The sequence below is a fragment of the Streptomyces sp. NPDC026515 genome (assembly GCF_055567595.1).
The window spans coordinates 1-112,003 of sequence record NZ_JBVHQD010000003.1; the positions used below are offsets into that span (position 1 = coordinate 1).

The following is a 112,003-nucleotide window of genomic DNA, read 5'->3' on the forward strand; positions in this document are numbered from 1 at the left end:
AGGTCCGGGTGGACGGCGTCGTGTCCGCCCTCGGGGGAGCCGATCGCCCAGGGCACGCCGACGTCGTCGGGGGTGGGGGCGAGGGTGTTGTTGCGGCCCTTGCGGAAGGTGGTCCCGATGGGGTGGATCGGGGGGAGGTAGACGACGTCGAAGCCCATCTCCGCGATCGCCGGCAGGCGCCTGGCCGCGGTGCGGAACGTGCCGTGCGGCCGCTCGGGCGTGCCCTCCGAACGCGGGAAGAACTCGTACCAGGACCCGTACAGGGCCCGCTCCCGCTCCACCAGCAGCGGCAACGGCTCCGAACAGGTCACCAGCTCCCGCAGCGGATACCGGGCCAGGATCTCGTCCACGTCCGGGGCCAGCGCGCTCGCCAGCCGGGTGTGCAGGGGGAGGCTGTCGTCGCCCAGGGCCCGGGCCGCCGCCGCGACCCGCTCGCGCTCGGGTCCCGCGGGCATCCGGCCGGCCGCGCGCGCGTAGAGCTCGGTGCCCTCCTCCAGGACCAGACCGGTGTCGATGCCCGCCGGGATCTTGACCCGTGCGTGCCGTCGCCAGGTGGTCAGCGGTGCGCTCCAGGCCTCCACGTGATACGTCCAGCGGCCCGTCGCGTCCGGGGTGACCTCGGCGCCCCAGCGGTCGGTACCGGGGACCAGCTCCCGCATCGGGGCCCAGGGGCCGGCCCGGCCCGCGGGATCGCACAGCACCACATTGGCTCCGACGGCGTCCTGACCCTCGCGGAAGACGGTGGCGGTGACCTGGAAGGTCTCGCCGGGGACCGCCTTCGCCGGACGCCCGCCGCCGTCCACGGCCGGCCGTACGTCACGCACCGGGACACGGCCGATTGCCTCTGTCGCCTTCATGGGTCTCACCTCCGCCGTGTGCGGAGCCGGGCCCGGGGCCCGGCTCCGCGGTCCGTGGTGCACGGGAGGACGAGGTGTCCTCCCGCGGGGTCCGCCCGCGGATCACTGCCGCGCGGAACTCCGGTCCGAGGGCGGGCTCCGCCGGACCTTTCCGCTCAGCTGGGCCCGCCCGCCCTGGTCCCGGAGATAGGTGACGAGGCTGGTGCGCAGATAGCGCTCGGCCGCGTCCACCGCCTCCCGGGCGCATCGCTTGCCCATCAGCACACACAGCGTGTAGCCCGAGTCCTCGAAGGTGGACCGCACCTCGCGGTCCTGCGGCGAGGCGAGCATCACGCGCTCCCACGCCCGGTAGCGCCGCAGCTGCCGGGCCACCTCGGCCTTCGCGGGTAGCAGCATGGCCGTGTCGTTCCTTCCGACGCTCTCGAGTGGGCACGTGTCCCCGGGCGGGGAGCGTCCGGGCACGGAAGGGCACGGAGCCGTTACGGCGAATCGAGGCTTTCACTCATGGTGCACGGTTGACCTCGGAGCGTCTTGTTGGAGCTTCAACAACCTCATGCGTCTCTCAGGTTGCACGAATGGCGTAGCGACCGCACTGTGGGAAGTGACTCAGAAGCGATGAGTGCTCACGCTACGCGTCCGGAACGGATTTCCGGACGGGTGAGGGGAGCGGGAGCCGCGCCGGGTGAGGAGCAAGCGACAATGAAGACCGCAGTGCCCTGCTACTACCACCTCGACGTGGAGGTCAGCCCGGAACGGGTGGGACAGGTCAGCCGCATCCTGGCCGCCCATCTGCGCTACTGGGACCTCGACAACCTCGTGGACCGCGTCTGCCGCGGTGCCGAACTGCTGCTGACCGCCATCGACCATCATGCGACGGACAAGCACACGTCCATCGAGATGTGGTGGAACGGGCAGCACCTCATCACCGCCATCGGCGACGACGACCGTGACCTGCGCCCGGACCAGGACCTGCGGTCCTGCCTGGCGCACCTCGCCGCCACCAGCGACGGCTGGGGGTGCTGTGCCCCGGAGACCGGCAGCAAGATCATCTGGTTTTCGCAGCGAGCCCGGTCCGGTGAGCGCGTCCCGCTGGTCAAGACCGCGCCGTCGCCCAGCCTGCGCCGGACGCTGCGGGTGCCCCGCGCCTTCCCCGTCGCCCAGTTGGCCGCTTCCGCCGAGGGCGTTCTGGAGGGCGCCCGGTGACGGCTCGGAAGTCCCGGAAAGGGGTGTCCGTGTGGAGCGGGCACCCCTACCCGTTGGGTGCCTCCTTCGACGGGCAGGGCACCAACTTCGCCCTGTTCAGCGAGGTCGCCGAGCGGGTGGAGCTGGTCCTGGTGAACGATGACGGCACCCGGCGGGCGGTGCCGATCACCGAGGTCGACGGCTTCGTCTGGCACGCCTACCTGCCAGGCGTCGGGCCGGGACAGCGCTACGGATACCGGGTGACCGGCCCCTGGGACCCGGAGGTCGGGCACCGGTGCAATCCGGCGAAGCTGCTCCTGGATCCGTACGCGCGGGCGGTCGACGGTCAGATCGACAACCACGCCTCGCTGTACGAACGCACCCCGGGTGGACCGTCACCGGCCGACAGCGCCGGGCACTCCATGCTGGGTGTGGTCACCGACCCCTACTTCGACTGGGGTGACGACCGCCCGCCCCGGCGGTCCTACTCCGACTCGGTGATCTACGAGGCCCATGTCCGCGGCCTCACCCGCACCCATCCGGAGGTACCCGAGCGGCTCCGGGGCACTTACGCCGGTCTCGCGCATCCCGCGGTCATCGAGCACCTCACCTCGCTCGGCGTCACGGCCGTCGAGCTGATGCCGGTCCACCAGTTCGTGCAGGACGGGGTGTTGCAGGACCGGGGCCTGTCCAACTACTGGGGCTACAACACCATCGGCTACTTCGCCCCGCACAACGCCTACGGCGCCTTCGGCAGCCGGGGCCAGCAGGTCAACGAGTTCAAGGAGATGGTCAAGGCGCTGCACGCGGCCGGTCTCGAAGTGATCCTCGACGTGGTCTACAACCACACCGCCGAGGGCAACGAGATGGGCCCCACGCTGTCCTTCCGGGGCATCGACAACGCCTCCTACTACCGGCTGGTCGACGGCGACTGGGCGCACTACTACGACACCACCGGTACCGGCAACAGCCTGCTGATGCGGCATCCCTACGTCCTCCAGCTCATCATGGACTCGCTGCGGTACTGGGTGACCGAGATGCACGTCGACGGCTTCCGCTTCGACCTCGCGGCCACCCTGGCGAGGCAGTTCCACGAGGTGGACCGCCTCTCGGCGTTCTTCGACCTGATCCAGCAGGACCCGGTGATCAGCCGGGTCAAGCTCATCGCCGAGCCCTGGGACGTGGGGGAGGGCGGGTACCAGGTCGGCAACTTCCCGCCGCTGTGGTCGGAGTGGAACGGCAAGTACCGGGACGCCGTACGGGACTTCTGGCGGGCCGAGCCCGGCTCGCTCGGCGAGTTCGCCTCCCGGCTCACCGGCTCCTCCGACCTTTACCAGCACCGGGGGCGCAGGCCGCGCGCCAGCGTCAACTTCGTCACCGCGCACGACGGTTTCACCCTGCGCGACCTGGTGTCGTACAACGACAAGCACAACCAGGACAACGGCGAGAACAACCGGGACGGCGAGAGCCACAACCGGTCCTGGAACTGCGGCGCCGAGGGCAGCACCAAGGACCCGGCCGTGCTCGAACTCCGAGCCCGCCAGCAGCGCAACTTCCTGGCCACCCTGCTGCTCTCCCAGGGCATCCCGATGCTCAGCCACGGCGACGAACTCGGCCGCACCCAGCGCGGCAACAACAACGCCTACTGCCAGGACAACGAGGTCTCCTGGACCGACTGGGACCTCACCGAGGAGCAGCGGACGCTCAGCGACTTCACCCGGTACGTCATCGGGCTGCGCGCCGCCCACCCGGTGCTGCGCCGGCGCGGCTTCTTCCGCGGCGAGACCGCCGTGCACCGCGGACAGCCGCTGCCCGACCTGGTCTGGCTGCTGCCGGACGCCCGCGAGATGACCGACCGGGACTGGCAGCGCGCCGACGCGCACTCCGTGGGTGTCTTCCTGAACGGCGACGCCATCGCCGAACGCGACCCCTACGGGCGGCGCCTGGTCGACGACTCGTTCCTGCTGCTCCTCAACAGCTTCTGGGAACCGGTCGACTTCCGGCTGCCCGACGACTCCTACGGCGAGCGCTGGACGGCCCTCATCGACACCGCCGAGCCCGACGGCATCCCCGACGAACGCGAGCGGAAGGCGGGGACCAGGCTGCGCGCCGAGGCCCGCAGCCTGGTCCTGCTGTCCCGGCCCTCCCGCGGCAAGGCCTGAGGGGCCGGCGGCTCGGGAAGGTCAGGGGAGCTGCGGGCGGGCGGTCAAGGTGAACTGCGCCCCGTCCGGGTCGCGCAGGATGACCTCGGTGTCCTTCTCCTGGAGGACGCTGCCGCCGTGCTTCTCCGCCGCCCGGGCGCACTCGCCGACGTCGTTGACCGCGAAGTGGATCTGCCAGTGCGGCCGCACCGTGGGATCGGGGGCCGCCTCCACCGCCCCGGAGTCGATCCGGGCCACGGCATCGCCCCGGCTTCGCAGGACGACCTCGCCCCCCTCGTACTCCACCTCGCAGCAGCTGTGGTCCGAGGCCCAGCCCAGCACCTCGCCGTAGAAGATCGCCGAGTCGAAGGCGTTGCGGGTGTGCAGGCGGATGAAGGTCGGCGCGGCCTGCCGCCAGATCTCCCAGTTGGAGACCAGCTGGCCCTCCCAGATACCGAAGATCGCCCCGTCCCGGTCCGCGAGCAGCGCCGCACGGCCGGGCGGGAAGGACAGCGGCCCGACCGCCGGCGTGCCGCCGCGCTCGCGGGCCCTGGCGACCGCCTCGTCCGCGTTCTGGACGGCGAAGTACGGCGTCCAGGCCACCGCCATCTGCCACATGGCGGCGACCGCGGCGATGCCCGCGACCGGCACCCCGCCCGCCAGCGCGATCCGGAAGTGGTCGCCGAGCCGGACGCTGCGCCATCGCCAGCCCAGCACGGCGCTGTAGAAGTCCTCGGTGGTCCGCAGGTCACGGCTGGTCAGGCTCACCCAGCACGGGGAGCCGAAGACCGAGTCCGTGGAGATGACCTGCCGCTGCTTCTTCGCGGGGCCGGGGGCAGGCGTGTCGTTGTTCATGGCACTCGCGTCCTGGGGTCGGGGCCGGCCGGGGGAACCGGTCTGAGACAAGTGTCCAACCGGAAGCGGCAGGGGTGCCTGCCGAGTACCCCGGTGGCACTCGGCCAGACGAGTGGTGACGATGAGGGAGTGAGCGAGAACGAGGCGGACTCGGTCCTCCATCTCCAGGAGGAGATCGATCAGCTCAAGGAGGCCGTCGCCTCCCATGCCGTGGTGGACCAGGCGATCGGGATGGTGGTCGCGCTCGGCCGGGTCACCCCCGACGAGGGCTGGGAAGTGCTCAAGGAGGTCTCCCAGCACACCAACATCAAGCTTCGCAACGTCGCGGAGCTGATTCTCGTCTGGGGGCGCACCGGGGACATGCCCGCCGGGATCCGTGCCGAACTGGAGGACGCCCTCGACCGGTACGGGCCGACGCAGATCCCCGGCGCACCGCTCGGGTGAGGCTCAGCCCGTCTCGGCAAGCAGCTCTTCGCGCAGCCGCTCGACGCAGGCGGCGAGCAGGCGGGACACGTGCATCTGCGAGACGCCCAGCTGTTCGGCTATCCGGCTCTGCGTCATACCGCGGAAGAACCGCAGGTAGAGGATGAGCCGGTCGCGCTCGGGCAGTCCCTGGAGGCAGGGGCCGGCCGAGGTGCGGTCGACGACCAGGTCGTAGCCGGGGTCGGGGGCGCCCAGGGTGTCGCCCAGCGCGTAGCCGTCGGCGCCGGACACCTCGGCGTCCAGCGACAGGGCCGAGAAGCAGTCCAGGGCCTCCATCCCGGCGCGCACCTCGCTCTCGGTGAGCTGCGCCCGCTCGGCGATGTCCGCGACGGTGGGCGCCTCGCCCGGGGAGGTCTGGTCCAGCTCCTTGAGGGCACCCCGGACCCGGTTGCGCAGCTCCTGGACCCGGCGCGGTACATGCAGGGTCCACATGTGGTCGCGGAAGTGGCGCTTGATCTCGCCGGTGATCGTCGGCACCGCGTACGCCTCGAAGGCCCGCCCGCGCGCCGGGTCGTAGTGGTCGACCGCCTTGACCAGCCCCAGCGCGGCGACCTGGCAGAGGTCCTCGACGGCCTCCCCGCGGCCCCGGAACCGTACGGCGATCCGCTGGGCCATGGGCAGCCACAGCTCGACCAGCTCGTCCCGCAGGGCCCTGCGCTCGGGGCCTTCGGGCAGCCCGGCGAGCCGGACGAAGTCCGCTGCCGTGTCGGGGGCGTCGTCGTGCGGATGGGGCTTGGGGGTGGCAGCGGTGGTGATGGCGGTGGTGACACGCATGGCGTGCACCTCCTCAAGCGGGTGCTGTGTGGACGGACACCTGGGAGACACGCCACCCGGACCCCGGGAGAGCACGGGGGCACCGGCGGAAAGCGGCTCCCACACACGTGCCTCCGGTCCGAAGCACTCTTCACCAAATGCCCTGAAAGGGGTAAAGGAAAACATTCACCAAAAAAGGTGAGATTGCTCTCACTTCTTGACGTCCGACCGCTTGACCGTTCCTTGGTGGGGATTACCTCTGTAGCAGAGGTAATCTTCCAGGTGTGACATCGCAGACCACGGAGACCTTCCCGGAAGAGCTGGCCGGCGCGCTCGTCGGGATCCAGAGGCTGATCCGCCGCCGACTACGCCGCGGGCTCGCGCTGCCCCGGCTGCGCGGTGCCGAGGTGGAGCTGCTGCGTCTGGTCGAGTCGCGGCCCGGGATCGGTATCTCGGACGCGGCCAGGGAGCTGTTTCTGGCGGGCAACTCGGTGTCGACCCTGGTCAACCAGCTGGTCAAGGACGGCTTCCTGCTCCGGGAGACCGACCCCGCCGACCGGCGGGCCGCCCGGCTGCTGCTGACCGGGGCCGCCGAGAAGCGGCTCGCCGACTGGCAGCGGCGCCGCGCGGACCTCGTCGTCAGCAGTGTCTCCCGGCTCGACGAGGCAGACCGGGCGGCGCTCGAAGCCGCGCTCCCGGCGCTGCGCAGGCTGGCCGTCACCCTGCACGAGGAGGCCGAGGAATCATGACGCCGGACACCACCGCGGTCGCCTGCACGGGGCTCACCTACACCTTCGGCGAGACCAAGGCCGTGGACGGGCTGGACCTGACCGTCGGCCAGGGCGAGGTCTTCGGGCTGCTCGGCCCCAACGGCGCCGGAAAGACCACCGCCATCCGCTGCATCACCACCCTGCTTCCCGTTCCCGCCGGGATGGTCCGCGTCTTCGGCCACGACACCGGGCGGGAACGGATGGCCGTGCGCAGACTGCTCGGCTACGTCCCGCAGCAGCTGTCCGCCGACAGCGGGCTCACCGGGCGCGAGAACGTCGCCCTGTTCGCGCGGGTCTTCGACGTCTCCCGGCGCGAGCGCGGCGAACGGGTCGCACAGGCCCTGGAGGCCGTCGACCTCACCGACGCCGCCGACCGGCTGGCCGGCACCTACTCGGGCGGCATGGTCCGCCGGCTCGAACTGGCACAGGCCCTGGTCAGCGCGCCCCGGCTGCTGATCCTCGACGAGCCGACCATCGGCCTCGACCCGATCGCCCGCACCAGCGTGTGGGACCAGATCAACGCCGTACGCGAAGCCACCGGCATGACCGTCCTGGTCACCACCCACTACATGGACGAGGCCGACCAGCACTGCGGCCGGGTCGGCCTGATGCACCGGGGCCGCATCCGCGCCCTCGGCACCCCCGACGAACTCAGGCGCGGCCTCGCCGAACGGCAGGGCACCGACACCCTGCCCACCCTCGAAGACGTCTTCCGCGACGTGGCCGGAAGCGGTCTCGACGACCAGTCAGGAGGTTTCCGCGATGTCCGAAGCACCCGCCGCACCGCGAAGCGCGTCGGCTGAGGGCCCGGCGGCCTCCCTGCTGCTGACGCCGCCCGAGCCGCGCTCCGGGTGGCGGCTGCTGCCGGCCCGGGTCGTCGCCATGTGCGCCGTCGAGCTGCAAAAGCTCCGCCACGACCGCACCGAGCTCTACACCCGGGCGATACAGCCCGCCCTGTGGCTGCTGATCTTCGGGCAGACCTTCACCCGGATCAAGGCGATACCCACCGGCGGCATCCCCTACATCGACTACCTCGCGCCCGGCATCATCGCGCAGTCCGCGATGTTCATCGCGATCTTCTACGGCATCCAGATCATCTGGGAACGCGACGCCGGCATCCTCAACAAGCTCCTCGTCACCCCCACCCCGCGCTCGGCCCTCATCACCGGCAAGGCCTTCGCGGCCGGGGTGAAGTCCCTGATCCAGGCCGTCGTGGTGATCGTCATCGCCGCGATCCTCGGGGTCTCGCTCACCTGGAACCCGCTGAAGCTGCTCGGGGTCGGGCTGGCCGTCGTCCTCGCCTCCGCGTTCTTCTCCTGCCTCTCGATGAGCATCGCGGGCATCGTCCTCAGCCGTGACCGGCTGATGGGCATCGGACAGGCGATCACCATGCCGCTGTTCTTCGGCTCCAACGCCCTCTATCCGGTGGCGATCATGCCGGGCTGGCTCCAGGTGGTCAGCAAGATCAACCCGCTGAGCTACCAGGTCGACGCCCTGCGCGGGCTGCTGCTCGGTACGCCCTCGCACCTCGGCCTCGACTTCGCCGTACTGGCGGTGGCCGCGGCGCTCGGCATCACCGCCGCCTCCTCGCTGCTGGGCCGCCTGGCCCGCTGATCTTGCGGTGGGCGGGATGCCGACGTGATGTGCGGCACGCGCCTGCGTCCCGCCCCGGAGTCCCGGGGCGGGATAACCGCTGCGCAACGCTTTGATCAGCGATCAAAGCGGGCGAACCCCCTGGCCACAGCGCATTCCACGCATTTGACAGTGTGCTGAGCACACAGATAAACAGCGTGGGTCGAGAGGGGCACTGTGTACGAGCCGAACGTGGTCGGGGACTGGCACGAGTACGACGAGCATGCCGGTCTGCGGGTCCGCGTCCACCGCCTGGAGGCAGCCGAACCGCCGCGTGGCCGGGACGACGCCGCCGCCGGGCTGACGTACTTCAGTGTCCGGGTGACCGTGGAGAACCGCGGGCCCCGTCACTTCAGCGTCCAGCTGGAAGACGGCCAGATCGACGTGCGGGTGGGCCCCGACGGGGAGGGTGCGGTCATCGACTGGCGCAGTTCCCAGTTCATCGAGGGCTTCGACGTCTACCCGCTGCGCCGCGCGACCGCCGTGCTCTACGCCGCCGGACCCGAGGCCGCCCTCACCCAGGTCGACATCCAGATCCAGCTGCGGGTCGACGAGGACTGGACCGACCGGCGGCTGTGGGCGGGCGGCATCGGCGTACTGGAGTCGACCGCCCCCACCGCCTGCCAGAGCGCCGCACCGGGCAGCCTGGCCCACCAGGTGAGCGCCTTCCTCAAGGACCAGACGGAGCCCGGCCCGACCACTGCCTGAGTGCCGACGCGCTCCGGAAGGGCCGACGGTACGCCCTCACACCGCCGACCGGGTTCTAGTGCGGAATGCCGTCGATGATCTCGCGGGCGCCCTGACGCAGCAGGGCCACGGCGACCGAGGTGCCGAGCGTGGCCGGGTCGAGACGGCCGGCCCACTCGTGCGCGTTCAGCCGGGTCTTGCCGTCCGGGGTGAACACGCAGGCGCGCAGCGACAGTTCACCGCCGCCGTCCACCCGGGCGTACCCGGCGATCGGGCTGTTGCAGTGCCCCTGGAGGACGTGCAGGAACATCCGCTCCGCGGAGGCCTCCCGGTAGGTGTCCGGGTCACCGAGCCCGCTCACCACGTCGATCAGGTCGGCGTCCCCCTCCCGGCACTGCAGCGCGAGGATGCCCGCACCGATGGGCGGCATCATCGTCTCCGGGTCGAGGACCTCGGTGATCACGTCCGTACGGTCGATCCGCTCCAGGCCCGACACGGCGAGCAGCAGGGCGTCGGCCTCCCCGGCGGCGAGCTTCTCCAGGCGCCGGTTGGCGTTGCCGCGGAACGGCACGCACTCCAGATGCGGATGGGTGGCCGCCAGCTGGGCGATCCGGCGGACCGCGGAGGTGCCGATCCGGGTGCCCGGCGGCAGCTGGTCCAGGGTCAGCCCGCCCGGGTGGACGAGGGCGTCACGGATGTCGTCGCGCTTGAGGAACGCCGCGAACACCGTCCCGGCGGGCAACGGCCGGTCCGCCGGCACGTCCTTCACACAGTGCACGGCGAGATCCGCCGCACCGGCGAGCAGCGCGGCGTCCACCTCCTTGGTGAAGGCCCCCTTGCCCTCCACCAGCGACAGGTCGCCCAGCCACTTGTCGCCGGTCGTCTTCACCGGCACGACCTCGGTGCGCACCTGTGGATGGAGGGTGGCCAACTCGGCCCGGACCCGGGCCACCTGAGCGAGCGCCATCGGAGAATCGCGGGAGACGATACGGATCAACTCTGGCACGGACATGGGGACACGATAGACCTCGGTGGCCGCGGCGGATTCCGACATCCTGTCGGCGGCCCCCGGCGCGGCGGGCCGCCGCCACACGGCCGGGGCGGGTGCCGGGGTCGACGACCTGCCTGTCCTGTCCGTCCGGCTCGCCGCGGCGGGGCCGTCGGCGGCGGGTGAAGGCGACGTCGCGGCGTTCGACGGAGGACTCCACGCCGTCGGCGGCGCCGGCGGAGTTCATCAGCCGGGCGGGGTCGGGCTGGAACCGGGCCGCTGGCGTGGCGTCTGCCTGCCCGCGGGCCCGGACCCGGCCCGCTCGACGGCCGTGGGTGGGCCCGTCGGGAAGGACCTCCTGGACCAGACCGATGCGGTACGCCTCGGCGGTACCGAAGCCCTCGCCGGTCAGGATGCAGCGCATGGCGATGGCCCAGCCCGTCGCACGCGGGAAGCGGAACGTGGCCCCGCCGAAGGGATGGCTGCCGCGGCGGACCGCCGGTCCGGCCGACGGCGCGGTCCGCCGCCACGCGGATGCAGGCCTCCAGCAGCACTTCGATGCCCGCCGTGCGCGCCCGGCCCGGGGGTCCGTCGCGCCGCCAGGGGGCACGGCCGCCGTCCCGCTCGACGGTGACCGTGACGGCCTGTTCCGATGCGGGGCTCGAGCGTGCGCACGCCGTGCCGGCGCCGCCGCGTCAGGTCCCGCGGACGGACCGGGCCGGGGCGGGATCGGCCGGCACCCGGGGAAGGAAATCGCGCCGGACCAGACCGAGGACGGTACGGGCCGCGAGCGCGGCGAGCGCCGACGTGGCGATCGCCAGCACCAGACAGGTCAGGACCTTCTGCCCGTGGACGTGTTCCACGGCCAGCCAGTGGATGCCGTCGGTGAAGGCGGCCGCGTAGGAGAAGGCGAACGCCCAGTGGCCGGGCCCGAAAGGCACCCGCCGGTAGGTGCTCGCCAGGCCGATCTGCACCAGGATCATCAGGACCGCGTATCCGGCGAGAAGCTCGGCGACGAGATCGAGCCGGCCGCCGTTGACGGCGAACCACGCGTTGCCCGCGACCACCGGCGGGGCGACTTCGATGGCCATGGTCGGCAGCAGCGGAGGAGGCAGCGCCGGCTGGGTGAAGAGCCGCAGCAGGAGGATCGACCCCAGGACGAACCAGCAGATCAGCCCGTAACCCAGCATCAGGTGCGACAACGTGGTCCACCCGAGGACGGCACTGCAGGCGGCCGCGATCAGGCCGCCCGCGACCGTGGGCAGGAAGTAGCCCGGATGCCACTGCGCGAGCTGGGTGTCGGAGCGGATCCACAGACTCGTCAGCCATGCGCCGAGGAGGACGGTGAGCACCAGGCCGACCGCGTAGACGATCTCGCCGGCGGTACGCGCGTGCGGGGCGAGACCGATTCCCAGCAGCATCGGCACGATCACGGCGAGAGCCGTGAACGGGCCGGTGGTCGGGTCCGGGACCTCCGAACGCAGCCGTCCCTGGGCGACCACGTTGCGCAGATAGGTCACCACGGTCACCAGCCAGACCACCGCCGCGAGGATCCACAGCACGTACGACGGCCAGGCCGGTGCGTCGATGGCGTCCGCGGCGGCGCTCCAGGCCTGGGCCAGGCCGGCGATCCCGAAGCCGATACCGAAGAGGTTGGGCGCCAGCCGATACGGGGAAGGCCTCGTCCTCGTCATGTCGCCCCACTTCCTCCGGTGGGCTTCCCGGCGCCGGGCTCCCCTTCGCCGGGCCCGGACCGAAAGGGTGTCGTTCCCATCTGACTACCGGCAACTCGAGCGTGCAAGCGGGTGAAGGGCGCCAGGGACGCGCCGGGTGCGGGGTGCGGGGTGCGGGGTGCGGGGTGCGGGGTGCGGGGTGCGGGGCCCGGTCCGGCCAGGGCCCGGCCACGGCGCTGTGCACGCACCGCCGTCGTGCGCGCACAGCGCCTCGGACCTGCCTCGGACTACCGGCGGGGTCAGGCGTTGGGGTCGAAGGTGATTCCGGACGGCTTCGCCGAACTGAGATGGGAGGCGAAACTCGCGTCCTTCAGGCCGAAGTTGGCGCTGCCGAAGTCGTGGGTGCTCAACTTGTCGCGAAGGCCCGCCGGATAGCCGTTCCAGCCGACCAGCGGCGGGTACTGCCAGGTGCCCTTGTGGTTCTCCGGCGGCTCGTCGTTGGGGTTGGCCAGCCGGAAGCAGTGCGTGCTGACGCCGTCCTTGTGGTAGACGATCTTCGCGTGGGTGCCGTCGAAGCGGACCTCGGACGCCGCGTGCACGGTGAACGAGCCGTGGTTGGAGGTCGACACGTACATGATCTGGCCGCTCTGCACCCACACCACGACGTGCTCCCAGTCGTGCCGGTGCCCGCCGATGCTGCTGCCCGCGATCGCCTGGTCCTTCTCGAAGTACAGGCCGTACATGTAGGCGCACCAGCCGTTGTTGCACTTGTAGCGCGAGTAGCTGTTGGTGTTGTCGAGGTCGGAGGCGTCCCGGCACGAGCCGTTGAGCGCGCCGGTCGGGTTGAGGCCGCCGTTGACCGTGCCGTCGGGGCCGATCGCGGGCGTCGAATAGCAGCCGTCGGTGTCGTAGTCGAAGGCCGGCTGGTAGGTCTTCTCGACCGTCTCGGCGTTGGCGGGCAGCGCCTGCGGCGGGGCGGCGAAGGCGGCGGCGGGGAAGGCGACGACCAGGGCGGCGGCACCGGCGAGACCGGTCAGCCATCTGCGGCGACCGATGCGGAACGTCCGTGACGACACGGAGGCCTCCAACTGCTGTGGGGAAAGGGACGTTCAGCTTCCCCTTCGGTCAAGGGCTTGCCAAGACGGTCCGGGCGTCCCGTTGGTGAAGCCCCGCCCAACAGTCGGTCGCCGGCGGCCGGTTCGGTGTCGGCGCCGGTCAGTCGAAGCCCGCCGGCAGGTCCGCCGCCGACTCCGCGGGCGCGAGGTCCGGGCGCAGCCGCAGCCAGGACGGCTGGCGCAGCAGTCCGGCGCGGGTGCGGGTGCTGTAGTTGACCTCGCCGACCAGCCGGGGCAGCACCCAGTGGGCGCCCGGGACCGACGGAGCCGGGTCGAAGGGACAGACGTCGGTGGCGGCGGCTCGCAACAGCGCGGCCAGTTCGGTCCGTTCGGCCTCGCTCCAGCCGGTGCCCACCCCGCCGACGTACCGCAACCGCCCGTCGGCGGCCCGCTGCCCGGCCAGCACCGCGCCCGGCAGTCCGGCCAGCCGGCCCTTGCCCGGCAGCCAGCCGCCGACGATCACGTCCTCGGCACGCATGTTCCGGATCTTGACCCAGGCACGGGAGCGCACCCCCGGCTCGTACACCGAGTCCAGCCGCTTGCAGACCAGGCCCTCGAGGCCGTGCTCCCGGGTGGCCCGCAGCGCTTCGGCGCCGTGTCCGACGAGGGCTCCGGGCGTCGACCAGCAGGGCCCGTCGAGCCCGAGCGACTCAAGCCGGGTCCGCCGCTGAGCGTAGGGCACCCTCAGCAGGGGGCTGCCCTCCAGATGCAGCACGTCGAACAGCACCAGGTGGACCGGGACCCGGGCCGCCATCCGGGCCGCCCGGGCCGGGGCGTGGGCCAGGCCCATCCGGCTCTGCAGCAGCTGGAAGTCGGCGCGTCCGCTGTCGTCGAGCGCCAGCACCTCGCCGTCCAGGACCGCCGGGACGCGGCCCAGCATCCCGCCCAGCGGGCTCAGTTCGGGATAGGCGGCGGTGATGTCCTCGCCGGACCGGGCGCGCAGCAGCAGGCCGCCGTCGCCGGGCAGGTAGACGACCGCGCGCTGGCCGTCCTGCTTGGTCTCGTACGCCCATCTGGCGTCCTGCGCGGCGGGCGGCAGCCTGCCGGGCGTGGCGAGCATGGGCGGGATCAGCGGCAGGGTGGTGGTCACGGCAGAAGATGTGAACCGGCCGCGGCCGTGGCACGCGTCCCGGGGCGCCGGTTCCCCCGAACAGCCTTCAGGAGGGCTCACCGGGGACGGCACCCGCGGCGGCCCCGGTGAACCCCCGACATGGGTCGGGTCAGCTCGTGGGCGTGCCGGCCCGCCACCAGACGCTGGACGCGGGTACGCCGGAGCGTGCCCGGGGAGCGGGCCGTCCGCCGACGGCACGGCCCGCTCCCTCACGACCCGCTCAGTGCACGGACTCGGCCGCCGGTTCGGCGGGTACCGGAGCGGGCTGCGCGTCCGCGGGCCGGCGGCCGGGCAGGAAGGAGGCGAGGACGAGGGCGAGCAGGGCCGCCCCCGCACCGACCGCCATGACCGTCTTGAACGCGTTCTCGGACGGCAGGGAGGTGTCGCCGAGGCTGATGGTCAGGTGTGCCAGGATCACGCCGGCGACGGCGCTGGCCACCGACGTGCCGATGGACCGCATCAGGGTGTTGAGGCTGTTGGCGGCGGCCGTCCCCGACGACGCCGGGACGGCACCCATGATCAGCGCGGGCATCGCGCCGTAGGCGAAGCCGATGCCGGCCCCGATGACGCAGGAGACCAGGACCAGGTGCCAGACCTCGGACATCAGGAGGATGTTCAGGCCGTGGCCCGCGGCGACGGTCACCGCACCGGTCATCAGCGTGATCTTCGGGCCCCGCGCCTCGGTGATGGCGGCCGGGACGGGGGCGAAGGCCGTCATGACCAGTCCCTGCGGGGCCATCACCAGACCGACGGTCATCATCGACCTGCCGAGGCCGTAGCCGGTCTGGGCCGGCAGCTGGAGCAGCCGCGGCAGCACCAGGGACATCGCGAACACCGAGAGGCCGAACGCGATCGGGGCGAGGTTGGTGAACAGCACCTGACGCCGGACCGTGGTGCGCAGGTCGGCCAGCGGCTGGGCGGTGCGCAGTTCGAAGAAGCCCCAGGCGGCCAGGACCACGACCGCGAGTGCGAACAGGCCGAGCGTGGTGCCGCTCGCCCAGCCCCGGTCGGCGCCCTTGGACACGGCGAGCAGCAGCGAGGCGAGGCCGGCCGCGAGACCCACGGCACCGACGGCGTCGAAACGGCCGCCCGAGCGCACCGCGGACTCCGGTACGAGCAGCAGGACCAGCGCGAAGGCGACGACACCGAGGGTGGCGGAGGTCCGGAAGAGCACGTGCCGGTCGAAGTGGCCCGCGATGGCCGCGGCCGGCAGGCCCAGCGCGCCACCGACGCCCAGTGAGGCGCTCATCAGCGCGGTGGAGCCCGCCAGGCGCTCCGGCGGGAGTTCGTCGCACATGATGCTGATGCCCAGCGGCACCACGGATGCGGCGAGACCCTGCAGAGCACGGCCGACGATCATCGGGACCAGCGAGTCGCTCAGCGCGGCCACCACCGAACCGGAGACCGGCAGCACCAGGCTGACCAGCAGCATCAACCGCTTGCCGGACATGTCACCGAGACGGCCGGCCACCGCGGCGGCCAGCAGGGTCGCCGTCACCGCCCAGGCCGCGTCGGACGCCGCGAGGCGTTCAGGTACTTCGGCAGCTCCGGGACGATCGGGATCACCAGGGTCTGCATCAGCGAGACGGTGATGCCGGCCAGGGCCGGCACCGCCACCACCGCGTTCGGACCGGAGCGTGCCGGTCTCACTCCTCCAGGTCGCCGGGCCCGGCCTCCAGTCCGGTGCACGCCAGCCTCCCCTCGACGTCCGCACACGCCTCCACCCCCCGGGGTGTCGGCACCGCGAGCATCGGGCTGGTGTAGCCGACGGAGTCGTCGGCGGGATAACTCGCGGAGAGCACGTCCTGCCCGGTCCGGACCGAGACCTCCCGGGCGTGCGGGGTGTGCATCCGCACCTCCGACCAGGCCGTGCCGCAGGCGGCGGAGTAGCGAAGCCGGACGTCGTACGCGGTGCCGGTGACCCTGCTCTTGGTCTGCGCGTCCCGGGCGCACGCCGAGGTGTCCGGCAACTCGCCCTGGCAGGACCGCCCGTGGCAGCGCGGCGCGCCCGACACCGGCTGCGCGCCCTGGGTGGCACGCCGGTCCGACACGCTCACGGCGGCCGCCGTCACCCCGGCCAGTGCGAGCAGTGCCAGCGCGGTCAGCGGCAGCCGCCACCACCGCCTCGTCCGGGGCGCCTGCGGTGCGGGGACCGCGGCCGGCTGCTCCTCGGCGGCCTCGCACAGCGCCAGTACGGCCGCCGGATCGACGCCCGCCAGCCGGGCCAGGGCCTCAACGGCCGGGCGCGGTGGCCGTTTCGCGCCGCTCAGATAGCGGTGCCAGGCGGACTTGCTGTACGGGGTGCGCGCGGCCAGTGCCGCCAGGCTCAGTCCCGTACGCTCCTTCAGCTCACGCAGGTTTGCCGCCGGTGACTCGTCGGGTGGGGTGGTGGTCGCGCCTTCGGAGTGCCGCATGTGGCGTGCCTCGACTTCATTACGCTATGGGCGTTTCGCCCCTGTTGTCGGAATGGCTTCCCCTCGGTGCCGGGGCCGCAACCCGCGAACAGGTGTGAAGACGGTGAATCAGGGGGTGCATGCCGAAGGCCTGTTCGGAAACGGCGTTCCCGAACAGGCCTCGGCGGTCAGGCGGTACGGCGGGACGGACCCGTCAGCACCACGGAACGGCGTGGCCGATCCGGACGTAGTGGCCGGAGACGTACCCCTTGCGGTGCGGGAGCCGGTACCAGGTGTGGTTGCCGCGCACCGAACCGCCGTACGTCTTGCAGGCCACCGGGACCAGCCGGTTGCTGTGACGGTGACCGACCACGTGGTAGCGGGTGCTCGGGCCGGACCGGACGTTGAGCCGGACGTGGCGGGTGGTCACCCGGCCCACGGTGCGGTAGTTGTGGTGGCGCTGTGCCGCCGGGGCGGGCAGGGTGGTGTAGTTGTAGTACTGGATGATTCCGTGCGGGGCCGGAATCGGCGCGGCGGCGCTGGCGGGGGCCGCCCCCAGCGAGGGCAGGAACGCGAACACCGCGATGGTGGCCAGCAGGCCGCTCTTCAGGATCCGACGGGACATGGAAACCTCCGTGCTGTCGTCCTCGTGACCACGAACGGTGATCACGATTCGGAGGATTGCCATGGCCGACGGCGGTCATGTCGTCCCTGCGTTCCCCGGGACGCCTGGGACGTTCCCGGGGACGGGGCTCAGCCCGTCCGGTCGTGGGCGGAGAGGCGCTCGACCGTCTTTCCCGTCCGAGTGAAGGTCCGGGTGACGTATCCCGACGAGTACACCCACAGGATCCGCAGCGGGGTGTCCCCGACGTTGCGGAACAGGTGGGAAACGGGAGACGGGACGCAGGTGGTGTCGAACCGCTCCAGCCGGGTCACCTCGCCGTCCACCCACACCTCCGCCTCACCCTCCAGGACGGTCACGCGCTCGTCGCAGTTGTGCGAGTGCAAGGGCGCTCCGGAGCCCACCGGACAGACACCGCGCCCCGCACGGGCACGAGGACGCGCGAGCAACCACGCTCCACCCGCTCCCATCCCGCAACACCAGCCCGGCAGAGGCTAAAGCACCTCCGCAGAAGTCACCGTGCGCTCCGTCAGCAGCGGCAGCACCACACCTGTGATCACCTCGGCGAAGTGGGCCGAGGCCCGGTGCGCCTCGAACCCCTCCCGGTCCGCGTACCGCTCGTACAGCAGGAACCCGCCCGGCTCGCCCTCCACGGCGTGCACCTCGTACATCAGGTTCGCCGGCTCGGTGCGCGTGGCCTGGCGCGCCTCGAGAAGCGCGGCGCGCACCGTCGCCGCGTCGGCGGCGGAGCAGCGGTAGTGGGCGACAACGGCGTATGTCATGGGTTTCCTCCAGGAGACGTGTCCGGCCCGCCGATTCCAGCATGGATCATGAGCCCGACGGCCCGCGCACGGCGCAACCAATACCTGCCCCAACGGGGCTGGTGGACCCGCTCCCACATGGTGTCTCGCCGCATCCGGCCCGCACGGGCGGCGCCGCGGACGACGAAGGAAGTGATCTCCATGCGCACGCTGGAATCCCTCTTGGGCGGGGAGTGGACGAGGACCGGCGAATGGATCGACGTCCGCGATCCCGCCGGCGTCCGCACCCCGCTCGATCGGGTTCCGGTCCTGTCCGTGAAGGACGTCATCCGCGCCTGCGACCACGCCGAGCGCGGCTTCGCGGCCCGGAGGCGCACCAGCCCCTTCGAACGGGTCCGGATCCTGACCGAGGCGACCGGCGAGACCCTCAAGGCCGTCGAGTCCCTGGAGCACTACGCCGGTGTGGCCCGGCAGGGCTACGGCATCCTCCTGCACGACGTACGCCCGAACCACCGTACGCACACCCAGCGCAAGCCGATCGGCGTGATCCTGGTGATCAGCCCCTGGAACGACCCGCTGATCACCCCGGCCCGCAAGCTCGCCCCGCTGCTCGCCTGCACTTCGCCCGCGCCCTGCACGACGCGGCCTGCCCGCCGGGTGCTCAACGTGGTCACGGGCCGGACCGCCGAGATCGAGGAGGCGCTCCCGGACGACCCGAGGATCGCCGGCGTCACCTTCACCGGGTCCAACGGCGTCGGCAACCGGATACGGCGCCGGCTCGCCGACCGCTCCGTCCGCTTCCAGGGCGGACTCGGCGGCGAGAACGCCTCGGTGGTCCTGCGTGACCCCGCCCGGCCGCCGCCAAGGCGGTCGGCGCCGCTTCCTTCGGCCAGGCCGGCCAGCGCTGCACCGCCATCAGCCGGGTGATCGTCGCGCTGCCGGTGTACGACGAGTTCCTCGCGCTGCCGCTCGCGGAGGTGGCGGCGCTGACGGTCGGTCCGGGCACCGACCCGGCGGCCTCGGTGCCCGCTGGCCGGTCCGAAGCAGCGCGACGGTGTCCTCGCGGACCTGGGCAGGGCGGTGGCGGAGGGCGCGAGCGTGCTCACCGGAGGGCGGGTGGCCGCCGAGCGGCCCCACGGCTGTTACGTGGAGCCCACCGTCCTCGCGGACATCACCCCGACGACGGCCCTCTGGCGCGTCTTCGCACCGGTCCTCGCCGTGCGCGCGGTCGACGACTTCGAGGCGGCGGTCGCGGCGGTCGACGACTCCGTCTTCGGCCTCGCCGCCGCGGTGTTCACCCGCGGCCTGGCCTCGGCGTACCGCTTCGCCGAGGATGCCGAGTGCGGGCAGGTCGCCGTCGACACGACGACCACCGGCTGGGACGTGCACCTGCCGTTCGGGGGGTTCCACGATTCCGGCACGGGCTACAGGGAGCAGGGCGAGGAAGTCCTGAGGTTCTCCACCCGCGTCAAGACGGTGGCCGTGCACTTCGGCGCCTGAGCAGGACAAGAGAGAGGAGAGCCCCTGTGGCTGACGAGACGGTCGGTGTGGTCGGTGCCGGAATCGTAGGCCTCGCCACGGCCCGCGAGATCGCCCTGAGCCGCCCGGGCACCCGGGTCGTGGTGTTCGAGAAGGAGCCGGAGGTCTCCCGGCACCAGACCGGCCACAACTCCGGTGTGGTGCACGCGGGCATCTACTACACCCCGGGCAGCCTCAAGGCCGACCTGTGCGTGCGGGGCGTGGCGCTGCTGCGCGAGTACTGCCAGGACCGGCGACTGCCGTACCAGGAGATCGGCAAACTGGTGGTGGCCGTCCGCGAGGACGAACTGGGCCGCATGGAGAACCTCTACCAGCGGGCCAGGAACAACCACGTGCCGGAGTTGCGGAGGATCTCCCGCGAGGAGATCAGGGAACTGGAGCCGCACGCCGGCGGTATCGCGGCCCTGCACTCACCGCGCACCGCGATCACCGACTACCCGGCGGTCGCCAGGGCCTTCGCGCGGGACGTCGTCGCCTCCGGCGGTGAGGTGCGGCTGGGCTTCCCGGTCACCTCGATCGCCACGGTGGCCGGGGGCATCGAGGTCGGGTCCGGCCAGGACCGCGTGCGCGTGGACCGGCTGATCCTCTGCGCCGGCCTGCAGTCCGACTCGGTCGCCAGGCTCGCGCAGGACCGTCCAGAGCCCCGGATCATCCCGTTCCGCGGTGAGTACATGCTGCTGAGGCCGGACCGGACGGATCTGGTGCGCGGCCTCATCTACCCGGTGCCGGACCCCCGTTACCCCTTCCTCGGCGTGCACTTCACCCCGCGCGTCGACGGCTCCGTGGAGGTCGGCCCCAACGCCGTCCTCGCCCTTGCCAGGGAGGGCTACCGGCGCAGCCGGATCTCGCCCCGGGACCTGCTCGGCCTCGCCGCCTACCCGGGGGCCTGGAAGATGGCCGCCCAGCACTGGCGCACCGGCGTCAAGGAGTACCGCGGGTCCTTCTTCGCCTCCGCCTTCATGAAGGACGCCGGGCAGTACGTCCCGGAGGTGGGCGTACGCGACGTGGTGCGCGGCGGAGCGGGCGTACGCGCCCAGGCCCTGGACCGCGACGGCACGCTCGTCGACGACTTCCGCATCCACCGGGCCGGCCGGATCACGGCCGTGCGCAACGCCCCCTCGCCGGCCGCGACGGCCTCCATGGCGATCGCCGAACACATCACCGCGGTCGTCTTCGAAGACGCCTGAACCGGTGGCCGTTTGCCCCGCGAACGAATGGATCCTGGGCCGAGGTATCTCCGAGGTCCTGAACAGGCCGGTCGAGGGCTGAGCGCCGAGCACGCCCGTACCACCGCCGACGGGTTCGTCTGGGCCGCGCAGCGCGGTGTCGACTCGCACGGCACCGCGCGCGTCCCCGCCTACCGGACCTGCTCGCCAGGGGCGTCGCCAACGCCGAGCCGCGGCTCACCGTCGAGTCCACGGCCCCGGCCGCCGCCGTCCTCGACGCCGACCGCGCGCCCGGCCCGGTGGCCCTGACGGCCGCCGCGGAAAAGGCGGTACGGCGGCCCCGTGAGACCGGCATCGCCTCGGTGGGCGTGCGCCGCACGGTCCGCACCGGCGCCATCGGCTACTACGTGTCCCGGATCGCCGGCCAGGGCCCGGTCGGGCTCGGGTTCGTGGCCGGCATGCCCACCATGGGGTGCGCCGGTGTCCAGGGCGCGGCCGTCGCCACCAGCCCCCTCGCCATCGCCGTACCGGCCCGCGAGCATGCCCCGCTGCTGCTGGACATGGCCACCGTCACCATCGCCCTCGGCGGGATCCGCCAGGCGCGGGCGAGCGGCCCGCCGCTGCCCGAGGGCGCGGCCGCGACGGGGGACGGCGCCGCGACGGCCGACCCGGAACAGGCGGTCATGCCGCTGCCTTTGGGCGGCGCGAAGGGTTCCGGGATGTCCTGGCCTTCGTGGCGGCGGTCGACGACACCCTGGGCATGCTGAAGAGCGTGCCGGTCGCGGCGGGTGCGGACGGCGTGTCCTATCCGGGGAGCGCAGCGCGGCGGTGGCCGGGGAGCGGGCGGGGAAGGGGGTGCCGGTGGCGCCGAAGGTGTGGCTGGAGATGAGGGAACAGGCGGAGCGACTGGGCGGGCCGGTGCCGGTGCCGGTGCGGCAATTTACTTGAGTTACGCAACGATGTGGTAAACTGGCCGGTATGTCCACAGAACCCCTGCCGGTCGTCCCCGCCGCCAGCCCGGAGGTCATGGAGATCGAGCGTGCGCTGACTCGCATCACCTATCTGAGCACCCGGGCCCGGCAGCACGAGCGGCTGATGGCGCTCGCCGGCGTCCCGCTGGACCGCGCCGCGGTGGCTCTGCTGCGCCAGATCGCCGACTCCGAGCCGCTGCGCCCGGGAGAGCTCGCCCAGCGGCTCGGCGTCGAGGCGTCCCATGTGACGCGCACGGTCCAGCAGCTCCAGCGGACCGGCCACGTCACCCGGGCCCCCGATCCCGACGACCGCCGCGCCCAGCGGATCGAGCTCACCGACGCCGGACGGGAGGCCGTCGACCGGGTCCGGGACGCCGGGGCGCGTGGGATGCAGCTGGCCCTGGCCACCTGGAAGCCGGAGGAACTGCGCGAGCTGGCCACGCTGTTCCACCGCATGGTCGACGACTTCCTGGCCTACGCGGTCGAGGACGAGCCCGGCCAGGAGCCCGGCGGGACGGTGCCTTCCGGCCGCAGCGTGTGACGGGGCGCCGCGCTCGCGCGACCCGGCGGCGAACGGGCCGGAACCGCCCGGTAATATGCGGCGCCAGGTCTTCCGAGGAGGCGTCGTGGCCCGATCCGAACGCTCACCGCTGCTGCTGGCGGGACTGCTGGCCGGCGCCGCAGTGGCCCATTTCGCGGCCCCGAAGTCCTTCGACGCCACGATCCCGAAGCCGCTGCCCGGCCCGCCCCGGGCCTGGACCTACGGCAGCGGAGCGGTGGAACTGGCACTGGCGGCCGGCATCGCCCTGCCGCGCACCCGCAGGACGGCGGCCCGGGCGGCCGCCGCCTTCTTCGTCGGCGTGTTCCCTGCCAACGTGCAGATGGCCGTCGACTGGCAACGGCGGCCGCAGCCGCTCAGGACCGCGGCCCTCGTCCGCCTGCCGCTCCAGATCCCCCTGGTGCTGTGGGCCCGCGGTGTCGCGCACCACGTCGCGCACCACGAGGAGGGCCGATAGATGGCGGGAACCGTCGAGGCAGGAAGCAGGATCGAGGACTTCGCGCTGCCGGACGAGACCGGTACCACGCGCACGCTCACGGAACTCCTCGCCGACGGGCCGGTGGTCCTCTTCTTCTATCCGGCCGCCCTGTCGCCCGGCTGCACCACCGAAGCCTGCCACTTCCGGGACCTCGCGGCCGAGTTCGCCGCCGCCGGCGCCCGTCCCGTCGGGATCAGCGGGGACAGCGTCGAGCGCCAGCAGGAGTTCGCCGGGAAGCACACGCTCGGCATGCCGCTGCTCTCGGACGCCGACGGCACGGTCCGTGAGCGGTTCGGCGTCAAACGCGGCATCGCCCTGGCCCCCACCAAGCGGGCCACCTTCGTCATCGCCCGGGACCGCACCGTCCTGGAGGTGGTCCGCAGCGAGCTGCGCATGAACACGCACGCCGACCGGGCGCTCGCCGCGCTCCGCGCCCAGCGGGGCTGACCGCCTCTCCCCGCGCTTGATGCGGTGGGACACAGGTCCCATCCTGGGGCGTATGGAGCGTGTCGCGGCCGCGGCGGTGATCGATGCCCTGGGCAGGGTGACGGGGTGGAGCGAAGGCGCGCGCGCACTGACCGGACACCCGGCGGAGCAGGTCGTGGGGCTGCCCGCCGCCGACCTGCTCGCCGAGGCGGTCCCCGCGGCGGTGCTCGCCGCCCGCGCCGGGACCGTCGCCCTGCGCCACGCCGACGGAGGCCGCACGGAGATCGCCCTGACCGCCTGCCCGGTCCTCGGCCCCGACGGCGGGACCACCGGATACGTCCTGACCGCGGACCCGCCCCCGGGGCCCGGGCCGACCCTTGCCGAACAGGCCTTCCAGCAGGCCTCCATGTCCATGTCGGTCTTCGACGTCCACCAGCGCTGCCTCCGCGTCAACGACGCGGTCTGCCAGGCCATGGGCGTCCCCGAGGAGGCCCTGCGCGGGCGTTTCTTCCTGGACGCGGTCGAGGACGTCCCGCACGGCCAGGGCTTCCTGAGCCATCTGCGACAGGTCGTCGAGACCGGCCGGCCCACCCGCTACGAGAGCTTCACCGGCGCCCCGGCCCTGAGCCGGGAGCACGCCTGGAGCATCGAGATGTGGCCCCTGCGCGACGACGGCGGCGAGCTGACCGCCGTCGCCCTCGCCGCCTTCGACAGCACCGAGCAGTACCTGGCCCGGCTGCGGCTCGCCCTGCTCAACGAGGCGTCCAACGCCATCGGCACCACCCTGGACGTGGTGCGCACCGCCGAGGAGGTCGTCGAACTCATCGTCCCGCGCTACGCCGACTTCGCCAGCGTCGACCTGCTCGACTGGGTGCTCTCCGCCGAGGAACCGCCCGGCATCCCGCAGGGGGACATCGTGCTGCGGCGCGTCGCCCACGGCTCGGCGAACGAGGGCACCCCCGAGGCGGCCGTGCGACTGGGGGAGATGGAGGTGCACTTGGAGTGGTCACCGCCGGCCCGCGCGCTGCGGGAGGGGCGCGCGGTGGTCAGCCAGGCCGGCGAGCCGGAGTTCCGCCGCTGGGTACAGGAGCGCAACGCCCGTTCGCCCGAGGGCCGTGCGTACCGGCAGGGCGTCCACTCCATGATCGCCGTACCGCTGCGGGCCCGCGGCGTGCTGCTCGGCGTCGCCGTGGGAGTGCGCATGCGCCACCCCGACGACTACGCCATGGACGACACGGTGTTCGCCGAGGAACTCGGCAGCCGCGCCGCCGTCTGCATCGACAACGCCCGCCGCTTCGCCCGCGAGCGTTCCACCGCCCTCGCCCTCCAGCACAGCCTGCTGCCCAGCGGCCTGCCCGGGCAGGCCGCCGTCGAGGTGGCGCATCGCTATCTGCCCTGCGGATCGGTGGCCGGCATCGGCGGCGACTGGTTCGACGTGATCCCGCTCTCCGGCAGCCGGGTCGGCCTGGTCGTCGGCGACGTCGTCGGCCACGGCATCCGCTCCTCCGCCACCATGGGCCGGCTGCGTACGGCCGTACGCACCCTCGCGGACGTCGACCTGCCACCCGACGAACTCCTCACCCACCTCGACGACCTGGTCACCCACCTCACGGCCGGCGGCAGCGGCGAAGAGGTCGCCGAACTGGGCGCCACCTGCCTGTACGCCGTCTACGACCCCGTCTCGCGCCGTCTCTCCCTCGCCGCGGCGGGCCATCCGGCGCCCGCCGTCCTGCTGCCCGGCGGCGAGGCCGCGCTGGTCGCGATGACAGCGGGACCACCGCTCGGCGTCGGCGGTCTGCCCTTCGAGGCGGCCGAACTCGACCTGCCCGAGGGCGCCGTCCTCGCCCTCTACACGGACGGCCTGGTCGAGGACCGGGACCGGGACGTGGATTGGGTCACCGAGGAGATGTGCCGGGCGCTGAGCGCGCCTGCCGACTCGCTGGACGCCCTCAGCGACAACGTGCTCAAGGCCGTCCTGCCGGAACAGCCCTCCGACGACGTCGCCCTGCTGCTGGTCCGCACCCGCGCCCTGGGCGCCGACCGGGTCGCCACCTGGGACGTCCCGCCCGACCCCGCCGAGGTCGCGCACTTCCGGCAGGAGGCCACCGAACGCCTCACCGCCTGGGGCCTGGACGAGGCCGCCTTCGTCACCGAACTCGTCGTCAGCGAACTCGTCACCAACGCTATCCGCTACGGCGAACCGCCCATCCAGCTGCGCCTGATCCGCGACCGCGCGCTCATCTGCGAGGTGTCCGACGGCAGTTCGACCTCCCCGCATCTGCGGCGCGCGCACGCGTACGACGAGGGCGGCCGCGGCCTGCTCCTGGTGGCCCAGCTCACCGAGCGCTGGGGCAGCCGTCAGACCGGCAGCGGCAAGACCATCTGGGCCGAACAGCCGCTGCCCGAAGGGCCGTTGCCGGCCGTCGAGGACTGACCGCGCGGGCCGGAACCGGCACCGGTCCGGGTGGCCGAGCCGTGCGCGCCGAGCTTCGGTCAGCCCCTGCCGGCGTCCGCCGCGACCTGGGCGAGGGTACGGCCCGAGGCCACCGAGCGGGCCCGCCGGGGATCGGGCGTGCCGTGGCCGCCCGAGCGTGCGGCTCCCTTCTTCACCAGCAGCCAGGCGTCCTCCCCGTCGCGGCCCCGGAACCGGGTCAGCGCGTACTCGCCGTGCAGCTTCGCCCCGTGCAGCCGGAACGTGGCGTGCCCGCGCTCCAGCGACCGGGCGAAGCCGACCGGCCGGCCCCCGCGGTCGTGGCTGAGCGGCTCGTACCAGCCGTGGTCCCAGACGATCACGGTGCCGCCCCCGTACTGGCCCTTCGGGATCACGCCCTCGAAGTCCTCGTACTCCAGCGGATGGTCCTCGGTCGGCACGGCCAGCCGCTTGTCCCCGGGATCGGCCGACGGGCCCTTCGGTACCGACCAGGACTTCAGGACCCCGTCGGCCTCCAACCGGAAGTCGAAGTGCATCCGGCGCGCGTCATGGATCTGCACCACGAACCGGGGCCGCCCGCCGTCCGGCCCGGCCCGCCCGGACGGCTCCCGGGTCCGCCCGAAGTCACGCCTGTCACGATAGGTACGCAGCCGCTCTTCGCCACCCATCGAGGCTCCCTTCTCCGGAGACACGCCCCGAGTACCCGGACCCGTCTCTCCGATCAGCCTGCGGCGTGCTGCCCGATCCCGTCCAGTTCGGTGATCGCGTCCTCGGGGAGCACCAGGGCGGCGGCCGCGATGTTCTCCCGCAGGTGCTCCGGCGAGGAGGTGCCCGGGATCAGCGCGATGTTCGGGGACCGCTGGAGCAGCCAGGCCAGCGCGATCTGCTGTGCCGAGGCGCCGAGCCGCTCCGCGACCTTGGCCAGCGTGTCCGACTGGAAGGGGCTGAAGCCGCCCAGCGGGAAGTACGGCACGAAGGCGATGTTCTGGGCCGCGGTCCGTTCGACCAGGGCGTCGTCCTGCCGGTTGGCCAGGTTGTACAGGTTCTGCACGGTGACCACGGGCGCGATCGACTGGGCCTCGGCCAGCTGCCGCGGGGTGACCGAGCTGACCCCCAGATGCCGGATCAGGCCCCCCTCACGCAGCTCGGCCAGCGCGCCGAACTGGTCGGCGACCGGGTCCTCGTTCGGACGCTCGGCGGTGCCCAGCCGCAGATTGACCACGTCCAGCGTGTCCACCCCGAGGTTCCGCAGGTTGTCGTACACCTGCGCCTTCAGGTCCTCGGGGTGCCGCATCATGACCCAGTTGCCCTCGGCGTCACGCCGGGCGCCCACCTTGGTGACGATGTGCAGGTCCTGCGGGTAGGGGTGCAGGGCCTCCCTGATGAGTTCGTTGACGACCACCGGACCGTAGAAGTCGGCGGTGTCGATGTGCGTGACGCCCGCCTCGACCGCGGCCCGCAGCACGGCGACGGCCCGGGCACGGTCCCTCGGCGGGCCGAAGACGTGCGGGCCGGCCAGCTGCATGGCGCCGTAGCCGACGCGGCTCAGGGTCAGGCCGTCCGCCGGGGTCAGGGTCCCGGCGAGCTGTGCGGTCATGTGTCGTGCCTCTCCGAAAGTGCCGGGGGAGACCGGTCGGGTCCGGTGTCCCTCCTCGGTGTCCACCCTGCGGCGGACGCCAGGGACGTGGCTAAGCCCTGGCGTTCCTGGGAGTGGCAGGACCAGGAACGCCGGGCGGCCGGACCGTAGGGTGGGGGCGTGGACGGTTCGAACGCGCTCGGTGAGTTCCTGCGTGCCCGCCGGGCGCTGGTGCGGCCCGAGGACGTGGGGCTGCCCGGTGGCGGCCTGCGCCGGGTGCCGGGGCTGCGCCGCGAGGAGGTCGCGCTGCTCGCCGGCATCAGCTCCGACTACTACCTGCGGCTGGAGCAGGGCCGCGACCGCAACCCCTCCGCCCAGGTGCTGGAGGCCCTGGCCCGGGTGCTGGGCCTGGACCCGGACGCCACCACCTACCTCGTCGCCCTGACCCAGGACCGCCCCGCCGACGTACGGCACGCCCGGCGCACCCGGGACCCGCACCAGCCCGAGCAGGTGCCCGGGACCATCCTCCAGCTGATCAACGGCTGGACCCGCAACCCCGCCTACGTCCAGAACCGCTACACGGACATCCTGGCGGTGAACGAGCTGTGCACAGCCCTGTCGCCGAACTACACGCCCGGGGTCAACCTGATGCGGGCCGTCTTCCTCGACCCGGCCGAGCGGGAGCTGCGCCGTGACTGGGAGGACCTCACCGAGGAGGGCGTGGCCGCGCTGCGTGCCTACGCGGGCCCGGACAGCGACGACCCGAGGCTGCGGGACCTGGTCGGCGACCTCTCGCTGCGCAGCGAGCGCTTCCGCACCCTGTGGGCCCGGCACGAGGTACGGCCCCGGCGCGGCCGGATGAACCACCTGACCCATCCGCTGGTCGGCGACCTCGACCTGCAGTCCAGCAAACTGTCGATGGACGGCACCGACGGACTCACCCTGGTCGTCTGTCACGCCGAGCCCGGCAGCCGCAGTGCCGAACTGCTGGACATCCTCGGGAGCCTGACCGCCGGCGGCGCGGAGCGGGCGGCTCCCCAGGAGCAGGCGGGGGAGCACGTGGAGGAGCACGCGGAGGAGCAGGGGGAGTAGCCGGCCGCCCGGGCTAGAACTCCTCGTGGCTGTCCGGGTCGCCGCCGAGCCGCCGGTGGGAGCGCTCGGAGACGGCCGCCATCTGGGCGGCGTCCAGTTCGAAACCGAACAGGTCCAGGTTGGCGCGCTGCCGCCCGGCGTCCGCCGACTTCGGAATGGGCAGGGCCCCGAGCTGGACGTGCCAGCGCAGCACCGCCTGGGCGGGCGTCACCCCGAGCGCCCCGGCGACGGCGACGACCGCCGGGTCGTCGAGGAGCCGCACGTCCCGGCCCAGCGGGCTCCAGCTCTCGGTGACGATGCCCTTCTCCGCGTGGAAGGCCCGCAGCTGGTCCTGCGGGAACAGCGGATGCAGTTCCACCTGGTTCACCGAGGGCAGCACCCCGGTCTCCTTCTCCAGCCGGGTGAGGTGCTCCTGGGTGAAGTTGGAGACGCCGATCGAGCGGACGAGCCCCTCCTCGCGCAGCTTGATCATCGCCTTCCAGGAGTCGACGTACTTGCCGACCCGGGGGTTGGGCCAGTGGATCAGATACAGGTCCACGTACTCCAGGCCCAGCCGCTGCCGGGACTCCTCGAAGGAGGCGAGGGTCTCCTCGTAGCCGTGGTGGCGGCCCGGCAGTTTCGTCGTCACCAGCACCTCCTCACGGGGCACCCCGCTGCTCGCGACACCCCGGCCGACCCCGGACTCGTTGCGGTAGTTCACCGCCGTGTCCACGAGCCGGTAGCCCAGCTCCAGCCCGTCGCGGACCGCCTGCTCGGCCTGCGCGTCGTCCATCGGCCAGGTGCCCAGGCCGGTGGCGGGGATCGTCGTACCGTCGTTGAGCTCGTACGCCGGAATGCTGATCACGATGTGGCCTTCCCTCGACTGTGTCGTCCCCCAGCCTCGCGGACCGGGCGGACGATGATCAACCCGGGCCGGGTGCTCCCTTCCGCGGTGCGCGCCGGGCTGTCACGATCTTCACTGGACGGGTACCGACGACCACTCGGAGTACGCATGACGACGGAACGGGGCACGGCACGACGGGCACAGGGGGTCGCCGGAGCCGAGGTGAGACCCGTCGCCGGGCACATCGGAGCCGAGATCACCGGCGTCGACCTGGGTGCGGAGCTCGACGACGCCGTGGTCACGCTGATCCGGGAGGCGGTGCTGCGCTGGAAGGTCGTCTTCTTCCGCGAGCAGCGGCTGGACCACGCCGGCCATGTCGCCTTCGCCCGGCGGTTCGGCGAGCCGGTCGTGCCGGGGCGGCGGGGCAGCGCCTCACCGGCCGGCTTCCCCGAGGTGGAGACCACCGCCGACCGGCTGGAACTGGGCGGCCGGTTCGGCATGGCGCACGAGGAGTGGCTCCAGCGCCGCCGGCACACCCTGCTGCGCGGCTGGCACTGCGACCACGGCGCCCGCATCGACCCGCCCGCCGCGACCATCCTGCGCGCCGAGACCGTCCCGCCGTACGGCGGCGACACCACCTGGGCCAACCTGGCCGCCGCCTACGCCGGGCTCTCCGCGCCCGTGCGTGCCTTCGTCGACGGCCTGCGCGCCGAGCACCGCCTCGGCGTCGGCTACCAGCCCCGCCCCGGTGACGACGCGTATCTGCGCCACCTCCTCGACCACCAGGTGGCCTCGGTGCATCCGCTGGTGCGGGTCCATCCGGAGAGCGGCGAGCGGGTGCTGTACGTCAACGGCTACTACGTCGAGCAGATCACCGACGTCTCCCGCCCGGAGAGCGCCGCACTCCTGGAGATGCTGCTCGAACAGGCGGTACGGCCCGAATACACGGTGCGCTTCCGCTGGGAGCCCGGCAGCGTCGCCTTCTGGGACAACCGGGCCACCATCCATCTCGCGCCGAGTGACAACGCCCACCTCGGCCTCCCCAGGGTCATGCACCGGGTGATGCTGCACGGCGAGGTGCCGGTCGGGGTGGACGGCAAGCCGTCGGAGCCGGTGACCGGCACGGAGCCGGGCCGCTGGTGACTCAGAGGACGGTTCCCGGTCGCCAGCCGAGTGCCGGACCCAGGTGGGCCGCCATGTCCGTGAGGATCTGGACGTAGTCCTCGTGCTCGAACGTGAACGGCAGCGCGAAGGCCACCTCGTCGACCTCGCGGAACCCGGCGTGCGCGTGCAGCCGTTCGACGAGCTCCGCCGAGGTGCCCACCAGGTCCGGCGCGAACAGCAGCCGCGCCGGGCCCTGTGGGCTTCTGGTACGGGGGAGGCGCTTGGCAGCGTACGCCTCGTACTTGGCGCGCTGCGCGGGCGTGGCGGAGTCGGTCGGGATGACGACCAGGCCCTGCGAGACCCGGGCCGCCTCGCCGTCCGGGTGATGGGCGCGGAACTCGCGGATGTGCGACAGCTGGATCTCCGCGAAGTCGTTCGCGTCCTCGGGGTCCGCGGCCCGTACGACACTGCTGGTCAGGAAGTTCATGCCGTGCTCGCCCGCCCAGCGCGCCGAGCTCAGGCTGCCGCCGCCGTACCAGAGCCGCCGTCCGAGCCCGGCGGAGTGCGGCTGGACCACGTCGGAGAACACCTCGAAGCCCTCGACCCCGCTGAAGTCGGTGGCCGGCTTGCCCCGCACCAGGTCCAGCAGCCGCCGCACCCGTTCGTAGCCGAAGTCCTCGGCGTCCGCCGTGTCCGGGTAGAGGGCTTCCCTGACCCGCTCGTAGTGCATGGGCGGGCCCACGCTCACCCCGGGGTTGAGGCGCCCTCCGGACAGGATGTCGACGGTCGCCAGGTCCTCGGCGAGCCGCAGCGGGTTCTCCCAGCCCAGCGGGATCACCGCGGTGCCCAGTTCGATACGGCTGGTGCGCTGCGTGGCCGCCGCCAGAACGGCCACCGGGGACGAGATGCCGTACTGGAGGTGCCGGTGGCGCACCCACGCGCTGTCGAAGCCGAGCCGTTCGCCCAGCTCGATGATCTCCAGCGTGGACTCGTGCCCCCTGCCCGGATCCGCCCCGTCGAACAGGCCGATGGTCAAGAAGCCCAGTCTGCGCAGCGGGCGGGGGGTGGACGGCACGGGTCCTCCAGCGGTCGTACGTCAGTTCTGCCCCGATTGTGGCACCCGAACGTTGCGGGAGTGTGATCGGCTTCGGATCAGGTCAGGGGGATGACGATCTCGTCCTCGACCGGCGGTTCCAGCTCCTGCGCGCGGTTCCCGGTCGCGGCGAAGCAGCGCAGCCGTACCGTCTCCGGGCTCACGTCGAGGCGCAGGAAGCACTTGAAGAAGGGCGGGGTGTAGGTGGCCGAGCCCGGGGAGAACAGCTGCGTGTAGATCTTCTTCACCGGCAGCCGGAACCGGGAGGTGCGGTCCGGGTTGCCGCCGGCCCCCAGCAGGCTCGCCACCAGCCGGGTGCGGCGGGTGACCTGGGTGTCCGGGCCGGGCGTGCGGCCGGGCTTGATGCCGAGGCGTTCGGCGATCACGGCCGTCGCTTCCTCGGCGGTGAGCGTGAAGAACCGGGGCATGCGCAGCCGGCGGCCGTACAGCCGGCTGTAGAAGGCCAGGGAGTCACCGCGCAGCGGGTAGCAGCGGAAGTCGTCCTCGCTGACGCCCGCCACGGAGACCCGTGGGATGGTGTGGGTGGCGTGCATGAAGGCACCGCCGCCGCCCGCGACCACGTACTGGACGGTGCGGCCGGCCACGTCGACCGGGTAGCGCTGGTAGTTGTGGATGTCGCCGCCGATCGCCGCCACGTAGTGGTGGGCCGGGTCGCGGACGATGTCGTCGACCGTGCCGCCGCCGTCGATCGGGCACGGATGGTGCTCGCCGTCCACGTACAGCGGGGAGCCGGTGACCAGGATCTTCGGGCGCGGCCCCCGGGACACCTCGCGCAGCCAGGCGCCCTGTTCGGCGTCGACCGTGCCGAGCAGACCGGTGTCGATGCCGACGATCCGCACCGGGCCGGCGTCGATGGCCCAGTACGGGCCGGGCTGTACGGCCGCCTGGCCCGGCGCCGACCGCAACGTCCTCGCCTGTGCGAGGAGTTGCTCGTCCGCCGGGCTCGGCCGGTGCCACAGCAGGGTGCGCCACCAGGCGCGGGAGAGCGGACGGGGCTTGGGCTCGGGCGGCAGGGCGGGGGCGTCGTCGCAGAAGACCCGCATGAACGCGCCGAGGCCCTCGTACCAGTCGTGGTTGCCGGGTATCGCGTAAATCGGCGCGGGATAGTCCTGGTACGGGCGGAAGAACTTGGTGCCGTAGTCGTCGGTGGCGCCGACCGGATAGATCACGTCGCTCGCGATCACCGCGAAGTCGGTGTCCTGACTCGCCTTCAGGAAGCCGGGCACGACGGCGTACTGGGAGTCGTCGCCCTCACCGGTGTCACCGATCACCATGAACGAGAACCGGTCGGCCTCGGTACGCCGGACCACCTTGTCGTCCGCTGCCCCGCCGGCCGTCCGCTGCGCCACCCAGCGGCCGCGGGTGGTGCCGGTGGGGTCGCCGAACCAGGACGCCAGCACGCCGTTGCGGGCGGCCCACATGGTTCTGGGGTTGAACCAGAACAGCTTCTCGACATGGCTCGGCATCAGCCGGCGGTAGGCGCCGCGTTCGGCCTCGCCCCAGCCGGCGCCTTCTGCGGTATCGCGTGAGGAGTCAGACACGCGGGCACCGTAGCAACGATCAACGAGCGGGCACGGTGGAGGGGTTGGTGTCCGGCGGCGCGGTCACCGGTCGGAGGGGTTCGGGGGGCGCCGTACGGGCCCTCGGGACGGGTGGGGGCGCCGTACCGGCCGGGGCCGCCGGGTGCCGGGCGGCCCGGAGCCGGCGGTGCGGCGTGCGCCGCGGTGCCGAACCGGCCCGTGGCACCGCCCGCCGCCGGGCGCGCGGGACGGCCGTGCCGGCTCCCCCGGGTGCGCCCGCGGCGCGGCGCCGGCGGCGGTGAACGGGCCTCCCGCGACGGCCTCGGCGACCCCGCCGTGCCTGCCGCCTGCCGGTTCCCCTCGCCCTCGCCCGGCACCAGCGGCGGATCGGACATCACCACCACCCCGGCCAGCGGCAGGAAGACGGCCGGGCCCAGCAGCACGGGGAGCAGCAGCGAGGTGGGGGACGCGTCCGACCACGAGGTGGCGGACGCCGGATGCACGTCGACACTCACCGCCGCCATGGCGGTGAAGAGCACGCCGGACACCGCCAGGCTGGCGCCGAGGCTGGCCGGGAAGCCCCGGACCGACTCGGCGGCCCACAGGGCGGCCGGCCGCCGCGATCGCGATCAGCACCGAGAGGGCGACCGTGAACCGGTCGTAGTGAATCGTTCCGTCAAGGCGGAGCGCCGCCATGCCCAGGTAGTGCATGGCGGCCACGCCGAGACCGGTGATGACACCCGCGGTCGAGAGCGTGGCGGCCGTCGCGCCCAGGTAGCCGACCGCGAAGACGCCGGTGCCGACCACCAGGATCGCCACCGCCAGACTGAGCAGGGTCAGGGCCGCGTCGTAGTGGATCGTGGTCTTCTGGACGTGGAAGCCGATCATGGCGATGAAGTGCATCGTCCAGATGCCGCGGCCGATCGAGGCCGCCCCGGCGCGAGCCGGCCAGGCTTCCACGGCTGCCCGCCGTCGTGGAGCGAGCGGACGGTGCAGCGCAGCCCCAGCGCTCCGCCCAGACAGGCCGTCAGACAGGCCGCCACCGGAGTGACCGCGCCGTGGTGGAACCCGCTCGTCGTGCCGTGCATAGAGGCAACTCCCCCCAGAGTCGCTTCTGTTGTGGGGGAAGGTACTACGCTGCGGCGGTGCGCGCCCCGGCATTCACCAGGACGTCGGGCCCCCTCGTGCACCACGGGGCGGGGCCCGGGGTTCAGGGGGCGACGATCTTGATCGCGCTCATCCAGCCGTGCCCCTCGGGGCGGTTCTGCAGGGCCATGTGCAGCAACTGGATGCCCTCCAGTTCGCGGGCGTGCCGGAGCCCGCCGACGACCACCGGGTTGAGCCCGCCGGAGGAGACCAGGTCGGCGACCTGGTCGCGGGCCGCCGCGTCGTCGCCCGCGATGAACACGTCCAGCGGCAGCCCGCCGACCTCGCCCGCGACCAGTGCGCCCGCGAACGTGGTGTTGAAGGCCTTCACCACCCGGGTGCCCGGCGCGGCCGCGGCCGCGATCTGCTGGGCGCCGGAGCTGTCCGGGGGCACGGTGAGCGAGTCGAAGGTGGCGAAGTCCACCGGGTTGGAGATGTCGACGACCGTCTTCCCGGCGAGGTGGTCCCCGTACTCGACCACCACCTGCTTGGCTACGTCGAACGGCACGGCCAGCACCACCATGTCCGCCGAACCGACCGCGTCCGGCACGGCGGGTGCCACGTCGGCGTCCGCCATGCGCGCGCCCAGGGCGTCGGCGAGGGTGGCGGCCTTCGCCGGATCGGTGCCGATCAGCCGGACCGTGTGCCCGCCCGTCAGCGCGCGGGTGGCGATACCGCCCGCCATGTTGCCTGTGCCGACGATGAAGACCCGCATGGATGCGCCCTTTCCGCGAGGGTGGGAGCTGCCGGCGCCCGGATCGGGCCGCAGTTCGGAGTAAACAGGATAAATCGCCCGATCGGTGACGGCTCGGGCTGACCGCCGGACCTGCCGCCGTCACCTGGTGCGACACATCGTGCGCGAAGGGTGCCGGCCCGCGTCCGAGGGGCCCCGGCGGGCGAGCGGCCGGCCTCGTCCGTCGTGGGGGCCGGGAGTTGCGGCCGGCGGCGCGCCTCCGTCGACCCGTCCGGCATAGGGAAAACCCTCGAATACCTCCACTTGAATGACATGCGCGGGTCAAGGCTGGAATCCTCGCTGCGCACGCCATCTCCACAGCGTGTCCACGGATCACGGACCCGTATCCCGGTCCGCCCGATCCCGGTCCCCGCACAGCTCAGCTCGTCCCGGACAGCACATCCCCGTCTGCCCGGTCTGTCACCGGCCGCGTCCCGGCGGCCGCAGCAGGAGGAGTACGAGTGAGACGTCTTCCCCACAGACGCGCCACGGTCGGAGCCGCACTGGTCTCCACCGTGGCGTTGTTCGCCGTCGGCATCCAGTCGGTCCCGGCGAACGCCAAGCCCGCCGCCCCCCACCTCAGCCCCGTGCGCACCGGCGGCCTGGAGGCCGAACTCAGCCCCGCCCAGCACACCGCGCTGGTCAAGAGCGCCCAGCAGCAGACCGCCGCGACCGCCCGGCAGATTGGCCTCGGCGCCCAGGAGAAGCTGGTCGTCAAGGACGTCGTCAAGGACAACGACGGCACCCTGCACACGCGCTACGAGCGCACCTACGCGGGACTCCCGGTCCTCGGCGGCGACCTGATCGTGCACACCCCGCCGGCCTCCCTGGCGGCGGGCACGGTCAGCACCACCTTCAACAACAAGCGGACCATCGAGGTCGCCTCCACCACCGCGGCCGTCGCCAAGTCCGCCGCCCAGGCCTCGGCGCTCAAGACCGCCAAGTCCCTGGCCGCTGAGAAGCCCGCCGCCGACAGCGCCCGCAAGGTGATCTGGGCCGGCAACGGCACGCCGAAGCTGGCCTGGGAGACCGTGGTCGGCGGCTTCCAGGACGACGGCACCCCGAGCCAGCTGCACGTCATCACGGACGCCACCACCGGAAAGGAGCTGTACCGCTACCAGGCGGTCAAGTCCGGTACCGGCAACACCCAGTACAGCGGCACGGTGACGCTGAACACGACCCTGTCGGGCTCGACGTACCAGCTGTACGACACCACGCGCGGCGGCCACAAGACGTACAGCCTCAACAACGGCACGTCGGGCACCGGCACCCTGATGACCGACGCCGACGACGTCTGGGGCACCGGAGCCGGCTCCAACACCCAGACCGCCGGCGCCGACGCGGCCTACGGCGCCCAGGAGACCTGGGACTTCTACAAGAACACCTTCGGCCGCAGCGGCATCAAGAACGACGGTGTCGCGGCCTACTCCCGGGTCCACTACAGCAGCGGCTACGTCAACGCGTTCTGGGACGACTCCTGCTTCTGCATGACCTACGGAGACGGCTCGGGCAACACCCACGCCCTCACCTCGCTGGACGTGGCCGGGCACGAGATGAGCCACGGCGTCACCTCCAACACCGCGGGCCTCAACTACACCGGTGAGTCCGGTGGGTTGAACGAGGCGACCTCCGACATCTTCGGCACCGGGGTGGAGTTCTACGCCAACAACTCCTCCGACGTCGGCGACTACCTCATCGGCGAGAAGATCAACATCAACGGCGACGGCACGCCGCTGCGCTACATGGACAAGCCGAGCAAGGACGGCGGCTCCGCGGACAGCTGGTACTCCGGCGTCGGCAACCTCGACGTGCACTACTCCTCCGGCCCCGCGAACCACATGTTCTACCTGCTCTCCGAGGGCAGCGGTACGAAGACCATCAACGGCGTCACCTACACCAGCACGACCTCCGACGGCGTCGCCGTCGCCGGTATCGGCCGGGCCGCGGCCCTGCAGATCTGGTACAAGGCGCTGACGACGTACATGACGTCCAGCACGAACTACGCGGCCGCCCGGACCGCCGCGCTCAACGCCGCGACGGCCCTGTACGGCGCGAGCTCCGCCCAGTACGCGGGCGTGGCCAACGCCTTCGCGGGCATCAACGTCGGCAGCCACGTCACTCCGCCGACCTCGGGGGTGACGGTCACCAACCCGGGCAGCCAGTCCTCGACCGTGGGCACCGCGGTCAGCCTCCAGGTCTCGGCGAGCAGCACCAACAGCGGCTCGCTGACCTACGCGGCGAGCGGACTGCCCACCGGCCTGTCCATCAACAGCTCCACCGGCGCCATCACCGGCACCCCGACGACTGCGGGCACCTACAGCACGACCGTCACGGTGACCGACTCCACCGGCGCCACCGGCACCGCCTCCTTCGCCTGGACCGTCAGTTCCGGCGGCGGCACCTGCACCGCCACGCAGCTCCTCGGCAACGCGGGCTTCGAGTCCGGCAACACCACCTGGACCGCCACCAGCGGGGTCATCACCAACGACACCGGCCAGGCGGCGCACGCGGGCTCGTACAAGGCGTGGCTGGACGGCTACGGATCCACCCACACCGACACGCTGTCCCAGTCGGTGACGATCCCGAGCGGCTGCACCAACACCACGTTCACCTTCTACCTGCACATCGACACCGCCGAGACCACCAGCAGCACCGCCTACGACAAGCTGACGGTCACCGCCGGTTCGACCACCCTGGCCACCTACTCCAACCTCAACAAGGCCACCGGGTACGTGCAGAAGTCCTTCAGCCTCGGGTCCTACGCGGGCAGCACCGTGACGCTGAAGTTCAGCGGTGTCGAGGACTCCTCGCTGCAGACCAGCTTCGTCGTCGACGACACCGCCGTCACGACCGGCTGAGACACCACCGGCCGAGACAGCACCGGTTGAGCGGCCCGTACCCGGCATCCGGGTACGGGCCGCTCGCGCGTGTCAGCTCAGCGGGTCCATCGTGAGGTACGCCTGCTGCGGACTGCCGTCGTTGACCAGTGACTCCTGGTTGCCGACGTCGTCGAAGGCGAAGGCGTACGCCTTGCCGTCGGCCATCTGGGCGTGGACGGCGCGCGCGTACTGGTTGGTCACCGCGTCCTTGTAGAAGTCCGCCGGGTTGGTGTCCGGCTGGTTCGCGCTGGTGAGCAGCGTGGACCGGTTGAAGCCCGCGCACAGGGTGCGTGAGATCGGGCCGCGCACCTGGTCGTTGGGCGCGTCGAGCAGGTTGTGGCAGCCGAAGACGCTTCCCGCGTCGGGCTTCTGGAAGCTGGTCACCACCGCCCCGGCGGAGTTGGTGAAGTTCATGACGTTGCCCGAGACCCGGCCGAAGTACCTGGTGTTCGGCTGGTCGGTGAACGGGGTGACGGTCAGTGCCGTCGTCGCGTACTTCGTCCAGACCCGGTTGACGTAGTCGTTCAGGACGCTCGCCGGCAGCGCCCCGGTCTCCACGCCGTACAGGGGCGAGAGCGCGCGGAGCACGGTGCCGTCGGACCGGGTCTGCACCAGGTTCGCCCAGCCGCCCGACTGTCCGCGCAGCGCGTTGAAGAAGCCGTTGTAGCCGCCCGGCCTGAGGTGCCCCGTGGTGCTCACGGTGCCGTCGGAGCGCTGCACCCCGACCGCGTACGGCGCCGAGAACATGTCCACCTGGGTGCTGTTGATCCACAGCCCCGCGTCGTTGAGCGTGTACTCGGACCAGTTGAAGAGGATGTTGCGGTTGGGGTCGCTCGGATTCTGCACGGCGGGCTGGACCAGGCCACCGGTGGTCAGCCTGAAGTCGAGCTTCTGGCCGTAGGAGAAGTAGATCCGGCCGGAGAACTTCGGGATCCGGATGGTCTTCGACTGTCCGGCCGCCGGCCCCGTGATCGAGGCGTCCGGCGCGGGAGTCGGCGGGTTTCCGCCGGCCGGCCAGGCGTGGAAGGTGCCGTTCGCGTCGGCCCAGCCCTGCCGGCCGGTGGAGAGCTGGGTGCCGAGGTCGTAGACGTACACCTGGTCGCCGCGGCCGGAGTTGTTGGTGATCTTCAGGGGGATGGTGTCCGGCACCGCCGCGCCGGCCGATTGCGGGGTGCCCACGGTGAGCGCCCCGCCGATCAGCGCCGCGGCGGCCGCCAGGGGCAGCGTCCGGCGTGCGAGTCCTGTGCGCACTCTCCACCTCCGTGTGGGGTCGGGGTCGTACGGGCATTGGTCCGTACCAGTCTGAGAGCGCTCTCAGCGTGCCGGTGGGGCGGGTGCATGTCAATGAGTGGGGACGGAATCCGGGGCCCGCCGGATGACGGGCCCCCGGATTCCGGGACGCGCTCGGATCAGAAGGTGCGCTTCAGCAGACCGAGCAGCGCGTCCCAGTGCCGCTCGGCGGCCTCGGCGGAGTACGCGGGGGTGTCGGCCTGGGTGTAACCGTGCTCGGCGCCCGGGTAGACCTCGCAGGTGTTGCGCACCCCGGCGGCCGTGAGCGCCGCCTCGAAGGTGCGGATCTGCTCCGCGGTCATCGACTGGTCCTGGTCCGCGAAGCCGAAGTACAGCTCCGCCGTGATCCGGTTCGCCAGCAGGTGGGGGCTGTCCGCGTCCTCGGTGACCAGCCGGCCGCCGTGGAAGCCGCCCGCGGCCGCCACCCGGTCCGGGAACGCGGCGGCGGTCCGCACGGCCAGCCGGGCACCCATGCAGTAGCCGGTGATCGCCACCGGACCGTCGGCCACCAGCGGGCTCTCGGCCATCCAGTCCAGGTAGGCGGCCGAGTCACGGTCGCTGAGCTCGGACGTCAGCGACGACATGACCGGCATGATCCGCTGCCAGATCGTCGGGTCCTGCGCGGGGTCGATGAACTCGGGGAGGTCGACGACCGGGGTGCGGCCACTGCGGTAGAAGACGTTCGGCAGCAGCACCGTGTAGCCCGCGCCGGCGAGCCGGTCCGCCATCGACTTCAGGTGCGGGCGGATGCCGTAGGCGTCCTGGTAGAAGAGCACGCCCGGGTGGGGCAGGCCGTCGGCGGGGTGGGCCAGGTAGGCGTCGGCGACGCCGTCCTCGGTGGTGATGTCCACGTCGGTTCCCTGTACGGCGGTCATGGCGCAGTGCCTCTCTGTGGAGTCGGCGTCGGGTCGGGGGAGGCCCGGCGCGGCATGTCACGATCATCGTGGCACGCGAAGGGGAGAGGACCGCGGCCCGGGGACCCCGTCGTCACTCGAAGCGCGAGATGTCTCCCGCGCCCCGGCGGACGATCACCGCCTCGCCGTCGGAGAAGTCGATGACCGTGGTCGGCTCGGTGCCGCAATCCCCGGAGTCGACCACCGCGTCCACCTGGTGGTCCAGGCGGTCCTTGATCTCCCAGCCCTGGGTCAGCGGCTCCTTCTCGTCCGGCAGCAGCAGGGTGCTGGACAGCAGTGGCTCGCCCACCTCCGCGAGCAGCGCCTGGGTGACCACGTGGTCGGGGATGCGCACCCCGACCGTCTTCTTCTTCGGGTGCAGCAGTTTGCGCGGCACCTCACGGGTCGCCGGGAGGATGAAGGTGTAGCTGCCGGGGGTCGACGCCTTCACGGCCCGGAACACGTCGTTGTCGACCCGCACGAACTGGCCGAGCTGGGCGAAGTCCCGGCACATCAGGGTGAAGTGGTGCCGGTCGTCCAGGTGCCGGATGGAGCGGATCCGGTCGATGCCGTCCCGGCTGCCGAGCTGGCAGCCCAGGGCGTAGCAGGAGTCGGTCGGGTAGGCGATGAGCGACCCCGAACGCACCGCGTCGGCGATCTGGGAGATGCTGCGCGGCTGCGGGTTGTCGGGGTGCACGTCGAAGTACTTGGCCATCCGCCGAGCTTATGCCGTCCGGGCCCGGACGGCTCCGCGGGCTCGACGGAGGGTCCGGGCTCCGGCGTGTCGCCGGCTGTCGTCTCCCGGTGCGCTGGTGCGGCGAACCGGTGCCGCGAGGGGGATATGCGCAGCCCGAGCGGGTGACGCGCGGCCCCGGAACCGGCCGCGACCCCGAAGACCCCCCGCTTCCCGGCGGCGGAACAGCCGCCGGGCACCGATACCGGCGTCGGCCACGCCGCGTGGGGGTGACCGGGCTTTCCCTCATGCCGTGGGCGGTTCGGGAGAGTTCCGCCGGGCACTGTGCGGCGGACTCGGTCAGGCCTGCCTCCGGTCGTGTCCGGGCGTACGGCGGGGTCTGGGAAGGAGCCGGGGCGAGGCCGCGGAAAACTCGTGTGCATGCCTGCCGGAATCCGGGGAACCAGCGTACTCAGCCGCCCGAGAGCCATCCCCCCGGCTCCGGGTGAGGCGTTCTTCGCCGGCGGCCCTTCCCCCGAGGGCCGCCGGCGAAGGTGTACCGGGCGGTCGGGACCTGCCCAGGTTCATCGGGTAGCGTCCGTAGACCGAGGTCGACGCTACGGACGAGGAGCAGGGCGAGATGGCTGGCCGGGCAGACGAAGGCCCGTACCCCCCGACATCCCCGACCGACGTCTGGGCCGCACAGCTCCTCGACCACCTGCGCCCCGGTGCCCGCGACCCGCGCCGGGTGGTCACCTGGCTGGCCCGTGCGGTGCGGGCCACGGTCTGTCTCCAGGACGCCGACGGCACCGTGCTCGCCGGGGAGCAACTGCCCCTCGACGACGGCCTGGTCGCCGAGGTGGTCGCCGGCCGGATCTCCGCCGCCGCCGTCGAGGACGGCGACCGGCACCTGCGCCTGGTCTCCGTGCACGCCCCCGACCCGCGTCCGGGGGCCACCTCGCTGCTCGCCGTGGCCCGTGCCACCCCCTTCGACCGGCGGGCCGCCGAGATCGTCACCCGCACCGCCGGCGTCCTCGAACTCCTGCTGCGCGAGCGCGAGTCGACGGCCGCCGGGCGGCGGCTCCGGCAGGCCACCGCCGACCTGCGCCTGGCCATCCTGCAACTGCTGATGGTCGAGGACACCGTCTCCGCCCGCCGGGTCGCCGCCGGACTGTGGCCCGGCCTCCTCGACACCGACAGCGCCTGCGTGTACGTCGTCGAGGGCCACCCGGCCGAACGCGACGGGCTCGCCGAGGACTGCCTGGACATCACCCGCGGCCAGGCCCTGGTCGTGCGCTGTCCCGCGGTCGACGGCCATGTCATCGTCGTCAGCCCCGCTCCCAGGGCCGGGCAGTGGCTGCGCTCGCTGGTGGACGGCCGCCCCGGCACGTTCCTCGGCGGCAGTGTCCGGCAGAGCCTGGCCCGCACGGCCACCGCCTACGGCCAGGCCGTCAGCGCCCTCGCCGTCGCCCACTTCCGCTCCGACCAGGCCGCCGTCTACGCCGAACGCACCCACCCGGAACGGCTGATGGACCCGGCCGCTCTGCACGCCTGGTCCGCCGCCGTGCTCCGGCCGCTGGACACCCTGCCCCACCACACCCGCGCGGAGCTCCTCGCCACCACCCGCCTGGGACTGGAGTTCACCGCCGTCAGCGCGGCCAAGGTCCTCGGCGTCAGCCGCAACACCGTCCGCGCCCGCATGGACCGCGTCGAGGCACTGCTGGACGCCGACTTCTCCGACCTGGCCGTGCGCGCCACCGCCCATCTGGCCCTGAACACGCAGGCGGCCTGGACGGAGGACCTCCGCGCCACGGCACCCGAGGCGCCCGGCGCACGGCTCGGGGATCTGCTGGCCGGTCCCGGGCTGCGCGCGTGGGCGCACGATCTGCTGGACCGGCTGACCCGGGACGGCCGTGATCTGCGCGGTACCCTGCGGGCCTGGATCGCCGCCGGCGGCAACGCCGAACGCGCGGCCCAGGACCTGGGGGTGCACGCCCAGACCGTCCGTGAACACGTACGCGGCGCCGAACCCGTTCTGGAACGCCAGCTGCTGGCCGCCGGCACCGACCTGTACGAGGTCGTCCTGGCCCACCTCGCCCTCGGAGACCTCACCGCCCCCACCCTGCCCCGGGCGAATCCGGGCCAACCGGGCTCACCTGTGCACGGGTGAGCCCTCCGGTCGCCCGAGCGGGCATCGACGCGATACCCAACGGCCTGATCCGCACGTAAGTTCACCTCCCGCGGGGGCACGACCGGAACGGGGGACCGGTCGCAGCCCCCGCGACCCCGGACGGGCTCCGGACTCAACGTCCCAGTCGCACCGGGATCTTTTGCCAGCCGAAGGCGATGAACGACGGGACCTGCCGCAGCTCCTGTGCGCCGACGGCAAGCCGCAGTCCAGGGAAGCGGTCGAACAGGGCGGGCAGCGCGGCGAGCGCCTCCGCCCGGGCCAGCGGCGCGCCGATGCAGCGGTGCACCCCGAGTCCGAACGAGAGATGGTCGTCGGCCCCGCGGGCCGCGTCGAACACGTCCGCGTCCGCCCCGTAGTGCTCCGGATCCAGGCCCGCCGCCGCGTACGTCGTGATGATCGCGTCCCCGGCCGGAACGGTGACGTCGGCCACCTTCAGGTCGGTCACCGCGAACCTCAGCGGCAGCGCGGCGATCGACGGATGCACCCGCAGCGTCTCGTCGATCACCGCGTCCCAGCCGACCGTCCCGGCGCGTACCGCCGCCAGCTGTACCGGACTGGTCAGCAGCGCCACCACCGCGTTGCCGATCAGGTTGACGGTGGTCTCGAAACCGGCGCCGATCACCAGCAGCAGGGTGTACAGCAGTTCCTCGTCGCCGAGCCGGTCGCCGTCCTCGTCGCGGACCCGGATCAGCTCCGTGGTCATGTCGTCGCCGGGACGGGTGGCCTTGTACGCGATCAGCCCGCCGAGGACCGTGCCGATCCGCTCCTGCACGAACGCCGCGTGCTCCGGGGTCGGATCGGAGGTGTCCATGATGGCCGCGATCAGCTCACCGGTGCCGTCCCGCAACTCGTCGGGCACACCGAAGAGTTCGCAGATCATGCGCATCGGCAGCGGATGCGCCAGCTCGGCCCGCAGATCCACCGCCGAGCCGTCGGCCCCGGCCGCCGCCACCGCGTCGAGCAGCTCTCCGGCGATGGCCGTGACGCGCGGCAGCATCGCCTCGGTGCGCCGGTGCGTGAAGCTCGGCGCCACCAGCTTGCGCAGCCGGGTGTGGTCGGGACCATAGGCGGAGAGCATGTTGACCACGCCGATCCAGCCGAGCACCCAGCCCCAGGACGGGTGTTCGCCGATCTGCGGCCACAACCGCCAGTGCCTGCGAGGATCCTTGCTGACCCGGGGGTCGAGGATCAGTTCCCTGAGGACGTCGTAGCCGGTGGGGGCCCAGGCCGGTATGCCGCCGGGCAGTTCGACAGGTACGAGGGGACCGAGGGCGCGCAACCGCGCGCTCTCCGCCGGGATGTCGGAACCGAACGGGTCGAGAGCGATGCGGTCGGTGACGGTCACGACGACTCTCCAGGCTGGTCGTGGGCGCGGGGGCTGAACCGGACGGGCAGGGACGTCAGCGAGCGGTGGAACGGGCCGGGCCGCCAGCTGAGCCTCTCGCGGGGCAGGACCGGGTCGAGGTCGGGCAGCCACAGGGTGAGCCGCTCGATCGCCTCGGTCGCGATGAGCAGCGCGTGGTGGCGCACCGGGCAGGCGTGCGGGCCCGCACCCCACGACAGGTGTGAGGCGTCCCCGGCCCGCCGCCCGTCGGTGACCTCCCGCTCGGCGAACAACCCCACGGCACCGAAGGAGACGACCACCGGGACCGCCGGCCTGACCCACGCCCCGTGGAAGGCGACGGGCCGGCGGGCGTAGTAGATGCCGTAGTTGGCCAGCGGGGTCTCGTGGTGCAGTACTTCGATCACCGCGTCCATGACCGGACGGGCACCGCTGGTCAGCGTCGAGTAGTAGAGGGAGTTGCCGAGGATCCGGGACAGCGCGTTGGACACCAGGTTCGTGGTCGGCTCGTACCCCGCGCCGAGGGTGAGGAAGACCTGCCAGGTGACCTCCTCCGGGGACAGCCCGGCCGGATGGTCCAGGAGCATGCTCGGCAGGTCCTCGCCGCGCTCGGCGACCTTGGCGGCGACCAGCCGCAGCACGTAGTCGGCGAACTCGGCCTCGCCCTCGGCGGCCTGCGCGCCGCCCTCCATCATCTTCAGCAGGCCCTCGCTGAGCCGGTCGCCCTGGCTGTCCGGCAGCCCGAACAGGTTGTTGAACACCAGCGCCATCAGCGGACGGGTGAAGTCGGCGACCAGATCCGCCTCGCCGCGCGGCCCGAAACGGTCCACCAGCAGCCGTACCGCCCGGTGCACCAGCGCGCGCAGATCGTGCGGCTCGATCAGGTCGAACACGTCGATGAGACTGGCGCGGTAGCGGATGTGGGCGTCGGCGTCCGAGAACAGCGCGTTGGGCCGCCAGCGCATCATGCCGAGCAGCGGGGAGTCCTCGGGGACGGTGGCCTCCCAGTCCCGCGGGTCGTGCGAGAAGGCCTCCACGTCCCGCAGCACGTCGAGGGCGGCGCGCCGTTCGGTGATCACGTACGCGGGTGTGCCCGGGGCGAGTTCCGCCCAGCCGACCGGGCCCTGGGCGCGCAGCGCCGCGTAGTAGCCGTGCGGGTTCCGGGCGAAGCCGTCCTCCCACAGGCGCACCGGTCCAGAGACGGTGAAGGAGTGCTGCACGGTCATCGGGCCTCCGCCGGCCGGTCGTCGATCAGATGCTGTACGAGGGCGAGCAGCGCGTCGACCGAGGAGTGCGGGTCCCGCGCGTCGCACCGCACCATCGGGGTGCCCGGCTCCAGGTCCAGGGCGGCGCGCAATTGTTCGCCCGTGTAGTGGCTCGGCGCGTCGGGGAACGCGTTGAGGGCGACCGCGTACGGCAGGCCCGTCTCCTCCACCAGACCCAGCACGTCGAAGGAGGCGTCGATCCGCCTGCTGTCGACCAGCACCAGGGCGCCCAGCGCGCCGTAGGAGACGTCGTCCCACAGCGTCCGGAACCGCTGCTGTCCCGGTGTCCCGAACAGATAGAGCACGATGCCTCCGGCCAGGCTGATCCGCCCGAAGTCGATCGCGACGGTCGTCGTCTCCTTCTCCCGCACCCCGTCGAGCTCGTCGACATGGACGGAGGCCTCGGTGAGGCGCTCCTCGGTGTGCAGCGGGCGGATTTCCGACACCGAGTCGATCAGGGTCGTCTTGCCCACCCCGAACGGGCCGGTGACCAGGATCTTCACCAGGTCGCGGGCGGTGTCGGGGAGATGAGGGCCGCCCGTGCGGGGCAGTTCACCGGTGCTTGAGGGCGCGGAGGCCATCGGCCACTCTCTTCAGCAGGTCGGGATCGAACCGTTCGGCGGCCGGGATCGGCGCGCGGGCCTGGACCAGGTCCCGGTCGACCAGGTCGGCGGCCAGCACCCGGACGGCGGACACCGGCAGCCGCAGCAGCGCCGCAGACTCCACCAGCGTCAGCGCGCCACCGGACAGCAGCTCCAGCAGGGCCTGTTCGGCCGTGGGCAGACCGGCGGGCGGGGGTGCCCCGTCGCGGGTGAGCACCGTCAGCCGTTCCAGATGCGGACGGCTGGGCCGGGCCACCCCGCCGGTCGACAGATACGCGGGGACCAGGGGACGGCCGCCACGGCGGCCGGTCATGCCGGCGCGCCGCCGTCGGAGCCTCTGGGCGCCGCCGCCATCGCCTTCTCGCCCAGCCGTGCCACCTGCGAGTGCACCCGGTGCGCCAGCAGGTCCAGCCGTACCTCCGGGTCGCCGTAGGCCGCCACACAGGTGCCGTGGTCGGTCGGCACGATCAGCACGTACCCGTGGTCCGACTCGATGACCACCTGCCGGACCTCCGCCCGGTCCCGGTCGGCGAACTCGGCGGCCGCGGCCCGGCAGGCGCCCTGCACGGTACTGGTGATCGCGGCCACCCGCTCGGCGGTCGCCTGGGACAGGGCGTCGGTGTACCCCGTCGCGAGGCCGTCCCGGGTGAGCAGGACGGCGGCCAGGACATGCGGTATCTGCAGGACCGGATCCAGCACCCATGCCGTCTCGCCCGCATCGCGGCTGCTCATCTGGCCGCTCCTCCTTCGTCGTAGGTCCGTTGGGGATCGGGCGGGTCGGCCCGCTTGGGGGTCCGCGCCGCCGCGGTGCCGTACTGCAGTGCGGCGAGCGCGGCGGCCGCCTCCTCGGGCCGCCGCGCGGCCGGCTGCTGCCGGGGTGTGCCGGGGGTGTCGGAGTCCTCGGGGCGGGTACGCCGCCGCCGCTGCGGGAGGCCGCCCGGGTCACCCGGTTCCTGGTGGCCGGGGGCGCGCTCGTGCTCGGTGCCGGTGCCGGCCGTGGCGGGCACCGGAGCGGCGGGGGCGGGAACCGCCGGGGCAGGCACCGCGGGGGCCTGGGGCTCGGCCGCCGGCGTCTCGTGTCCGGCCGGTTCGTGCGCCGGCTCGCGGCCCGGCTCCGGGCGTAGCGCCGCGCGCTCGCGCGTCGAGCGGGGCGCACTGGCGGACGGCGGCCGCAGATCCGGGTCGATCCGGCCGAGCAGGTGGGTGTCGATGCGCAGCACCGCGCGCACCCCGCCGTACGGCGAGGGGGAGGAGACGTCGACGCCCAGGTCGAACTGGCGGGTGAGCCGGCCGACCGCGGCCAGACCCATGCGCGGCGGATCGCCGAGGTCGGTCAGCAGGATCGGGTCGCTGCCCGCCACCAGCCGCTGGGCCTTGGCCCGTTCGTCCTGCGTCATGCCGAGGCCCGCGTCGTCGACGGTCACGCACACCCCGTGGTGGACGTGCTCCAGATTGACCACGACGTCGGTGTCCGGCGCCGAGTGACGCAACGCGTTGTCGAGGAGTTCGGCGACGATGACGGCGACCGGCTCGACCGCGTGGGACACCAGGGCGGTGCCCGGCTCCAGATGGTTGTGGACCGTGACCCGGTGGTAGCCGGCGAGCCGGGCCTGGCCGCCGGTCACGGCGTCCACCACGTGGGACTCCTCGCGGGCCAGCCCCACCCAGGCCCCGCAGACCACCGCGGCCACCTGCGCCCGCCGCAGGGACTGCTCGTTCTCGTGATCCAGGGCGAACAGCGTCTGCGCCAACTCCGGTTCGTCGTAGCGCTGCTGGAGTCCGCGCAGGGCGTCCTGCAGGCGGTACAGGGCGGCCTGGATCTCCCGGGTGGCGCCGCGCAGACCGGCCTGCGCGGCCGCGTCGATCCGGGTGCGCTGTGCGGTCAACTCCTCGCGCAGCGCGGTGAGTACGTACTCCAGCGCGATTCCCGTCGGGGTCCCGGGCGTCTGCTGCCCCGTGGGACCGGGCACCTTGAGGTGCGGATGCGTGAGCTGCGCGGCCGCCGCGGGCATCCGGCGGGTGGCCAGGTGCTCGACCTCGGAGACGAACGTGCCCTCGGCGCCCCGCAGCCGGGTGCGCAACTCCGTCACCTCGGCCCGCAGTGCCGCCCTCTGGCGCCTGGCCCGCAGCAGGCCGCCGCCGAGGGCGAGCGCGGAGAGCGTTCCGGCGGCGAGACCACCGGCCACCAGTTCCGGCAATTCGATCATGGAATCGGTTTCCAGGGGGGTAGGGCAGCAGTGGGCACGGGGAGCCCAGGGCCCTCCCGTGTGGCGCTCGCAGCACAGTACACACCGTCATCGACTGGCCCCGCACGGTGAATCGCCACATCGCTTCGAATCTGCTCGACGAGTCTTCGCTTCTGTGTCAACTGTCGGAAATGCCGTGCACAGGAGGCGAGTTGGGGATCCGTCCGGTCTGTGCCGTCAGCGGGTGGCGGCGGCCGCGCCGGCAGGTCGAAGGCGTGGCCGGGCGAGATGATCCGGGTGATCGCCCGGCCGGACAGGGTGCTGGGCTCGACGGCCCCGGTAGCTGATGGCGGTGTTCAGCAGTACCACCGCGGTCGTGCGCGCCGACGGCAGACGGGCGGTCAGGCTCTCGTGGCCGGGCAGCGAGCCGTTGTGCCCGATCAAGCCCCGGACGTCGAAGATGCCGAGCCCGTACCCGGCGCCCGCGATCCCCGACGGCCGGGTCGTCAGCCGCTGCTTCTGGACCGCCGGGCCGGCCATGTCCGTGCCGTCGGGGAAGGTCCCGGTGGCCACCGCGGGCCCAGGTGCCGAGGTCGTCCAGGGCGGAGGTCATCACGCCGGCCGCCCGGGCCCGCCGGAGCGAGGACGTGCTTCCGGAGCAGGAGAACTTCTCCCCGGGCTGGAACATCAGCGGGTGCCTGAAGGAGTGGGCGAGCAACTGCCCTGGGGTGCGGCCGGCGCGGTGTCCAGACGCCGACGGTCACGCCGGGTACGTCCGCCTCGCGCACGACCTTCCCCGCGGCCGCGTCGAGTGGGGCGGCGACGGCCGGGGTCAGGTCGCGGACGTCCGGATGGCCGGACGGTGACGGAGTGGGCGAGAGGGTGGCGGGTGCGGCCGGTGCGGACGCGGCCGCCTTCTGGACGGACGGCACCCGACAGCGTCGCCGGCGCGACGGCGGTCACGGCCGCGCCGCGCAGCGTGGCGGACTTGTGCGACATGGGCTGACTCCCGGCACGTGAGAAGGAACGCGCGGTGGGGGCGGACGTCGCAACGCTGCCTCCGAAGGATTCGAGCGCGCACCGGACGGCGCCTGTCGGCCGGGCCCGCCGCAACGCCCGCCGGAATGCTTGTAGGACCGGCGGGCGGGTCCGATCGGGCGGGTGTGCTCACCCGACCCGGTGAGCGCGTCGGACGGCGCGTACCACCGGCGCGTTCCGGGCGTTGCGCCGGTATGGACGGATCCTCACCCACGCCCGGGCGTCCGGCCCGGAAGCCGCGCGCCCCTCGCTCCCGTGAGCCGATCTACACCCAGCTCCTGCGGGAGTGGCGGGACCAGGGCCGTACCGTTCCGGCCGGGCCCGAGGGCCTGAGGGGCGCCGTGTTCGTACCGTCGCCCCGTCGCTGACCTCGGCTACTCGCCGTACATCGGGGACAGCACCGCCAGCGTGCCGTTGGCCTCGCGCAGCGCCAGTTCCAGTGTGCCGGGCGCATGCAGCGAGCCGCTGCCGTCCGGCGGCACCAGCCATTCCAGATACCGGGCGGCCCGGTACGGCGGCGGTGCGGCGACCCATGCGCCCTTGGTCGCATAGCGCAGACCCGAGCCGATCCAGCCGCCGGACGGATCGGGCGGCACCAGGAAGCCGATCCGGCCCGCCGCGCTGTCCGCCAGGGTGGGCCCGGGCACCGGCAGCGACGGCCGCCACAGCAGGTCGAGCGTGAGCAGGCCGAGGCGGTCCGGGACGCTCAGCACATCCCAGAACCGGCCCGCTTCCAGCAGGGCGACGCCCTCCCCGTGGTCCCAGTCCCACTTGCACGCCCGGGGGTCCGCCGCGGCCGCCGCGAGCCATTCCACACCTTGCATCCACATCACGTTCGTCACGCACCGCTCCGGGGGATCACCGCACACCTGTTTCGGGGGCAGGGAATGACCGGCACCGGGCACCCGGTGCGGTCCGCCCACCAACCCGGCATATGCATGCTGGTAGATGTTTCTATGTGGCGGAAGGGGTGGCGAACCCTGGCGTTTTGGGGCGAATGTTCGAACATGGAGCGCCCGTGCGTTTATCGGTCGGCGCGCGGAACATTTCCTTGATCGTCTGGCGCTCGAATCCGTCGTCATGACGATCGATTCGATTGTCAGATCTTGATGATGTACGGGTTTCGGTCGTAGGCTCCCGCCGTTCCGTCGTCGCCGAGTCCGAGCTGGGGTATTCCATGGATCGCACCCGACTGCATGCTCTGCTGGCCCGGGAGAGCGCCGAGGCCGAGCGGCGAAACCCCCGCTCCCGCGCGGCATATGTCGACGCCGGCCATCTCTTCGGCCGGGTCCCGATGACCTGGATGAACAAGACCGCCGGCGCCTTCCCGCGCTACCTGGCGACCGCCCGGGGCGCCCGGGTCACCGACCTCGACGGGCACGCGTACATCGACTTCTGCCTCGGCGACACCGGTGCGATGGCCGGCCACTCGCCGGCCGTCGTGACGGAGGCGGTGCACCGCAGGTTCGCCGAGCTGGGCGGGGCCACCGCGATGCTGCCGACGGAGGACGCGGAGTGGGTGGGCGCGGAGCTGACCCGCCGCTTCGGGCTCGCCCGCTGGAGCTTCTCGCTCACCGCGACCGACGCCAACCGATGGGCGATCCGGCTCGCGCGGGCCGTCACCGGCCGCCCGAAGATCCTGGTGAACAGCTACAGCTACCACGGCAGCGTCGACGAGTCCCTCATCGTCGTGGGCCCCGACGGCGCGGGCGTGCCCCGCCCCGGCAACGTCGGCGCGCCCTGTGACGTCACCCTGACCAGCCGGGTCGCCGAGTTCAACGACCTGGCGCAGCTGGAGCGCGAACTCGCCCACGGCGACGTGGCCGCCGTCCTCATGGAGCCCGCGCTCACCAACATCGGCATCGTGCTGCCCGAACCCGGCTACCTTTCCGGCGTGCGCGCCCTGACCAGGCAGTACGGCACGCTGCTCATCAACGACGAGACGCACACCTTCTCCGCTGGACCCGGTGGCTGCACGGCCGCCTGGGACCTGGAGCCGGACCTGCTGACCATCGGCAAGGCCATCGGCGGCGGCATCCCGGCCGGCGCCTACGGCCTCTCCGCCGACCTCGCCGAGCGCCTGCTGGCCCGCGCCGACCTGGACCTGGTGGACATGGGCGGGGTCGGTGGCACCCTCGCCGGGAACGCGCTCTCGGTCGCCGCGACCCGGGCCACCCTGGAGCACGTCCTCACCGACGAGGCGTTCGACCGCATGGGACGGCTCTCCGCACGCTTCGAGACCGGCGTCCGGCAGGCCGTCGAGGCGCACGGCCTGCCCTGGTCGGTCAGCCGGCTCGGGGCCCGCACCGAGTACCGCTTCGCCGCCCCGGCCCCGCGCACCGGGACCGAGTCCGCGGCCGCCGCAGACCCCGAGCTGGAGGACTTCCTGCACCTCTACCTGGCGAACCGGGGCATCCTCCTCACCCCGTTCCACAACATGGCCCTGATGTGCCCCGACACGACCGAGCAGGACGTCGACACCCACACCGCGGTGTTCGGCGCCGCCCTGCTCGAACTCGTCGGCTGAGGAGAGGAGCCCAGGTGCACATGGACGACATCGACCGGGCCATCCTGCGCGAGCTGCAGGCGGACGGCCGGATCGCCTACGCCGACCTCGGACCCAGGGTCGGGCTCTCCCCCTCCGCGGCCCGGCAGCGTTTGCAGCGCCTGCTGGACGCCCGGGCCGTCCAGGTCGTCGGCGTCACCGACCCGATGGCCATGGGCGGCCAGGCGATGGCGCTGCTCGGCATCGGCGTGGACGGCGACCCCCGAGCCGTCGCCGACGCCCTCGCCGCACACCCGGAAGTGGTGTACTCGGTGTTCACCTCGGGCGGCTTCGATCTGTTCGCCGAGGTGGTCACCCCTGGCCCGAAGGACCTGCTCGACTTCGTCAACGACGTGGTCAGGCCCGTCGAGGGGGTGCGCGAGGTCCGCTCGTTCCCGTACTTCGGCATCCACACCCACCGCTTCCTGTGGGACGTGGGGTGAGCCGGGCCCCGGGCCAGTCCCTCAGGCGATGTCGGGCGCGAGGACGAGCATGGTCGCGTCGTCCCGCACCTCGTACCGCCGGGCCAGGTCGGCCCAGACCTGCTCGGTGAGCTCGGCCGGCTCCGCGCCGGCGAACCCGGCCAGCCGCTCCGGCAGCGGGTAGAAGCGTCCGGCGCGGTCGCGCGCCTCCCAGACCCCGTCCGAGGCGATGAACAGCCGGTCGCCGGGGCCCAGCTCGACCGTGATCTCCTTCGGCGGCTTCACCCCCGCAAGGGCGAGCCCCACCGGCGCGCCGGGCGCGACGGCCAGCTCGTGGGCCAGGCCGTCGCGCAGCAGTACCGGCGCGGGATGGCCGCAGGCCACCACCCGTACCGACCGCAGATCTGCGGAGAACTCCAGCAGCAGGGCCGTCGCGAACAGCTCCGCGTTCGGTACGTCGGCCGAGTCCACCGTCAGCCGGCGGTCCATCCGCGCCGCGACCGACTCCAGGTCCGGCTGGTCGAGGACCGCCTCCCGGAACGCGCCGAGCAGCGACACCACCGTGGAGACGGCGGCCAGCCCGTGCCCGCGTACGTCCCCCATCACCGCCCGTACCCCGAAGGGCCCGTCCCGCACGTCGAAGAAGTCTCCGCCGACCAGTGTGCCGTGCTGTGCGGCCCGGTACAGTCCGGCGCATCCCACCGCGCCGACCCGTTCCGGCAGCGGGGGCAGCACGGCCCGCTGCACCGCCTCGCCCACCGCCCGCTCGGTGACCAGCTGGGCGTCCCGGTGACTGCGGACGTAGGACACGAACACGCTCAGTAGCGCGACGAAGGTGACCGTGAGCAGGTCGGTGTCGCCGGGATGGTTCAGATGGGTGGCGGGCACGTTCAGCAGGAGTACGACCAGGCAGCTGAGCACGGCGGTCGCCAGCGGGCCGTAGGACAGCACGGCCAGCGGCGGGATGGCGCCGAGCAGGAAGCCGAAGTCGTGTCCGTCCGGGCTGGCCAGCGTCGCCGCGGTCACGACCGCGAGCAGGAGAACGGGCAGCACCCGCACCCAGCGCGGCGGAGGTGCACCCTGCAACCAGCCACGCCCGTCGCTGTAGTCGCGCGACCACCAGCCGCGCACCGAAGTCACATCCCCAAGTTACGCCCGTGCCCGGGCACCGGGCACGCGCATGGATCTTCGAGTGCCGCGGCGGAAAATCCGTGGACGTGCCCTGACCGGCGCCCTAGTGTGTGTGCCGCACGCCCTGGACCAGACGGAAGGAGGCGAGTGCCATGTCCATCTCATCCATCCCGCGCTCCCTCCCCGACATCCGGGCGTGACAGGTCAGAGCTGACCCGGGAGCGCTCCTCGCAGCACGTCTCTCCCGGAGGAATCCGTGACCGATCCGGTCATCCGTACGCTCGACGACAGCACCGCCCACCTCTTCGACACCCTGCCCGACCCGCTGCGCCTGCGCGAGACGCACCGGCGGACCCGCCACCGCACCGACTGGAAGCGAGTCGCCCTGCGCGACGGCCGGGTGGTCGCCCGCGCCGCCTGGTGGGGCGGCCCACAGGACACCGAGCCGCTGCTGGTCAACTGGTTCGACGTGGCCGAGGGCGAGGAGGAGGCCGGCGCGGAGCTGCTGCGCGGCGCGCCCTGGCGGGCCGACGAACTGGAACTCGACCTGCCCGCCGGCTGGCGTGAGGTGCCCGCTCTGTGCTCGGCCGCCGAGACCCGCTTCAGCGCCGCCCGCCAGGCGGGCTACGAACTGCTGGTGGAGCGCTACAACTACCGCTGGACCCCCGAGTGCGGCCTGCCCGACCGGCCCGGCCGGCTCGCTTTCACCCCCGAACCCGACGACTCGGTCTTCCTCGGCCTCCTGCGGGACATCAGCTCCGCGACCCTCGACGCCCACGCCCGCAGGGCCGTCGCGAAGGGCGGGGTGGAACTGGCGGCGCAGGAGGACCTGGAGATCTTCCACTGGTTCCCCTCGCCCCGTCAGTGGTGGCAGATCGCCCGCACCCCCGAGGGCGAGCCGGTCGGCATCCACATCCCGGCCCGCAACCCGTCCGGGCCGGTCATCGGGTACATCGGCGTCCTGCCCGGGCAGCGCGGCCACGGCTACGCCTACGACCTGCTCGTCGAGTGCACCCGCTTCCTCGTCGAACAGGGCGCCCGGACCATCGGCGCCGCCACCGACCAGGGCAACTTCCCGATGGCCGCGCACTTCGCGAAGGCCGGCTACCCGGTCGTCCGGGAACGGGTGAACTTCTGGGCGACGGCCGAGACCGCCGCCCGGTGAGGGCTGCCCCCCTGGCGGACCGCTAGGCGACGTCCTTGCCCAGCAGGGTCTCCGCCTCCGTGAGGACTTCGGTGACCCGCAGGGCGAATGCCGCGTCGCACGGATGCGGGTGACCCGTGCGCGCGGCGGCGACCAGGGCGTCGGCGGCCCGGGACAGGGCCGGGACCGCTCCCTGCGCACTCCTCGGCAGCAGCGTCACTCCCGCCGCGCCCCGCAGCTCGACGTCGGCCCCGGCCGCCGCGGAGGGAGCCGTCAGGCTCAGGGTCACCGTGCTGGAGGCCCCCGTGGCGTGGTCGAGGACGAGATGCACGGTGTCCGCCGGGCCGTGCACGGCGGCCGCGACCCGCCGTACGTCGCCCAGCACCGGCAGCAGCACGGACAGGGCGTGCGGGCCCACGTCCCACAGCGCGCCCTTCTCCCGCCGCCACGGTGATGCCGCGAACGGGCTGTCGTCGGTGAACACCGACCCGAGCCACTGCGCCCGTGCCGTGAACCAGCCCCCCGTGCCCGCCTGCTCGCCGATCCACGCCTCCGGCTCGGTCTGGAAGCGGGTGGTGAAGAACACCACCGTGGCGACCTGGGCCCGCTCGGCGGCCTCCACCACCGCCCGCCCCTCGGCGACGCCGAGCGCGAGGGGCTTGTCCAGCAGCAGGTGCCGGCCCGCCGCCGCGGCCCGCACGGCCAGTTCCGCCTGGACGGCCGGTGGCAGCGCCACCGCCACCGCGTCGACGTCGGCGAACAGCGCGTCCACGTCGTCGTACGCCCGGACCCCGTACTCCCCGGCCAGTTCCGCCGCGGCCTCCGGGCGGCGGCCCCACACCCCGGTGAAGTCCAGTGATCCGTGCCCCGCCAGCGCGGGGGCGTACGCCGCCCGTGCCCAAGGACCCGTCCCCAGCAGTCCGATGCGCATCTTCCGTTCCTTTCTCCGTGCCCGGTCCCGCCTCTCACCCGCCCGTCAGGGCGTCCTGCTCCGCCCGCCGTCGACGAACGGCCGGTACTGCTCCGTGCCGTGCGCCAGCCAGCCGGCGATGGTCGCGGCGATCGGCTGACCGGTGTCCATCTCGACGAAACCGAACTGGCCCGACTGGTTGCACTCCAGGAACCACCAGATGCCGTCGGCGTCCTCCGCGAAGTCGAAGGCACCGTAGGCCAGCTCAGCGTCCTTCATATACGTATGGACGGCCTCGGCGACTCGCGGGGGCACCTCCGCCGCCAGCCAGGCAGAGACGGACGGGGCGAAGCGTACGTCCACGTCGTCGGGCCGCGCGTCGGGGCTCACCGGCTTGCGGGCGGCCAGCAGCCGTTCGCCGACCACCGTCAGCCGGATGTCGGCCCGCTTGGCCACCCGCCGCTGCAGCAGCGTCGGCCCGAACGCCACCGCCGAGAAGTCGGCGTCCGGCGCCACCCGGCTGGTCGGCACCGCCCGCGGCGGCTCCTGCGGGTGCGCGCCCGACACCGGTTTCACCACCAGGTCCGGGAACCGCTCCGCGAACTCCCGAGCCGCCTGCGGGAACGTGGTGATCAGGGTCGCGGGCACGGCGAGCCCGCTGCGCTGCGCCAGCCGCAGCTGCCACGGCTTGTGGCGGGCCCGGCGGGCCGCGTCCGGATGGTTCATCCAGCGCGCGTCGGTCCCACGCAGCATGCCGTACAGCGCCTGTTCGGACTCCTCGGTCAGCCAGGCGGACGGCTGGACCGCCCGGGCGGCCGCCACTCCCGGCCTGCGCACCCAGATGGAGCGGAGGCCGTGCATGCTCACCAGACGCCCGTTCACGGACAGATGTCCGCGACTGGCGCCCTGCACATACTCGCCCGACAGGGCCACACCGCTGGTTAGATCGGCAGGATCGAGGCGGACGACGGGCACTCCGGTCTCGTGCAGCCGGAGGACCACCATGTCCGCCGTCACGTCCTCGTCACTGGTCAGGATGAGCACGGTCATCGTCAGGGTCCGCGCTCAGTCGTCGAAGTGCGTCTTGGAGCCCGCGGTTGAGGTCGTGGTTCCCAAGGCTCTGAGCATTGCGTGATCGGTGGCCGCGATCCGGCCATCGAGGAGAACGTTCAACTGCAGTCCGGAGTCATACGCGTACGGAGTGGTGACGTCCAACTGCACTGCGGGCTGTGCGTAGTTGAGCGCGAACGGTTGCATGGTCTCTCCCTGTTTCGTTCTTCCATGCACTTATACGATTCGAACGCGTGGTTGGTTTCCTTACTCTGCGTAATCTCAGTCCTAATTAAGGGCTCGTTAAGGAACCAGCCGGAAATCAACGGCGAATCGTTCCAACCCGTGGCCGATTTCACATGCCCGTCCGGCATGTGACGGCGTCAGATGCCCGCGATGGTCCGGGATGTCTCCAGAGTCTGTTCGGCGTAACCCCGTCCGAAGAGCACGGTGTGCACCAGCAGGGGAAACAGCTGGTGCACACCGACGCGCTCCGCCCAGCCGGCAGCCAGGGGGGCCACTTCCTGGTACCCCTCCAGGACCAGGTCAAGGCGCGGGCAGCCGAAGAGGCGGAGCATCGCGAGGTCGGTCTCGCGGTGCCCGCCGTGCGCGGCCGGGTCGATCAGCCGTACCGCCCCGTCGGCTCCCCACAGGACGTTGCCGCTCCACAGGTCTCCGTGCAGCCGGGCGGGGGGCTCGGCCGGACCCGCCACGTCCGGCAGCCGCTCGCAGACCCGCTCGACCACCGCGGCCTCGCCGGACCGCAGCGTCCCACGGTCGATCGCCGCGCGCAGATACGGCAGCACCCGGTACTCGGCGTACCAGCGCGCCCAGTCGGTGCCCGGCTCGTTGCGCATCGGGGCGAGGCCGATCCACGCGTCGCGCGGGCCGTCCGGCGGTCCCGCCCCGAAGGCTGGGGCCCCGGCGGCGTGCAGAGCGGCGAGGTCACGCCCGAAACGTGTCGCCGCCTCGGCGCCCGGACGTCCGGTGGGGATCGACTCGGTCACCAGCCACCGCTCGTCCTGCCCCACCACCTCGGGTACCGCGACCGCCCCGGCGGCGGCCAGCCAGCGCAGCCCGGCCGCCTCGGCCGGCACCGCGCGGGGCCGGCCGCCGCGCTTGACCATCACCGCCCGCCCGTCGGCGAGCGTCACCTCCGTCGGGCCGCCCGACCGTGGCCGCACGGCCGAGACCGGCCGCCCGGTGAGCCGGGCGGCCGCCGCGCCAGGGCCTTCACCGTTGTCGATCACGGCCACCAGGGTAGGGGCCGTCCGGGCTCAGGCCCCCCAGGTGCCCTGGTTCACGGCGCAGTTCCACCCCGTGCCGTGCAGGGCGAACTTCACCTTGTAGGTACGGGTGTTCAGCAGGTGCGTCTGCACCTTCACGCCGAGGCTGGTCTTCTTCTTCAGCGTCGTCGTGTACACCGACACCGTCTTCGACGTCTTGTGGCTGACCTTGCCGCCCTTGGCCGTGGCGCCGCCGAAGCGGATGTTCTTCACGTCCGTCACGGTGAACGTGACCTTCTTGAAGCTCTTGCTCGCGCTGGTGTTCTTGACGGCGAAGTACAGGCCGCCGTTGGTCACCCAGCCGCCCGAGTTCACGTAGAAGCGGCTCGGATAGACGATGTCGACCGGGCAGCCGGTGCTGCGCGCCGTCCCGGCCTGCGCGGACGCGCCGGTGGCCAGGCCGAGTTGGGCAGCGGTGACGACGCCGGCGGCGGCCAGGACACCGAAAGAAGTGCGCATACGGATCACTGCGGTGATACCTCCCCCTGTGGTACTCATCGGACCATAGAGGAGAATCCCACCTCCGTGGCGTGAAAGCACGTGCATTTCCACGGGACTCTCAGGCCGTCTCGATCCGGCCGATCGCGTTGCCCAGCAGTTCGGTGAACCACACCGTGCCGCCTGGGCCGGTGGTGAGCCGGAAGGGCGACCTGTCGGGCCCGGACGGCACCGGTACGACGCTGATCCCGCCGTCCGCCGTCCGCCGTCCGCCGTCCGCCGTCCGCCGACACCCGGCCGACGCGGCCGGACCGGTCGGTGAACCACACCCGGCCGTCCGGCCCCGCGGCGATCCCGCCGGGGTCGCCGTCCGTTCCGGGCAGCGGGAACCTGGTGACCCTGCCGCTGCCGTCGATCCGGTCGACGGAGGCCGGCCCGGACGCGGTGAACCACATCCCGCCCGGACCGGCGACGATGTCCTCGGGGAAGTCGGCGCGGCTCGGCAACGGGAACTCGGTGATCCGGCCGCTGGTGTCGATCCGCCCGACCCGCCCGCCGGCGAGTTCGGTGAACCACAGGGCGCCGTCGGGCCCGGCGGTGATCCCGGCGGGTGCGCCGGCCGCCCGGGGCAGGGCGAACTCGGCGACGGCGCCGGAGGTGGTGATCCGTCCGATGCGGCCGGCTGCCTGCTCGGTGAACCAGAGGGCGTGGTCCGGCCCCGCGGTGATGGCGAAGGGTGCGCTGCCGGGGGTCGGGGCGCGGCGGTCGGTGACGGTGCCGTCCGCCGCGATGCGCCCGATCCGGGCGGCCCCGGACTGGGTGAACCACAGCGCCCCGTCCGGACTGGCGGTGATCCCGGCGGGGAGGCTGTCGGCGGTGGTGGTGATCGGATACTCCGTCACCTCGCTGCCGCCTCCGGCGCGGGCGGGCGCCGCGACGGCGGTCACGCCGGTCAGGGCGGCGAGCAGGAGAGGGAGCGCAGGGCGGGGGAGTCGGCAGGGCATGCGCGGTCCTGGTCCTTGTCGGGCGGACTGTCCGGCCGAGGCCAGCCGCGGCCGTGCCGCCGTACGACCCGGCCGGTCCGGACGGGGGAAGTGCGCCCCTGACGCAGGCATGGGCGCCGGAAAGGCCGCCGGAACCGTCGGGGTGGAGGGGCATCCGCGTAACTCCCTCGTCACGCAAGGAATGACCGTTCCCACGCACCCCTCTAGTTTCTGACCGGCTCTCCGAACTGCGTTCGAAATATCAGGCACCCCGCCTTCTCGTCTGGAGCGCACATGAACGGCACCCCCCTGTCGCGACCCCACTTCCTCGGTGCGGCGGCGACCGTCCCGCTGGCCTCCACCGGCGCCCTGGCCCTCGGCGCCGGAGCCGCCCGGGCCGCCACCGACTCGGCCTATGTGATGTGCTGCTTCACCGAGTCCCCGGACATGCTGGCCGCCGACTACGGCCTGCACCTCGCGGTCAGCACCGACGGCCTGCAGTGGACCCCGCTCGACCAGAACAACCCCGTCGCGACCCCCACCGCGGGCTCCCTCGGCCTGCGCGACCCGTTCATCCTGCGCAAGCAGGACGGTACGTTCGTGGTGCTCGCCACCGACCTGAACGGCACCGACTGGAGCTACGTCAGCCAGTACATCCACGTCTGGGGCTCCACCGACCTGCGCAGCTTCACCGGCTACCGGCGGATGAAGCTGCACGACATGGACACCCACGGCTGGGCGCCCGAGGCGTTCTGGGACCCGGGCCGCGGCCGGTACGGCGTCATCTGCTCCGCGGTCGACGGCAGCGGCCACAACGTCATCATGATCAACTACACCGGTGACCTGGCGGTCGGCGTGAACGGCGTCAACTACCTGTACTTCAAGAGGAACTCGACCCTGGTCGGCGCCCGCTCCGGCTCCCTGGACCCGGGCAGCTTCACCGAGTTCAGCACGGCCGTCTCGTACAACGGCACCGAGGCCCCGGCCCTGGTCAAGTCCCTTGCCTCCGGCCCGACCTGGAACCTGTGGGGCGACACCTGGTCCCCGAACGGCGTCTTCTACGCCTGGCGGACCAGCGCCCTGTCCGCCGGCACCTGGACGGCCCTCGACCAGAGGGCCTACACCCAGCCGCTCAACTCCAAGCACTGCGGAATCCAGCCGATCACCGCCACCGAGTACGGCAACCTCGTCGCCAAGTGGTCCACCCCCGCCTGGAACCGGCTGAAGTCCTACAACTACCCGGCCCGGTACGTCCGGCACAGCAACTTCGTCGGGCGGATCGACGAGTACGCCTTCGACCCGTACACCGACGGCCTGTGGAAGCTGGTCCCGGGACTCGCCGACAGCGGCGGCGTGTCCTTCCGGTCGGTCGACTACCCGGCCCGCTGCCTGCGCCACTACAGCTACCAGCCGCGGCTGGACGAGAACGACAGCGCCACGGCGTTCGCCCAGGACGTCACGTTCTACCGGACGGCTGGTCTCGCCGACTCCTCCTGGGACTCGTTCCGGTCGTACAACTACCCGACGCGCTACCTCCGGCACTCCGACCACGTGCTGCGCATCGACCCGGTCTCCACGAGCGCGGAGCTGGCCGACGCCACGTTCCACGTGGGCTACTGACACCGCGGCGGGTCCGTCCCGCGACGACACGCCGACGACGGGTCAGAACACCCCCGAATGGCCCCGTGCCGCCGCACGGGATTGACCCAGCCGGGCGGTGTTGGGCGTGTCGTCACCACGGATGGGCGGCCTGGATGGTGCGGGGCCTGGCGCTGGCTGACGGTGGTTCATGTCGAGGCCGGGTCGTATAAGCCGATGGAGTATCCGCTGCCCGGCAACGGCGGAAGGACATCGAAATGCGTTCTGCCCGCATGATCCTTGCGACGACGGCCGCCACCGCAGCCCTCGCCTTCGCCGCACCCGGCGCTCAGGCCGCGGTCGCGGGGGACCGGGACGACGGAGGCCGTGACGACCTTTCCTACAGCAAGGAGCTCAAGGACGACAGCAGCCACGCTGTACTCGCCGTGGCGAAACTCAGTGACGACTGGAACTCGGACAGCGGCAACAACAGCAAGTTCGACCCCGAGACCTACAAGGGCAAGGGTGACGATCAGGGGGGCAAGGACGACCAGGGCGGCAAGGACGACCAGGGGGGCAAGGCGGACAAGGGGAGCGGGGGCCGTGACGGAGGCGGCTCGTGGGGCGACGACGAGGACAGCGAGAAGCCGCACGGCGGTATGCACACCGGTGGCGGCGCCCTCGCCACGCCCGGCGTGACGACCGGCGGGCTGGCCGTCCTCGGTGTGGGGGCCGCCGGCGCCTACGCACTGCGGCGCCGCAAGGCCGGCGGGTCGGCGTCCTGACGGGTTCGCGCATACGGGAGCCGGGGCCGCCGACCGTCATGGACGCGGCCGCGGCCCCGTCCGCCCCTCCCGCTGCCTTGCCCAGAAAGGTGACCTCCGATGGCAGCTGGCTCCTCCTGCCCGAACCCCGACGACCCCGACCCCGACGGACCTGATTTCGCGGAGGCGGACGGCACCCGGCGTACCGGACGGCTGCCCGTGTGGGTAGCGGCCGCCCTGCTCCTGACCGTGGCGCTGCTCGGCGGACACGGCAGGGCCTCCGACGCGGCGGGCAGGACGCCGGCCGAGAGCGCGGACGCCGCCCCCTCGCGCCAGGCCCGCCAGACCGGTGAGGCGCTGTCCCGCTCCGCGCCGACCCGCCTGCTCATCCCGAAGATCGCCGTGGACGCCCCCTTCACCACCCTCACCCTCGCTCCCTCGGGCCAGCTGGAGCCGCCGCCCGCCGCCGACACCAACCTCGTCGGCTGGTACGCCGAGGGTCCGGCGCCCGGTGAGGCGGGCACCGCGATCATCGCCGGGCACGTCGACACCACGATCTCGGCGGCCGTCTTCGTCCGGCTGGACGAACTGGAACCCGGCGACGGCTTCTCGGTGTTGCGGGCCGACGGGACGAAGGCGGACTTCGTCGTCGACAGCGCCGACACCTTCGCCAAGGACGACTTCCCCAGCGAGCGCGTCTACGCGGACACCAGCCGCCCCGAGGTGCGCCTGATCACCTGCGCCGGCGACTACGACCACGACGCGAAGGACTACACGGAGAATCTGGTCGTCTTCGCACACCTCGTCTGAGGCCGGAGGTGTGATCGCCTGGCGGACGGCGCGGACCGCGCCCGGGCACAGGCGGCGATCTCCCGCTCGTGGTACGGGAAGAGCATGTCGTCGGCCTTGACGAAGTCGACGCTCCACGCAGCGAACTGGGGCGCACCGTCGGGCTGTCGCCGTCCCGGGTGAGGTACTCGACCCACTCGCTCATCTCACGGACGGTGCCGGAGCCGGCGTTGCCGCTGATGCGGGGCTCGGCGCCGAGGAGTTCGCACAGGGCCATGAACTCGTGGGTGCCGAAGTGGTGGGTGGCGGCTGATGACCGGGCCGGCGATGTCGAGGTCGATGATCGCGGTGGCGGTGGACACGCGGGCACCCCTGTCCGGCATGCCGAACGTCGTCCGTGGCTCCGTTTGGACCGATAGAGAATCGCCACCGGGTGGGGGCGCGTCAAGAGCGCGGACGGCCCGGCCTCCTGTCCGCACAGGGGGCCGGGCCGTGGGAGGCGGAGTGTCAGACCGCCGTCGCCGGGAAGGTCGGGTACTCGACGCCGGAGACGTGCTGGACGACCCGGACCACCTGGCAGGAGTAACCGAACTCGTTGTCGTACCAGAGGTAGAGGATCGCGTTGTCGCCCTCCACCTTCAGGGCGCCGGCGTCGACGATCGACGCGTGGCGCGAGCCGATGAAGTCGCTGGAGACCGCGTCCGGGGCGGTGATGAAGTCGATCTGGCGCTTCAGCGGCGAGGTCAGCGACACCTCGCGGAGGTAGTCCAGGACCTCCTCGCGGGACGCCTCGCGGGCCAGCTGGAGGTTGAGGATCGCGATCGACACGTCCGGCACCGGGACCCGGATCGAGCTGCCGGTGATCCGTGCCTCGAGGTCGGGCAGCGCCTTCGCGACGGCGGACGCGGCACCCGTCTCGGTGATGACCATGTTGAGCGGCGCGGACCGGCCGCGACGCTCCGACTTGTGGTAATTGTCCAGCAGGTTCTGGTCGTTGGTGAACGAGTGGACGGTCTCGACGTGCCCGCGCAGCACCCCGTACTCGTCGGCCATCGCCTTCAGCGGCGGCACGATCGCGTTGGTGGTGCAGGACGCGCACGACAGGATCCGCTCGTCCGGCTTGATCGTGTCGTGGTTGACGCCGTGCACGATGTTCGGGACGTCGCCCTTGCCCGGCGCGGTCAGCACGACCTTCTCGATGCCCGGACGCAGGTGCTCGGACAGGCCCTCGCGGTCCCGCCACTTGCCCGTGTTGTCGATGAGGATGGCGTCCCGGATGCCGTACTCCGTGTAGTCGACCTGGGACGGGTCGTCGGCGTAGATCACCTTGACCTCGTTGCCGTTGGCGAGGATCGTGCTGTTCTCCTCGTCGACGGTGATCGTGCCCTGGAACTGGCCGTGGATCGAGTCCCGGCGCAGCAGCGAGGCGCGCTTGACGAGGTCCCCGCCGGCCCCGGCGCCGCCACCGCGCACCACGATGGCCCGCAGGCGCAGTCCGTTGCCGGAGCCCGCCTTCTCGATCAGCAGCCGGGCGACCAGGCGGCCGATGCGGCCGAAGCCGTACAGGACGACGTCCCGCGGCTCGCGCTGCTCGATCTTGTTGGCGCCGGTGGCCCCGGCGACCGCCTCCGCGGTGAACGCCTGGACGTCCAGACCGCGGTCGTCGGCCTTGTACGTGGCGGCGAGCATGCCGATGTCGATCTGCGAGGGGCCGAGGTCGAGCGTGGTGAGCGCCCGCAGGAAGGGCATCGTCTCGGTGACCGACAGCTCGGCGCCGGCTATCTGACGGGCGAACCGGTGCGTCTTGAGGAGGCTGACCACCGACTTGTTCACCAAGGAGCGGCTGTGGAGGAGGACGGTGACGTCCCGCTCCCGGTGCAGCTTCCCGATGATCGGGATCATCGACTCCGCGATCTCCTCGCGGTTCTTCCAGTTGGTGAACGAGTCGTCGTTGACAGTCACAGATCTACTCTCGATCGAGCTAGGTGGCGCTCATATGCTAAACCGGCCGGTCAGTGACCGATCAAGGGGGTCAGGGTGTGACGTGGGTCCAGGTGCCCCGCAGGTCGGCGGCCACATCGATCAGCAGCGTGCGGAACACGTCCGCCAGGGGGCCGGGGCGGTGTCCGACCGGGCCGCGGCGTGCGGGTCGCGGTGGAGCACCGGCTCGGCGAGGGGGCGGTGCGTGGTGCCGCGGACCGGGCTGAAGCCGGCCTCGTCGCCGCGCGGTCCAGCTGCTCGCGGGCGGCGTGCCCGGGCAGGATGGTCACCCAGGACTCGTCGCGCAGCTGCGCAGGGCGCAGCGGTGAGCCCTCGGGAGGCCCGGCGGCCGGCGGATGGTCGTCCGGCAGGACGATCACCAGGCGGTCCCGCGGCAGTGTGCGCACGGCGATGTGCGGCGACGGCTTTGGTGGCCGGCCCCAGGGGGTGATCACCACGACGTCGGGTTCGCCCGCCGTGACCCGGTTCGTCACGGCCGACTGACCCGTCCTCCTGAGCGGCATCGCGCCGGCGCCCTGCGGGCCCTCGTCGACGTCCGCTGGTACGCCTTGTTCACCTGGGGCGTCGGCCGGGGCCGTGACCTGGTGAGCGGACCGGCCGTGCGGCGCTCCCTGACCATCGTCACGGGCGTGGTGCTGTGCGGGCTCGGTGTCCGCCGCCGGGGGAATCGGAACGCCCCCGCCCGACAGGCGTGTGGGGACCTCACGTGTGCGGGTGGTGCCGGTCGGATCGTCGTGACCGGCACCACCCGCAGGAGTCTGACCGCGCGCGGCCTAGCGGGGGTTGAAGACCACGCTCGCGAAGTGGGCGCTGCCGGGCGCCGAGTGACCGGCAGCGATCTTGACCGCGGTGCCCTTGCACTTCTTCTTGCTGTAGACGACGAGCGCCTTCTTCGTGGAGTTCTGCGGACCGCGCGCCTCCTGCGCCATGTCCAGGCACCTGCGCTCCGGTGGGTTCTGGATGACGTACGCCTTGCTCTTGGGCCCCACCCAGACGAACGACCCGTCGGCGGCGGCCGCCGGACCCGTGCTGATGACGGCGAGGGCGAGCCCACCGAGAGCGGCGGTGAGCGTACGGGTGAAGCGCATCGTGATGTCCTTCGTGAGCGGTGAGAACGCAGAGAGACGGCGGCGATGAGACGGTGACGACGTCAACGCCGGGAGGGCCGAGGCCCGTCGCCATCCCATACCGTCACCGCGGCCGGACACTCCGGCGACACGGAAACGTCCCACGACCGAGGGACCCCCGCCGGCGTGTCGTGACGGACGGGGTGACGGAGTCGTCGGCGATTCATCGCCGCTCAACACGTACATAGGGGTAAATTCCCGCCATTGCTTGGGAGAGGTGTCACCGGCGGACGGGGCAGGAGATGAGCACGGACGACGGTGTCGCGGTGACGACCGGGATCGCGCGACTGCACGACTCGCCCGGGCTCGCCGGCCCCGGCCGGTTCGCACTGGTGACCAACCACGCCGGCGTGCTGCCCGATCTGCGCCCGGTGGCGCCCGCGCTGCTCGCGGCCGGCGCGCCGCTGGCCGCCCTGTTCGGCCCCGAACACGGGCTGCACGGCACCGGCCAGGCCGGCGAGTCCGAGGCCGCCGGGACGGACCCCGACACCGGCCTGCCGGTGTACGACACCTACCGGTGCGAAGGCGACCGCCTCGACAAGCTGCTGATCGACAGCGGGATCGACACCCTGGTGCACGACCTCCAGGACATCGGGGCCCGGTTCTACACCTACGCGTGGACCATGTTCGACCTGATGGTCTCGGCAGCCCGCACCGGCATCCGGTTCGTGGTCGCCGACCGCCCGAATCCGCTCGGCGGACTCGTCAGCGAGGGCCCGGTCCTGGAACCGGCGTGGGCCAGCTTCGTCGGCCGCGCGCCGGTCCCGGTCCGGCACGGCGTCACGGCCGGCGAACTCGCCCGGCACCTCAACACCTCGGCTGTACCCCAAGCAGCGGGGCAGGCAGTGGAGTTGACGGTGATCGAGGCCACCGGCTGGCGGCGCGCCATGGACGCCGAGGCCACCGGACTGCCGTGGATCGCGCCCTCGCCGAACATCCCGACCCCCGCCACCGCCCGCGTCTACCCCGGCACCTGCCTGTTCGAGGCAACCAACCTCTCCGAGGGCCGCGGCACCACCCAGCCCTTCGAGATCGTCGGCGCCCCCTACCTCGACGGGCGGTTCACGGCCGCGCTCGCCGAACTCGCCCTGCCCGGCGTGCACTTCCGCGACCTTCGCTACGTGCCGGCCTTCCACAAGCACGCCGGAAGGCCGCTGCGGGGAGTCCAGCTGCACGTCACCGACCGCGAGGCGTTCGCCCCCGTCCGCACCGCCGTCGCGATGCTCGCCGTGCTGCGCCGGCTGTACCCCGACGACTTCGCCTGGCACACCGCCGACGCCGGCGCCGAGGGCACCGGACACCGCCACTTCATCGACCTGCTGTGGGGATCCGACCGGTTGCGGCGCGCCGTGGACGCGGGCGAGGACCCGCTGCCGCTGTGCGATCCGCCCCGCCCGCCCGGCCGGTGGGCCGGCGACGACGTGCTGCTCTACCCCGCGGACCTGTCGCCCTGCCCGGAAGGATCCCCTCGATGACCGACCGCACGACGACGGCCCCGGCCGGGATCCGCGGCTTCCGCGCGGGTGACGGCCCGCGGGTGGTGGAGGCGTGGCGCCGCAGCGTGCCGGCCGACCCCATCACCACGGACCGGTTCCGCACCCTGGTGCTGCTCGACCCCAACTTCGATCCCGAAGGTCTGCGGGTCGCCGTCGACGGCGACCGGGTGGCCGGCGCCGCCTACGCGGTACGGCGGCTGACGCCCATGGCCGGCACCGACCTGGAGCCGGAACAGGGCTGGATCCCTTTCTTCTTCGTCGCCCCGGACGCCCGCGGACACGGCCTCGGCCGCCGGCTGCTGACCGAGGCCCTCGACTGGCTGCACGGCCACGGCCGTACCCGCGTGGACTTCTCGTCGTACACCCCGAACTACGTGTTCCCCGGCCTGGACGCCGAGGCCTACCCGGAGGCGGCCGGGCTCCTGGAGTCCCTGGGCTTCCACACGCTGTACGAGGCGGCGGCGATGGACCGCGGCCTGGTCGGCTACCGCCGCCCGGACGAGGTCACCCGCCGCCTGGACCACCTGACCGGACGGGGCTACCGGTTCGCCACCCCGGCCGACGACGACCTGGTGGACCTGCTGGCGCTCGCCGGGCGCCACTTCGGCCCGGACTGGGCGTGCACGATCCGGGCGTGTCTGACCGCGGGCACCCCCCTCGACCGGATCGTCGTGGCCCGTGACCCGGCGGGCCGCATGGTCGGCTGGGCGATGCACGGCGCGTTCGACTCGGTGGACGAACGGTTCGGCCCCATCGGGGTGCTGGAGGAGATGCGCGGCACCGGACTCGGCGAAGTCCTCCTCCACCTGGTCCTGGAACGGATGCGGGCGCGGCGCGCGCACTCGGCGTGGTTCCTGTGGACCGGCGCGCAATCGCCGGCCGGCCACCTCTACCGGAAGACCGGCTTCACCACGACCCGGGTGTTCCGCGTACTGCGCCGGGAGGCGGCCGTCCGATGACACCGACACGCCCGGCCGGCCGGCTGAACCGCCGTCACCTCGCGCTCGCACTGCCCTCGGCGCTGCTCACCGCCGGCTGCGCCGCGCCCTACCGGGGCACCGGACGGCCCGGCGAGCCGATCGTCCTCACCGTGCTCTCCCACTACGCGAGCGGCGAGCTGAAAGAGGCCCTGCAGGGCCCGGTCGACGAGTGGAACGCCACGCACGACCGGGTCAGGGTGGCGACCAAGGCCGTCGAGTTCACCGACCTGCTGACCACGTTCATGGTCCGCCAGGCCGCGGGCCAGGGCGCGGACATCCTCCAGCCGTACTGCCTGTGGAACGGCCAGCTCGTCCGGGCCGGCGTGTTGCGGCCGGCTCCCGCCGGACACGCCGAGGAGATCAGACGCGGTTACGGCGCCGCCGCGGTCGGCTCCGCCTCGGTGGCGGGCCGGGTCTACGGCTACCCCACCGAGACCCAGACGTACGCCCTCTACTACAACAGACGGCTGCTGCGCCAGGCCGGCGTCGACCACCCCCCGGGCACCTGGCGGGAACTGGAGGAGACGGCTTACCGCACCGCCCGGCGGGACGGCTACGGCAACACCCTGGTGCAGGGGTTCGGCCTGTCGACCTACGACGACTCCACGACCGTCGGCCAGACCCTCGCCCTGCTCAACGCGGCCGGCGGACGGTTCGTCACCGCGGACGGCAGGAGCACCGCCATCGACTCGACGGCCGGACGGGCCGTGCTCGACCTGCAGCACCGTCTCGTCGCCAAGGGCGCGAGCGACCCCGGCGTCAACGTCTACAAGGCGTTCGCGTCCGGGCAGGTCGCCATGGTGATCAGCGCCGGCTGGTGGACGGCCAACCTCAAGTCCCTGATGGGCCGCGCCTACCGTGACGTCGGCGTGGCGCCCGTGCCGCTGCCCGATGCGGACGGCCGGCGCGCCACGCTCTCCACCGGGTTCATGCTGGGCGTCAACACCGCCAGTGAACATCCGGGGGAGGCCTGGGAGTTCCTGCGCTGGCTGAACGCCGAGAAGGTGCGCGGCGTCACCCGGATGAGTGCCCTGCAGGCGTCGGTCGGCTCACTGACCGGCCGCGCCGACGACATGCGGACCCTGCTCGGCACCGGCGGCGACCCGAACCTGCGGCCGTTCCTGGAGGCGCTGGCGTACGCGGTGCCGGAGCCGAACGGACCGGGCGCACAGCAGGCCAAGTCGCTGCTGCGCAAGAACATCGAGGCGCTGTGGACCGGTCAGCAGACCGTGGACGAGGCACTGCGCACCACTTGCCGCCAGGTCGACCAGGAGGTGTCGCGCGCATGGTGAACGCCACCCTGACGGCGGAGGCCGCCGAACGGGCGGCCACCCGGCCGTCCGCCGTCGGCGTCCGCGGCAGCGGACGTGGCCGCCAACGACGCCGCCAGGCCGTCGTCGCCTACCTCTTCCTGGCCCCGACGCTGCTGTTCTACGCCGTCTTCCTCGCCCTGCCGCTCGGCTTCGCGCTGCTGCTGTCCATGTCCCACTGGGCGGGCTTCGACCTCGGCGACATCGACCCCGTCGGACCGGACAACTTCGCCCGTCTCTTCGCGGACGGAGCGACGTTCCTGACCCCGGTCCTCACCAACACGCTGCTGTTCGCCCTCGGCACCGTGGCCCTCGCGCTGGCCGGCTCCGTGCTCGTGGCCACCTGCATCGACAAGCTCCGGTTCCAGGGACTGTGGCGCACCCTGTACTTCCTGCCCATCGTCACGACCGTCGTCGCCGTCGGCAACGTCTGGAAGTACATGTACGAACCCGGCGGCCTGGTCAACGGCGTCCTCAACGCCGTCGGAGTGGGCTCGGTGGCGTTCCTCCAGGACCCGGACACCGCGCTGCCCGCGGTCGTCGTCGTCCAGGCGTGGGCCTCGGTCGGCTCGGCGATCCTCGTCCTGACCGCCGGGCTGAAGTCCGTTCCCCAGTCGTACTACGAGGCCGCGGCGCTCGACGGCGCCGGGCCCGTCACCGTCTTCTGGCGGATCACGCTGCCGCTGCTGCGGCCGTCCCTGCTGTTCGTGTGCATCACCCAGTTCCTCACCGGCCTGCAGTCGTTCGCGCTGATCATCGTCATGACCAAGGGCGGACCCGGCGACGCCACCGAGGTGGCCGCCCTGGAGATGTACCGGCAGGCCTTCTCCTACGGCGACTGGGGCGCCGCGAGCGCCGCCGCCTTCGTACTCTTCGCGGTGGTCCTCGCGGTCACGCTGGTCCAGTTGTGGCTCTTCCGGCGCAAGGGGGAGGACGCGTGATCCGCCGGCGGTTCCCCTGGCTGTCGTACCTGCTGGTCGTCACCGGCGCGGTGCTCACGCTGGTGCCGTTCCTCGACATGGTGATGACGTCCTTCAAGGGCGCCGACGAGGCCGGCCGGCTCCCCTACCGGTTCCTGCCCGAGGCGTTCGACCTGTCCAACTACCGCGCGGCCGTGCACCAGCTGGACCTGCCGGTGCTCTTCCGCAACAGCGTCGTGGCCACGGCCGTGATCAGCGGGTCAGTGCTGGTGACCTCGTCCCTCGCCGGCTACGCGCTGGCCAAACTCCGCTTCCCCGGCCGGGACTTCGTCTTCCGCCTGGTGCTGTCGACGATGATGTTCCCGCCGTTCCTCTTCCTCGTCCCGCACTTCCTGATCCTGGTGCACTGGCCGCTGGCGGGCGGCAACGACCTGTTCGGGCGCGGCGGCGCCGGGCTGACCGTCAGCATCGCGGCGCTCGCCATGCCGTTCCTCGTCAGCAGCTTCGGGATCTTCCTGATGCGCCAGTTCATGGTCTCCCTCCCGGACGAGGTACTGGAGGCGGCGCGGATCGACGGGGCCGGGGAGTTCACCGTGTGGTGGCGGATCGTCGTCCCGCAGACCCGGCCGGTCCTCGTCACCCTCGGACTGCTGACGTTCGTCGACGCCTGGAACGAGTACATCTGGGCGCTGCTCGTCTCGACCGCCAACCCGGACGTGATGACGCTGCCCGTCGGCATCCAGCTCCTGCAGGACTACGTCGACCCGACCCGCACCACGCCGATCGTCATGGCCGGCCTGGTCCTGAGCACCCTGCCGGTCCTGGTGCTCTTCCTGTTGCTGCAGAAGCACTACATCCGCGGTGTGATGCTCAGCGGCCTCAAGTGAACCGCCGATCCTACCCAGATCGGGTGTCGATACGCTGTTTGTCGTAGCACAGCGGATTGCGGCTGGGGGGTTTGTTCTCTCATCGGCCGTGCGGTACGCCTGCACCATGCATCAGTTCGGTCGCACCCCTTGTGGCGGGCGGCCTCAACTGCCCTGGCCAGCGACGTTCCTTGCGGATCCCGGCTAAAGGACATCCCAGCCTCAGCCCAACTTCTTCAAGTGAGCCCTTTCCAACCACCCTTTTTAGTTGGGTAGTTGGGATGACAGACAGATGAAGTCCTTCCTGGTGGATGGGTTTTCGACCAAGAGAACTGTGTCCACCAGAGGCTTCGCATGCTCACCTACCCGTCCGGTGTTGACGTGTCCAGCTCTGCCCTGCACTTCCGCGCCGCTAGCCTGAGGGAGCACCGCCGCCTTCTCGGAACCCGGTGGCGCCGCCTGAACGCAGGTCGACAGGCCCTCCTCGCCGGCGGTGTCAACCTGAACATCACTCAGGATGGCTACGACGTCAGCCGGGCGTTCGGCGCGATCTCACCGTCGGGGTGCTGCCACACCTTCGACGAACGGGCCGACGGGTTCGTGCGCGGCGAGGGCGGTGTCGTCCTGGTGCTCAAACCGCTGTCTGCGGCACTGGCGGACGGGGACGCCGTGCACGTGGTGATCCGGGGCAGCGCCGTCAACGACGACGGCGGCGGCGACTCGCTGAACGCCCCCGGCCAGGAGGCCCAGCAGGACGTACTGCGCCTCGTCTGCGCGGCCGCCGGGGTGTCCCCCGGCGAGCTCGACTACGTCGAACTGCACGCTACGCCGGCACCGGCCGCCCGGCACGACCTGCCGTACCACGTGATCGGCTCCGACCTGTCCGGCGTGGTCCTGCGTACCGGGGCCGGGGTGCGCCGCTGGCGGCCCGGTGACCGGGTGGTCGCGCACTGTCTGTCCGTCGAGCTGGAGGACGCGGCCGGCCACGACGACACCATGCTCGACCCGGAGCAGCGGATCTGGGGGTTCGAGACCAACTACGGCGGGCTGGCCGAGCTGGCACTGGTGAAGGCCAACCAGCTGATGCCCAAGGCCGGACACCTGACCTGGGAGGAGGCCGCGGCACCCGGCCTCGTCAACTCCACCGCCTACCGTCAGCTCGTCTCGCGCAACGGCGCCGCCATGAAGGTCGGTGACACCGTGCTGATCTGGGGAGCCGGCGGCGGACTCGGCTCGTACGCCACCCAGTACGCGCTGGCGGGCGGCGCGACACCGATCTGCGTGGTCTCCAGCGAGCAGAAGGCGGAGATCTGCCGGGCGATGGGCGTGGAGGCGATCATCGACCGCGGCGCGGAGAACTACCGGTTCTGGCGGGACGAGGAGACCCAGGACCAGCGGGAGTGGAAGCGGTTCGGCAAGCGCATCCGTGAACTGACCGGCGGCGACGACGTGGACATCGTCTTCGAGCACCCGGGCCGGGAGACCTTCGGGGCCTCCGTCTACGTGGCCCGCCGGGGCGGCACGATCGTGACCTGTGCCTCCACCTCCGGCTACCGGCACGAGTTCGACAACCGCTACCTCTGGATGCACCTCAAGCGGATCATCGGCTCCCACTTCGCCAACTACCGTGAGGCCTGGGAGGCCAACCGGCTCGTGGTGAAGGGCCGTATCCACCCCACGCTCTCCCGTACCTACCCGCTGGCCGAGACCGGCCGGGCCGTCGCCGACGTCCACCGCAACCACCATCACGGCAAGGTCGGCGTGCTGTGCCTGGCCCCGCGGGAGGGCCTTGGTGTCACCGACCCCGAACTGCGGGAACGGCACGAGCCGGCCATCAACCGCTTCCGTACCGAGTGAGTGTTTGGTCTGAACCATTGACATGTCCATGGACCAGGGCTTTCAATGCGGCACGTCTACGTATGTCTTCCGGCGTTCACGTACGAGGAAGGTCCTGGCATGACGACCCCCCACCCGGACACAGCCTGGCCCCGCACCCTGTTGAGACTCCTCGCCCTGCTCGCCGTGGTGCTCGGCGTCCAGGCCGCACCCGTGCACAGCGCCCGCGCCGCCACGCCCGTCAACGTGATCGCCTTCTACGACGGCACGTACGACGCGGCGCACATCAGCTTCGACCACGAGGCCGCCACCTGGTTCCCGCAGGCAGGCGCCCAGAACGGCTTCACCTACACCCAGACCACGGACTGGAGCCGGCTCAACACCGCGACGCTCGCCAACTACCAGGTCGTCATGTTCCTCGACGACTACCCGCACACCGCGTCGCAGCAGTCCGCCTTCCAGAACTACGTGGCGGGCGGCGGCGGATTCATCGGCTTCCACGTCTCGGCGTACAACGACAACACCAGCGACTGGCCCTGGTACCACAACACCTTCCTCGGCACCGGCACCTTCAGGAGCAACAGCTGGGGTCCGACCGAGGAGACCCTGCAGATCGACGACCCCAGCCACCCCGCGACCGCCAACCTCCCGGCCACCATCACGTCCTCGGTCAGCGAGTGGTACAGCTGGCAGAACGACCTGCGGCAGAACCCGGACATCGACATCCTCGCGTCGATGGCCCCGTCCACCTTCCCGATCGGCACCGACCCCAACCAGACCTGGTACAGCGGCTACTACCCGATCGTCTGGTCCAACCGCAACTACAAGATGGTCTACAACAACTTCGGCCACAACGCGATGGACTACAACACCAACACCACCCTGTCCTCGACGTTCGGCAGTGCCCAGCAGAACCAGCTCCTGCTCCAGGAGATCAAGTGGGCCTCCGGCCAGTCCGGTCCGGTCACCCCGCCGGCCGGCGCCACCGGCCCGATCCACGGCTACGGCGGCAAGTGCGTGGACGTGGCGGGCGCCGCCAGCGCCAACGGCACGGCCGTGCAGCTCTACGACTGCAACGGCAGCGGCGCGCAGAACTGGACGGTCTCCACATCCGGGACCATCGGCGCGCTCGGCAAGTGCATGGACGTGACCGGAGCCAGTACCGCCAACGGCGCCAAGGTGCAGCTGTACGACTGCAACGGCACCGGATCGCAGGTCTGGCAGGCCGGCGCGAACGGCTCCCTGGTCAACCCGCAGTCGGGCAAGTGCCTCGACGCGACCGGACCCAGCTCGGCCAACGGCACCCGGCTGCAGATCTGGTCGTGCGCGGGTTCCGCCAACCAGAGCTGGACACTGCCGTCCTGAACCGCCCGCCGTGCGGGGCCGGCCGCGCGCCGGCCCCGCACGGCGGCAGGGCGTCAGAACAGGGTGCGCACGGGTGTGCCGGCGCTCCAGGCGGCGATGTCCTCGACCGCGTCCCGGTAGAAGACCTCGTAGAGATCCCGGCTGACGTAGCCGATGTGCGGGGTGACCACGGCGTTCGGCAGGGTGCGCAGCGGGTGACCGGCCGGCAGCGGTTCCCGGTCGAAGACGTCCAGCGCCGCCGACGCGATCCTGTTCCCGGCCAACGCGCTGATCAGCGCCGCCTCGTCCACCAGGGGCCCGCGCGAGGTGTTCACCAGGACGGCCGTCGGCTTCATGAGGCCCAGCTCGCGCTCGCCGACCAGGCCCCGGCTGCGCTCGCTGAGGACGAGGTGGATGCTCAGCACGTCCGACCGGGCGAACAGTTCGTCCCGCGAGACGTGTTCCGCTCCCTTGGCCCGCGCGTCGGCAGGGGTGAGGTTCTGGCTCCAGGCGATGGTCCGCATTCCGAAGGCACGCCCGATCTCCGCGACCGCCGTCCCGAGCCGCCCGAGGCCGAGCAGTCCGAGGGTGCCGCCCCGCAGGCTCGTCCCCAGGCCCTGCTGCCAGCCGCCCCGGCGTACGGAGTCCACCTGCTGCGGGATCAGGCGTGCCGCGGAGAGGATGAGCCCCCAGGTGAGTTCCACCGTCGGATATCCGAAATACCCGGTACCGCAGACGGTGATCCCGGCCCGGCGGGCGGCGTCCAGATCGATCGCCGCGTTGACGGGCCCGGTGGTCACCAGCAGCTTCAGCCTCGGCAGTCTGCCGAGCGTCGTGGCCGCAAACCTCGTCCGCTCCCGCATGGCGACCACCACCTCGTACTCGGCGAGCGCCGCCGCCACCGCCTCCTCGTCCGCGAAGGCGTCCCGGAAGACGTGCACGTCGGCCCGGAGCGAATCCCAGTCGGCCAGGCCCAGCGCCACGCCCTGGTAGTCGTCCAGGATCGCGATCCTCATACGGATTCCTCTCCCTCTCGGAGGCCGGGCAGCGCCTCCCGACCGAGGGTACGGGGGCCGGCCTCCGGGACACGCGCGGCACGTGCGGACTTCTCGCGGACACCCCGAAGCTCCGCCACCCGGCCCCCGCTCCCGGGCACCGCGCGACCACCACGACGGCACCCGGTCCGGCAGGACCGCCGCCCCTGCGCGTGACCGGTTCCCGGCGTGCGACGCTCCCGGGCGGCGCAACCCCGCGCAGCAGGGTGCGCCGGGACTCTAAGCTCATGTGAAGCCGCACGTCCCGGGAGACGGGTGCGTCGGCGCTCACATGTCGGCACAGTCGGTACAGGGGATTCGGGGCGTACACGATTCGCCGTGCTCGGACCCGTCAGGGCCTGGCGTGGCGACACGGAACTGGTACTCGGACCGCCCAAGGAACGCGCGCTGCTCGCGTTGCTGCTCTCCGAGGCGGGGCATCCGATCGCCGTCCACCAGATCGTCGACGCGCTCTGGGGGCAGAACCCGCCGCACAGCGCCGTCAACGTCGTCCAACGGCACATCGGCGCCCTGCGCCGGCTTCTCGAACCCGGCCTCCCGGCCAGGGCCGAGTCCCGCCGGCTGCTGCGCGACGGAGCGGGCGTCGGCATCCACGTCGTCCTCGCCGGCGACGGGGTGCTCGGCAGCAGCCGGTTCTCCGGCACCACCGAGGACAGGATCGTGCTCAGGCTGAACGACCGCCAGGACTACTCCAGCGTCGGCATCCCCACCAGATCCGCGCCGACCGACCCCGCACCGGGCCGCGGCATCCGCACCCAGGACCTCAGCGAGGCACAGATCGCGGTGCTCGGCGAGGAACTGTCCGGCACCGCGCAGGCCGAACTCCTGATCGCCCTGGGCGGGGAGCTGACCGAGCGCGAGGCCTCGGTGCCGCCCGCCCGGCGCCCGATCCGCCTCGACGTCCTCCCTGACCGGATCACGTACGCCGACGCGCTGGCCCTGCACGCCCACGGCGGCCCGATGCGTCCTCTGGTGGCCGTCGGCGGCGACACCCTCACCTCGCTCGGCCCCGACCTTGCGGACGTACCGACCTTCGTGGTCGCCGGTCCGCCGCGCACCGGCCGCAACACCGCCCTGCTCACCGCGGCGGAGTCGCTGCCGGCGGCCGGGACCGGTCTCGTCGTCCTGGCACCGCGCCGCTCCCCGCTGCGGCGGCTGCGGGGAGCGGCCGGGCGTGGTCGTCGTCATCACGGACGCCGAGGTGAGCGCCGCGGAGTTCCGGCAGGCGCTCGGCAACGTACCGGAGGAACACGGCGTGATCGTGGTGGACGACGCCGAACCGTTCATGGGGGCCGAGATCGACTCCGATCTCGCGCTGCTCGCCCGGGGCGGTGCCGGAACCGGCTGGGGGGTCCTCGCGGCCGGCAACGCCGAGTCGCTGTCCCTGAGCCTGGCGGTGCGGCCGGCCTGTCGGCCTGTGGCAAGACCATCTCCATCGGTGACAGCTCGCCCTCGGCGACCTCGTCCGGCGCGGTGCCCTCCCCGTCGTCCTCCGCCACGGCACCCGGCCAGGGCGCGGGCAACCCGGCGCTCCAGGTGGTCGACTCCACCGCCCAGGACGCGGGCCTCAGCGGCACCGGCGGGACCGTGGCCGGGGCGGCGGTGCAGGAGGCGCCGCCCAAGTGGGTGCAGCTGTCGGCGGTGACCTCGGCGCCGCTGTCCGGCGCGCACCTGATCAACATCAACCAGGCGTCGCTGTACCGCTTCGACGCCGACACCGCCGACCCCTCGCAGACGGCCTGCACCGGTGCCTGCGCGGTGAAGTGGCCGCCGGTCACCGTCCAGGAGGGCGGCAACGTCTACCTGGCGGGCGTCGACCCGAAGACGGTCGGGGCCATCCGGCGGCCGGACGGCCAGGTCCAGATCACCGTCGGCGGTTGGCCCGTCTACCGCTTCTCGGGTGCCAGCAAGCCGGGTGATCTGGACGGCCAGGGTCTGGACGGCAGGTGGTTCGCGGTCTCGCCCACCGGAGAGAAGGCGACCCGGTAGCGGACGGCCGCGGTACGGCCACCGTCACAGGCCGCGCCACACGTTGTCGAAGGCCGCGTCCTCGATCTCCCGCCGCTGCCGGACGGCGGCCAGTTCGGTCACGGCGTCCTCCACGGCGGCCACCACCGTCACCGTCGCGTCGGAGACGGCCTGCGCGAGGTCCTTGGGCGTCTCGTCCTGGATGCCCACGGCGGCCGCGAAGGCGGCGAGCACGGGCTCACCCGACGTCCAGCGCTCGCGCGCCCGCGTGTGCTCGGGCGAGTCGGTGGGCGCCGTCCGCCCGGTCGGCAGCGGCAGCCAGCGCCGCCGCTGCCGGGTGACCGTCCCCTCCTCCTCCAGTTCGGCGAGGTAGGCGGCGGACAGGCCACGCCCGCGGCGCCACAGCCAGTCCTCGACCGACTCGTGGGGCGTGTCGGACTTCAGCGCCGCCCCCGCCTGGTCGAGGAGCCGGTCGCCCGTCCCGCCCTGAGGGGCGGGCACGATGATCTCGTCGTCGAGGGTGAGCGCCCCGGCGCCGAGGAGATCGACCAGTTCGGCTCCCGCGAGCGCCAGCGAGAGGTCACCCTGCTCGACGGACCGGCCGGCGGCGTCGTACACGGTGACGATGAACAGGTCCCGGGGTGTGGTCATGTCGGACTCCCCAACAGAGATGGCGGCGGAGACATCTGAGGCAATGGTGGCGCGGAGGAACACGATGCCCGGTACGGGCGCCACGCAGTCTCTCGTGCTTCGCGCCCACAGGTCACTCCTTCCGCCCTGGCGAGGCGCATGGCATGCCGCCTCGCGCGCCCTACCACCACGATGTGCCGCGCCGCCCGGACCCGCAGCGCGACGCCGGTGCCGACGGGGCCCGCGGCGCCGGGGGAGCGGGGATCCGGACGGGCCGGTGGCCGGGGCCCCTGCCCGCCAGGACCGGAGATCCGTCACCTCGGAGAAGCCGAGGACGCGGACGTGGCACCCGCGTCGGGATGCGGAGCCGGCATCCCCCGGGGGCCCGGTGATCCGTGCCGCCCGGAGCCGTGGGCCGCGCCGCGGTGGCTTGGATGGCGGTCCGCACGGCCCGGTGCCGTGGTGCGCGGTGCCGCCCCGGGGGGAAGCCGCGATCCGCGCTGCCCGGGAGGCAGGACCGCGGTCGCGAGGGCGGCGGGGGACCGTGCCGCCGGCCCGAGCCGAACCGCGGGGGAGGGGGCGGCCCGTACCCGAACCGTGCGGGTGGGGGCGGGTCCGCACCGGCGAAGGAGCCGGTGTGCCTGGTGGCCGGGGCCGCGATCCACAGCGCCGGTGGGGTGCCCGGACGCGCGGTAGGCTGCTTGGCGATCAGCAGGGTGACTGCGGCCGGAGGTGGGCGGACATGACAGCGCAGGCCGAGCCGTCGTCCGCCGTCGGTGCGGCCGGCCGGGACAGCCGGCTGGGCCCGTTGATCATCACCCTCTTCGGGCTGTACGCGCGCGGTGAGCACAACTGGCTCTCCGTCGCGTCGCTGATACGCCTCATGGCCGACCTCGGCGTCGAGGGCCAGGCCGTCCGCTCCGCGGTCTCCCGGCTGAAGCGACGCGGGGTGCTGCGCGGCGAACGCCACGAGGGGGCCGCCGGATACGCCGTCGCCGACTCCACGCTGGAGGTACTGGCGGAGGGCGACATACGCATCTTCGAGCGGCACCGGGCCGCGGCCGACGACGGCTGGCTCGTCGTCGTCTTCTCCGTGCCCGAGTCCGAGCGCGACAAGCGTCACGCCCTGCGCGCGGCCCTCACCCGGCTGGGCTTCGGCACCGCCGCCCCCGGCGTGTGGGTGGCCCCCGGCATCCTCGCCGACGAGACCCGCCGCACCCTGCAACGCCTCGAACTGACTCCGTACGTCGACATCTTCACCGGCGACCACTTCGCCTTCGGCGACCTGTCGGCGAAGGTCCGCGAGTGGTGGGACCTCGACGAGCTCACCGCGCTCTACTCGGACTTCCTCGCCCGGTACGGGCCGGTGCGCGAGCGTGCCGTCGCGGGCGGGATCGCGCCGCAGGAAGCGTTCGGGATCTACCTGCCGATGCTCACCGAGTGGCGCCGGCTCCCGTACCGCGATCCGGGCCTGCCGCTCTCCCTGCTGCCGCGGGGCTGGCACGGCGAGACCGCCGGCGCGCTCTTCGAGGAACTCGACAGGAGACTCCGTGCGCCCGCCCGCGAACACGCCCTGGCGGTCATCCACCCGGCCTAGACCCCGTGCCTACGGCCTGACCAGCCGCTCCTGCGGGATCACGGCCACGCCGAGGATCTCGATCATCGCCTCCGGCTGCCAGAGCGCGGTGCAGCCGATGCCCGCCATCGCCGGATACACCGGCCCGGCCAGCTCCCGCCACACCTTGCCGATCTCCTTGCCGTGGGCCTGGTAGTCGGGGATGTCGGTGAGATAGATCGTCACGCTCACCAGGTCCGCCGGCTCACCGCCCGCCGCCCGCAGGGTGGTGAGCACGTTGCCGAACGCCTGGCGGAACTGCTCGACGATCCCACCCGGAACGATCTTCATATCGGCGTCGAGCGCGGTCTGGCCGCCCAGATGAAGCGTGTTTCCCGCGAGTGTTCCGTGCGAGTAGCCGCTCGGGGCGGGCAGTTCGGGCGGGTTCACGGCGACGGGAGTCATGAGGCCTCCGGTTCGGTGGTGTCCGGCTCCGGCCGCACGGCCGGTCGTATTGACAATAAATGACGACCGTGAAAGATACGAGATACAGCGCGCGGTCCTCTTCCGGACCCCGACAGGCCGACGACCCCGACGGGCCGACACCCGGCAAGCCCACGGAAACGGAGCCGTTCCATGGAGCCCGACCTCAGCAAGTACCGACTCGACGGTGACAGCGAGATGTACCGGCTGCCCAGCGGCATCGTCGCGCCCGTCGTCACCCGCGCCGGTCAGGAGGACGTGAACACCGCCGACTCGGGCGGCGCCGTCCGGGTGTCGGGCGTCAGCGCCCAGCACACCACCGCGCGCCGCCTCTGGTACGGCAAGGTCAGCAACGAGCCCGGCTACCGCTCGGTCACCCACCACCACGGCGAGGCCGAGACCGGCGGCTACGTCCTCTCGGGCCGGGCCCGGATCTACTTCGGCGAGAAGTTCGAGGACTACGTCGACATGACCGAGAGCGACTGGGTCTTCGTCCCGCCCTTCATGCCGCACGTCGAGTGCAACCTCTCCCGCAGCAGGCCGCTGGTGTGGATGACCACCCGGACCCCGGAGAACATCGTGGTGAACCTGCCCGACGTGGCCGACACCGATCTGCGCGACTGGCTGAACCGATGACGGCCGACCCGACCTCCGCGATCGTCACCGCGGCCCTCACCCTCAAGCCCGCCGCACCCGAGCATTTCGACCTCGCCTTCACCGCCACCACCCAGCCGTGCCCGTGGCCCAAGGCCTACGGCGGCGACCTCGTCGCCCAGGCGGCCGCGGCCGCAATGCGCTCGGTGGCCGACGGCAAGTCGCTGCATTCGATGCACAGTTACTTCCTGCGCCCGGCCGACATCGGCGCCGAGGTCCGCTACGAGGTGGAGGTGGTGCGCGACGGCCGCGGCTACAGCACCCGCCAGGTACGCGGCTACCAGAACGGCAAGGTGCTCTACGTCTGCCTCGCCAACTTCGCCGCGGGAGAGCCGGGCGGTTGCTTCCACACCGAGTCCGCGGCCGGGATCCCGGCCCCCGAGACGCTGCCCAGCTCGGCCGAGTACCTCGCCGAGCGCCCCGGCGGCACCATGACCGACGAGTCCAGGGCCTACTGGCGCGGCGGCCGCGGCTTCGACATGCGGCACGTCCCCGGCCCCGTCTACCTGACCGTCGAGGGCGAGCGGCTGCCTCATCAGGCGGTCTGGCTGAAGCCGTTCGACGCGCTGCGCCCCGTCGAGGGACTCACCGACGCCCAGCGCGACCTCGCCGCCCTCGCCTACGTCTGCGACTACACGATCCTCGAACCCGTCCTGCGGGTCCTCGGTCTGGCCTGGGCCGACCCCGGCCTGGTCACCGCCAGTCTCGACCACGCCATGTGGTTCCACCGCTCCGCACCGGTGGGCGAGTGGCTGCTCTACGCCCAGGAAGCGGTGGCCGCCGACGCGGGCCGCGGCCTCGGCACCGGACGTTTCTTCACCCGCGACCACCGTCACCTCGCCACTGTCGTCCAGGAGGGCATGATCCGCCCTGCCTGACCGCCCGCCGCACACCACCGGCGGGCTCCCGGAAGGAACCCCACGTTGGCTCTTCCGCTCTCACCTACCTCGCACCTGGACACCTTCGCCCGGGACCATCTGCCGCCCGCCGAACTGTGGCCCACGATCGAGTTCAGCACGCCCGAACTGCGCTACCCGGCCCGCCTGAACGCGGCCACCGAACTCATCGACAGGGCCGTCGAACGGTTCGGTCCCCACCGCCCGGCCCTGCGCACCCCGGCCGGTGAGCTGTGGGCGTACGGCGAACTGCGCACCCGGGCCAACCAGGTCGCCCAGGTCCTGACCGAGGACCTGGGCCTGGTGCCCGGCGGCCGCGTCCTGCTGCGCGCGCCCAACACCCCGTGGACGGTGGCCTGCTGGCTCGGCGTCCTGAAGGCCGGCGGGGTCGTGGTCACCACCATGGCCGCCCTGCGCGCCCGGGAGCTCACGCCGATCGCCGAACTCACCGAGCCCGCGATCGCCCTGGTGGACCACCGCTTCACCGACGAGATCCGGACCGTCCTGCCCGGCCGCCTGAAGACGGTCGAGTACGGCGGCCCCGGCCCCGACGACCTGGTGGCCCGGTGCGCCGCCAAGTCCGGTGCGTTCAGGGACGTGGAGACGGCCGCCGACGACGTGGCACTGCTCGGTCCCACCTCCGGCAGCACCGGCGTCCCGAAGATCACGATGCACTTCCACCGGGACATCCTCTCCATCGACAACACCTTCGGCCGCCACCTGCTCGGGCTGCGCGAGGACGACCTGGTCGCCTGCACCGCGCCGTTCGCCTTCACCTTCGGCCTCGGGATGCTCGTCGTCTTCCCGCTGCGGGCCGGCGCCTGCGCCCTGCTGACCGAGACGGCGACTCCGGCCCAGCTCGCCGACCTCGTCGAGAAACACGGTGTCACCGTCCTCGCGACCGCGCCCACCGCCTACAAGGCGATCGTGCGCGACGGCCGGGAACAGCAGCTGAGCGGTGTCCGGGTCGGGGTGTCGGCAGGCGAGCACATACCGCTCACCACCTGGCAGGAACTGCGGGACCGTGTCGGGCTGAAGGTGATCGACGGGATCGGCGCGACCGAACTGCTGCACATCTTCATCTCCGCCGCCGGCGACGACATCCGGCCCGGTGCCACGGGGCGTCCCGTGCCCGGCTACCGCGCCACGATCCTGGGCCTCGACGGCGCGGAGCTCGGCCCGGGGGAACCCGGGCGGCTCGGTGTCATCGGCCCGGTAGGCTGCCGTTACCTCGACGACGGACGCCAGCGGGACTACGTCGTGGGCGGCTGGAACGTCACCGGTGACATCTTCCACCGCGACGAGGACGGCTACTTCCACTACCACGCCCGCAGCGACAACATGATCGTCTCCTCCGGGTACAACATCGGCGGGCCCGAGGTGGAGGCCGCCATCGACACCCACCCGGACGTCGTCGAGTCCGCCGTCGTGGGCCGCCCCGACCCGGAGCGCGGCTCGGTGGTCTGCGCCTTCGTCGTCCTGCGCGAGGGCGTCACCGGGGACCCGGCGAAGGCCGAGGAGATCCAGAACCACGTCAAGCAGGTCCTGGCGCCCTACAAGTACCCGCGTGACGTCCGCTTCCACGACGTCCTGCCGCGCAACACCAGCGGAAAGCTCCAGCGGTTCGCGCTCCGGAAGATCATCGAAGCCGAGCAGGCCGCCGGGCAGTGAGAGGAACTCCCTTGAAGATCGCGATCATCGGCGGTGGCCCGGGCGGGCTCTACCTGGCGGCTCTTCTCAAACAACTGGACCCCGCCCACGAGATCACCGTGTGGGAGCGCAACGCCCCGGACGACACCTTCGGTTTTGGTGTGGTGTTCTCCGACGAGACACTCGGCGGCATCGAGAACGCCGACACGGTCTTCGCCGAGGCCATGGCGCGCCGCTTCGCCCGCTGGACGGACATCGACATCCACTACCGGGGCGAGAGCCACACCGTCGGCGGGCAGGGCTTCGCCGCCATGAGCCGCAAGGAACTGCTGCACCTCCTCCAGGAGCGCTGCCGGGAGCTGGGCGTCACTGTGCACTTCTCGACCCCGGCACCCGAGGTGGCCGGGCTGCGCGCCTCGCACGACCTCGTGGTCGGCGCGGACGGCGTCAACTCCGCTGTCCGGACCGCCCACGCGGACGCCTTCCGGCCGTCCCTGGACCGGCGGCACAGCAAGTACATGTGGCTGGGCACGGACCGGGTCTTCGAGGCCTTCCAGTTCTTCGTCAAGGAGACCGAGTGGGGGGTGGTGCAGGTCCACGGCTACCCCTACTCCGAGACCGGCTCGACCTTCATCGTGGAGATGCACGAGGACGTCTGGCGCCGGGCCGGCTTCGACGTCACGGAGGACGCCGGGTTCGGGCCGGGCGTCTCCGACGAGCAGGCCGTCGCCCGGATCCGGGAGCTGTTCGCCGACGAACTCGGCGGGCACCGGCTGTTCGCCAACAACTCCAAGTGGCTGAACTTCACCACCGTCCGCAACGAGCGCTGGCACCAGGGCAACCTCGTCCTCATCGGCGACGCCGCCCACACCGCCCACTTCTCCATCGGCTCCGGCACCAAACTGGCCATGGAGGACGCCCTCGCGCTCGCCGCCTGTCTGCACGAACACCGCGACGCGGAAGCCGCGCTGACCGCCTACGAGAGCGAACGCCGTCCGGTCGTGGAGTCCACCCAGCGGGCCGCGCAGGCCTCCCTGGAGTGGTTCGAGAACATCGGCATGTACGCCGGCCAGGACCCCACCCAGTTCTGCTTCAACCTCCTGACCCGTTCGCGCCGTATCACCTACGACAACCTGCGCACCCGGGACCAGGAGTTCGCCGACCGCGTCGACGCCGCCTTCGCTGCGGCGCAGGGACTGGACAGCGAGGCGCCCGCCATGTTCCAGCCGTTCCGCATCGGCCGGCTGGAGCTGAAGAACCGGGTGATCGTCTCCCCGATGGACATGTACTCCGCCGTCGACGGCATGCCCGGTGACTTCCACCTGGTGCATCTGGGCTCGAAGGCGATGGGCGGGGCGGGACTGGTGATGACGGAGATGGTCTGCGTGTCGGCCGAGGGCCGTATCACCCCCGGCTGCACCGGTCTGTGGAACGACGAACAGCTCGGCTCCTGGCAGCGCATCGTCTCCTTCGTCCACGACCGCAGCAGCGCCCGCATCGGCCTCCAGCTCGGTCACTCGGGCCGCAAGGGCTCGACCCGCCTGATGTGGGAGGGCATGGACGAACCGCTCCCCGACGGCAACTGGGACGTCGTGGGCCCGTCCGGGCTGCCGTACGGCCCCGGATCGCCCGTCCCGCGTGCCCTGACCCGGACCGAACTCGACGCCGTCACCGCGGAGTTCACCGAGGCGGCCCGCCGTGGCGCCGAGGCCGGGTTCGACCTCCTCGAACTCCACTGCGCCCACGGCTACCTCCTCTCCTCCTTCCTCTCGCCCCTCGCCAACCTGCGCACCGACGAGTACGGCGGGCCGCTGGAGAACCGGCTGCGCTATCCCCTGGAGGTCTTCGACGCGGTCCGGGAGGTCTGGCCCGCCGAACGGCCGGTGACCGTACGCATCTCCGCCACGGACTGGGCCCCCGACGGCAACACCGAACACGACGCCGTGGAGATCGCCCGGGCCTTCATCGCGCACGGCGCGGCCGCCATCGACGTCTCCACCGGCCAGGTCACCAAGGACGAGCGCCCCGCCTACGGCCGTTCCTACCAGACCCCCTTCGCGGACCGGATCCGTCATGAGGTGGCCGCGGAGTCCGGCGCGGCCGTGATCGCGGTCGGCGCGATCGCCTCCTACGACGACGTGAACTCGATCCTGCTGGCGGGCCGCGCCGACCTATGCGCCGTGGGCCGGACCCATCTGTACGACCCGCACTGGACCCTGCACGCGGCGGCCGACCAGGACTACCGCGGGCCGGCCGCCGAATGGCCGGTCCAGTTCGGGGCCGGGCGCCGCAAGCCGCCCACGGCCCGCACCGACGCCGTTCGCCCCCGCCTGTCCCTGCTGCGGGCGGACCCGGCGGGGGAGAGCGTCCACCTGAGGTGGAAGCCCCTGGGGGAGGGGCTACCGGTGGTGGGGTGACGCCGGGCAGTGCTGCCGGATCAGCTCCTTGCCGTAGTCGTCGCCGTTGGGCGCGTGGGTGACGGAGCGGACGTGCGTCCGGGTCGGGGCGCCCCGGGGGCCGCCGTACGCGCCGCGCAGTGGGTCGGGGCCCAGGTCACGCACGTGTCGTCGAGGTGGGACCGCACCTCGGCCGGCCCGGTCATCCGCGCCGACCGGCCGGAGACGCGGCGCCGGGTCAGCTCCGGTTCGGTCTTCCCGGTGTCCGCGCCCATCAGCATCAGCTCGGGGTACCCGGCGCTCGAGGCGAGCGGGGTGCGCAGTTCGTGGCCGGCACCCGGGTGAGCCGGCACGGTCCGGGTGTGCGGGGTGCGGTCCGCCGGGAGACCGCCGAGGGCGGCACGTCCGGCGGCGGTGAGGGTGGAGCAGCTCGGGTTCGTCGTCGACGATCAGCACGCGGATCGGGTCCACCGCGGGGCGTGGGGGTGTCAGGCACGCCCCGATGCTCTCCCGGCGGGCTGTACACGAGCTGTGGAGTGCCCCCGGAAGTACCCGACGATCATGGAAAACCGCTCGGTTTCCACCCTCCGGAGGGCCCCGGACGCGTGACGCCACCCATAGGAGCCAGGTCACATCCTATCGGGGGTCGTAGGCGCGTGACGCCCCCGGCGCCGCGCAAGCTGCATCAAAAAGGGCATTTCGGCGATTTCTACGATGTTCCGTAGTACGTCACATCATTGCGTCCCGCTCTGGCGATCGCTAAACATTGCTCTCGTCGCCGGGAGACGGGCGATGGGCCGAGCGGACATCCGCCGGGTCCGCCCACTCCCGCCGGTTGCACGGGGCTCCGCCCCACGCCGCCGCACACAGCGGCCGGCGCCGACGCCGTCCCCACCGGAGATTCGCTCACATGACCATGACCACTCGTACCCGCATCGCCCGCCTCCGCACCATCGGCCTCACCGGCCTCGCCACCACCGGCGCCGCGGCGGCAGCCCTCACCCTCATGCCGACGACCGCGCAGGCCGCCGAAGCGACGCAGGCGCACATCTCCACAGCGGTCACGGCCTCCAGCAGCGACAGCCAGAAGTCCGGTTACGCGAACAACCTGGACGGCTGGATCAAGCAGTCCCTGCGGATCATGAAGTCCAAGGGCATCCCGGGCAGCTACGACGGCCTCAAGCGCAACATCATGCGCGAGTCCGGCGGCAACCCCTCCGCGCAGAACAACTGGGACGTCAACGCGCAGAAGGGCACCCCTTCCAAGGGTCTGCTCCAGGTGATCGACCCCACCTTCAACGCGTACCACGTCAGTGGCACCGCGAAGAGCGTCACCGACCCGGTGGCCAACATCACCGCGGCCGCCAACTACGCCGCCCACCGCTACGGTTCGATCGACAACGTCAACTCCGCGTACTGAGCGCGGCGGTGACTCGGCGGGCCGAACCCGGCCCGACGTGCCGCAGCAGGAACGCGTGGGCCAGGGCGTCGGCGAACACCTCGCCGGCCGGCCCGCCCGAGACCAGTACGCGTTAGTGGAGCGGACCCACCAGCTGGTCCGCCTCGGCGTCCGGGTCGAGCCCGGCGGGCAACTCGCCCGCCCGTCACGGCCCGTTCCGGCAAAGCACGGTCGCGCCGGCGCCGTGGCTCCAGACAGCGCGACCGGAACTCCCCGGCGAACGCCGGATCGTGCTGGACGTGCGCGAGCAGCGCCCGGAAGACGGCACCGGAGTCGGACGTACCGACAACCCCGCGAGCCGGCACAGCCAGTCCCGCAGATCGGTGGCGAAGTCCCCGGAGCCGGGCGGGGTGAGATCTTCGTCCGCGTCCTGGAGACAGGTGTCCAGCAGGACGCCGGCCTTCGTGCTCCACCAGCCGCAGAGGGTGTGCTCGGACACCCCGGCCCGCACGGCGATGCCCTCCATGGGGACGCCCGTGGAGCCCTTCTCGACGAGCAGGTCGTCGGCCGCCTCCGGCACCGCCGGCCGGGCCTCCTCGCTCCGGCCGTGCCGGTTGCCGTGATGCGGCCGTTCCGCACCGGCTGTCATCTCGCCCCTCTCGGCAGGGAGTTCACCCCGGAAGGGGGCCGAGAATCCGTCGAGGACGCCCTGCGCCGGATGTCCGCGCAGGCCGAGCAGGACGACGCGGTCGCGGAGCGGATCGACTGGGGATCCGGCCCGAAGCCGATGTCCCCCCAGGAACACGCCGACGCGGCCGCGGAGATCTGCCTGCCGGTCTCGGCCGCGGGCGGTGAACTCCTCCACAGCCCGGTCCGTGCCGTCCGCCCGGCGACGGTGGTCGGGTTCGGGATGTCGTACGGGATCTCCACGCTCCGCCTGGCCGCCGTGGTATGGACGACGGCGCGGGGCCGGTCGTCACCACGGAACTCAGCAAGGAGAAGACCGCCACCGCGCGGCGCACCTTCGCCGAGACCGGCCTGGACGATCTGATCACGGTGCTGGAGGGAGACGCCCGCGACAGCCTCGCCGGCCTCGGCGCCCCGGTCGGCCTCGTGCTCCTCGACGGCTGGAAGGACCTCTGCCTGCCCGTGCCGAAGACGCTGGAGCCGTGCCTCGCGACCGGCACGCCCGTCGTCGGCGACTCCAGCTCCGCGAGCACGCGGCCCTGCCCCGACCACGTGGGCGCGAGGTCCCGGTGCGGGCCGCCCGCTCGGAAATCCGCGCGCGCCGGCGGCGTCGCGCTGCGATACTCCACCGATGATCGACATGCCCACACCTGTGCTGGACTCGCTGTCCGGGCTCGCGTTCGGCGACGCCTTCGGCGACCGGTGGTTCGCCGTCCTGCGCCGGCAGGGTCCGGCCGGCCTGGAGGCGCGGACGCTGCCCCCGGAACCGCTGTGGCGGTGGAGTGACGACACCGCCCAGGCGATCGTGCTCGTCCGGGAACTCGCCGAGGGTGGCGGTACCGTCGACCAGGACCGCCTGGCCGTGGGCTTCGCTGCGGCCTACGCCGAGGACACACACCGCGGCTACGGAGCCTCGATGCACGACGTGCTGCGCCGGATCGGCGCGGGCGAGCCCTGGCAGGACGTGGTCGCCGGACAGTTCGGCGGCCAGGGCTCCTGGGGCAACGGCGCGGCGATGCGCGTCGCACCGCTCGGCGCCTGGCACGCCGCCGACCTCGACGAGGCCGCCGAGCAGGCCGCCCGCCAGGGCGCCGTCTCGCACCACCATCCGGAGGCGACCGCCGGGGCGGTGGCGGTCGCCCTCGCCGCGGCGCTGGCAACTCGCAGCCGGGGCGGCCCCACCCCGGCCGGGCCGGAGTTCCTCCACGCGGTCGCCGAACGGCTCCCCGACAGCGACGTCCGGTCCGGTGTGCGGATCGCGTCGCGTATGCCGGCACACACCTCGGTCCGGCACGCCGCGGAGGTGCTGGGTTCCGGCTACCGGATGTCAGGGCCGGACACCGTCCCGTACGCGCTGTGGTGCGCGGCACGTCACCTCGACGATCTGCAGGAGGGCCTGTGGGCCACGGTCGCCGGGCGCGGCGACATCGACACCACCTGCGCCATCGCGGGCGGGGTGATCGCCGCCCGCACGGGCGTGGCCGCCCTCCCCGCCGCCTGGCACGCGGCCCGCGAACCACTGCCCCCGGTCGTGACAGCGGCCTAGCCGGGGCCTGTCCGGCGGATCAGGCGCGGGAAGCCGAGGGCCCCCCGAGGGGGAGGGCGTGGCGGTCCCCGCGTCCGCGGCGTGATCCGCCGGGCTGGACCCGGGGGCCACTGCGTCCGGTCGGTGGCGGCCGCGTTTCCCGGGAGCCCTACGGCTCACGGTGTTCGTGGGCCGCCTGCTCCAGGGCCGCCGCCTCGGCCTCGGCGATGCGGGTCTCCGCCTCGACGTCGATCGACCGGGTCAGCCACCAGTACAGCAGCGCCGAGACCGGGAGCCCGACGAACAGCGAGATGTCGGCGCCGTCGAGGGCCTTGGCGGCGGGGCCGACGAAGAGCGTGCCGACGGAGAAGAACGGGATCATGACCGCGAACCCGACCAGGTAGGAGATGATCCCCTGCCAGCCCCAACGGCCGTAGATGCCGTCCGGTTTGAAGATCTCGGCGATCGCGTAGTGGCCGCGGCGTACCACGTAGTAGTCCATCAGGTTGACCGAGGTCCACGGGATGAACAGGTAGAGCACCAGCAGCAGGAAGTTGTTGAAGTTCGTCAGGAAGTTCGAGGTCGCGGCCAGTGCGCCCACCAGGGACAGGGCCGCGGTCACGCCGATGGTGACCAGGCGGACTCCGAGCGTCGGCCGCACCCGCTTGAACGAGTCGATGGCGCTGATCAGCGTCAGTGAACCGCCGTACATGTTCAGTGCGGTGACGGAGATCAGACCGAGGGCGGCGAACAGCAGCACGATCGCGCCGAACCCGTCGAAGACCTTGTCGCCGGCGGCGTTGATGGAGGGGATCGTGTCGAAGCTGTCGCCCGCCCAGGCGGCCAGCAGCGTCCCGAGCACCATCAGCCAGATACCGCCGAGCGCGGAGCCGAAGTAGGTCCAGTAGAACGTCTTGCGGACCGTCACGTCCGGCGGCAGGTAGCGGGAGTAGTCCGAGACGTAGATGGCCCAGCTGATCTGGTAGCCGGCGACCACGCCGAACTGCGCCAGGAACGGCGTCCACTTGAAGCCCCCGAGGTCGAAGGAGCCCGGCGGATAGTGCAGGGTGACCAGGACGCCGACGGTGAAGATGCCGAAGATGACGAGGAACGTGTAGGTCAGGAACCGCTCGGCCTTGTGGATGATGTCGTAGCCCACCAGGGCGATGACGAACGCGACCACGGTCACCACGATCACCCACAGCTTCACGCCGCCGTGGATCGTGGAGTCCAGCGCCTCACCCGCCAGGCTGGTGTTGAACACGTTGAACCCCGCGTACTGCACATACGCGAACAGCCACACCAGCAACGCCCCGACATAGCCGAACTGGGGCCGCGACTGGATCATCTGCGGCAGCCCCAGCTGCGGCCCCTGCGCCGAGTGGAAGGCCATGAAGAAGGTGCCGATCACGGTGCCCGCGACGATCGCCAGCAGCGACCAGATCAGATTGCCGCCCTCCGTGATGCTGATCAGCCCCACGGCCAGGGTGGCGATCTGCGCGTTCGACATGAACCACAGCGGACCCAGATGCCACAGCTTGCCGTGCCGCTCGTCCAGCGGCACGTAGTCGATGGACCGGACCTCCAGACCGCTCACCCGCGGTTCCGCCGATGTGCCCATGGCACCTCCCAGGGGTCGGTCCGTCACTCTGATCACATTCTTCCCCCGAAAAGGACCGGATGAGGCCTGCGGAATCCGTGTTCCGCACCCCGGATCCCGCCTCGTCCGCCGCCTTGTTGCACTCCTCACAATGTGCCCCGAACCGCCCGTTTCGTGGCGGTGGTCACGTCGCCGACCGGGCATTTTGTCTATGTTCGCAGTTCTGTGTCCCTCCGACCTGAACTGCCGAGGCCCCCGCATGCTCAACCGCACCCTCGCCGTCGCGGCCACGGTGGTGACCCTGCTGACCGGCGCCGTGCCGGCTGCCCTGGCGGCCACCTCCGGTTCCGGCCCCGCCACCTTCCGTACGGCCGTGCAGGCACCGGCCAAGACACGTGTGACCGCCGCCGTCCTCGACCTGGACGGCAGCGGCCGGGAACCCGCGGTCTACGGCGACGACACGCCGTACGACACGGCGAGCATCGTGAAGGTCGACATCCTCGCCTCGCTGCTGCTCCATGCGCGTGACCATCAGCGGGCCCTCACCGCGCGGGAGACCGCCCTGGCGCAGGTGATGATCCGCGACAGTGACAACAACGCGGCCAACGCCCTGTGGCACTCCATCGGCGGCGCCCCCGGCCTGGCGTCCGCGAACAAGCGGCTCGGGCTGACCTCGACCACGCCCGGCACCCAGGGCCGCTGGGGGCTCACCCGGACCACGGCGGCCGATCAGATACGGCTCCTGCAAACGATCTTCGGCTCCGGCCGCACGCCGCTCGACACCGCGTCCCGGAACCGCATCGCCACCCTGATGACCCAGATCTCCGCGGATCAGTCCTGGGGCGTCTCGGCGGCCGCCGACTCCGGATGGGCGCTGAAGAACGGCTGGCTCATGCGTACCACCACCGACCTGTGGGACATCAACAGCGTCGGACGCGTCACGGCCGGCCGCCACCACTACCTCGTCGCGGTCCTCTCCAACGGCAGCGCGTCCATGCCGGACGGCGTGAAGCTCGTCGAACGAGCCGCCCGTACGGCCGTCACCGATACGGCGGGCCACTGACCCCCTTGGCCCAGCGCACCCCGCCGACCGCCCCCGCTGCCCCTAACGTGCACAGGAGGTGCTCGTACGTGCACCCGAGGTGACGGAGGCCGGCAACGGGAGGCGCGGTGGCGGGTGCGGGCGGACCGGCAGCCGGGCGGGGCCGGGCACCCGGGGCGCGCGGCGCGGGGCGCAGCACCCGCTCCACCCGCGCGGTGCGGATCCGCGGACGCACCCGGGATCCGCATGCCTCCGCCTCGGTCAGCGCGGTCGTCGAGCCCGGCCTGCGGGTCGCCGCCGCCTACGCCTGGCGGCTCCTCGTGCTCGGCATCGTCGTCTACGGCGTCTTCATCGTCCTGGGCCGCTTCCAGCTGATCGCCGTCGCCCTCTTCCTGGGTCTGGTCGTCACTTCGGTGCTGCGCCCGGTCACCGACCTGCTGAACCGGCTGCTCCCCAGGCCGCTGTCCGTGGCCGTGAGCCTGGTCGGCAGCATCTGCGTGTTCTTCGGACTGCTGGCCCTGGTCGGCAACGCCGTCGCCCAGGAGTCGGCGACGCTGGCCGACGAGTTCCGCGGTGGCATCCACCGCATCGAGGTCTGGCTCCAGCGCCCGCCCTTCCGGCTCGGGCCGGGCGCCCTGTCGCACCTCCAGCAGCAGATCGTGGACTACATCCAGGCCCACCGCTCCAACCTGGCCAGCCAGGCGCTCAGCGGCTTCGGTACGGTCGTCGAACTGATCACCGGGGGCGCCCTCGCGCTCTTCGCCTCCGTCTTCTTCATCAACTCCGGCGAACGGCTGTGGACCTGGACCAGCCGCGAGCTGCTGCCCGCCGGTGCCCGGAGCGCATGGGACCGGGCGGGGCACGCCGCCTGGCGGACGTTCGCCGGGTACACCCGGGGCATCATCATCGTGGCCGCCGTCAACGCCGTACTCGTGGGGATCGCCCTGGTGGTGCTGCGGGTGCCGCTCGCGCTGCCGCTGACCCTGCTGGAGTTCTTCGCCGCGTTCGTCCCGCTGGTCGGCTCACCGGTCGCCCTGGGAGTGGCCACCGTGGTGGCGCTGGCCGGGCGCGGCCCGCTCACCGCCGTGGGCGTTCTCGTGCTCATCGTCGTCATCGGCCAGCTGGAGGGGCATGTGCTGCACCCCCTGGTGATGAGCTGGGCGGTGCGCCTGCACCCCCTCGTCGTCGCCGTCTCCGTCATCGCGGGCAGCATCGTCGCGGGGGTGATCGGCGCCGTCGTGGCCGTGCCGTTCGTGTCCGTCGTCTGGGCGGTGGTGCGGGCCCTGCGGACCGCACCGCCCTGACCCTGCTGCCCGGATCAGCCGTCCCCGGCGGTACGGCGGGCACGCCTGGAGGCCCGGCGGGACCGTCCGGACGGGGCGGGCGCCCCGGGCGGGCCGGCCGCCTCGGACGGTGTGCCCGGAGCGGGTGCCGGGATGCCGTCCTGCCACGCCTCGTGGCCGCCGAACGGGTCGGCGGGCTCCTTGGCGAGCAGCGCCTCGACGCCGGTGGCGGTGCCGGACCTGGCGCCGGACCTGACCGTGGCCAGGGCCAGCGTGTCGGCGTCGGACGCCGCGCCGTCGCGCCACAGGACGGTGCCCGGCAGCATGACCAGCGAGGTCGTCCCCGACTCCCGGGCGGCCGGGCGGAGCTGGACCCGGACACCGTGCCGGTCGGCCAGCCTGCCGACCACGAACAGGCCCATGTGCTGGTAGACGGAGACGTCGGTGGTCGGCGGGTTGGCCAGCTTGTGATTGATCAGCGCGAAGTCCTCGGGCATCAGGCCGATGCCCTTGTCATGGATCTCGATCATGGTCTGGGCGTCCGGCAGCCGGGACGCCGTGACCCGGACCTTCGAGCGCGGTGAGGAGAACGCGGTGGCGTTCTCCAGCAGCTCGGCGAGCAGATGGACCAGGTCGGTGACGGCCCGGCCGTGGATCTCGGCCTCCGGGATGCCCGACAGCTCGATCCGCTCGTACTGCTCGACCTCGGAGGCCGCGGCACGGAGGACGTCGACCAGGGGGAGCGGGTGGTCCCACTGCTGGGCGGGGCGTTCACCGCCGAGCACCAGGAGGTTCTCGCCGTTGCGCCGCACCCGCGTGGCCAGGTGGTCCAGCTTGAACAGGTTCGCCAGCTGCTCGGGGTCCGCCTCGCGCTCCTCCAGATCGGTGATCAGGGCCAGCTGCCGCTCGACCAGCGACTGGTTGCGGCTGGAGAGATTGGTGAAGACCGTGTTGATGTTGCCGCGCAGCAGGGCCTGTTCGGCGGCGAGCCGGACCGCCTCCCGGTGCACGTGGTCGAAGGCCCGGGCCACCTCGCCGATCTCGTCGGTGGTGGTGATCGGGATCGGTGTGACCCTGGTGTCCACCTGTCCGGGCACGGCCAGGGACAGCTGCGTGATCACCGCCGGCAGCCGCTGCTCGGCGATCTCCATCGCCGAGGCGCTCAGGCGGCGCATCCCCCGGCTCATGGAGCGGGCCACCCAGGCCGCGAGCAGCAGCGCCGCCAGCACCGCACCGAGCGCGAGCGAGCCGTTCGTGATCGCGTCGGTCTTCGCGTCCGCGGCGATGCTCCGGGCGTCGGCGAGCGCCGTGTCGGTCAGATGGACCTCGATACTCCGGCAGGCGTCGAAGGCGAGGGTGGACGCGGCGAAGAACGACTCGGGCGTGATGCCCTCCGCGGCCAGCTGCTCGGTGGGCTTCCCGCCGGCGATCTCGCTGATCATCGCCGCCAGCTTGGGCGGAGCCACGAACGTCCGCCCGGCGGCCCTGGCCGCCTCGGCCGCCTCGGCGGTCTGTTCCGCGCCCTTCTTCTCCGCGTTCGCCAGCGCCGTCCGCAGCCGGGTCATGTCCTGCGCGGTGCCGGCTCCCGCGTACTCCTGGAGCGCCACCTGTTCCAGATAGGCGTACGAGCTGAACGAGCCGAGCTGGGTGGGCAGTTCGCCCTCCGCGAGGGCACTGCGGTCCTCGACCAGCAGATGCGTGCCGATGGACCGGATCAGGGACTCGGCCGCCTGGGTCAGGGAGATGGCGTAGAGGGTGCGTCCGAAGCTGGCCTGGTTGCTGCTGCCGAAGCCCAGTTCGTTGGAGAGCTCCATCAGCGGGTGCTGGACGGCGTGATAGCTCTCCTCCGTCTGCACCCCGGTCAGCCGGTCCGTGAACGCGTTGGCCCGTACCGCGGGCAGCTGCTCCTCGCCGGCCCGGACCAGCTCGATCCGCCTGACGAGGCCCGCGGTCCTCGGCGCACGGGCCACCGCCCGGTCGAACGCCTCGGCGTCCGCGTCGGTCCCCCGGCGTGCCGCCGCCACCGCCGGCGCGTTCCGTTCGCCCTTCAGCAGCGGGATGACGGACACGTCCCGTTCGTCGATGGCGTCACTGGCGTAGGCGTTCGCCGCCTGCACCAACTCAGCCACGCGCACCGCGTCGTCGGCGTCCCGAAGGGTGTCGACCGAGTTCTTCACCCGGACCCCGCCGAGACCGAGAGCGACCAGCACGGGGATGAGCAGAATGGCCTGGAGGCGTCTGGCGACGCGCCAGTTGCCGGTCAGGGATCTGGACTTGGGCAAGGTCGTTCCACTTCACACCGGAGAGGGTGCGCGAGGCCGTTGACGGCCCGACGCTCTGTGGCCAAGTTCTAACACCCGGCGATCGAGTGTGACCGGTGTTTGGGTGAAGCGATTTCCAGTGAAGCGGTACAAAGCTCAATCAAAACCATCGGTGGTCAACGCACGTACCACTGGGGCGATCTCCTGTGTCCGGACACCGTCCGACGGTGCGAACGGTCAGCGCTTGCCGCAAGGCAACGAACGGTGGCCGCGAACCGGTCGAGCCGTGCTCCCGGCGCAGGCAAAGGGTGCGGATCCCGAAGCTCGCCAAGGCCGGCGGGATCGTCGCGGCGCTCACCGCCGTCCTCATCCGGCACGGCGCCGACATCGTCTCCCTCGACCGGTACTCCGACGATCAGCAGGGCGGCGCCTTCTTCCTGCGCACCGTCTTCACCCTCCCCGGCCCGCTCGAGGACCTGGGGCCGGCGGAGATCGACCGCACCCTGGCGGTGAACGTCCGGGGGCCGTACGTGGCGTCCCGGGCTGCACTGCGGCACAAGGGTCAGGGCGGCCGCATCATCAGCATCGGCAGCACTGTCGCCGAGCGAGCGGTCTTCCCCGGACTGGCGCTGTACTCGATGAGCAAGACGGCACTGGTCGGGATGACGAAGGGTCTGGCCCGGGAACTCGGTCCGCCGGGAATCACCGTCAACCTGGTGCACCCCGACCCCACCGACACCGGCATCGACACCGATCCTGCCGGCGGACCCGATGCCGAGGCGATCGCCGCCCTCACGTCTCTGGGCCGCTGCGCGGAAGCCTCCGAGATCGCGGCGACCGTCGCCCACCTGGCGAGTGCGGACGGCTCCTACGTCCACCGGTGCCTCCATCCACGTCGACGGCGGCTTCACCGCCTGACACGCGAGCCCGACGGCCTGCCGGACGTCCCGCACTCCGGGGCATGCCCCCCGGCGTCGGTCAGCCCCAGCCCGCCGATCAGCAGGCCGTCCCGTGCGGCCGCCACCGCAACGGCGTCCGGGACGGCGGGGTGCCGTCGGAGACGGTGAAAGCGCTGTCCCCGGCAGGGGGCAGGACCGGGCCGGCCGGCGAACCGTTCGTGGCGTTCGCCGGCCTGCCGGACGCGGTCAGCGCTTGGTGTAGATGAAGCCGACCTTGTCGAGTTCGTCACCGGAGCGGCCGTGGAAGCCGGCGATCTGCCAGCCCGTCGGCGCGGTGCGGGTCACGCAGTCCGAGGTCGTCGTGCCACCGGCCAGGGTGTTGCCCAGGTTGGTGGTGAACTTGGCGTAGAAGATGCGGGTGGTGTTGCTGTGCTTGCCCTCGCACAGGTACGCCGTGGTCACGTACTCGCCGCTGCCCAGCGTCAGCGAGGACGCAGTGCCGCCGGTACCGCCGTGGGCCAGCGTGGTGCCGTTGCCCAGCGTGATGCCGACCTGGTCGACGCGGGAGCCCGCGCGCAGCGAGACGGCGGTGGCGCGGGCGGCGGCCGGGACGCTCGGAAGGTCCTGGTAGTAGTCGCCGTGCGGACCGCCGAACTGGTCGCCGAGCTGGAAGTCCGGGTTCTGCGACCAGGAGAAGCCGACCGTGATCGGGTCGTGGTCGGAGAGCATCAGACCGTCGTCGTTCAGGAACTCGGCGTGCTCGTTGGCGTACGAGGTCGCGTTCAGCGTGACCAGCTTGCTGCCGCGGTACAGGACCTTGTCGACGACCTCGCAGGTGTTGGGCACGGTGGCCCCGCTCTGGTCGCACACCAGGGCGTCACTGCCCTTGGCCGGCGCGGTGCCGCCACGGATCAGCTTGACCCACGCGTCGGTCAGGCCGTTGGCTGAGGCGAACTCCGCGATGGTGTCGGCGCTGCGGGTGTACCGGGTGTTGGTGTCGCCCATGACCACCACGGCGTTCCCGGCCGAGTGGGTGCCGATGAACGACGTCAGCTGGCTGAGGTTGTCGGCCCGGGAGGCCTCGTCGCCGTCGTTCGTACCCGCGTTGGTGTGCAGGTTGTAGAAGTCGACGTAGACGCCCTCGGCGAGCCGCTCGCGCATGAAGGTGAAGCCCTTGGGGGTGAGGCAGTCACCCGAGTCGAGCTGGCAGGAGTTCCAGCCGACGCGCTCGAAGTCGTCGCCGTCCCAGGCGTGGTCGGAGACCGTGTTGAGCCCGCTGCCGATGCCCGCGCCACCACTGGTCGCGGTGCGGTGGGGATGGGTGTCCGTGGCGTACAGGTAGGCGTGGTAGTTGAAGTCCTCCTGGACGTTGACGATGTCGTACGGCGCGATGCGCCGGCCGATCTCGGTGGTGCTGGTGTCGCGCGGTGTGGACGCGCTCGACAGCGACTCCGGAAGCCCGGCGACGTTGTACGTGAGCACGCTGAACGTGCCCGCTCCGGCCACCGCGGCCGGAGCGGCCGTCGCCGTGAGCCCACCGAGGGCGGCCACCGCGGCCGCCAGGCAGGCAACGAGTCTGCGCATGGGGGTGTCTCCTACGGGGAGGTTGCGCTGAGAGGGTGTGGGCATGCCAAATGGCACGCCGAAACCTAGTGGCAAACGCTTTCCCCGAGCCATGGTCGTGGCCGGCCGATCGAGGAATTCCATACGACGACCAGAAGATCATCCTGCGGTGCCCCGGTCGGCCGCTGACTGTTACTCACTTTCGGGTGAGCGGGCCCCGTTCGCGGGGCACCCCGGGCGCGGGTGAGGTGTCCTGGGGCCCGTTGATCGCACGGCTTGCGGGCCCCATCTTGCGATAAATCGGTGTATTCACTTGATAAATGGACGTTACAGTCGAGAGTCATGGGAAAGCGATAGATCGGTAATGGGCGTGATGTGTGCCCGACGTGTCCCGCCACCCCGTTGCAATGTGTGACTGCGCGGCCGCCCGGCCGTCGCACCGCACCACACACCCCCTCGCGGACCGCGGCTTCGCGCCGCACGCGGAGGGGCGTGCCCGAACCCCGTAAAGGGGGACCTCGTGTCCGTTACCGTCTTCGCGACCGCCCGCCGTCTCGGTTCCGCCACCGCCGTCGCGGCCGCCCTCGTGGGCGCCGCGACCCTGCCCGCCGTGGCCGCTGCTCCGCACTCCGCGCACCGTGACGCGGTCGTCATCAGCGCCGTCCAGCACGACCTGCAGGGACGCGCGGTCTATGCCGGCCGCGCCCTGAACCGGGAGTGGGTGGACGTCACCAACACCGCCCGCCGGGACGTGAACCTGAGCGGCTGGACGCTGTCGGACGCCGACGGCCACAGCTACACCTTCCGGCACTTCTGGCTGGCAGGCCACGGCACCGTCCGGGTCCACACCGGGCAGGGCTGGGACACCATGAGGGACGTGTACCAGGACAGGACCCGCTCCGTGCTGAACCACGACCGCGACACCGTCACCCTGCGCAATGACCACGGGCGCTTCGTGGACTCCGCTTCCTGGGGTCTGCACCGCCGTGACGGTGGTGACCGGCACGTGGGTGGTGACCGCCACGTGGGTGGTGACCGCCACGTGGGTGGTGACCGCCACCTGGGGGATCACCGCCGCTGAAAATCCTACGGCCGCGGCCGCTGCCGGGTCCCGAAGGGGGGCTGGCAGCGGCCGTTTCGCGACGCCCTCAGCCGACGACGGGACCGTGCACGGTGGAGGTGAAGACCGTCTCGCCGGCCTGTCGGCCGACGACCTGCACGGTCACCGTGCCGTCGTCCTCGGGGGTCACCCCGGTCACGTCCACCCAGCACGGGCTGTCGAGTTCGACGTAGCGGTCGAAGGTCGTGGACGTGCTCACCGGTATCAGCGCGCGGGGTGCCAGCCGGGCGCAGGCGGCCTGGCGGGCACCCTCCAGCAGAACCATGCCGGGCAGATGGTCACCGCCGTGGTCGAACAGGATCGGATGGGTCAGGTCCGGGGTGAGCAGCCATCGGTCGGGCGCGTCCGTGGGGGTCAGCACCACGTCGGCGGGAGAGGTGCGGCCCACCACGGACGGTTCCATCGGGTCGGCCGCGATCACCGGGTCCACCGAAGCCGCACGCGGTCCCGGCCGGCTGGCCCGCAGACGCGCGTAGACGGCCGGCGTGACGATGGAGTACAGCCCGTCCCCGTGGGCCACGGGCCGGCCGTCCCTGCGCAGCGCGAACCCGATGCCCATCCGGCGCGCCGACGCCCTGCCGCGCGGTGCGGTGTCCGGGCACGTCACCTCGAGTTCGAAGTCGGTCGGCCGGGAGCCGATGCGCAGCTGCTCCGGATCGGTGTGGCAGCTGAGCGACCACAGCACGAAGTGATGCCCGAGCGGTACACCGTGTTCGGCGTGCGTCACGAACATGCCGGCCTGCCGGAACGTCTCCGCGGCCTGCAGCGGGTCATGGCTGGAGCCGTCGGCGCTGTTGAAGAAGGTGTGGGCGCGCGGCCACTGTCCGGTGAGGGAGAACCGCAGCCCGTCGTCCTGCGCGGTACACCCGGTGAGGAACACCTCGGCCAGGGACGCCCGGTGGACATACTCCTTGGGCACCGTGGTGGTCAACCGGGGCAGTACGGGCAGACCGACTCCGATCTCGCTGGCGGACAGGCTCATCGACAACCCCCCGTCGGAAAGCTCTTCGTTGGCTGAAGCTCTGTTCGACGCCTATAAGATACGGACCTACCGGTTTTCTCGGGTCGGCCACAAGGTAAAGGATTCACCAAGCGTGGTGGGACTCGATCCATGCATGACTCCGCTCCGTGGTGGTTTGGCCAAGTATTTTTGCGCTCAATCACGTCGGAGGCACGGCGAAAAACGGACTAACTGGCAGATGTCGGGGGCCGGTTACCGGCGGGTGAGGGGTCCGGGCGGCCTGGATCAAAACCTGTCCAGCGGTCTCTTTCGGCCATCTGCCCGGGAGTTCGCCGACCGCCGGACCACCCGGCCCGCCGCCGGCACCGACGGCCCCTGCATGATGTTCGAACGGCCTGCGAGAGGGAGACCCGATGGAACCACTGCGCACCCTGCGCCTCGCCGCCGTCAACATCGACGGCGTCCTGCTCAACGACAGCTTCAGCCCCGTCCTGCACCGCCTCGTCCTCAAGTACGGCGGCACGTACACGCGGGAGCTGGAGCAGCGGCTCTTCTCGCAGTCCCGCCTCGCCGCCGCCCGGGTGCTGCTGGAGGAGACCGGCGCCGAGGTGAGCGAACAGGACGCGATCGCCGACTACTTCGCGGAACGCGAGCACTACCTGCGGGCCCACCCCGTCCACCCGCTCGACGGCGCCGAGGAACTCCTGCACCGACTGCGCGCCGCGGGCCTGGACGTCATCTGCTACGGCGGCCTCGACGAGGACCACTTCCGCCGCCATCTCGGGTCCTGGGAGCAGCTGTTCACCGCTCCGTACTACATCTGCACCAACGACTTCCGCCCCGGTATCCGGGAGATCGGCGAGGACCGCTTCGGTCTCGGCCGCCACCAGGTCCTCTTCATCGACGACGTGGCCCGCTTCGCCGGTCACGCCAAGGAGCTGGACGTTCCGTTCGTCGGTCATCCCAGCACCTTCGAGCACGGCTTCCAGCGCGAGCTGATGCGTGAACTCGGCGTCCGGCACCTGGTCGGCGGCCTCGCCGAGATCGACGAAGAGCGCCTGCGCACCCTCGACCGGGAGGCCGGGCTCGACGTCTTCTGGCATGATGCCGACTCCCTCTCCACCGCCCCGGAGGTGACCAGGTGACCGCAGCGGAAGGTGCCGCACTGGCGGGCCGGGTCGCCCTCATCACCGGTGCCAGCAGCGGCATCGGCGCGGCCGCCGCCCGGGTGTTCGCCCGGCAGGGTGCCACCGTAGTCCTGACCGCCCGCCGCGAGGACAAGCTGCGCGACCTCGCCGACGAGCTGCGCGCCGGGGGCGCCGAGGCGAGTCATCGCTCTCTGGACGTACGCGACGGAGAAGAGGTGCGCCGGGCCGTCGAGTTCACCGTCGGGCGCTACGGCCGTCTCGACGCCGCCTTCAACAACGCGGGCGTCGCGCTGCCGAAGACCCCGATGCACCTCATCGGCGACGCCGACTACGAGCGGGTGACCGAGACCAACGTGCGGGGTGTGTGGAACTGCCTGCGCCACGAGATCACGGCGATGCTGGAGACCGGGGGCGGCTCGATCGTCAACACCAGCAGCGTGGGCGGCCTGGTCGCCTCCTCGACGGCCGCGCCCTACATCGCCTCCAAGCACGCGGTGATCGGACTGACCAAGGCCGCCGCCGTCGAGTACGCCCCGCACCGCATCCGCGTGAACGCCATCGCCCCGGGCCTGACCCGTTCCGAGATGATCGACGACTGGTTCGCCAAGTCGCCGGAGAACGAGGCACGGGCCTACCGCTCCGCCCCGCAGGCGCGCGCCGCCGACCCCGAGGAGGTCGCGGAGGCCGCCGCCTGGCTCTGCAGTGACAAGGCGAGCTTCGTCACGGGTGCCACACTTACCGTGGACGGCGGGCGCACCGCCTGGTGAACTGCCCGACGAGTCCCGTGCCGACGCCCCGGCGCGGGCGCGGGACCGACCGGGAATCGGTCCTGTGCGGCCGAAATACCGACCCCCGATTGGGGTAAGGTACGTCACGTCCGGTTTTGTTTTGACCGAGGAGGGGTCCTCATGGCGCGTCAGGAGCGTGCGATTCGGACCCGCCGCGCTGTTGTCGAGGCCGCAGCCGCGGTCTTCGCCGAGCGCGGGTACACGGCGGCGACGATCGCCGAGATCCTCGAGCGGGCCGGAGTGACCAAGGGCGCCCTCTACTTCCACTTCGACTCCAAGGAAGCCCTCGCGCGAGGCGTGATCAACGCTCAGATCAGCGACGACTACTGGGTGCCCCGTGAGCTGAAGCTCCAGGAGTGGGTGGACATCGGCATGACGCTGGCCCACCGCATCCCCAAGGAGGTCATCCTCCTCGCCGGTATACGGCTGTCGGCGGACCTCCAGGGCCGTTCGCTGTTCGGCAGCGCCTGGCCCGCCTGGACCGAGGTGGTGACCGAGAAACTGGTGGAGGCCAAGGAACGCGGCGAGGTACTGCCGCACGTCACGCCCCGGGAGACCGCCGAATGCTTCCTGGGTGCCTGGATCGGGACCCAGTTCATGTCCGAGGTGGTCTCCGACTGGACGGATCTCAACGACCGCATCTCCGTCCTCTACAACCACGTACTGCCGGCCATAGCCACTCCCGCGGCCCTGATCCGGCTGGACACCGCGCCCGACCGGGGCGCCCGGGTCGTCGAGGAAGTCGAGCGTCGGCGGCAGGAATCACTGGTGGCGACCGAGGCCTGACCCGCCTCGGAACCGAACCATCCGCCTGGTTCGCTGTCCGCAGGGAGCGCCGTCTCCCGACGACCGGGAAGGGCCACCCGCTCCTCCCGCCCGCACTCTGCGCTCTGCCAAACCTACTCAGCGTGCTGTTTGCTAGGGTTCTCGAATCGGAATGTTGCAGGCCCAGGGGGAATCGGACCGTCCAACTCCGGATTCGCCCGGACCAACAGGGGGATCGCGATGGTCAAGCAGCTCCGGGCGGCCCGAACCCGCCAGGCCCTCGTCCATGCCGCCGCCGAGACCTTCGCGGACGACGGATACGCGCTGTCCTCACTGCCCGCGATCAGCCGGCGGGCCGGAGTCAGTGCCGGAGCGCTGCACTTCCACTTCCCCAGCAAGGACGCTCTCGCCGTCGAGGTGGAGGCTCTGGCCCGGCGGAACATCGAGCAGATGGCCGCCGACCGGCGCCCGTCGGCCGCCTCCGCGCTGGACCTGCTGGTCGCCGTCACCCGGGACCTGCTGGTCATGGTCGCCACCGATGTCGTCGTCCGTGCGGGCTTCAGGCTGAGCCTCGACCCCTCCCGCAAGAACGGCATGGGCTTCGGCTGTTGGTGGCGTACCTGGGTGTGCGATCAACTGGTGCGGGCCCAGCGTCAGGGTGAGCTGGCCGAAGGGGTCTCGCCTGACCGGGTCGCCGCGGTGATAGTGGCCGCGACGGTCGGGTTCGAGGTGCTCGGCGCGGCCGACCGTGACCGGATCTCGCTCCAGCACGCCGAGCAGTTCTGGTCGCTGGTGCTTCCGCAACTGTCCGCACGCAGCGGCCAGTTCGCGGGCGCCGCGCTGTCCGACTCCTGACTGTCGGTCAAGAGCCGACAAAGGCGGCGGGGTTCGGTTTGACAAACCGCCCATGCCGTTTTTGACTCGGGTGCCCGGGACTCGCCTCGGAGCACCCGAGGGGCGGACGGCCAGGGGGACGGCGTGGACATCGGCATACTCGGCACGCTCGACGTGCGCGAGAGGGGCGTCTCCATCACACCGACCGCGGCCAAGCCGCGTCAGGTGCTCGCCCTGCTCGCCCTGCACGCCGACCGGGCGGTGACCGTCGCGACGCTCACCGAGGAACTCTGGGGGCGACAGCCACCGCGCAGCGCACGCCCCACGCTGCAGACGTACGTCATGCACCTGCGTGAGCTCATCGCCGGGACGTCGGCGGCGACGGGCGGCGACGGTTCCGGACGCAGCCCGAAACAGGTGCTGCGTACCGTACCCGGCGGCTATCTGCTCGACAGCGGTGAAGGCACCAGTGACCTTTGGGAGTTCGAGCGGCTCACCAGGGCCGGGTACCGGGCGATGGACGTGGGGGACCATCGCGCGGCCGCGCGGTCGCTGCGTACCGCGCTCGACCTGTGGACCGGCCCGGCCCTGGCCGACGTCTGCGCCGGAGACTGTCTGCGCGCCGAGACCAGGGGGCTGGAGGAGAGCCGGCTGTGCGCGCTGGACCGGCGCATCGAGGCCGATCTGCGGCTCGGCCGGCACCGCGAGCTGATCGCCGAACTCACCGTGCTGGTCAGCCGGCACCCCACCCACGAGAGCCTGTGCGGACAGCTGATGCTGGCCCTGCACCGCTCGGGCCGCCGCGGCGAGGCCCTCGCCGCGTACCAGCGCCTGCGGACCACCCTCGTACACGACTTCGGCCTGGAACCCTCGGCCGTGGTGGGCAGGATCCGGCAGGCCGTGCTGACGGCCACCGAGGACGACCCGCCCTCGTCCGGCGCACCGGACTCCTCGGAGCCCACCCATGGGGACGTTCCGAACGGTTCCACGGCGGTGATCCCCCGGTGACGGTCACGGCCGCGCCGACTGGTCGTACCGCCGGACCGGAGAGGCCGCGGTCCTCCGGGCCCGGACGAGGGCCGGGGAACCCGGACGCCCGGCTCGAGCCGGGCAGCGGCTGACAGCCCGCTCGCCGAACAGGACCGCGCAGGCGCCGACGGTCAGCAGGCCGCCCGCCAGGAAGACCGGCCGGACCCCGGCCGGTGGCAGCAGCAGGCCGCCCAGTGCGGCGCCTGCCGCGATACCGGCGTTGTAGAGGCCGGAGTTGGCCGCGAGGGCGAGGTCCGTGCGGCCCGGCGCGCAGTGCAGCATCGCGTTCTGGGTGGCCATGAACACCGGTCCGAGTGCTCCGCCCGTCAGGACCAGGAACACCACCGCCGCCACCGGCCGGCCGCCCGCCGCGTACAGGCCGAGCAGGCCCACCGCCTGGACGGCCACGGCGGAGGTCAGCGCGGACTGCGGGAAGCGGTCGAGGAGCGCCCCGGTCACGGCCGCGCCCGCCAGACACGCCACCCCGAAGACAACCAGCAGGGAGCCGACCGAGGCGGCCGGGAATCCGCTCACGTCACGCAGAAACGTCACGATGTAGGTGTATCCCGCGAACGCCCCGGTGGCGGACAGCGTCCCGGCCGCCAGCACCGTCGCGAACCGGCGGGTGTCGGGGCGGCTCCCGTGGGCCGCGGGCGCGTCTTCCGGGCGCGACGTCGGCAGCAGTGCCGCGATCGTCATCAGCGAGACGAGTCCCGGCACCGCCAGCGCGGCGACCGGCGTCCGCCAGTCGCCGTGGCGGCCCAGCCAGGTACCCGCGGGCACACCGAGGACCAGGGCGAGCGAACCGGCGACGGACAGCGCCCCGACGACCCGTCCCCGGACCCCGGGCGCGAACAGATCCACCGCGACCGGTCCCAGTACCGCCCAGAACAGCGCCTGGGCGAGCGCGGTCAGCAGCCGTGCGACGAGCAGTTGCCAGTAGGAGGTGGCCAGAGCCGCGGTCGTGCTGGAGACGACGAGCGCGGCCAGCAGCCCGGTGAGCACATGACGCCGGGGCAGGGCCCGGGTGACGTGGGCGAGCGGAAGCGACGCCACGGCCACCGTCAGGCCGTAACCGGTGACCAGCAGACCGACCGCCGGCAGGGACACCCGCAGACCCGCGGAGATCGCCTCCAGGAGGCCGACCGGCAGGTTCTCGGCGGTGTTGAAGGTGAACGCGGCCAGCATGAGGGCGCCGAGCAGCGCCGGCCGGTGCCACCTGGCCGGTCGCCGCACACGCACGCGGTCACCGGCCGGCCCCGGCCGTCGCACCCGCTCCACGGCACCGTCCATGGAGCCAGCTCACCGGGCTCACCGGTCCCGTCGCAACCTAATTCCCCTGCCCAGGAGATTCCGATGTGCCGGGCGGTCCGGACGGCCGCGAACTCCGTCCCCGCCACGAACCGCATCATCGGCCCGAACATCGGTGCCGCGAGCGAGCCCGTGAAGTACAGCCCCGGCACCGACGACCCGAACGTGCCCCGCAGCGCGGGAGCCCTCGAACCCGGGACGCAGGCCACCACGCGACGCACCGTGGGGGACAGGAACGGCAGGGCGTCCAGGTCCAGCCGGTAGCCGGTGGCCGCCACGTGGTCGACGGTGAGGGACTCGCGCTCGCCCCGGGGGCCGCCGACGTCCAGGCGCACCACCGGCCCGGAGAGGACCGCCCCGGTGACCCGGCGCGAGGTGTGCACCGGTACGACACCCGCCACCCGCTCCCGCAACCACCAGCCGCCCGAGGGGCCGAGCGCGGCGCCGGAACAGCAGCGGCCGGGCCGCCGCCGGACACCACCGCACACCGTCCGGCCCCGCGCAGACCCCGGCCAGCATCCAGCCCGTGCCCAGCGGCGAGGCCGGTTTGGCCACCCGCTGCGTCCACGGCCGGGCGAGGTCCGGGGGCATACCCCACAGCACCTTCCGCTCACGCACCGGCACCTGAGCCTCGGCGCCCGCCTCGTGCAGAGCGCGGCACTCTCCAGCGCGGACCGGCCGCCGCCGACGACCGCGACCCTCCGGCCCGCGCACGCGGACAGATCGGTGTGGTGACTGGTGTGCGACACCGGCGCCCGGAGGCCGGGCCCCTCGGGTGCGAGGTGCCGCAACTCGTCCGGGACATGGGCGAGTCCGTTCAGACCCGTCGCCACCACGACGGCCGAGGCCGCCGTCTCCTGTCCGTCGTCCGACCGGACCACGAAGCCGGCCCCGGGCGCGGGCCGCCCGACGGCGGTCACCCGGGCCGGTTCCACCTCGCCGACATAGCGCTTGCGGAACCCACTGCCCGTACCGCACGAAGACGTCGCACGGGATCGGGGTCAGCTCGGTCAGCTCCGCGTGGCTGCCGACACCACGGGGCGCGCTGGTCGTCCTGCAGCTCGGGGCCGTCACCACCTTCCTCTGCCACCGGCTCTTCGGATACGGCCTGCGGCACACCAACGCGCATCTCGCCACGGCCCTGACGCTGACCGAGCCCGTGGTGGCCGCCGTCCTGGGAGACGCGGTCCTGGGCGAACGGTTGCCGGTTGTCTCCTGGTGCGGACTGGCGGTGCCGGCGCTGGGGATCGTCCTCCTCACCCTTCCCGCCGAATCCCGCGGCCGGAGGCGCTGAGCCGATCCATGGTCACATAACCGACCGGATGGCTTCGTTCGGGCTGTTCTTCGGACGGGAAGCCCGCACGGCTCACGGCCGCCCCGAACCGTCCGGTCGGGGTCGACCAGTCCCGGGAATTGTTGAAAAGGCGACGTGGAGCGGGCAGTCCGGCGTTTCCGGGGAGCGCTGCGGCACCTGGTGGCCCTCAGCCGCGGGCGGGCCGGCGAACGGTCTGTTGACAGACCGGTTGCGCTGTTTTCTACTGGCGGAGTGTCAGGTGAGAGGTTCAGGGAGACGCGTGTGGACATCGGGCTGCTGGGCGCACTGAACGTGCGGGAGAACGGGGTCTCCATCGCCCCGACCGCGGCGAAGCCCCGCCAGGTGCTGGCCCTGCTGGCTCTCCGCGCCGACCAGGTGGTGCCCGTCCCCGCCCTCGTCGAGGAACTCTGGGCGGGCGCCCCGCCGCGCAGTGCCCGCACCACCCTGCAGACCTACGTCCTCCAGCTCCGGGAACACATCGCGACGGCGCTGCGCCAGGGTGCCGGTCCCGATGGCGCGGACGCGCCGTCCGCGAAGGACGTCCTCACCACCCTGCCGGGCGGCTACCTGTTGGCTTCAGGAGGAGGCGGCAGCGACATCCACGAGTTCGAGCGGCTCCGTGAACGGGGCTGCCGGGCCATGGACGACGAGGACTTCGCGGGTGCCTCCCGCACCCTGCGCCAGGCCCTGGACCTCTGGACCGGCCCGCCCTTCGCCGACGTCCACACCGGAGCCCACCTGGCCATGGAGGCCCGGCGGCTGGAGGAGGGCCGGCTGTGCGCACTGGACCAGCGCATCGAGGCCGACCTGCGGCTCGGCAGGCACCGCGAACTGCTCGCCGAACTCACCGTCCTGACCAGCCGCTACCGCTCCCACGAGAACCTGCACGCCCAGTTCATGCTCGCCCTGTACCGCTCGGGCCGGCGCGGCGAGGCGCTCCACGTCTACCAGCAGCTGCGCGCCCTCCTCGTCAGAGAGCTCGGCCTGGAGCCCTCTGGGCGGCTGCGCCGCCTCCAGCAGTCCATCCTCACGGCCACCGAGGAGAACCCCGGCTCGCCCGGGCACCACGACCGCCTGACCCTGCCGGCCCAGGGCGGCGGGCTCGCCCGCGTGCCCTGAGCCGGGTCGTGGAAGCGGCGCTCGAGGTCAGGACGGCAGCGGTGCGCACAGTACGGCGGCAGGTCCCGGTGTGCTGCCCACCCGGGTCGTGAAGGCGACCCCGGCGAGGTATTCGGCGGCCGCGCACTGGCCCTTGTAGGCGCCGTAGGCGAAGTCGTCGCCCGCCCCGTCGGCGGGGCGGTTGTCGGACCGGTCGAACCACACCGTCCGGCCGTTCGCGCCGATCGCGGCGCGCGCGGGCACGCACAGCACCGCCGACACCCGCTCCCCGCGGCGGCTGTACCCGATCACGAACTGGCCCGCCGGGCACTGCAGTTTGGTGTACCCGGAGGCCCAGTCGCCGCCCGCCGGAACGTACCGCTCGTCGGTGACGACGGTCTGGCCGCTGCCCGCGGCCCGCAGGTCACCGGCCGTCGCGTCGGTGCACAGGCCGCGTCCGCCGGAGTGCGCGAGGCCGGTCAGCCGCAGCCCGTCGGGGCAGACGGCCTTGTAGGCCCCCGAGTCCCAGTCGCCACCCGCCCGTACGCGCCGGGACTCGACCGCGTCGCCGTGGTCCGTGGCCAGCATCCGCCAGGTCGTCCCCGGTGCGACGTAACCCGTACGGCCGGGGGAGTCCATGAGGTGGGCCCAGGCCGTCGCACGCCAGTCGCCGCCGTCGAGGATGCCGGAGCGGTGCCCGGCGGTGTCGTAGCGCAGCAGCGCCCAGTCGTCGTGGCCCTCCCAGCCGACCAGCGGCCAGTAGGCGAAGTCGGTGTCGTGGTCGGCGAAGTAGTCGGTGATGTTGCCGAACCAGGTGCGGGCGGCGGTGCCCGTCTCGCCGGCGCCGATGCCGAACTCGCTGATCCACACCGGCGCGGTGTAGTGCCTGCCTTCGGTGGTGACGAAGAAGGCCTGGTCGGCCAGGACCTGGTACAGCTCGTCGCGGGAGAGGTCCTGGTAGCGCGGGTCGCTGGTCTCGCCGATGCCGGTGGCGCCGCTGTGGTGGGGGCCGGTGTAGCCGTAGAAGTGGGCGGAGTACACGAGCTTGTGCGCGTCCACCAGGGTGTGGGAGAGGGTGCGGACGGGGGCGAGGGTGGGGCGGTCGTGCGCGAAGCCGTCCACCGGGATCCCGGTCCAGTTGATGCCCTCGACGACGATCAGCAGGTTCGGGTTCGCCTCGGTGAGGATGCGGTCGGCGGCGAGCTGGGCGGCCGCGTACCAGTCATGGTTGTCGCCCAGGCCCCAGTTGGGGTCGTCGAGGACGTCACGGCGTACCTCGTTGTAGAGATCGGCGCCCACCACCCGTGGGTTCGCCGCGTAACGCCGGGCCATGAAGACCCAGTCGTCGGCCCACTGCTGGGTCGACTGGCTGCTGTTCCAGCGCTCGTTGCCGTCGACGCCGCAGCACCAACGGGAGGTGTTGGTGTGGTTGTTGAGGATGACGGCGAAGCCCGCTCCGGTCAGGGCGCTCACCACGGCGTCGTAGACCTCCAGGGGGGTCTCTCCGCGCAGTTGCGGATTCGCGGCGACGGCGGCGTCCGGTACCGGGGCCGTCGTACGGATCATCTCGTTCGAGAACGGCAGCCGGATGCTGTTGATGCCGAGCGCCTGGAAGTCCGCCAGCAGCTGGGGGAGGGAGGCGCGGTCCAGGCCCAGGGGGATGCCGTAGGAGTCCTGGCCGGCGTGGTGGTTGGCCGGGTCGGCGATGCTTCCGCTTCCGGTCCAGGACCCCTGGGCGCCGTCCCAGTTCCCGGCCTTGAGGCGGAAGCGGTTCCCGGCGGCGTCGACGATGTAGCGGCCCCGGGTGGACAGGGGTGCCTGCCAGGTACCGGTGGCGGACACGGCCGGTGCGGGCCCTGCGGTCGGTGGTGCGGCGGTCGCCGGCGTGGTGCCGGACAGGGCGAGAACCATCAGCAATACTGTCAGGTACTTGACAAGTGTGACTAACTTCGTGATCGACATCAGCCGTCCTCGGAGTGGATGCCGCGTGGGGGCGCGGCACTTTATCAGGACGCGGGTCAACGGAGAAGCGGCGCTTCGGCCCCGCAGGCCTCGGCCGTCCAGCCCTCCAGGTCACGTTCGGGGCGCAGCAGCCGGCGGACGGCGGCGGCCGAGGCCCGGTGCCAGTCGTGGCTGCGGCGGAGCATCGCGTGATCCCCGCCCCTGAGCAGCACCATTCCTGCCTGCGCACCCGAGTCACGGGCCCGCCGCACGTACGCGGCCGACCCGGCGGGCTCGGTGACCCGGTCCCGGTCGCCGTGCAGGACGACGATCCGCGTCCCGGCGAGGTCGTCCACGGGGTCGCCGGGCGGGCACCAGGGCGCGAGCGCGAGCACCCCGCGCACCGAGGGGTCGGCCGCGGCCCGCAGCGCGGCCCGGCCGCCCATCGAATGCCCGACCAGTACGACCGAGACGTCCCCGGCCCGGCCGCGCAGTTCGTCGAGGGCGCGCAGGGCGTCCTGGAGCGGGTCGGCGTCGTCGTTCCAGCCGCGGTAGCGGTAGCGCACCTGGCCGACCAGTACGTCGCGGGGTGAGGAGACCGACGCGGCGGCGCTCACGAAAGGGCGCATGCGCAGGGCCGCCGGTTGCCAGGGGCGAGCGGGCCTGAGCCCGTTCTCCTGCCCACCGTGCAGGACGAGCACCGCCGCGCGCGTCCGGTCCCGCGGCGCGCGACGCACCACCAGGGCGCTCCCGCCCGCCTGGACGACCCGTCCGTCGGCCACCGTGTCCACCCCTGTCTCCTCCGGCCCGGCGCGTGCTGCTGACATCAAACACCGCCCCGGGACGTCACAGCCACCGAGAAGGACCGGGCCGTCCGTGCCATCCCCGTGAACATCGGTCCTGTGAACGTCGGTACGGCGCACGTCGGTTACGCTCCACGGGCGCACAGGGGAGGCACGGCGGGGGTGGGGCATGACCGAGGTTTTCAGCGAGCCCGAAAAGCAGGGCAGACCGGCGGTCCAGGCGATCGCGGCGGTGGCCGTCTTCCTGGGGGTGGTCGGTGTGCTGTGGGCGCAGAAGGCCTTCGTCCACCCGCAGGACGCGCGCGGCGAACCGGCGTCCTGCTCGAAGTCGACCGACCGGCTGCCGGCCCGCTACGTGTCGGGCGCCCGCCTGTGCGAGGCGCTGAACCGCCCGGATCTCCCGGCCCTGCTGGGGACACCGAAGGAACAGGCCGAGACCGCCGGCGGCAGCGGGGACTGGATCACGCTCGCCGGGGGCACGAAGATCCCCTCGCCGGAGGCCACGGTGACCCTGAAGACGTACTCCGTGAAGCTGTCGGCGTCCTACGACGATCTGTCCGTCGCCGAGGCGGGCGGCCTGATGGGGGACGCGCGCAGGACGACCGTGCTGGGGCACCCGGCCGTCCTCTACGCCAGCCCGACCATCTCCATCGGCTTCAGCCTCGGCGGTGGCAAGGCGAGCACGGGGCCCGGTGGCACGGCGCGCTGCCTCCTGGTCTCGAAGCACGCGAAGGACGACGGGAAGGGCACGTTCGAGGTCGCGATCTGGCGGCAGGACGACGTACCGCCCGACGACACGGCTCTCGAACGAGTCGCTGAGCAGGTGTTGCCGATGGTCCCCGGCTGGGGCGGGAACTGACCCGCAGGTGCCGAACGGGCTCGCCACCGCGGCGTCCCCGCTGCGGGGCGCGGCGACGGCGGGTCACGGTTGCCGACGATCACTCGTTCACGGTACGGCGGGCAGCGACGGCAGCGCGGACACGGCGCCGAGCAGCTTGCTGACGGCGGCCTGGACGGCGCTCACCAGGTCCCCGACGGGATCGGCCGCCCGGGCCGAACGCTCGGTGCCGGTGCGCAGTTCCGTCAGCCGCTTCTGGAGAGCGGCGCTCCCCTCGCGTACGTCCTTGGCGTAGGCGGCGGCCCGGGACGCGTCGACGGCGGTGCCGTTCGCCCCGATCAGGTGGGCAGTGTGTCCAGGAGCGGCGTCAGGGCGGGGCCGTAGCGCGTCGTGTCCACCGCTTCGACGCGGTCCAGCAGGGAGACGATGTCGGTTCCGGGCTCCGGCGCCGACTGCGCGGCACCGGTTCCCGAGGCTTCTGGGCCCGCCTCGGCGGTGGCGGCTGAGGCGGCTGCCGGGCCGAAGA

The 112,003-nt window shown here is 72.1% G+C and carries 107 protein-coding genes and 5 pseudogenes (1 of these 112 cut by a window edge); 56 read left to right on the forward strand and 56 right to left on the reverse strand.

The annotated features are described in order from the left end of the window. Together ACZ4O3_RS06005 and ACZ4O3_RS06010 are read right to left on the reverse strand one after the other, a co-directional pair. A partial coding sequence (locus ACZ4O3_RS06005; RefSeq protein ID WP_467721331.1) for a maltotransferase domain-containing protein occupies positions 1–857 on the reverse strand: 857 nt, incomplete at its 3' end. Positions 858–959: 102 nt separating this feature from the next. Further along, on the reverse strand, positions 960–1,253 hold the full coding sequence (locus ACZ4O3_RS06010) for a DUF5133 domain-containing protein (protein ID WP_362728843.1): 294 nt from the start codon (positions 1,251–1,253) through the stop codon (positions 960–962). Between the two features lie 303 nt (positions 1,254–1,556). Between ACZ4O3_RS06010 and ACZ4O3_RS06015 the strand changes: the two genes are divergently transcribed. Both ACZ4O3_RS06015 and glgX read left to right on the forward strand, forming a co-directional pair. Continuing rightward, positions 1,557–2,060: a pep a2 gene (locus tag ACZ4O3_RS06015; protein WP_362728841.1), complete on the forward strand. Its 504-nt coding sequence runs from the start codon at positions 1,557–1,559 to the stop codon at positions 2,058–2,060. A 23-nt stretch (positions 2,061–2,083) separates the two neighbouring features. Further along, entirely contained in the window at positions 2,084–4,201 is a 2,118-nt protein-coding gene (glgX, locus tag ACZ4O3_RS06020; protein ID WP_467721652.1) for a glycogen debranching protein GlgX, read from the forward strand. Between the two features lie 21 nt (positions 4,202–4,222). Here glgX and ACZ4O3_RS06025 read toward each other — a convergent pair whose 3' ends face one another. Then, positions 4,223–5,035, reverse strand: coding sequence for a VOC family protein (locus ACZ4O3_RS06025; protein ID WP_362725135.1), 813 nt, complete (start codon positions 5,033–5,035; stop codon positions 4,223–4,225). 129 nt (positions 5,036–5,164) lie between these two features. Here ACZ4O3_RS06025 and ACZ4O3_RS06030 point away from each other — a divergent pair, with 129 nt between their 5' ends. Next, positions 5,165–5,479, forward strand: coding sequence for an ANTAR domain-containing protein (locus tag ACZ4O3_RS06030; RefSeq protein WP_467721333.1), 315 nt, complete (start codon positions 5,165–5,167; stop codon positions 5,477–5,479). Positions 5,480–5,482: 3 nt separating this feature from the next. Here the strand turns inward: ACZ4O3_RS06030 and ACZ4O3_RS06035 are convergent, their stop codons facing one another. Further along, positions 5,483–6,292, reverse strand: coding sequence for a SigB/SigF/SigG family RNA polymerase sigma factor (locus ACZ4O3_RS06035; protein ID WP_467721334.1), 810 nt, complete (start codon positions 6,290–6,292; stop codon positions 5,483–5,485). 263 nt (positions 6,293–6,555) lie between these two features. Here ACZ4O3_RS06035 and ACZ4O3_RS06040 point away from each other — a divergent pair, with 263 nt between their 5' ends. The 4 genes from ACZ4O3_RS06040 (at position 6,556) to ACZ4O3_RS06055 (ending at position 9,381) form a co-directional block, all read left to right on the forward strand. Continuing rightward, positions 6,556–7,020, forward strand: a complete 465-nt coding sequence (locus tag ACZ4O3_RS06040) for a MarR family winged helix-turn-helix transcriptional regulator (protein WP_362725127.1) — start codon at positions 6,556–6,558, stop codon at positions 7,018–7,020. Continuing rightward, positions 7,017–7,844, forward strand: a complete 828-nt coding sequence (locus tag ACZ4O3_RS06045; protein WP_362725124.1) for an ABC transporter ATP-binding protein — start codon at positions 7,017–7,019, stop codon at positions 7,842–7,844. Before ACZ4O3_RS06040 ends, ACZ4O3_RS06045 begins: the two co-directional genes overlap by 4 nt. Beyond that, positions 7,804–8,655: an ABC transporter permease gene (locus tag ACZ4O3_RS06050; protein WP_362725121.1), complete on the forward strand. Its 852-nt coding sequence runs from the start codon at positions 7,804–7,806 to the stop codon at positions 8,653–8,655. The genes ACZ4O3_RS06045 and ACZ4O3_RS06050 overlap by 41 nt, the downstream gene beginning before the upstream one ends. Positions 8,656–8,850: 195 nt before the next feature. Continuing rightward, a complete protein-coding gene (locus ACZ4O3_RS06055; RefSeq protein WP_362725118.1) occupies positions 8,851–9,381 on the forward strand; it encodes a hypothetical protein in 531 nt (176 codons plus the stop codon). Positions 9,382–9,436: 55 nt separating this feature from the next. Here the strand turns inward: ACZ4O3_RS06055 and hemC are convergent, their stop codons facing one another. From hemC to ACZ4O3_RS06105, 10 genes and pseudogenes are all read right to left on the reverse strand, one after another. Next, the gene (gene hemC / locus ACZ4O3_RS06060; RefSeq protein ID WP_362725115.1) at positions 9,437–10,372 is read right to left on the reverse strand and encodes a hydroxymethylbilane synthase; all 936 of its coding nucleotides are present in this window, start codon (positions 10,370–10,372) and stop codon (positions 9,437–9,439) included. A gap of 331 nt (positions 10,373–10,703) precedes the next feature. Continuing rightward, positions 10,704–10,958 (reverse strand): annotated as a pseudogene (locus ACZ4O3_RS06065) (hypothetical protein); the annotation flags it as partial. Between the two features lie 85 nt (positions 10,959–11,043). After that, a complete protein-coding gene (locus tag ACZ4O3_RS06070) occupies positions 11,044–12,042 on the reverse strand; it encodes an SLAC1 family transporter (protein WP_467721336.1) in 999 nt (332 codons plus the stop codon). Between the two features lie 278 nt (positions 12,043–12,320). Next, the gene (locus ACZ4O3_RS06075) at positions 12,321–13,097 is read right to left on the reverse strand and encodes an NPP1 family protein (RefSeq protein ID WP_467721337.1); all 777 of its coding nucleotides are present in this window, start codon (positions 13,095–13,097) and stop codon (positions 12,321–12,323) included. A gap of 139 nt (positions 13,098–13,236) precedes the next feature. Beyond that, positions 13,237–14,196 (reverse strand): ATP-dependent DNA ligase, encoded by a 960-nt coding sequence (locus tag ACZ4O3_RS06080; protein ID WP_467721653.1) that lies wholly within the window; start codon positions 14,194–14,196, stop codon positions 13,237–13,239. Positions 14,197–14,467: 271 nt separating this feature from the next. Next, a pseudogene (locus ACZ4O3_RS06085) lies at positions 14,468–15,936 on the reverse strand (MFS transporter). After that, positions 15,894–16,661 (reverse strand): helix-turn-helix domain-containing protein, encoded by a 768-nt coding sequence (locus ACZ4O3_RS06090; protein WP_467721338.1) that lies wholly within the window; start codon positions 16,659–16,661, stop codon positions 15,894–15,896. The pseudogene ACZ4O3_RS06085 and the gene ACZ4O3_RS06090 overlap by 43 nt, the downstream one beginning before the upstream one ends. Positions 16,662–16,854: 193 nt before the next feature. Then, complete coding sequence (locus ACZ4O3_RS06095; RefSeq protein ID WP_362729271.1) at positions 16,855–17,265, reverse strand: SH3 domain-containing protein; 411 nt, start codon at positions 17,263–17,265, stop codon at positions 16,855–16,857. Positions 17,266–17,393: 128 nt separating this feature from the next. Next, on the reverse strand, positions 17,394–17,648 hold the full coding sequence (locus tag ACZ4O3_RS06100) for a cupin domain-containing protein (RefSeq protein ID WP_467721340.1): 255 nt from the start codon (positions 17,646–17,648) through the stop codon (positions 17,394–17,396). Positions 17,649–17,756: 108 nt separating this feature from the next. After that, complete coding sequence (locus ACZ4O3_RS06105) at positions 17,757–18,044, reverse strand: putative quinol monooxygenase (RefSeq protein ID WP_467721341.1); 288 nt, start codon at positions 18,042–18,044, stop codon at positions 17,757–17,759. 180 nt (positions 18,045–18,224) lie between these two features. Here ACZ4O3_RS06105 and ACZ4O3_RS06110 point away from each other — a divergent pair, with 180 nt between their 5' ends. From ACZ4O3_RS06110 to ACZ4O3_RS06145, 8 genes and pseudogenes are all read left to right on the forward strand, one after another. Next, positions 18,225–18,950 (forward strand): aldehyde dehydrogenase family protein, encoded by a 726-nt coding sequence (locus tag ACZ4O3_RS06110; RefSeq protein WP_467721343.1) that lies wholly within the window; start codon positions 18,225–18,227, stop codon positions 18,948–18,950. Continuing rightward, positions 18,938–19,523 (forward strand): annotated as a pseudogene (locus ACZ4O3_RS06115) (aldehyde dehydrogenase family protein). The gene ACZ4O3_RS06110 and the pseudogene ACZ4O3_RS06115 overlap by 13 nt, the downstream one beginning before the upstream one ends. A gap of 26 nt (positions 19,524–19,549) precedes the next feature. Then, positions 19,550–20,749, forward strand: a complete 1,200-nt coding sequence (gene lhgO, locus ACZ4O3_RS06120) for an L-2-hydroxyglutarate oxidase (RefSeq protein WP_467721344.1) — start codon at positions 19,550–19,552, stop codon at positions 20,747–20,749. Positions 20,750–20,928: 179 nt separating this feature from the next. Further along, the gene (locus ACZ4O3_RS06125) at positions 20,929–21,495 is read left to right on the forward strand and encodes an Ldh family oxidoreductase (protein ID WP_467721654.1); all 567 of its coding nucleotides are present in this window, start codon (positions 20,929–20,931) and stop codon (positions 21,493–21,495) included. Between the two features lie 211 nt (positions 21,496–21,706). Continuing rightward, on the forward strand, positions 21,707–22,240 hold the full coding sequence (locus tag ACZ4O3_RS06130; protein WP_362732653.1) for a MarR family winged helix-turn-helix transcriptional regulator: 534 nt from the start codon (positions 21,707–21,709) through the stop codon (positions 22,238–22,240). An 85-nt stretch (positions 22,241–22,325) separates the two neighbouring features. Further along, the gene (locus tag ACZ4O3_RS06135) at positions 22,326–22,715 is read left to right on the forward strand and encodes a DoxX family protein (protein ID WP_467721345.1); all 390 of its coding nucleotides are present in this window, start codon (positions 22,326–22,328) and stop codon (positions 22,713–22,715) included. Then, entirely contained in the window at positions 22,716–23,183 is a 468-nt protein-coding gene (locus tag ACZ4O3_RS06140) for a peroxiredoxin (RefSeq protein WP_384998464.1), read from the forward strand. Positions 23,184–23,235: 52 nt separating this feature from the next. Then, entirely contained in the window at positions 23,236–25,596 is a 2,361-nt protein-coding gene (locus ACZ4O3_RS06145; RefSeq protein ID WP_467721347.1) for an ATP-binding SpoIIE family protein phosphatase, read from the forward strand. 59 nt (positions 25,597–25,655) lie between these two features. Here the strand turns inward: ACZ4O3_RS06145 and ACZ4O3_RS06150 are convergent, their stop codons facing one another. After that, positions 25,656–26,261, reverse strand: a complete 606-nt coding sequence (locus ACZ4O3_RS06150; RefSeq protein WP_467721349.1) for a DNA polymerase ligase N-terminal domain-containing protein — start codon at positions 26,259–26,261, stop codon at positions 25,656–25,658. A 53-nt stretch (positions 26,262–26,314) separates the two neighbouring features. Next, positions 26,315–27,190, reverse strand: a complete 876-nt coding sequence (locus ACZ4O3_RS06155) for an oxidoreductase (RefSeq protein ID WP_467721350.1) — start codon at positions 27,188–27,190, stop codon at positions 26,315–26,317. Between the two features lie 159 nt (positions 27,191–27,349). Here ACZ4O3_RS06155 and ACZ4O3_RS06160 point away from each other — a divergent pair, with 159 nt between their 5' ends. After that, positions 27,350–28,261 carry a helix-turn-helix domain-containing protein gene (locus ACZ4O3_RS06160; RefSeq protein ID WP_467721352.1) on the forward strand — a complete coding sequence of 304 codons (912 nt, stop codon included), beginning with the start codon at positions 27,350–27,352 and terminating at the stop codon, positions 28,259–28,261. 13 nt (positions 28,262–28,274) lie between these two features. On the opposite strand, the gene ACZ4O3_RS06165 is transcribed toward ACZ4O3_RS06160, so the two are convergent. Then, a complete protein-coding gene (locus ACZ4O3_RS06165; RefSeq protein ID WP_467721353.1) occupies positions 28,275–29,105 on the reverse strand; it encodes an aldo/keto reductase in 831 nt (276 codons plus the stop codon). 147 nt (positions 29,106–29,252) lie between these two features. Here ACZ4O3_RS06165 and ACZ4O3_RS06170 point away from each other — a divergent pair, with 147 nt between their 5' ends. Further along, entirely contained in the window at positions 29,253–30,227 is a 975-nt protein-coding gene (locus tag ACZ4O3_RS06170; RefSeq protein ID WP_467721354.1) for a TauD/TfdA dioxygenase family protein, read from the forward strand. Position 30,228: 1 nt separating this feature from the next. Here the strand turns inward: ACZ4O3_RS06170 and ACZ4O3_RS06175 are convergent, their stop codons facing one another. From ACZ4O3_RS06175 to ACZ4O3_RS06190, 4 genes and pseudogenes are all read right to left on the reverse strand, one after another. Then, on the reverse strand, positions 30,229–31,263 hold the full coding sequence (locus ACZ4O3_RS06175; RefSeq protein ID WP_467721355.1) for an LLM class flavin-dependent oxidoreductase: 1,035 nt from the start codon (positions 31,261–31,263) through the stop codon (positions 30,229–30,231). A 77-nt stretch (positions 31,264–31,340) separates the two neighbouring features. Further along, on the reverse strand, positions 31,341–32,843 hold the full coding sequence (locus tag ACZ4O3_RS06180; protein WP_467721356.1) for a metallophosphoesterase family protein: 1,503 nt from the start codon (positions 32,841–32,843) through the stop codon (positions 31,341–31,343). 242 nt (positions 32,844–33,085) lie between these two features. Continuing rightward, positions 33,086–33,910, reverse strand: a pseudogene (locus ACZ4O3_RS06185) (MHYT domain-containing protein); the annotation flags it as partial. 122 nt (positions 33,911–34,032) lie between these two features. Continuing rightward, positions 34,033–34,683: an NADPH-dependent F420 reductase gene (locus ACZ4O3_RS06190; RefSeq protein WP_467721357.1), complete on the reverse strand. Its 651-nt coding sequence runs from the start codon at positions 34,681–34,683 to the stop codon at positions 34,033–34,035. Between the two features lie 479 nt (positions 34,684–35,162). Here ACZ4O3_RS06190 and ACZ4O3_RS06195 point away from each other — a divergent pair, with 479 nt between their 5' ends. Continuing rightward, positions 35,163–37,559 (forward strand): M4 family metallopeptidase, encoded by a 2,397-nt coding sequence (locus tag ACZ4O3_RS06195; RefSeq protein WP_467721358.1) that lies wholly within the window; start codon positions 35,163–35,165, stop codon positions 37,557–37,559. A gap of 72 nt (positions 37,560–37,631) precedes the next feature. Here the strand turns inward: ACZ4O3_RS06195 and ACZ4O3_RS06200 are convergent, their stop codons facing one another. The 3 genes from ACZ4O3_RS06200 to ACZ4O3_RS06210 form a co-directional block, all read right to left on the reverse strand. Beyond that, on the reverse strand, positions 37,632–38,831 hold the full coding sequence (locus ACZ4O3_RS06200; RefSeq protein WP_467721359.1) for a glycoside hydrolase family 64 protein: 1,200 nt from the start codon (positions 38,829–38,831) through the stop codon (positions 37,632–37,634). 158 nt (positions 38,832–38,989) lie between these two features. Then, positions 38,990–39,745: a dienelactone hydrolase family protein gene (locus ACZ4O3_RS06205; protein WP_467721360.1), complete on the reverse strand. Its 756-nt coding sequence runs from the start codon at positions 39,743–39,745 to the stop codon at positions 38,990–38,992. 112 nt (positions 39,746–39,857) lie between these two features. Further along, positions 39,858–40,478, reverse strand: coding sequence for an L-threonylcarbamoyladenylate synthase (locus ACZ4O3_RS06210; RefSeq protein WP_467721361.1), 621 nt, complete (start codon positions 40,476–40,478; stop codon positions 39,858–39,860). 598 nt (positions 40,479–41,076) lie between these two features. On the opposite strand from ACZ4O3_RS06210, the gene ACZ4O3_RS06215 reads away from it, so the two are divergent. Continuing rightward, positions 41,077–42,606, forward strand: a complete 1,530-nt coding sequence (locus ACZ4O3_RS06215; protein WP_467721363.1) for a helix-turn-helix domain-containing protein — start codon at positions 41,077–41,079, stop codon at positions 42,604–42,606. Between the two features lie 133 nt (positions 42,607–42,739). Here the strand turns inward: ACZ4O3_RS06215 and ACZ4O3_RS06220 are convergent, their stop codons facing one another. The 7 genes from ACZ4O3_RS06220 to ACZ4O3_RS06250 all read right to left on the reverse strand — a co-directional run bounded on the left by ACZ4O3_RS06220 (position 42,740) and on the right by ACZ4O3_RS06250 (position 48,595). Then, the gene (locus ACZ4O3_RS06220) at positions 42,740–43,972 is read right to left on the reverse strand and encodes a cytochrome P450 family protein (RefSeq protein ID WP_467721364.1); all 1,233 of its coding nucleotides are present in this window, start codon (positions 43,970–43,972) and stop codon (positions 42,740–42,742) included. Next, a complete protein-coding gene (locus ACZ4O3_RS06225) occupies positions 43,969–45,195 on the reverse strand; it encodes a cytochrome P450 family protein (RefSeq protein WP_362728028.1) in 1,227 nt (408 codons plus the stop codon). The genes ACZ4O3_RS06220 and ACZ4O3_RS06225 overlap by 4 nt, the downstream gene beginning before the upstream one ends. After that, entirely contained in the window at positions 45,192–45,815 is a 624-nt protein-coding gene (locus ACZ4O3_RS06230) for a GTP-binding protein (protein ID WP_467721366.1), read from the reverse strand. The genes ACZ4O3_RS06225 and ACZ4O3_RS06230 overlap by 4 nt, the downstream gene beginning before the upstream one ends. Next, entirely contained in the window at positions 45,787–46,149 is a 363-nt protein-coding gene (locus ACZ4O3_RS06235; protein WP_467721367.1) for a DUF742 domain-containing protein, read from the reverse strand. The genes ACZ4O3_RS06230 and ACZ4O3_RS06235 overlap by 29 nt, the downstream gene beginning before the upstream one ends. Beyond that, positions 46,146–46,568 carry a roadblock/LC7 domain-containing protein gene (locus ACZ4O3_RS06240; protein WP_362728022.1) on the reverse strand — a complete coding sequence of 141 codons (423 nt, stop codon included), beginning with the start codon at positions 46,566–46,568 and terminating at the stop codon, positions 46,146–46,148. Before ACZ4O3_RS06240 ends, ACZ4O3_RS06235 begins: the two co-directional genes overlap by 4 nt. Next, on the reverse strand, positions 46,565–48,043 hold the full coding sequence (locus ACZ4O3_RS06245; protein ID WP_467721368.1) for an ATP-binding protein: 1,479 nt from the start codon (positions 48,041–48,043) through the stop codon (positions 46,565–46,567). Before ACZ4O3_RS06245 ends, ACZ4O3_RS06240 begins: the two co-directional genes overlap by 4 nt. Before the next feature lie 216 nt (positions 48,044–48,259). Further along, positions 48,260–48,595 (reverse strand): hypothetical protein, encoded by a 336-nt coding sequence (locus tag ACZ4O3_RS06250; RefSeq protein ID WP_467721369.1) that lies wholly within the window; start codon positions 48,593–48,595, stop codon positions 48,260–48,262. Positions 48,596–48,669: 74 nt separating this feature from the next. Here ACZ4O3_RS06250 and ACZ4O3_RS06255 point away from each other — a divergent pair, with 74 nt between their 5' ends. Then, the gene (locus tag ACZ4O3_RS06255) at positions 48,670–48,888 is read left to right on the forward strand and encodes a hypothetical protein (RefSeq protein ID WP_467721370.1); all 219 of its coding nucleotides are present in this window, start codon (positions 48,670–48,672) and stop codon (positions 48,886–48,888) included. A 546-nt stretch (positions 48,889–49,434) separates the two neighbouring features. Here ACZ4O3_RS06255 and ACZ4O3_RS06260 read toward each other — a convergent pair. Continuing rightward, entirely contained in the window at positions 49,435–49,902 is a 468-nt protein-coding gene (locus ACZ4O3_RS06260) for a hypothetical protein (protein ID WP_384998548.1), read from the reverse strand. 335 nt (positions 49,903–50,237) lie between these two features. On the opposite strand from ACZ4O3_RS06260, the gene ACZ4O3_RS06265 reads away from it, so the two are divergent. After that, positions 50,238–51,587 carry a transaminase gene (locus ACZ4O3_RS06265; protein ID WP_467721371.1) on the forward strand — a complete coding sequence of 450 codons (1,350 nt, stop codon included), beginning with the start codon at positions 50,238–50,240 and terminating at the stop codon, positions 51,585–51,587. A 20-nt stretch (positions 51,588–51,607) separates the two neighbouring features. After that, the gene (locus tag ACZ4O3_RS06270) at positions 51,608–52,048 is read left to right on the forward strand and encodes an Lrp/AsnC family transcriptional regulator (RefSeq protein ID WP_362726302.1); all 441 of its coding nucleotides are present in this window, start codon (positions 51,608–51,610) and stop codon (positions 52,046–52,048) included. A 21-nt stretch (positions 52,049–52,069) separates the two neighbouring features. Here ACZ4O3_RS06270 and ACZ4O3_RS06275 read toward each other — a convergent pair whose 3' ends face one another. Beyond that, complete coding sequence (locus tag ACZ4O3_RS06275) at positions 52,070–53,167, reverse strand: PP2C family protein-serine/threonine phosphatase (protein WP_384998557.1); 1,098 nt, start codon at positions 53,165–53,167, stop codon at positions 52,070–52,072. Between the two features lie 247 nt (positions 53,168–53,414). On the opposite strand from ACZ4O3_RS06275, the gene ACZ4O3_RS06280 reads away from it, so the two are divergent. After that, on the forward strand, positions 53,415–54,323 hold the full coding sequence (locus ACZ4O3_RS06280; protein WP_467721372.1) for a GNAT family N-acetyltransferase: 909 nt from the start codon (positions 53,415–53,417) through the stop codon (positions 54,321–54,323). Between the two features lie 22 nt (positions 54,324–54,345). Here the strand turns inward: ACZ4O3_RS06280 and ACZ4O3_RS06285 are convergent, their stop codons facing one another. From ACZ4O3_RS06285 to ACZ4O3_RS06310, 6 genes are all read right to left on the reverse strand, one after another. Continuing rightward, the gene (locus ACZ4O3_RS06285) at positions 54,346–55,233 is read right to left on the reverse strand and encodes a Gfo/Idh/MocA family protein (RefSeq protein WP_384998563.1); all 888 of its coding nucleotides are present in this window, start codon (positions 55,231–55,233) and stop codon (positions 54,346–54,348) included. A gap of 45 nt (positions 55,234–55,278) precedes the next feature. Then, complete coding sequence (gene tgmB / locus ACZ4O3_RS06290; RefSeq protein WP_467721373.1) at positions 55,279–56,262, reverse strand: ATP-grasp ribosomal peptide maturase; 984 nt, start codon at positions 56,260–56,262, stop codon at positions 55,279–55,281. Between the two features lie 15 nt (positions 56,263–56,277). Then, positions 56,278–56,469, reverse strand: coding sequence for a putative ATP-grasp-modified RiPP (tgmA, locus tag ACZ4O3_RS06295; RefSeq protein ID WP_362732643.1), 192 nt, complete (start codon positions 56,467–56,469; stop codon positions 56,278–56,280). A gap of 176 nt (positions 56,470–56,645) precedes the next feature. Next, positions 56,646–57,512, reverse strand: a complete 867-nt coding sequence (locus ACZ4O3_RS06300; RefSeq protein ID WP_467721375.1) for a fructosamine kinase family protein — start codon at positions 57,510–57,512, stop codon at positions 56,646–56,648. Between the two features lie 27 nt (positions 57,513–57,539). After that, positions 57,540–58,007 carry a hypothetical protein gene (locus tag ACZ4O3_RS06305; protein ID WP_467721377.1) on the reverse strand — a complete coding sequence of 156 codons (468 nt, stop codon included), beginning with the start codon at positions 58,005–58,007 and terminating at the stop codon, positions 57,540–57,542. Between the two features lie 35 nt (positions 58,008–58,042). After that, positions 58,043–58,990, reverse strand: coding sequence for a Vgb family protein (locus tag ACZ4O3_RS06310; protein ID WP_467721379.1), 948 nt, complete (start codon positions 58,988–58,990; stop codon positions 58,043–58,045). Positions 58,991–59,263: 273 nt separating this feature from the next. On the opposite strand from ACZ4O3_RS06310, the gene ACZ4O3_RS06315 reads away from it, so the two are divergent. From ACZ4O3_RS06315 to ACZ4O3_RS06325, 3 genes are all read left to right on the forward strand, one after another. Continuing rightward, complete coding sequence (locus ACZ4O3_RS06315; RefSeq protein ID WP_467721381.1) at positions 59,264–60,589, forward strand: glycoside hydrolase family 43 protein; 1,326 nt, start codon at positions 59,264–59,266, stop codon at positions 60,587–60,589. Between the two features lie 236 nt (positions 60,590–60,825). Continuing rightward, positions 60,826–61,332: a hypothetical protein gene (locus ACZ4O3_RS06320; RefSeq protein ID WP_467721382.1), complete on the forward strand. Its 507-nt coding sequence runs from the start codon at positions 60,826–60,828 to the stop codon at positions 61,330–61,332. A 99-nt stretch (positions 61,333–61,431) separates the two neighbouring features. After that, complete coding sequence (locus tag ACZ4O3_RS06325) at positions 61,432–62,121, forward strand: class F sortase (protein ID WP_467721383.1); 690 nt, start codon at positions 61,432–61,434, stop codon at positions 62,119–62,121. A gap of 486 nt (positions 62,122–62,607) precedes the next feature. Here the strand turns inward: ACZ4O3_RS06325 and ACZ4O3_RS06330 are convergent, their stop codons facing one another. From ACZ4O3_RS06330 to ACZ4O3_RS06340, 3 genes are all read right to left on the reverse strand, one after another. Further along, positions 62,608–64,062, reverse strand: a complete 1,455-nt coding sequence (locus ACZ4O3_RS06330; protein WP_362730316.1) for a glyceraldehyde-3-phosphate dehydrogenase — start codon at positions 64,060–64,062, stop codon at positions 62,608–62,610. A 50-nt stretch (positions 64,063–64,112) separates the two neighbouring features. After that, the gene (locus ACZ4O3_RS06335; RefSeq protein ID WP_467721385.1) at positions 64,113–64,604 is read right to left on the reverse strand and encodes a LysR family transcriptional regulator substrate-binding protein; all 492 of its coding nucleotides are present in this window, start codon (positions 64,602–64,604) and stop codon (positions 64,113–64,115) included. Between the two features lie 270 nt (positions 64,605–64,874). Then, positions 64,875–65,189, reverse strand: coding sequence for a hypothetical protein (locus tag ACZ4O3_RS06340; RefSeq protein WP_467721386.1), 315 nt, complete (start codon positions 65,187–65,189; stop codon positions 64,875–64,877). Positions 65,190–65,470: 281 nt separating this feature from the next. Between ACZ4O3_RS06340 and ACZ4O3_RS06345 the strand changes: the two genes are divergently transcribed. The 8 genes and pseudogenes from ACZ4O3_RS06345 to ACZ4O3_RS06380 all read left to right on the forward strand — a co-directional run bounded on the left by ACZ4O3_RS06345 (position 65,471) and on the right by ACZ4O3_RS06380 (position 74,001). After that, positions 65,471–66,703, forward strand: coding sequence for an exo-beta-N-acetylmuramidase NamZ family protein (locus tag ACZ4O3_RS06345; RefSeq protein WP_467721388.1), 1,233 nt, complete (start codon positions 65,471–65,473; stop codon positions 66,701–66,703). Continuing rightward, a complete protein-coding gene (locus ACZ4O3_RS06350) occupies positions 66,700–67,683 on the forward strand; it encodes a GNAT family N-acetyltransferase (RefSeq protein WP_467721390.1) in 984 nt (327 codons plus the stop codon). Before ACZ4O3_RS06345 ends, ACZ4O3_RS06350 begins: the two co-directional genes overlap by 4 nt. After that, entirely contained in the window at positions 67,680–68,996 is a 1,317-nt protein-coding gene (locus tag ACZ4O3_RS06355; RefSeq protein ID WP_467721391.1) for an extracellular solute-binding protein, read from the forward strand. The genes ACZ4O3_RS06350 and ACZ4O3_RS06355 overlap by 4 nt, the downstream gene beginning before the upstream one ends. Beyond that, positions 68,990–69,955 carry a carbohydrate ABC transporter permease gene (locus ACZ4O3_RS06360; protein WP_362722418.1) on the forward strand — a complete coding sequence of 322 codons (966 nt, stop codon included), beginning with the start codon at positions 68,990–68,992 and terminating at the stop codon, positions 69,953–69,955. The genes ACZ4O3_RS06355 and ACZ4O3_RS06360 overlap by 7 nt, the downstream gene beginning before the upstream one ends. Then, positions 69,952–70,821, forward strand: a complete 870-nt coding sequence (locus ACZ4O3_RS06365; protein ID WP_467721392.1) for a carbohydrate ABC transporter permease — start codon at positions 69,952–69,954, stop codon at positions 70,819–70,821. The genes ACZ4O3_RS06360 and ACZ4O3_RS06365 overlap by 4 nt, the downstream gene beginning before the upstream one ends. Before the next feature lie 333 nt (positions 70,822–71,154). Next, positions 71,155–71,439 (forward strand): annotated as a pseudogene (locus ACZ4O3_RS06370) (beta-ketoacyl synthase N-terminal-like domain-containing protein); the annotation flags it as partial. A 39-nt stretch (positions 71,440–71,478) separates the two neighbouring features. Further along, positions 71,479–72,657 (forward strand): crotonyl-CoA carboxylase/reductase, encoded by a 1,179-nt coding sequence (gene ccrA / locus ACZ4O3_RS06375; RefSeq protein WP_467721655.1) that lies wholly within the window; start codon positions 71,479–71,481, stop codon positions 72,655–72,657. 99 nt (positions 72,658–72,756) lie between these two features. After that, the gene (locus ACZ4O3_RS06380; RefSeq protein ID WP_467721394.1) at positions 72,757–74,001 is read left to right on the forward strand and encodes a ThuA domain-containing protein; all 1,245 of its coding nucleotides are present in this window, start codon (positions 72,757–72,759) and stop codon (positions 73,999–74,001) included. A gap of 53 nt (positions 74,002–74,054) precedes the next feature. Here the strand turns inward: ACZ4O3_RS06380 and ACZ4O3_RS06385 are convergent, their stop codons facing one another. Beyond that, positions 74,055–74,996, reverse strand: coding sequence for a D-2-hydroxyacid dehydrogenase family protein (locus ACZ4O3_RS06385; protein WP_467721395.1), 942 nt, complete (start codon positions 74,994–74,996; stop codon positions 74,055–74,057). 357 nt (positions 74,997–75,353) lie between these two features. On the opposite strand from ACZ4O3_RS06385, the gene ACZ4O3_RS06390 reads away from it, so the two are divergent. Further along, on the forward strand, positions 75,354–77,024 hold the full coding sequence (locus tag ACZ4O3_RS06390) for a winged helix-turn-helix domain-containing protein (RefSeq protein ID WP_467721396.1): 1,671 nt from the start codon (positions 75,354–75,356) through the stop codon (positions 77,022–77,024). Between the two features lie 24 nt (positions 77,025–77,048). On the opposite strand, the gene ACZ4O3_RS06395 is transcribed toward ACZ4O3_RS06390, so the two are convergent. Continuing rightward, positions 77,049–77,654 (reverse strand): GOLPH3/VPS74 family protein, encoded by a 606-nt coding sequence (locus tag ACZ4O3_RS06395; RefSeq protein WP_467721397.1) that lies wholly within the window; start codon positions 77,652–77,654, stop codon positions 77,049–77,051. A gap of 721 nt (positions 77,655–78,375) precedes the next feature. Between ACZ4O3_RS06395 and ACZ4O3_RS06400 the strand changes: the two genes are divergently transcribed. Further along, the gene (locus ACZ4O3_RS06400; RefSeq protein WP_467721399.1) at positions 78,376–79,230 is read left to right on the forward strand and encodes a PaaX family transcriptional regulator; all 855 of its coding nucleotides are present in this window, start codon (positions 78,376–78,378) and stop codon (positions 79,228–79,230) included. A gap of 9 nt (positions 79,231–79,239) precedes the next feature. Here the strand turns inward: ACZ4O3_RS06400 and ACZ4O3_RS06405 are convergent, their stop codons facing one another. Next, complete coding sequence (locus ACZ4O3_RS06405; RefSeq protein WP_362719821.1) at positions 79,240–79,653, reverse strand: RidA family protein; 414 nt, start codon at positions 79,651–79,653, stop codon at positions 79,240–79,242. A gap of 171 nt (positions 79,654–79,824) precedes the next feature. Between ACZ4O3_RS06405 and ACZ4O3_RS06410 the strand changes: the two genes are divergently transcribed. From ACZ4O3_RS06410 to ACZ4O3_RS06425, 4 genes are read left to right on the forward strand one after another with little or no spacing between them, the layout of a single operon-like run. Beyond that, positions 79,825–80,307 carry a cupin domain-containing protein gene (locus ACZ4O3_RS06410; protein ID WP_467721401.1) on the forward strand — a complete coding sequence of 161 codons (483 nt, stop codon included), beginning with the start codon at positions 79,825–79,827 and terminating at the stop codon, positions 80,305–80,307. Beyond that, positions 80,304–81,203 (forward strand): acyl-CoA thioesterase, encoded by a 900-nt coding sequence (locus tag ACZ4O3_RS06415; protein ID WP_467721403.1) that lies wholly within the window; start codon positions 80,304–80,306, stop codon positions 81,201–81,203. Before ACZ4O3_RS06410 ends, ACZ4O3_RS06415 begins: the two co-directional genes overlap by 4 nt. A 45-nt stretch (positions 81,204–81,248) precedes the next feature. Further along, a complete protein-coding gene (locus ACZ4O3_RS06420; protein WP_362719812.1) occupies positions 81,249–82,892 on the forward strand; it encodes an AMP-binding protein in 1,644 nt (547 codons plus the stop codon). 11 nt (positions 82,893–82,903) lie between these two features. Continuing rightward, positions 82,904–85,288: a bifunctional salicylyl-CoA 5-hydroxylase/oxidoreductase gene (locus ACZ4O3_RS06425; RefSeq protein WP_467721404.1), complete on the forward strand. Its 2,385-nt coding sequence runs from the start codon at positions 82,904–82,906 to the stop codon at positions 85,286–85,288. Here the strand turns inward: ACZ4O3_RS06425 and ACZ4O3_RS06430 are convergent. Further along, a complete protein-coding gene (locus tag ACZ4O3_RS06430) occupies positions 85,271–85,432 on the reverse strand; it encodes a hypothetical protein (protein WP_467721678.1) in 162 nt (53 codons plus the stop codon). The genes ACZ4O3_RS06425 and ACZ4O3_RS06430 overlap by 18 nt on opposite strands. Before the next feature lie 751 nt (positions 85,433–86,183). Between ACZ4O3_RS06430 and ACZ4O3_RS06435 the strand changes: the two genes are divergently transcribed. Continuing rightward, positions 86,184–86,687 (forward strand): transglycosylase SLT domain-containing protein, encoded by a 504-nt coding sequence (locus ACZ4O3_RS06435; protein WP_467721656.1) that lies wholly within the window; start codon positions 86,184–86,186, stop codon positions 86,685–86,687. Here the strand turns inward: ACZ4O3_RS06435 and ACZ4O3_RS06440 are convergent. Next, entirely contained in the window at positions 86,651–86,977 is a 327-nt protein-coding gene (locus tag ACZ4O3_RS06440; RefSeq protein ID WP_467721657.1) for a hypothetical protein, read from the reverse strand. The two genes, ACZ4O3_RS06435 and ACZ4O3_RS06440, sit on opposite strands and share 37 nt — an antisense overlap. Then, positions 86,872–87,315, reverse strand: a complete 444-nt coding sequence (locus ACZ4O3_RS06445; protein ID WP_467721679.1) for a TetR/AcrR family transcriptional regulator — start codon at positions 87,313–87,315, stop codon at positions 86,872–86,874. The genes ACZ4O3_RS06440 and ACZ4O3_RS06445 overlap by 106 nt, the downstream gene beginning before the upstream one ends. Here ACZ4O3_RS06445 and ACZ4O3_RS06450 point away from each other — a divergent pair. Both ACZ4O3_RS06450 and ACZ4O3_RS06455 read left to right on the forward strand, forming a co-directional pair. Continuing rightward, entirely contained in the window at positions 87,274–87,717 is a 444-nt protein-coding gene (locus ACZ4O3_RS06450; protein ID WP_467721406.1) for a hypothetical protein, read from the forward strand. The two genes, ACZ4O3_RS06445 and ACZ4O3_RS06450, sit on opposite strands and share 42 nt — an antisense overlap. A 267-nt stretch (positions 87,718–87,984) precedes the next feature. Continuing rightward, positions 87,985–88,899 carry an ADP-ribosylglycohydrolase family protein gene (locus tag ACZ4O3_RS06455; protein ID WP_467721407.1) on the forward strand — a complete coding sequence of 305 codons (915 nt, stop codon included), beginning with the start codon at positions 87,985–87,987 and terminating at the stop codon, positions 88,897–88,899. Positions 88,900–89,047: 148 nt separating this feature from the next. Here the strand turns inward: ACZ4O3_RS06455 and ACZ4O3_RS06460 are convergent, their stop codons facing one another. Then, positions 89,048–90,499: a purine-cytosine permease family protein gene (locus ACZ4O3_RS06460; RefSeq protein WP_467721409.1), complete on the reverse strand. Its 1,452-nt coding sequence runs from the start codon at positions 90,497–90,499 to the stop codon at positions 89,048–89,050. 238 nt (positions 90,500–90,737) lie between these two features. Between ACZ4O3_RS06460 and ACZ4O3_RS06465 the strand changes: the two genes are divergently transcribed. Then, positions 90,738–91,541: a serine hydrolase gene (locus ACZ4O3_RS06465; protein WP_467721411.1), complete on the forward strand. Its 804-nt coding sequence runs from the start codon at positions 90,738–90,740 to the stop codon at positions 91,539–91,541. 107 nt (positions 91,542–91,648) lie between these two features. Beyond that, complete coding sequence (locus ACZ4O3_RS06470) at positions 91,649–92,824, forward strand: AI-2E family transporter (protein WP_467721412.1); 1,176 nt, start codon at positions 91,649–91,651, stop codon at positions 92,822–92,824. A gap of 14 nt (positions 92,825–92,838) precedes the next feature. Here ACZ4O3_RS06470 and ACZ4O3_RS06475 read toward each other — a convergent pair whose 3' ends face one another. Next, positions 92,839–95,085, reverse strand: coding sequence for a sensor histidine kinase (locus ACZ4O3_RS06475; RefSeq protein WP_467721414.1), 2,247 nt, complete (start codon positions 95,083–95,085; stop codon positions 92,839–92,841). A gap of 287 nt (positions 95,086–95,372) precedes the next feature. On the opposite strand from ACZ4O3_RS06475, the gene ACZ4O3_RS06480 reads away from it, so the two are divergent. After that, on the forward strand, positions 95,373–96,131 hold the full coding sequence (locus ACZ4O3_RS06480) for an SDR family oxidoreductase (RefSeq protein WP_467721416.1): 759 nt from the start codon (positions 95,373–95,375) through the stop codon (positions 96,129–96,131). A gap of 78 nt (positions 96,132–96,209) precedes the next feature. On the opposite strand, the gene ACZ4O3_RS06485 is transcribed toward ACZ4O3_RS06480, so the two are convergent. Continuing rightward, entirely contained in the window at positions 96,210–97,547 is a 1,338-nt protein-coding gene (locus ACZ4O3_RS06485; RefSeq protein ID WP_467721417.1) for a jacalin-like lectin, read from the reverse strand. 499 nt (positions 97,548–98,046) lie between these two features. On the opposite strand from ACZ4O3_RS06485, the gene ACZ4O3_RS06490 reads away from it, so the two are divergent. Next, positions 98,047–98,607: a lamin tail domain-containing protein gene (locus ACZ4O3_RS06490; RefSeq protein WP_467721419.1), complete on the forward strand. Its 561-nt coding sequence runs from the start codon at positions 98,047–98,049 to the stop codon at positions 98,605–98,607. A 67-nt stretch (positions 98,608–98,674) separates the two neighbouring features. Here the strand turns inward: ACZ4O3_RS06490 and ACZ4O3_RS06495 are convergent, their stop codons facing one another. Further along, positions 98,675–99,628, reverse strand: coding sequence for a ScbA/BarX family gamma-butyrolactone biosynthesis protein (locus ACZ4O3_RS06495; protein WP_467721421.1), 954 nt, complete (start codon positions 99,626–99,628; stop codon positions 98,675–98,677). Positions 99,629–100,020: 392 nt separating this feature from the next. Between ACZ4O3_RS06495 and ACZ4O3_RS06500 the strand changes: the two genes are divergently transcribed. The 5 genes from ACZ4O3_RS06500 to ACZ4O3_RS06520 all read left to right on the forward strand — a co-directional run bounded on the left by ACZ4O3_RS06500 (position 100,021) and on the right by ACZ4O3_RS06520 (position 104,150). Further along, a complete protein-coding gene (locus ACZ4O3_RS06500) occupies positions 100,021–100,752 on the forward strand; it encodes an HAD family phosphatase (RefSeq protein WP_467721422.1) in 732 nt (243 codons plus the stop codon). Beyond that, positions 100,749–101,522 carry an SDR family NAD(P)-dependent oxidoreductase gene (locus tag ACZ4O3_RS06505; RefSeq protein ID WP_362727537.1) on the forward strand — a complete coding sequence of 258 codons (774 nt, stop codon included), beginning with the start codon at positions 100,749–100,751 and terminating at the stop codon, positions 101,520–101,522. Before ACZ4O3_RS06500 ends, ACZ4O3_RS06505 begins: the two co-directional genes overlap by 4 nt. A 141-nt stretch (positions 101,523–101,663) precedes the next feature. Continuing rightward, on the forward strand, positions 101,664–102,329 hold the full coding sequence (locus ACZ4O3_RS06510) for a ScbR family autoregulator-binding transcription factor (protein ID WP_362727535.1): 666 nt from the start codon (positions 101,664–101,666) through the stop codon (positions 102,327–102,329). A gap of 219 nt (positions 102,330–102,548) precedes the next feature. Next, entirely contained in the window at positions 102,549–103,163 is a 615-nt protein-coding gene (locus tag ACZ4O3_RS06515; protein ID WP_362727533.1) for a ScbR family autoregulator-binding transcription factor, read from the forward strand. A 123-nt stretch (positions 103,164–103,286) separates the two neighbouring features. After that, the gene (locus tag ACZ4O3_RS06520) at positions 103,287–104,150 is read left to right on the forward strand and encodes an AfsR/SARP family transcriptional regulator (RefSeq protein WP_467721424.1); all 864 of its coding nucleotides are present in this window, start codon (positions 103,287–103,289) and stop codon (positions 104,148–104,150) included. Positions 104,151–104,153: 3 nt separating this feature from the next. Here ACZ4O3_RS06520 and ACZ4O3_RS06525 read toward each other — a convergent pair whose 3' ends face one another. Next, positions 104,154–105,359: an MFS transporter gene (locus ACZ4O3_RS06525; protein ID WP_467721658.1), complete on the reverse strand. Its 1,206-nt coding sequence runs from the start codon at positions 105,357–105,359 to the stop codon at positions 104,154–104,156. A 168-nt stretch (positions 105,360–105,527) separates the two neighbouring features. Between ACZ4O3_RS06525 and ACZ4O3_RS06530 the strand changes: the two genes are divergently transcribed. The 3 genes from ACZ4O3_RS06530 to ACZ4O3_RS06540 all read left to right on the forward strand — a co-directional run bounded on the left by ACZ4O3_RS06530 (position 105,528) and on the right by ACZ4O3_RS06540 (position 107,916). After that, complete coding sequence (locus tag ACZ4O3_RS06530) at positions 105,528–105,746, forward strand: hypothetical protein (protein WP_467721426.1); 219 nt, start codon at positions 105,528–105,530, stop codon at positions 105,744–105,746. 511 nt (positions 105,747–106,257) lie between these two features. Next, complete coding sequence (locus ACZ4O3_RS06535) at positions 106,258–106,776, forward strand: DMT family transporter (RefSeq protein WP_467721427.1); 519 nt, start codon at positions 106,258–106,260, stop codon at positions 106,774–106,776. Positions 106,777–107,058: 282 nt separating this feature from the next. After that, positions 107,059–107,916 carry an AfsR/SARP family transcriptional regulator gene (locus tag ACZ4O3_RS06540; protein WP_467721429.1) on the forward strand — a complete coding sequence of 286 codons (858 nt, stop codon included), beginning with the start codon at positions 107,059–107,061 and terminating at the stop codon, positions 107,914–107,916. A 27-nt stretch (positions 107,917–107,943) separates the two neighbouring features. Here ACZ4O3_RS06540 and ACZ4O3_RS06545 read toward each other — a convergent pair whose 3' ends face one another. Beyond that, positions 107,944–109,806: a glycoside hydrolase family 5 protein gene (locus tag ACZ4O3_RS06545; RefSeq protein ID WP_467721659.1), complete on the reverse strand. Its 1,863-nt coding sequence runs from the start codon at positions 109,804–109,806 to the stop codon at positions 107,944–107,946. 107 nt (positions 109,807–109,913) lie between these two features. Further along, complete coding sequence (locus ACZ4O3_RS06550; protein WP_467721430.1) at positions 109,914–110,663, reverse strand: alpha/beta fold hydrolase; 750 nt, start codon at positions 110,661–110,663, stop codon at positions 109,914–109,916. 145 nt (positions 110,664–110,808) lie between these two features. Between ACZ4O3_RS06550 and ACZ4O3_RS06555 the strand changes: the two genes are divergently transcribed. After that, complete coding sequence (locus ACZ4O3_RS06555; RefSeq protein ID WP_467721431.1) at positions 110,809–111,498, forward strand: DUF6215 domain-containing protein; 690 nt, start codon at positions 110,809–110,811, stop codon at positions 111,496–111,498. 87 nt (positions 111,499–111,585) lie between these two features. Here the strand turns inward: ACZ4O3_RS06555 and ACZ4O3_RS06560 are convergent, their stop codons facing one another. Further along, on the reverse strand, positions 111,586–112,003 hold the 3' portion of the coding sequence (locus tag ACZ4O3_RS06560) for a hypothetical protein (protein WP_467721432.1). Its footprint extends 59 nt past the window's final position; the window shows 418 of its 477 coding nt (coding positions 60–477); its start codon lies beyond the right edge, outside the window — the gene reads right to left on this strand; it ends in the stop codon at positions 111,586–111,588.

Bases quoted from the DNA above. Each gene is read 5' to 3' on its own strand.
- ACZ4O3_RS06550 (WP_467721430.1), bottom strand. From the start codon at position 110,663: ATGTCAGCAGCACGCGCCGGGCCGGAGGAGACAGGGGTGGACACGGTG.
- ACZ4O3_RS06525 (WP_467721658.1), bottom strand. From the start codon at position 105,359: ATGCTGGCCGCGTTCACCTTCAACACCGCCGAGAACCTGCCGGTCGGC.
- ACZ4O3_RS06380 (WP_467721394.1), top strand. From the start codon at position 72,757: ATGACGACCCCCCACCCGGACACAGCCTGGCCCCGCACCCTGTTGAGA.
- ACZ4O3_RS06315 (WP_467721381.1), top strand. From the start codon at position 59,264: ATGAACGGCACCCCCCTGTCGCGACCCCACTTCCTCGGTGCGGCGGCG.
- ACZ4O3_RS06325 (WP_467721383.1), top strand. From the start codon at position 61,432: ATGGCAGCTGGCTCCTCCTGCCCGAACCCCGACGACCCCGACCCCGAC.
- ACZ4O3_RS06320 (WP_467721382.1), top strand. From the start codon at position 60,826: ATGCGTTCTGCCCGCATGATCCTTGCGACGACGGCCGCCACCGCAGCC.
- tgmB (WP_467721373.1), bottom strand. From the start codon at position 56,262: ATGACCGTGCTCATCCTGACCAGTGACGAGGACGTGACGGCGGACATG.
- ACZ4O3_RS06435 (WP_467721656.1), top strand. From the start codon at position 86,184: ATGACCACTCGTACCCGCATCGCCCGCCTCCGCACCATCGGCCTCACC.
- ACZ4O3_RS06445 (WP_467721679.1), bottom strand. From the start codon at position 87,315: ATGACAGCCGGTGCGGAACGGCCGCATCACGGCAACCGGCACGGCCGG.
- ACZ4O3_RS06455 (WP_467721407.1), top strand. From the start codon at position 87,985: ATGATCGACATGCCCACACCTGTGCTGGACTCGCTGTCCGGGCTCGCG.
- ACZ4O3_RS06350 (WP_467721390.1), top strand. From the start codon at position 66,700: ATGACCGACCGCACGACGACGGCCCCGGCCGGGATCCGCGGCTTCCGC.
- ACZ4O3_RS06015 (WP_362728841.1), top strand. From the start codon at position 1,557: ATGAAGACCGCAGTGCCCTGCTACTACCACCTCGACGTGGAGGTCAGC.
- ACZ4O3_RS06460 (WP_467721409.1), bottom strand. From the start codon at position 90,499: ATGGGCACATCGGCGGAACCGCGGGTGAGCGGTCTGGAGGTCCGGTCC.
- ACZ4O3_RS06355 (WP_467721391.1), top strand. From the start codon at position 67,680: ATGACACCGACACGCCCGGCCGGCCGGCTGAACCGCCGTCACCTCGCG.
- ACZ4O3_RS06270 (WP_362726302.1), top strand. From the start codon at position 51,608: ATGGACGACATCGACCGGGCCATCCTGCGCGAGCTGCAGGCGGACGGC.
- ACZ4O3_RS06080 (WP_467721653.1), bottom strand. From the start codon at position 14,196: ATGCTCGCCACGCCCGGCAGGCTGCCGCCCGCCGCGCAGGACGCCAGA.
- ACZ4O3_RS06400 (WP_467721399.1), top strand. From the start codon at position 78,376: ATGACAGCGCAGGCCGAGCCGTCGTCCGCCGTCGGTGCGGCCGGCCGG.
- ACZ4O3_RS06110 (WP_467721343.1), top strand. From the start codon at position 18,225: ATGCGCACGCTGGAATCCCTCTTGGGCGGGGAGTGGACGAGGACCGGC.
- ACZ4O3_RS06265 (WP_467721371.1), top strand. From the start codon at position 50,238: ATGGATCGCACCCGACTGCATGCTCTGCTGGCCCGGGAGAGCGCCGAG.
- ACZ4O3_RS06340 (WP_467721386.1), bottom strand. From the start codon at position 65,189: ATGCGCTTCACCCGTACGCTCACCGCCGCTCTCGGTGGGCTCGCCCTC.
- ACZ4O3_RS06050 (WP_362725121.1), top strand. From the start codon at position 7,804: ATGTCCGAAGCACCCGCCGCACCGCGAAGCGCGTCGGCTGAGGGCCCG.
- ACZ4O3_RS06310 (WP_467721379.1), bottom strand. From the start codon at position 58,990: ATGCCCTGCCGACTCCCCCGCCCTGCGCTCCCTCTCCTGCTCGCCGCC.
- ACZ4O3_RS06235 (WP_467721367.1), bottom strand. From the start codon at position 46,149: ATGACCGGCCGCCGTGGCGGCCGTCCCCTGGTCCCCGCGTATCTGTCG.
- ACZ4O3_RS06555 (WP_467721431.1), top strand. From the start codon at position 110,809: ATGACCGAGGTTTTCAGCGAGCCCGAAAAGCAGGGCAGACCGGCGGTC.
- ACZ4O3_RS06045 (WP_362725124.1), top strand. From the start codon at position 7,017: ATGACGCCGGACACCACCGCGGTCGCCTGCACGGGGCTCACCTACACC.
- ACZ4O3_RS06545 (WP_467721659.1), bottom strand. From the start codon at position 109,806: ATGGTTCTCGCCCTGTCCGGCACCACGCCGGCGACCGCCGCACCACCG.
- ACZ4O3_RS06245 (WP_467721368.1), bottom strand. From the start codon at position 48,043: ATGATCGAATTGCCGGAACTGGTGGCCGGTGGTCTCGCCGCCGGAACG.
- ACZ4O3_RS06205 (WP_467721360.1), bottom strand. From the start codon at position 39,745: ATGACCGCCGTACAGGGAACCGACGTGGACATCACCACCGAGGACGGC.
- ACZ4O3_RS06405 (WP_362719821.1), bottom strand. From the start codon at position 79,653: ATGACTCCCGTCGCCGTGAACCCGCCCGAACTGCCCGCCCCGAGCGGC.
- ACZ4O3_RS06345 (WP_467721388.1), top strand. From the start codon at position 65,471: ATGAGCACGGACGACGGTGTCGCGGTGACGACCGGGATCGCGCGACTG.
- ACZ4O3_RS06305 (WP_467721377.1), bottom strand. From the start codon at position 58,007: ATGCGCACTTCTTTCGGTGTCCTGGCCGCCGCCGGCGTCGTCACCGCT.
- ACZ4O3_RS06495 (WP_467721421.1), bottom strand. From the start codon at position 99,628: ATGAGCCTGTCCGCCAGCGAGATCGGAGTCGGTCTGCCCGTACTGCCC.
- ACZ4O3_RS06140 (WP_384998464.1), top strand. From the start codon at position 22,716: ATGGCGGGAACCGTCGAGGCAGGAAGCAGGATCGAGGACTTCGCGCTG.
- ACZ4O3_RS06190 (WP_467721357.1), bottom strand. From the start codon at position 34,683: ATGCGGGTCTTCATCGTCGGCACAGGCAACATGGCGGGCGGTATCGCC.
- ACZ4O3_RS06145 (WP_467721347.1), top strand. From the start codon at position 23,236: ATGGAGCGTGTCGCGGCCGCGGCGGTGATCGATGCCCTGGGCAGGGTG.
- ACZ4O3_RS06170 (WP_467721354.1), top strand. From the start codon at position 29,253: ATGACGACGGAACGGGGCACGGCACGACGGGCACAGGGGGTCGCCGGA.
- ACZ4O3_RS06025 (WP_362725135.1), bottom strand. From the start codon at position 5,035: ATGAACAACGACACGCCTGCCCCCGGCCCCGCGAAGAAGCAGCGGCAG.
- ACZ4O3_RS06285 (WP_384998563.1), bottom strand. From the start codon at position 55,233: ATGCGCATCGGACTGCTGGGGACGGGTCCTTGGGCACGGGCGGCGTAC.
- ACZ4O3_RS06105 (WP_467721341.1), bottom strand. From the start codon at position 18,044: ATGACATACGCCGTTGTCGCCCACTACCGCTGCTCCGCCGCCGACGCG.
- ACZ4O3_RS06415 (WP_467721403.1), top strand. From the start codon at position 80,304: ATGACGGCCGACCCGACCTCCGCGATCGTCACCGCGGCCCTCACCCTC.
- ACZ4O3_RS06035 (WP_467721334.1), bottom strand. From the start codon at position 6,292: ATGCGTGTCACCACCGCCATCACCACCGCTGCCACCCCCAAGCCCCAT.
- ACZ4O3_RS06150 (WP_467721349.1), bottom strand. From the start codon at position 26,261: ATGGGTGGCGAAGAGCGGCTGCGTACCTATCGTGACAGGCGTGACTTC.
- ACZ4O3_RS06410 (WP_467721401.1), top strand. From the start codon at position 79,825: ATGGAGCCCGACCTCAGCAAGTACCGACTCGACGGTGACAGCGAGATG.
- hemC (WP_362725115.1), bottom strand. From the start codon at position 10,372: ATGTCCGTGCCAGAGTTGATCCGTATCGTCTCCCGCGATTCTCCGATG.
- ACZ4O3_RS06360 (WP_362722418.1), top strand. From the start codon at position 68,990: ATGGTGAACGCCACCCTGACGGCGGAGGCCGCCGAACGGGCGGCCACC.
- ACZ4O3_RS06530 (WP_467721426.1), top strand. From the start codon at position 105,528: ATGTGCCGGGCGGTCCGGACGGCCGCGAACTCCGTCCCCGCCACGAAC.
- ACZ4O3_RS06385 (WP_467721395.1), bottom strand. From the start codon at position 74,996: ATGAGGATCGCGATCCTGGACGACTACCAGGGCGTGGCGCTGGGCCTG.
- ACZ4O3_RS06515 (WP_362727533.1), top strand. From the start codon at position 102,549: ATGGTCAAGCAGCTCCGGGCGGCCCGAACCCGCCAGGCCCTCGTCCAT.
- ACZ4O3_RS06230 (WP_467721366.1), bottom strand. From the start codon at position 45,815: ATGGCCTCCGCGCCCTCAAGCACCGGTGAACTGCCCCGCACGGGCGGC.
- ACZ4O3_RS06335 (WP_467721385.1), bottom strand. From the start codon at position 64,604: ATGCCGCTCAGGAGGACGGGTCAGTCGGCCGTGACGAACCGGGTCACG.
- ACZ4O3_RS06485 (WP_467721417.1), bottom strand. From the start codon at position 97,547: ATGCGCAGACTCGTTGCCTGCCTGGCGGCCGCGGTGGCCGCCCTCGGT.
- ACZ4O3_RS06395 (WP_467721397.1), bottom strand. From the start codon at position 77,654: ATGACCACACCCCGGGACCTGTTCATCGTCACCGTGTACGACGCCGCC.
- ACZ4O3_RS06010 (WP_362728843.1), bottom strand. From the start codon at position 1,253: ATGCTGCTACCCGCGAAGGCCGAGGTGGCCCGGCAGCTGCGGCGCTAC.
- ACZ4O3_RS06500 (WP_467721422.1), top strand. From the start codon at position 100,021: ATGGAACCACTGCGCACCCTGCGCCTCGCCGCCGTCAACATCGACGGC.
- ACZ4O3_RS06465 (WP_467721411.1), top strand. From the start codon at position 90,738: ATGCTCAACCGCACCCTCGCCGTCGCGGCCACGGTGGTGACCCTGCTG.
- ACZ4O3_RS06215 (WP_467721363.1), top strand. From the start codon at position 41,077: ATGGCTGGCCGGGCAGACGAAGGCCCGTACCCCCCGACATCCCCGACC.
- ACZ4O3_RS06130 (WP_362732653.1), top strand. From the start codon at position 21,707: ATGTCCACAGAACCCCTGCCGGTCGTCCCCGCCGCCAGCCCGGAGGTC.
- ACZ4O3_RS06070 (WP_467721336.1), bottom strand. From the start codon at position 12,042: ATGACGAGGACGAGGCCTTCCCCGTATCGGCTGGCGCCCAACCTCTTC.
- ACZ4O3_RS06095 (WP_362729271.1), bottom strand. From the start codon at position 17,265: ATGTCCCGTCGGATCCTGAAGAGCGGCCTGCTGGCCACCATCGCGGTG.
- tgmA (WP_362732643.1), bottom strand. From the start codon at position 56,469: ATGCAACCGTTCGCGCTCAACTACGCACAGCCCGCAGTGCAGTTGGAC.
- ACZ4O3_RS06510 (WP_362727535.1), top strand. From the start codon at position 101,664: ATGGCGCGTCAGGAGCGTGCGATTCGGACCCGCCGCGCTGTTGTCGAG.
- ACZ4O3_RS06225 (WP_362728028.1), bottom strand. From the start codon at position 45,195: ATGACCGTGCAGCACTCCTTCACCGTCTCTGGACCGGTGCGCCTGTGG.
- ACZ4O3_RS06240 (WP_362728022.1), bottom strand. From the start codon at position 46,568: ATGAGCAGCCGCGATGCGGGCGAGACGGCATGGGTGCTGGATCCGGTC.
- ACZ4O3_RS06090 (WP_467721338.1), bottom strand. From the start codon at position 16,661: ATGCGGCACTCCGAAGGCGCGACCACCACCCCACCCGACGAGTCACCG.
- ACZ4O3_RS06210 (WP_467721361.1), bottom strand. From the start codon at position 40,478: ATGGCCAAGTACTTCGACGTGCACCCCGACAACCCGCAGCCGCGCAGC.
- ACZ4O3_RS06155 (WP_467721350.1), bottom strand. From the start codon at position 27,190: ATGACCGCACAGCTCGCCGGGACCCTGACCCCGGCGGACGGCCTGACC.